The organism is Streptomyces sp. NPDC001549, assembly GCF_042894025.1.
In the GTDB taxonomy this organism is placed as follows: Bacteria; Actinomycetota; Actinomycetes; order Streptomycetales; family Streptomycetaceae; genus Streptomyces; species Streptomyces kutzneri.
Genome location: NZ_JBIAVJ010000012.1, coordinates 56136 through 168896, shown reverse-complemented (window position 1 = coordinate 168896; position 112761 = coordinate 56136). Strand labels below are relative to the sequence as shown.

101 protein-coding genes, 1 tRNA gene, 4 pseudogenes and 1 riboswitch (2 of these 107 running past the window's edge) are annotated in these 112761 nt (G+C 72.6%); of the genes and pseudogenes, 48 read left to right on the top strand and 58 right to left on the bottom strand.

Annotated elements, in window-relative coordinates:
* The 3 genes from ACFY04_RS21280 to ACFY04_RS21270 all read left to right on the top strand — a co-directional run.
* Positions 1 to 178, top strand: the end of a protein-coding gene (locus tag ACFY04_RS21280; RefSeq protein WP_314246326.1) for an SRPBCC family protein. 263 nt of this gene lie to the left of the window's left edge; only the last 178 of its 441 coding nucleotides appear in the window; the start codon falls outside the window, past its left edge; its stop codon occupies positions 176 to 178.
* A gap of 100 nt (positions 179 to 278) precedes the next feature.
* Positions 279 to 1340: a MoxR family ATPase gene (locus tag ACFY04_RS21275; protein ID WP_314246328.1), complete on the top strand. Its 1062-nt coding sequence runs from the start codon at positions 279 to 281 to the stop codon at positions 1338 to 1340.
* Between the two features lie 2 nt (positions 1341 to 1342).
* Entirely contained in the window at positions 1343 to 3154 is a 1812-nt protein-coding gene (locus ACFY04_RS21270) for a hypothetical protein (protein WP_389118810.1), read from the top strand.
* 150 nt (positions 3155 to 3304) lie between these two features.
* Here ACFY04_RS21270 and ACFY04_RS21265 read toward each other — a convergent pair whose 3' ends face one another.
* Positions 3305 to 4897 carry an RNA polymerase sigma factor gene (locus ACFY04_RS21265; RefSeq protein WP_389118724.1) on the bottom strand — a complete coding sequence of 531 codons (1593 nt, stop codon included), beginning with the start codon at positions 4895 to 4897 and terminating at the stop codon, positions 3305 to 3307.
* Between the two features lie 214 nt (positions 4898 to 5111).
* Positions 5112 to 5873: a class I SAM-dependent methyltransferase gene (locus ACFY04_RS21260; protein WP_389118723.1), complete on the bottom strand. Its 762-nt coding sequence runs from the start codon at positions 5871 to 5873 to the stop codon at positions 5112 to 5114.
* Between the two features lie 57 nt (positions 5874 to 5930).
* A riboswitch (ZMP/ZTP riboswitch) is annotated at positions 5931 to 6033 on the top strand.
* 78 nt (positions 6034 to 6111) lie between these two features.
* Here ACFY04_RS21260 and ACFY04_RS21255 point away from each other — a divergent pair.
* Entirely contained in the window at positions 6112 to 6957 is an 846-nt protein-coding gene (locus ACFY04_RS21255) for a bifunctional 5,10-methylenetetrahydrofolate dehydrogenase/5,10-methenyltetrahydrofolate cyclohydrolase (protein ID WP_327388424.1), read from the top strand.
* A 117-nt stretch (positions 6958 to 7074) separates the two neighbouring features.
* Here ACFY04_RS21255 and ACFY04_RS21250 read toward each other — a convergent pair whose 3' ends face one another.
* Genes ACFY04_RS21250 through ACFY04_RS21235 form a run of 4 tightly spaced genes read right to left on the bottom strand, consistent with a single transcriptional unit; the run spans position 7075 to position 11468 of the window.
* Positions 7075 to 8283 carry an MAB_1171c family putative transporter gene (locus tag ACFY04_RS21250; protein WP_389118721.1) on the bottom strand — a complete coding sequence of 403 codons (1209 nt, stop codon included), beginning with the start codon at positions 8281 to 8283 and terminating at the stop codon, positions 7075 to 7077.
* Positions 8280 to 9794, bottom strand: coding sequence for an NAD(P)/FAD-dependent oxidoreductase (locus tag ACFY04_RS21245; RefSeq protein ID WP_389118719.1), 1515 nt, complete (start codon positions 9792 to 9794; stop codon positions 8280 to 8282). Before ACFY04_RS21245 ends, ACFY04_RS21250 begins: the two co-directional genes overlap by 4 nt.
* Before the next feature lie 16 nt (positions 9795 to 9810).
* The gene (locus tag ACFY04_RS21240) at positions 9811 to 10446 is read right to left on the bottom strand and encodes a toxin-antitoxin system, toxin component (RefSeq protein WP_389118718.1); all 636 of its coding nucleotides are present in this window, start codon (positions 10444 to 10446) and stop codon (positions 9811 to 9813) included.
* Entirely contained in the window at positions 10443 to 11468 is a 1026-nt protein-coding gene (locus tag ACFY04_RS21235; RefSeq protein ID WP_389118717.1) for a hypothetical protein, read from the bottom strand. Before ACFY04_RS21235 ends, ACFY04_RS21240 begins: the two co-directional genes overlap by 4 nt.
* Positions 11469 to 11723: 255 nt before the next feature.
* On the opposite strand from ACFY04_RS21235, the gene ACFY04_RS21230 reads away from it, so the two are divergent.
* Together ACFY04_RS21230 and ACFY04_RS21225 are read left to right on the top strand one after the other, a co-directional pair.
* Positions 11724 to 12170: a hypothetical protein gene (locus tag ACFY04_RS21230; RefSeq protein WP_389118715.1), complete on the top strand. Its 447-nt coding sequence runs from the start codon at positions 11724 to 11726 to the stop codon at positions 12168 to 12170.
* Between the two features lie 138 nt (positions 12171 to 12308).
* Complete coding sequence (locus ACFY04_RS21225) at positions 12309 to 12731, top strand: hypothetical protein (protein WP_389118714.1); 423 nt, start codon at positions 12309 to 12311, stop codon at positions 12729 to 12731.
* Here ACFY04_RS21225 and ACFY04_RS21220 read toward each other — a convergent pair.
* Together ACFY04_RS21220 and ACFY04_RS21215 are read right to left on the bottom strand one after the other, a co-directional pair.
* Positions 12717 to 13505, bottom strand: a complete 789-nt coding sequence (locus tag ACFY04_RS21220) for a helix-turn-helix domain-containing protein (RefSeq protein WP_389118712.1) — start codon at positions 13503 to 13505, stop codon at positions 12717 to 12719. The two genes, ACFY04_RS21225 and ACFY04_RS21220, sit on opposite strands and share 15 nt — an antisense overlap.
* 24 nt (positions 13506 to 13529) lie before the next feature.
* Positions 13530 to 15329: an FAD-dependent oxidoreductase gene (locus tag ACFY04_RS21215; protein ID WP_389118711.1), complete on the bottom strand. Its 1800-nt coding sequence runs from the start codon at positions 15327 to 15329 to the stop codon at positions 13530 to 13532.
* 174 nt (positions 15330 to 15503) lie between these two features.
* Between ACFY04_RS21215 and ACFY04_RS21210 the strand changes: the two genes are divergently transcribed.
* On the top strand, positions 15504 to 15809 hold the full coding sequence (locus tag ACFY04_RS21210) for a 4a-hydroxytetrahydrobiopterin dehydratase (protein WP_150260337.1): 306 nt from the start codon (positions 15504 to 15506) through the stop codon (positions 15807 to 15809).
* A complete protein-coding gene (locus ACFY04_RS21205; protein ID WP_389118709.1) occupies positions 15809 to 16573 on the top strand; it encodes a class I SAM-dependent methyltransferase in 765 nt (254 codons plus the stop codon). Before ACFY04_RS21210 ends, ACFY04_RS21205 begins: the two co-directional genes overlap by 1 nt.
* Before the next feature lie 119 nt (positions 16574 to 16692).
* Here ACFY04_RS21205 and ACFY04_RS21200 read toward each other — a convergent pair whose 3' ends face one another.
* The 6 genes from ACFY04_RS21200 to ACFY04_RS21175 all read right to left on the bottom strand — a co-directional run bounded on the left by ACFY04_RS21200 (position 16693) and on the right by ACFY04_RS21175 (position 25410).
* A complete protein-coding gene (locus ACFY04_RS21200) occupies positions 16693 to 17541 on the bottom strand; it encodes an aldo/keto reductase (protein ID WP_389118707.1) in 849 nt (282 codons plus the stop codon).
* Between the two features lie 137 nt (positions 17542 to 17678).
* Entirely contained in the window at positions 17679 to 18455 is a 777-nt protein-coding gene (locus ACFY04_RS21195; protein WP_389118706.1) for an ABC transporter ATP-binding protein, read from the bottom strand.
* Positions 18452 to 21154, bottom strand: coding sequence for an ATP-binding cassette domain-containing protein (locus ACFY04_RS21190; protein WP_389118705.1), 2703 nt, complete (start codon positions 21152 to 21154; stop codon positions 18452 to 18454). Before ACFY04_RS21190 ends, ACFY04_RS21195 begins: the two co-directional genes overlap by 4 nt.
* 9 nt (positions 21155 to 21163) lie before the next feature.
* Entirely contained in the window at positions 21164 to 22432 is a 1269-nt protein-coding gene (locus tag ACFY04_RS21185) for an ABC transporter substrate-binding protein (protein WP_389118703.1), read from the bottom strand.
* Positions 22433 to 22625: 193 nt separating this feature from the next.
* Positions 22626 to 24449, bottom strand: coding sequence for an AMP-dependent synthetase/ligase (locus ACFY04_RS21180; RefSeq protein ID WP_389118702.1), 1824 nt, complete (start codon positions 24447 to 24449; stop codon positions 22626 to 22628).
* Between the two features lie 103 nt (positions 24450 to 24552).
* A complete protein-coding gene (locus ACFY04_RS21175) occupies positions 24553 to 25410 on the bottom strand; it encodes a LysR substrate-binding domain-containing protein (RefSeq protein WP_389118701.1) in 858 nt (285 codons plus the stop codon).
* A 126-nt stretch (positions 25411 to 25536) separates the two neighbouring features.
* Between ACFY04_RS21175 and ACFY04_RS21170 the strand changes: the two genes are divergently transcribed.
* Genes ACFY04_RS21170 through ACFY04_RS21160 form a run of 3 tightly spaced genes read left to right on the top strand, consistent with a single transcriptional unit; the run spans position 25537 to position 27481 of the window.
* Positions 25537 to 26577: a bile acid:sodium symporter family protein gene (locus ACFY04_RS21170; protein WP_389118699.1), complete on the top strand. Its 1041-nt coding sequence runs from the start codon at positions 25537 to 25539 to the stop codon at positions 26575 to 26577.
* A gap of 9 nt (positions 26578 to 26586) precedes the next feature.
* Entirely contained in the window at positions 26587 to 27018 is a 432-nt protein-coding gene (locus ACFY04_RS21165; protein ID WP_389118697.1) for a (2Fe-2S) ferredoxin domain-containing protein, read from the top strand.
* 1 nt (position 27019) lies between these two features.
* The gene (locus ACFY04_RS21160; RefSeq protein ID WP_389118696.1) at positions 27020 to 27481 is read left to right on the top strand and encodes a hypothetical protein; all 462 of its coding nucleotides are present in this window, start codon (positions 27020 to 27022) and stop codon (positions 27479 to 27481) included.
* On the opposite strand, the gene fdhD is transcribed toward ACFY04_RS21160, so the two are convergent.
* The gene (fdhD, locus tag ACFY04_RS21155) at positions 27471 to 28298 is read right to left on the bottom strand and encodes a formate dehydrogenase accessory sulfurtransferase FdhD (protein WP_389118695.1); all 828 of its coding nucleotides are present in this window, start codon (positions 28296 to 28298) and stop codon (positions 27471 to 27473) included. The two genes, ACFY04_RS21160 and fdhD, sit on opposite strands and share 11 nt — an antisense overlap.
* A 218-nt stretch (positions 28299 to 28516) precedes the next feature.
* Between fdhD and ACFY04_RS21150 the strand changes: the two genes are divergently transcribed.
* Positions 28517 to 29458 carry a beta-ketoacyl-ACP synthase III gene (locus ACFY04_RS21150; protein WP_314246367.1) on the top strand — a complete coding sequence of 314 codons (942 nt, stop codon included), beginning with the start codon at positions 28517 to 28519 and terminating at the stop codon, positions 29456 to 29458.
* Here the strand turns inward: ACFY04_RS21150 and ACFY04_RS21145 are convergent.
* On the bottom strand, positions 29442 to 30677 hold the full coding sequence (locus ACFY04_RS21145) for a low temperature requirement protein A (protein ID WP_389118693.1): 1236 nt from the start codon (positions 30675 to 30677) through the stop codon (positions 29442 to 29444). The genes ACFY04_RS21150 and ACFY04_RS21145 overlap by 17 nt on opposite strands.
* Positions 30678 to 30968: 291 nt before the next feature.
* On the opposite strand from ACFY04_RS21145, the gene ACFY04_RS21140 reads away from it, so the two are divergent.
* A tRNA-Leu gene (locus ACFY04_RS21140) sits at positions 30969 to 31053 on the top strand.
* A 420-nt stretch (positions 31054 to 31473) separates the two neighbouring features.
* Here ACFY04_RS21140 and ACFY04_RS21135 read toward each other — a convergent pair.
* Positions 31474 to 32193, bottom strand: a pseudogene (locus tag ACFY04_RS21135) (IclR family transcriptional regulator C-terminal domain-containing protein); the annotation flags it as partial.
* Between the two features lie 812 nt (positions 32194 to 33005).
* The gene (locus ACFY04_RS21130; protein WP_389118692.1) at positions 33006 to 33581 is read right to left on the bottom strand and encodes a sigma factor-like helix-turn-helix DNA-binding protein; all 576 of its coding nucleotides are present in this window, start codon (positions 33579 to 33581) and stop codon (positions 33006 to 33008) included.
* Between the two features lie 499 nt (positions 33582 to 34080).
* On the opposite strand from ACFY04_RS21130, the gene metG reads away from it, so the two are divergent.
* The 3 genes from metG (at position 34081) to ACFY04_RS21115 (ending at position 39892) form a co-directional block, all read left to right on the top strand.
* Positions 34081 to 35796: a methionine--tRNA ligase gene (gene metG / locus ACFY04_RS21125; RefSeq protein WP_389118691.1), complete on the top strand. Its 1716-nt coding sequence runs from the start codon at positions 34081 to 34083 to the stop codon at positions 35794 to 35796.
* A gap of 201 nt (positions 35797 to 35997) precedes the next feature.
* Positions 35998 to 37281 carry a glycosyltransferase 87 family protein gene (locus ACFY04_RS21120; protein WP_389118689.1) on the top strand — a complete coding sequence of 428 codons (1284 nt, stop codon included), beginning with the start codon at positions 35998 to 36000 and terminating at the stop codon, positions 37279 to 37281.
* 40 nt (positions 37282 to 37321) lie between these two features.
* On the top strand, positions 37322 to 39892 hold the full coding sequence (locus ACFY04_RS21115; protein ID WP_389118688.1) for a bifunctional serine/threonine protein kinase/MFS transporter: 2571 nt from the start codon (positions 37322 to 37324) through the stop codon (positions 39890 to 39892).
* On the opposite strand, the gene ACFY04_RS21110 is transcribed toward ACFY04_RS21115, so the two are convergent.
* The 4 genes and pseudogenes from ACFY04_RS21110 to ACFY04_RS21095 form a co-directional block, all read right to left on the bottom strand.
* A complete protein-coding gene (locus tag ACFY04_RS21110; protein WP_389118686.1) occupies positions 39889 to 40545 on the bottom strand; it encodes a response regulator in 657 nt (218 codons plus the stop codon). The two genes, ACFY04_RS21115 and ACFY04_RS21110, sit on opposite strands and share 4 nt — an antisense overlap.
* Positions 40533 to 41843: a sensor histidine kinase gene (locus ACFY04_RS21105; RefSeq protein ID WP_389118685.1), complete on the bottom strand. Its 1311-nt coding sequence runs from the start codon at positions 41841 to 41843 to the stop codon at positions 40533 to 40535. The genes ACFY04_RS21110 and ACFY04_RS21105 overlap by 13 nt, the downstream gene beginning before the upstream one ends.
* A gap of 11 nt (positions 41844 to 41854) precedes the next feature.
* Positions 41855 to 42043 (bottom strand): annotated as a pseudogene (locus ACFY04_RS21100) (hypothetical protein); the annotation flags it as partial.
* 206 nt (positions 42044 to 42249) lie between these two features.
* Positions 42250 to 44025 carry a serine/threonine-protein kinase gene (locus ACFY04_RS21095; protein WP_389118683.1) on the bottom strand — a complete coding sequence of 592 codons (1776 nt, stop codon included), beginning with the start codon at positions 44023 to 44025 and terminating at the stop codon, positions 42250 to 42252.
* A gap of 114 nt (positions 44026 to 44139) precedes the next feature.
* Here ACFY04_RS21095 and ACFY04_RS21090 point away from each other — a divergent pair, with 114 nt between their 5' ends.
* Positions 44140 to 44736: a hypothetical protein gene (locus tag ACFY04_RS21090; RefSeq protein ID WP_389118682.1), complete on the top strand. Its 597-nt coding sequence runs from the start codon at positions 44140 to 44142 to the stop codon at positions 44734 to 44736.
* Between the two features lie 83 nt (positions 44737 to 44819).
* Positions 44820 to 45602 (top strand): hypothetical protein, encoded by a 783-nt coding sequence (locus ACFY04_RS21085; protein ID WP_389118680.1) that lies wholly within the window; start codon positions 44820 to 44822, stop codon positions 45600 to 45602.
* 31 nt (positions 45603 to 45633) lie between these two features.
* Here the strand turns inward: ACFY04_RS21085 and ACFY04_RS21080 are convergent, their stop codons facing one another.
* The 3 genes from ACFY04_RS21080 to ACFY04_RS21070 all read right to left on the bottom strand — a co-directional run bounded on the left by ACFY04_RS21080 (position 45634) and on the right by ACFY04_RS21070 (position 48090).
* Positions 45634 to 46803, bottom strand: coding sequence for an MAB_1171c family putative transporter (locus ACFY04_RS21080; protein ID WP_389118678.1), 1170 nt, complete (start codon positions 46801 to 46803; stop codon positions 45634 to 45636).
* Positions 46800 to 47357 carry a hypothetical protein gene (locus ACFY04_RS21075; RefSeq protein ID WP_030728780.1) on the bottom strand — a complete coding sequence of 186 codons (558 nt, stop codon included), beginning with the start codon at positions 47355 to 47357 and terminating at the stop codon, positions 46800 to 46802. Before ACFY04_RS21075 ends, ACFY04_RS21080 begins: the two co-directional genes overlap by 4 nt.
* A 64-nt stretch (positions 47358 to 47421) precedes the next feature.
* Positions 47422 to 48090 (bottom strand): helix-turn-helix transcriptional regulator, encoded by a 669-nt coding sequence (locus ACFY04_RS21070; RefSeq protein ID WP_314246394.1) that lies wholly within the window; start codon positions 48088 to 48090, stop codon positions 47422 to 47424.
* A 217-nt stretch (positions 48091 to 48307) separates the two neighbouring features.
* Between ACFY04_RS21070 and ACFY04_RS21065 the strand changes: the two genes are divergently transcribed.
* The 4 genes from ACFY04_RS21065 (at position 48308) to ACFY04_RS21050 (ending at position 53732) form a co-directional block, all read left to right on the top strand.
* Positions 48308 to 49297, top strand: coding sequence for a helix-turn-helix domain-containing protein (locus ACFY04_RS21065; protein WP_389118676.1), 990 nt, complete (start codon positions 48308 to 48310; stop codon positions 49295 to 49297).
* A 131-nt stretch (positions 49298 to 49428) separates the two neighbouring features.
* Complete coding sequence (locus ACFY04_RS21060) at positions 49429 to 50790, top strand: 6-phospho-beta-glucosidase (RefSeq protein WP_389118675.1); 1362 nt, start codon at positions 49429 to 49431, stop codon at positions 50788 to 50790.
* A 120-nt stretch (positions 50791 to 50910) separates the two neighbouring features.
* Complete coding sequence (locus ACFY04_RS21055) at positions 50911 to 52971, top strand: MDR family MFS transporter (RefSeq protein ID WP_389118673.1); 2061 nt, start codon at positions 50911 to 50913, stop codon at positions 52969 to 52971.
* A 98-nt stretch (positions 52972 to 53069) separates the two neighbouring features.
* Positions 53070 to 53732, top strand: a complete 663-nt coding sequence (locus ACFY04_RS21050; protein ID WP_389118671.1) for a GPP34 family phosphoprotein — start codon at positions 53070 to 53072, stop codon at positions 53730 to 53732.
* A 70-nt stretch (positions 53733 to 53802) separates the two neighbouring features.
* On the opposite strand, the gene ACFY04_RS21045 is transcribed toward ACFY04_RS21050, so the two are convergent.
* Together ACFY04_RS21045 and ACFY04_RS21040 are read right to left on the bottom strand one after the other, a co-directional pair.
* Positions 53803 to 54294, bottom strand: a complete 492-nt coding sequence (locus tag ACFY04_RS21045) for an NUDIX hydrolase (protein WP_389118669.1) — start codon at positions 54292 to 54294, stop codon at positions 53803 to 53805.
* A complete protein-coding gene (locus ACFY04_RS21040) occupies positions 54291 to 54908 on the bottom strand; it encodes a helix-turn-helix domain-containing protein (RefSeq protein ID WP_389118667.1) in 618 nt (205 codons plus the stop codon). The genes ACFY04_RS21045 and ACFY04_RS21040 overlap by 4 nt, the downstream gene beginning before the upstream one ends.
* A gap of 66 nt (positions 54909 to 54974) precedes the next feature.
* Here ACFY04_RS21040 and ACFY04_RS21035 point away from each other — a divergent pair, with 66 nt between their 5' ends.
* Positions 54975 to 55952: an NAD(P)/FAD-dependent oxidoreductase gene (locus ACFY04_RS21035; protein ID WP_389118665.1), complete on the top strand. Its 978-nt coding sequence runs from the start codon at positions 54975 to 54977 to the stop codon at positions 55950 to 55952.
* Between the two features lie 204 nt (positions 55953 to 56156).
* Positions 56157 to 57557, top strand: a complete 1401-nt coding sequence (locus ACFY04_RS21030; RefSeq protein WP_389118664.1) for an FAD-dependent oxidoreductase — start codon at positions 56157 to 56159, stop codon at positions 57555 to 57557.
* Between the two features lie 48 nt (positions 57558 to 57605).
* Here the strand turns inward: ACFY04_RS21030 and ACFY04_RS21025 are convergent, their stop codons facing one another.
* Positions 57606 to 58703 (bottom strand): ATP-dependent DNA ligase, encoded by a 1098-nt coding sequence (locus tag ACFY04_RS21025; protein WP_389118662.1) that lies wholly within the window; start codon positions 58701 to 58703, stop codon positions 57606 to 57608.
* Between the two features lie 75 nt (positions 58704 to 58778).
* Here ACFY04_RS21025 and ligD point away from each other — a divergent pair, with 75 nt between their 5' ends.
* Positions 58779 to 59798 (top strand): non-homologous end-joining DNA ligase, encoded by a 1020-nt coding sequence (gene ligD, locus ACFY04_RS21020; RefSeq protein ID WP_301364855.1) that lies wholly within the window; start codon positions 58779 to 58781, stop codon positions 59796 to 59798.
* Positions 59799 to 59825: 27 nt separating this feature from the next.
* On the opposite strand, the gene ACFY04_RS21015 is transcribed toward ligD, so the two are convergent.
* The 3 genes from ACFY04_RS21015 to ACFY04_RS21005 all read right to left on the bottom strand — a co-directional run bounded on the left by ACFY04_RS21015 (position 59826) and on the right by ACFY04_RS21005 (position 61031).
* Entirely contained in the window at positions 59826 to 60233 is a 408-nt protein-coding gene (locus ACFY04_RS21015; protein ID WP_389118660.1) for a hypothetical protein, read from the bottom strand.
* The gene (locus ACFY04_RS21010; protein WP_389118659.1) at positions 60230 to 60664 is read right to left on the bottom strand and encodes a MarR family winged helix-turn-helix transcriptional regulator; all 435 of its coding nucleotides are present in this window, start codon (positions 60662 to 60664) and stop codon (positions 60230 to 60232) included. Before ACFY04_RS21010 ends, ACFY04_RS21015 begins: the two co-directional genes overlap by 4 nt.
* A gap of 139 nt (positions 60665 to 60803) precedes the next feature.
* On the bottom strand, positions 60804 to 61031 hold the full coding sequence (locus ACFY04_RS21005; RefSeq protein WP_389118658.1) for a hypothetical protein: 228 nt from the start codon (positions 61029 to 61031) through the stop codon (positions 60804 to 60806).
* A 193-nt stretch (positions 61032 to 61224) separates the two neighbouring features.
* Between ACFY04_RS21005 and ACFY04_RS21000 the strand changes: the two genes are divergently transcribed.
* A complete protein-coding gene (locus ACFY04_RS21000) occupies positions 61225 to 62109 on the top strand; it encodes an alpha/beta fold hydrolase (protein WP_389118656.1) in 885 nt (294 codons plus the stop codon).
* 9 nt (positions 62110 to 62118) lie between these two features.
* On the opposite strand, the gene ACFY04_RS20995 is transcribed toward ACFY04_RS21000, so the two are convergent.
* Positions 62119 to 62781, bottom strand: a complete 663-nt coding sequence (locus ACFY04_RS20995) for a TetR/AcrR family transcriptional regulator (RefSeq protein ID WP_389118655.1) — start codon at positions 62779 to 62781, stop codon at positions 62119 to 62121.
* Positions 62782 to 62923: 142 nt separating this feature from the next.
* Between ACFY04_RS20995 and ACFY04_RS20990 the strand changes: the two genes are divergently transcribed.
* Together ACFY04_RS20990 and ACFY04_RS20985 are read left to right on the top strand one after the other, a co-directional pair.
* Positions 62924 to 63718, top strand: a complete 795-nt coding sequence (locus ACFY04_RS20990) for a VOC family protein (RefSeq protein ID WP_389118654.1) — start codon at positions 62924 to 62926, stop codon at positions 63716 to 63718.
* Positions 63719 to 63775: 57 nt separating this feature from the next.
* Positions 63776 to 64024, top strand: a complete 249-nt coding sequence (locus tag ACFY04_RS20985) for a WhiB family transcriptional regulator (protein WP_314246429.1) — start codon at positions 63776 to 63778, stop codon at positions 64022 to 64024.
* Here ACFY04_RS20985 and ACFY04_RS20980 read toward each other — a convergent pair whose 3' ends face one another.
* The 8 genes and pseudogenes from ACFY04_RS20980 to ACFY04_RS20945 form a co-directional block, all read right to left on the bottom strand.
* On the bottom strand, positions 64025 to 64438 hold the full coding sequence (locus ACFY04_RS20980) for a hypothetical protein (RefSeq protein ID WP_389118652.1): 414 nt from the start codon (positions 64436 to 64438) through the stop codon (positions 64025 to 64027).
* A 164-nt stretch (positions 64439 to 64602) separates the two neighbouring features.
* Positions 64603 to 65223, bottom strand: a complete 621-nt coding sequence (locus tag ACFY04_RS20975; RefSeq protein WP_389118651.1) for a hypothetical protein — start codon at positions 65221 to 65223, stop codon at positions 64603 to 64605.
* Positions 65220 to 66353: a hypothetical protein gene (locus ACFY04_RS20970; protein ID WP_389118649.1), complete on the bottom strand. Its 1134-nt coding sequence runs from the start codon at positions 66351 to 66353 to the stop codon at positions 65220 to 65222. The genes ACFY04_RS20975 and ACFY04_RS20970 overlap by 4 nt, the downstream gene beginning before the upstream one ends.
* Positions 66346 to 66648, bottom strand: coding sequence for a hypothetical protein (locus ACFY04_RS20965; protein WP_189741076.1), 303 nt, complete (start codon positions 66646 to 66648; stop codon positions 66346 to 66348). The genes ACFY04_RS20970 and ACFY04_RS20965 overlap by 8 nt, the downstream gene beginning before the upstream one ends.
* Before the next feature lie 72 nt (positions 66649 to 66720).
* The gene (locus ACFY04_RS20960) at positions 66721 to 67692 is read right to left on the bottom strand and encodes an acyl-ACP desaturase (RefSeq protein WP_389118648.1); all 972 of its coding nucleotides are present in this window, start codon (positions 67690 to 67692) and stop codon (positions 66721 to 66723) included.
* 274 nt (positions 67693 to 67966) lie between these two features.
* Positions 67967 to 69610: an ABC-F family ATP-binding cassette domain-containing protein gene (locus ACFY04_RS20955; protein ID WP_389118646.1), complete on the bottom strand. Its 1644-nt coding sequence runs from the start codon at positions 69608 to 69610 to the stop codon at positions 67967 to 67969.
* A 178-nt stretch (positions 69611 to 69788) separates the two neighbouring features.
* The gene (locus tag ACFY04_RS20950) at positions 69789 to 70205 is read right to left on the bottom strand and encodes an SsgA family sporulation/cell division regulator (RefSeq protein WP_389118644.1); all 417 of its coding nucleotides are present in this window, start codon (positions 70203 to 70205) and stop codon (positions 69789 to 69791) included.
* Positions 70206 to 70433: 228 nt separating this feature from the next.
* A pseudogene (locus ACFY04_RS20945) lies at positions 70434 to 71309 on the bottom strand (purine-cytosine permease family protein); the annotation flags it as partial.
* A gap of 150 nt (positions 71310 to 71459) precedes the next feature.
* Between ACFY04_RS20945 and ACFY04_RS20940 the strand changes: the two are divergent.
* Both ACFY04_RS20940 and ACFY04_RS20935 read left to right on the top strand, forming a co-directional pair.
* Positions 71460 to 73089 (top strand): annotated as a pseudogene (locus ACFY04_RS20940) (amidohydrolase).
* Between the two features lie 127 nt (positions 73090 to 73216).
* The gene (locus tag ACFY04_RS20935) at positions 73217 to 74299 is read left to right on the top strand and encodes a WD40/YVTN/BNR-like repeat-containing protein (protein ID WP_389118808.1); all 1083 of its coding nucleotides are present in this window, start codon (positions 73217 to 73219) and stop codon (positions 74297 to 74299) included.
* Here ACFY04_RS20935 and ACFY04_RS20930 read toward each other — a convergent pair whose 3' ends face one another.
* The gene (locus ACFY04_RS20930) at positions 74300 to 74812 is read right to left on the bottom strand and encodes a GNAT family N-acetyltransferase (RefSeq protein WP_389118642.1); all 513 of its coding nucleotides are present in this window, start codon (positions 74810 to 74812) and stop codon (positions 74300 to 74302) included. It abuts the gene before it with no gap.
* Between the two features lie 326 nt (positions 74813 to 75138).
* Entirely contained in the window at positions 75139 to 75438 is a 300-nt protein-coding gene (locus ACFY04_RS20925; RefSeq protein WP_389118640.1) for a YciI family protein, read from the bottom strand.
* A gap of 26 nt (positions 75439 to 75464) precedes the next feature.
* Here ACFY04_RS20925 and ACFY04_RS20920 point away from each other — a divergent pair, with 26 nt between their 5' ends.
* The gene (locus ACFY04_RS20920) at positions 75465 to 76142 is read left to right on the top strand and encodes an endonuclease V (RefSeq protein WP_389118638.1); all 678 of its coding nucleotides are present in this window, start codon (positions 75465 to 75467) and stop codon (positions 76140 to 76142) included.
* A 24-nt stretch (positions 76143 to 76166) separates the two neighbouring features.
* Here the strand turns inward: ACFY04_RS20920 and ACFY04_RS20915 are convergent, their stop codons facing one another.
* Complete coding sequence (locus tag ACFY04_RS20915; protein WP_389118637.1) at positions 76167 to 77366, bottom strand: saccharopine dehydrogenase family protein; 1200 nt, start codon at positions 77364 to 77366, stop codon at positions 76167 to 76169.
* 346 nt (positions 77367 to 77712) lie between these two features.
* Here ACFY04_RS20915 and ACFY04_RS20910 point away from each other — a divergent pair, with 346 nt between their 5' ends.
* The 5 genes from ACFY04_RS20910 to ACFY04_RS20890 all read left to right on the top strand — a co-directional run bounded on the left by ACFY04_RS20910 (position 77713) and on the right by ACFY04_RS20890 (position 84631).
* Positions 77713 to 78867, top strand: coding sequence for a CaiB/BaiF CoA transferase family protein (locus tag ACFY04_RS20910; protein ID WP_389118635.1), 1155 nt, complete (start codon positions 77713 to 77715; stop codon positions 78865 to 78867).
* The gene (locus ACFY04_RS20905; protein WP_389118634.1) at positions 78867 to 79892 is read left to right on the top strand and encodes an LLM class F420-dependent oxidoreductase; all 1026 of its coding nucleotides are present in this window, start codon (positions 78867 to 78869) and stop codon (positions 79890 to 79892) included. Before ACFY04_RS20910 ends, ACFY04_RS20905 begins: the two co-directional genes overlap by 1 nt.
* A 110-nt stretch (positions 79893 to 80002) precedes the next feature.
* Positions 80003 to 81145, top strand: a complete 1143-nt coding sequence (locus tag ACFY04_RS20900; protein WP_389118632.1) for an acyl-CoA dehydrogenase family protein — start codon at positions 80003 to 80005, stop codon at positions 81143 to 81145.
* Between the two features lie 48 nt (positions 81146 to 81193).
* Complete coding sequence (locus ACFY04_RS20895; RefSeq protein WP_382514504.1) at positions 81194 to 82408, top strand: acetyl-CoA C-acetyltransferase; 1215 nt, start codon at positions 81194 to 81196, stop codon at positions 82406 to 82408.
* Between the two features lie 51 nt (positions 82409 to 82459).
* Positions 82460 to 84631: a 3-hydroxyacyl-CoA dehydrogenase NAD-binding domain-containing protein gene (locus ACFY04_RS20890; RefSeq protein WP_389118630.1), complete on the top strand. Its 2172-nt coding sequence runs from the start codon at positions 82460 to 82462 to the stop codon at positions 84629 to 84631.
* Positions 84632 to 84683: 52 nt separating this feature from the next.
* Here the strand turns inward: ACFY04_RS20890 and ACFY04_RS20885 are convergent, their stop codons facing one another.
* From ACFY04_RS20885 to ACFY04_RS20865, 5 genes are all read right to left on the bottom strand, one after another.
* The gene (locus ACFY04_RS20885; protein WP_389118628.1) at positions 84684 to 85352 is read right to left on the bottom strand and encodes a 1,4-alpha-glucan branching protein; all 669 of its coding nucleotides are present in this window, start codon (positions 85350 to 85352) and stop codon (positions 84684 to 84686) included.
* A gap of 24 nt (positions 85353 to 85376) precedes the next feature.
* On the bottom strand, positions 85377 to 86348 hold the full coding sequence (locus ACFY04_RS20880; RefSeq protein WP_389118627.1) for an antibiotic biosynthesis monooxygenase: 972 nt from the start codon (positions 86346 to 86348) through the stop codon (positions 85377 to 85379).
* Positions 86345 to 89071 carry a molybdopterin-dependent oxidoreductase gene (locus tag ACFY04_RS20875; protein WP_389118626.1) on the bottom strand — a complete coding sequence of 909 codons (2727 nt, stop codon included), beginning with the start codon at positions 89069 to 89071 and terminating at the stop codon, positions 86345 to 86347. The genes ACFY04_RS20880 and ACFY04_RS20875 overlap by 4 nt, the downstream gene beginning before the upstream one ends.
* Entirely contained in the window at positions 89068 to 89895 is an 828-nt protein-coding gene (locus ACFY04_RS20870; RefSeq protein WP_389118625.1) for an FAD binding domain-containing protein, read from the bottom strand. The genes ACFY04_RS20875 and ACFY04_RS20870 overlap by 4 nt, the downstream gene beginning before the upstream one ends.
* Positions 89896 to 90234: 339 nt before the next feature.
* Positions 90235 to 90975 (bottom strand): MerR family transcriptional regulator, encoded by a 741-nt coding sequence (locus ACFY04_RS20865; protein WP_389118623.1) that lies wholly within the window; start codon positions 90973 to 90975, stop codon positions 90235 to 90237.
* An 85-nt stretch (positions 90976 to 91060) separates the two neighbouring features.
* Between ACFY04_RS20865 and ACFY04_RS20860 the strand changes: the two genes are divergently transcribed.
* On the top strand, positions 91061 to 92902 hold the full coding sequence (locus ACFY04_RS20860; RefSeq protein WP_389118622.1) for an AMP-dependent synthetase/ligase: 1842 nt from the start codon (positions 91061 to 91063) through the stop codon (positions 92900 to 92902).
* A gap of 114 nt (positions 92903 to 93016) precedes the next feature.
* Here ACFY04_RS20860 and ACFY04_RS20855 read toward each other — a convergent pair whose 3' ends face one another.
* The 4 genes from ACFY04_RS20855 to ACFY04_RS20840 all read right to left on the bottom strand — a co-directional run bounded on the left by ACFY04_RS20855 (position 93017) and on the right by ACFY04_RS20840 (position 94271).
* Complete coding sequence (locus ACFY04_RS20855; RefSeq protein WP_389118621.1) at positions 93017 to 93223, bottom strand: hypothetical protein; 207 nt, start codon at positions 93221 to 93223, stop codon at positions 93017 to 93019.
* Positions 93224 to 93253: 30 nt separating this feature from the next.
* Complete coding sequence (locus tag ACFY04_RS20850; protein WP_389118619.1) at positions 93254 to 93826, bottom strand: glycine-rich domain-containing protein; 573 nt, start codon at positions 93824 to 93826, stop codon at positions 93254 to 93256.
* Between the two features lie 99 nt (positions 93827 to 93925).
* Positions 93926 to 94114, bottom strand: a complete 189-nt coding sequence (locus ACFY04_RS20845) for a hypothetical protein (RefSeq protein WP_389118618.1) — start codon at positions 94112 to 94114, stop codon at positions 93926 to 93928.
* Positions 94107 to 94271, bottom strand: coding sequence for a hypothetical protein (locus tag ACFY04_RS20840; RefSeq protein ID WP_389118616.1), 165 nt, complete (start codon positions 94269 to 94271; stop codon positions 94107 to 94109). Before ACFY04_RS20840 ends, ACFY04_RS20845 begins: the two co-directional genes overlap by 8 nt.
* Positions 94272 to 94460: 189 nt before the next feature.
* Between ACFY04_RS20840 and ACFY04_RS20835 the strand changes: the two genes are divergently transcribed.
* Positions 94461 to 95687: a transcriptional regulator gene (locus ACFY04_RS20835; RefSeq protein WP_389118615.1), complete on the top strand. Its 1227-nt coding sequence runs from the start codon at positions 94461 to 94463 to the stop codon at positions 95685 to 95687.
* On the opposite strand, the gene ACFY04_RS20830 is transcribed toward ACFY04_RS20835, so the two are convergent.
* Positions 95668 to 96333, bottom strand: coding sequence for an HAD family hydrolase (locus tag ACFY04_RS20830; protein WP_389118613.1), 666 nt, complete (start codon positions 96331 to 96333; stop codon positions 95668 to 95670). The genes ACFY04_RS20835 and ACFY04_RS20830 overlap by 20 nt on opposite strands.
* Positions 96334 to 96419: 86 nt before the next feature.
* Positions 96420 to 97409, bottom strand: a complete 990-nt coding sequence (gene sph, locus ACFY04_RS20825; RefSeq protein WP_389118612.1) for a sphingomyelin phosphodiesterase — start codon at positions 97407 to 97409, stop codon at positions 96420 to 96422.
* Between the two features lie 130 nt (positions 97410 to 97539).
* On the opposite strand from sph, the gene ACFY04_RS20820 reads away from it, so the two are divergent.
* Positions 97540 to 98436 carry an oxygenase MpaB family protein gene (locus ACFY04_RS20820; protein WP_389118610.1) on the top strand — a complete coding sequence of 299 codons (897 nt, stop codon included), beginning with the start codon at positions 97540 to 97542 and terminating at the stop codon, positions 98434 to 98436.
* Between the two features lie 67 nt (positions 98437 to 98503).
* Here ACFY04_RS20820 and ACFY04_RS20815 read toward each other — a convergent pair whose 3' ends face one another.
* A complete protein-coding gene (locus ACFY04_RS20815; RefSeq protein WP_389118608.1) occupies positions 98504 to 100048 on the bottom strand; it encodes a M1 family metallopeptidase in 1545 nt (514 codons plus the stop codon).
* Positions 100049 to 100181: 133 nt separating this feature from the next.
* On the bottom strand, positions 100182 to 100817 hold the full coding sequence (locus ACFY04_RS20810) for a LysE family translocator (protein ID WP_389118607.1): 636 nt from the start codon (positions 100815 to 100817) through the stop codon (positions 100182 to 100184).
* Between the two features lie 53 nt (positions 100818 to 100870).
* Here ACFY04_RS20810 and ACFY04_RS20805 point away from each other — a divergent pair, with 53 nt between their 5' ends.
* The 7 genes from ACFY04_RS20805 (at position 100871) to ACFY04_RS20775 (ending at position 108726) form a co-directional block, all read left to right on the top strand.
* A complete protein-coding gene (locus ACFY04_RS20805) occupies positions 100871 to 102334 on the top strand; it encodes a PLP-dependent aminotransferase family protein (protein WP_389118605.1) in 1464 nt (487 codons plus the stop codon).
* 60 nt (positions 102335 to 102394) lie between these two features.
* Complete coding sequence (locus ACFY04_RS20800) at positions 102395 to 103258, top strand: hypothetical protein (protein WP_389118604.1); 864 nt, start codon at positions 102395 to 102397, stop codon at positions 103256 to 103258.
* Between the two features lie 93 nt (positions 103259 to 103351).
* Positions 103352 to 105811: a Tex family protein gene (locus ACFY04_RS20795; RefSeq protein ID WP_389118602.1), complete on the top strand. Its 2460-nt coding sequence runs from the start codon at positions 103352 to 103354 to the stop codon at positions 105809 to 105811.
* A gap of 282 nt (positions 105812 to 106093) precedes the next feature.
* The gene (locus tag ACFY04_RS20790; RefSeq protein ID WP_314246473.1) at positions 106094 to 106594 is read left to right on the top strand and encodes an ImmA/IrrE family metallo-endopeptidase; all 501 of its coding nucleotides are present in this window, start codon (positions 106094 to 106096) and stop codon (positions 106592 to 106594) included.
* Positions 106584 to 107759: an MAB_1171c family putative transporter gene (locus ACFY04_RS20785; RefSeq protein WP_389118600.1), complete on the top strand. Its 1176-nt coding sequence runs from the start codon at positions 106584 to 106586 to the stop codon at positions 107757 to 107759. Before ACFY04_RS20790 ends, ACFY04_RS20785 begins: the two co-directional genes overlap by 11 nt.
* 7 nt (positions 107760 to 107766) lie before the next feature.
* Entirely contained in the window at positions 107767 to 108546 is a 780-nt protein-coding gene (locus ACFY04_RS20780; RefSeq protein WP_389118598.1) for an SDR family NAD(P)-dependent oxidoreductase, read from the top strand.
* A gap of 54 nt (positions 108547 to 108600) precedes the next feature.
* Positions 108601 to 108726 (top strand): hypothetical protein, encoded by a 126-nt coding sequence (locus ACFY04_RS20775; protein ID WP_389118596.1) that lies wholly within the window; start codon positions 108601 to 108603, stop codon positions 108724 to 108726.
* Here the strand turns inward: ACFY04_RS20775 and ACFY04_RS20770 are convergent.
* Entirely contained in the window at positions 108723 to 110360 is a 1638-nt protein-coding gene (locus tag ACFY04_RS20770; protein ID WP_389118595.1) for an ABC-F family ATP-binding cassette domain-containing protein, read from the bottom strand. The two genes, ACFY04_RS20775 and ACFY04_RS20770, sit on opposite strands and share 4 nt — an antisense overlap.
* A gap of 101 nt (positions 110361 to 110461) precedes the next feature.
* Here ACFY04_RS20770 and ACFY04_RS20765 point away from each other — a divergent pair, with 101 nt between their 5' ends.
* Both ACFY04_RS20765 and ACFY04_RS20760 read left to right on the top strand, forming a co-directional pair.
* Positions 110462 to 111433, top strand: a complete 972-nt coding sequence (locus ACFY04_RS20765; protein ID WP_389118593.1) for a GlxA family transcriptional regulator — start codon at positions 110462 to 110464, stop codon at positions 111431 to 111433.
* 81 nt (positions 111434 to 111514) lie between these two features.
* A complete protein-coding gene (locus tag ACFY04_RS20760) occupies positions 111515 to 112150 on the top strand; it encodes a DJ-1/PfpI family protein (protein ID WP_389118591.1) in 636 nt (211 codons plus the stop codon).
* 10 nt (positions 112151 to 112160) lie between these two features.
* On the opposite strand, the gene ACFY04_RS20755 is transcribed toward ACFY04_RS20760, so the two are convergent.
* Positions 112161 to 112761 carry the 3' portion of an enoyl-CoA hydratase/isomerase family protein gene (locus ACFY04_RS20755; RefSeq protein ID WP_389118589.1) on the bottom strand. Its footprint extends 203 nt past the window's final position, so the window shows 601 of its 804 coding nt (coding positions 204-804); the start codon falls outside the window, past its right edge; its stop codon occupies positions 112161 to 112163.

Genomic DNA, 112761 nt, shown 5'->3' with positions numbered 1-112761 from the left:
CGATGTGCGCGGCACCATCGAACCCCTCGACGGCGGCACCCGCTCCCGCGTCACCCTGGACGTCGACTTCGAGGGCCGCGGCGTGGGCCGGGCCCTCGTACCCCTCGTGGTCAGGCCCATGGTCCGCAAGGAGATGCCCCGGGGCGAGGAGAAGCTCAAGCACCTCCTCGAAACCTGACGGCTCGCGGCGCGGGGGGAAAACCGGATGCCCCGGGGTGCGCGGTGCGGCGACACTGGCCGCACCACACACCCGCCCCACCCCGAGGACATCCACGCCCGTGCAGGCTGCCGTCACCGTCACCCCCGCCCAGATCCCAGAACTGCTGCTCGGCCTCGCCACGGTCCGGCCGGTGTTCCTCTGGGGGGCTCCCGGCATCGGAAAGTCCTCGCTCGTAAGGAAGTTCGCCGACGCGCTGGGGCTGGAGTGCGTCAGCCTGCTCGGCACCCAGCTCGCCCCCGAGGACCTGATCGGCGTCCCGCAGATCCGCGACGGCCGGTCCGTCTTCTGCCCGCCCGAGGCCATCGCCCGCGACGAGCCGTACTGCCTCTTCCTCGACGAGCTCAACGCCGCGAGCCCGGACGTCCAGAAGGCCTTCTACTCGCTGATCCTCGACCGCCGGATCGGCTCCTACGAGCTCCCGGCCGGCTCCATCGTCATCGGCGCGGGCAACCGGGCCACCGACAACGCGCTGGCCCGGCCGATCGCCTCCGCGCTGGTGAACCGCCTCACCCACGTCCACCTCCAGGCGTCCGCACAGGACTGGCTGGTCTGGGCCGGTGAGCACGGCATCCACCCCTGGGTCACCGACTACCTCACCGACCGCCCCGACCACCTCTGGTCGCAGCCGCCCAAGACCGAGGAGCCCTTCTCCACCCCGCGCTCCTGGCACATGCTCTCCGACGCCCTGCACTCCTTCGGCACGGAACTGGACGAGCAGACCCTCAAGGTGATCGCGCACGGCACCCTCACCCCCGCGCACGCCGTCTCCTTCTGCGGCTACGCCAAGATCGTGCGGCACAGCTTCGGCATCGAGGCGATCATGAAGGGGGACGCCTCCTGGCCCACCCGCCCCGCCGACCGCGACCTGCTCTACTACCTCGCCGAGGCCTTCCGCGGCCGCCTGGTCAAGGAGCTGCCCGCACAGCGCGAGCACGTCTCGCCCGCCCTGCGCCAGACCGCCTACCGGGCCAAGGCACTGCTGGTCCAGCTCGCCGAGATCTCCGTGGAGGTGGCGCAGACCGTCATCGCCGACGACGCCGACGGCCTGCCCGTGCTGCCCTCCTGGTTTCTCGTGGAGGCCGCCCGGGACATGCCGCGCCTGGTCGAGGCCCGCCGGTGAGCGTGTCGCGCCCCCGGCCGAAGAAGAAGACCCAGCCCGACCCCGCCGCCCAGGCCTTCGCCGAGGGGCTCGCCCTGGTCAAGCGGAACCCGGCCCTCGCCGCCGTCGGCGGGAGCGTGTGCGAGCAGCCCAAGTGCCCCGGGACCCCCGCCGCGGGCCTGGTCGCCGTGGACTCCAACGGCGTCCTCCACGTCCGCTCCGGCCTCCGCGCCGAGCCCCGGACCTGGGCCTGGGCCCTCGCCCACGCCCTGCTCCACCTCGGCTTCGGCCACGTCCCGGCCGCGGCCGGCCGGGACCGCGTGCAGCCCGACCGCTTCGTCCTCGCCGCCCGCTGTGCCGTCGTCAACCGCTTCCTGCTGACCCAGCCGTCCGTCCGGCCCCCGGACGACCTCCCGGCCGAGTACCCCGGCGGTGACGAGGAACTGCTCGCGGCCCGCTGGCGCCGGGACGGCATCCCCGCCGCCCACGCACTCTGCGGCACCGCCGGCGACCACCCCGACCAGCTCCTGGTCACCTGGAACGCATGGAACTCCACCCCGGTCCCCGACTGGGAGACCGCCTTCGCGCACGCCCTGACCCGCAGCGTCTCCGCCGCCATGGAGGTCGCCGGCGGGCGCCGCGACCGGGTCACGGGGGAACGCGTGGCGCAGCGCCCGTGGGACCGCGCCCTGAACTGGTTCGTCTCGTCCTACCCGCTCCTCGGCGGCCTCGCCAGCGGCCTGAAGATCGTCGCCGACGCCGAGCTGGCCCGCGCCCAGGACATCGACATCGCCGCGGTCAGTGCCACCGCCGGGGAGATCTACGTCAACCCGCTGCGCAGGTTCGAGGAGGGGGAATGGCGGTTCATCCTGGCTCACGAGATGCTGCACGCCGCCCTGCGCCACGGCGAGCGCCGCGGGGCCCGGGACCCGTACCTGCACAACGTGGCCGCCGACTACGTGGTCAACGGCTGGCTGGTGGAGATGGGCGTCGGCGAGATGCCCGCCGGGCTGCTGCACGACCCGGAGCTGAAGGACCTCTCCGTCGAGGAGGTCTACGACCGGATCACCACCGACCTGCGCCGGATGCGCCGCCTCGCCACCCTGCGCGGCAAGGGCCGCGGGGACATCCTGGGCGACCCGCTGCCCCATCCGGGCAGCGCACCGTACGCCGACCTGGACGAGTTCTACCGGCGCGGCCTGGTCCAGGGCTTCGACCTGCACACGTACGGGGAGCGCGGCCTGCTGCCCGCCGGGCTGATCCAGGAGATCCGGGCCCTGGCCCACCCGCCCGTGCCGTGGGACGCCCGGCTCGCCCGCTGGTTCGACGAGTACGTGCCGCGCCCCGAGCCGGTACGGAGCTTCGCGCGCCCGGCGCGCCGCCAGGCTTCCACCCCGGACATCCCGCGCGCGGGCCGCTCCTTCCCGCCCGAGGAGGTCGCCCGCTGCACCTTCGGCGTGGTCCTCGACACCTCGGGGTCGATGAACGCCGCCCTGCTCGGCAAGGCGCTGGGCGCGATCGCCTCGTACGCGGAAGCCCGCGACGTACCGGCGGCCCGCGTCGTCTTCTGCGACGCGGCGCCGTACGACGCGGGCTATCTGCCCCCGACCGAGATCGCGGGCCGGGTACGGGTCCGCGGGCGCGGCGGGACCGAGCTGCAGCCGGGCATCGACCTGCTGCAGCGGGCGGAGGACTTCCCGCCCGGGGCCCCGGTCCTGGTGATCACGGACGGCTGGTGCGACACCCTGCGCATCCGGCGCGAACACGCCTATCTGATCCCCCAGGGTGCCTCCCTGCCGTTCACCCCCAAGGGACCCGTCTTCCGCCTGACCTGACCGGCACCCCCTGGCCGGACCTCCTGACCGGACCCCCTGGCCTGACCTCTGACCGGACCCCTGGCCGGCCCCGACCCGTGACCGGATGCAGACGCAGAACGCCCCCGACCCGCGGATCCGCAGGTCAGGGGCGTGCTGGAGGAGATCGACTCAGTCGAGGTAGTCGCGCAGCACCTGCGAACGCGACGGGTGGCGCAGCTTCGACATGGTCTTGGACTCGATCTGGCGGATGCGCTCACGGGTGACCCCGTACACGCGGCCGATCTCGTCCAGGGTCTTCGGCTGGCCGTCGTTGAGGCCGTAGCGCATGGAGACCACGCCCGCCTCGCGCTCCGAGAGCGTGCCCAGGATGGACTGGAGCTGCTCCTGGAGGAAGGTGAAGGAGACCGCGTCCGCCGGGACGACCGCCTCGGAGTCCTCGATGAGGTCACCGAACTCGCTGTCGCCCTCCTCACCCAGGGGGGTGTGCAGGGAGATCGGCTCACGGCCGTACTTCTGGACCTCGATGACCTTCTCGGGGGTCATGTCGAGTTCCTTGCCCAGCTCCTCCGGGGTGGGCTCACGGCCCAGGTCCTGGAGCATCTGGCGCTGCACGCGGGCGAGCTTGTTGATGATCTCGACCATGTGCACCGGGATGCGGATGGTGCGCGACTGGTCGGCCATGGCACGGGTGATCGCCTGCCGGATCCACCAGGTCGCATACGTGGAGAACTTGAAGCCCTTGGTGTAGTCGAACTTCTCGACCGCGCGGATCAGACCGACGTTGCCCTCCTGGATCAGGTCCAGGAAGAGCATGCCGCGGCCCGTGTAGCGCTTGGCGAGGGAGACCACGAGGCGGAGGTTGGCCTCCAGCAGGTGGTTCTTCGCGCGGCGGCCGTCCTCGACCAGGATCTCCAGCTCGCGCTTGAAGGCGGGCTTGTGGTCCTCCTCCTCTTCGAGCTTGTACTCGGAGAACAGACCCGCCTCGATGCGCTTGGCGAGCTCCACCTCCTGCTCGGCGTTGAGGAGCGGCACCTTGCCGATGAGCTTGAGGTAGTCCTTGACGGGGTCGGCGGTGGCACCGGCCACCATGACCGTCTGCGCCGGGGCGTCGTCCTCGTCGTCGTCGGACAGGACGAAGCCCTGGGTGCCGCCGGCCTTGGGCGCCTCGTCCTCGGCCTCGTCGGCGAGGTCCTCGGCAGCCCAGTCCTCGCCCTCGACGGCGGGGGTCTCGCCCTCGTCGGCGTCCTTGGCGCTGGTCTTCTTCGCCGCGGTCTTCTTCACGGCGGTCTTCTTCACGGCGGTCTTCTTGACCGTGCGCTTCTTCGGCTCGGCGGCGGCCTCGGCCGACGCCTCGTCCCCGATGGCTGCGGCCGACGAAGCGGATATCGCCGTGGCGGTGGTGGCGGCCGTCGCCGCGGTGGTCGCCGCGGTCTTACGGGCACCGATGGGGCGCGGCGCCGCGGTGGCCTTCTTGGCCACGGTGCGGGCCGGGGCGGCGGCAGCCTTGCGGGGCTTCTTGGCGGCAGCCTTGGTGGCGGGGGCCGCGCTGACGTGAAGGGCGACACCCTCCTCGTCCAGGACCTGGTTCAGGCTGCGCAGGACCCGCTTCCACTGGTCCACCGGGATGCGGCCGGCCTCGAAGGCCTGGCGCACGTCGTCACCGTTGATGTGACCCTGCTCGCGGCCGCGCTCGACGAGCGCGACAAGGGCCTCGGATTCGGCGATCTCCGGAGGGAACGTACGGGACGGGCTGAGCGACACAAGGAGCCTCTCGTTGCGAACAGATAAGGGTGGGCGGGACATCATCGCGCGAACTCGGGAAACAGACCCGAGGGGGGTCTGTATTCCGGGCCGCGCGAGGACACCTGTCGGTTCATCGCATGCCCGAGTCGATTCGTTACGCGCTGAATTGAGTGACCTGCGCCACGCTGTGGCCACGCAACCCGATCCGGCGCAGATCCGTCCGCCCTTCAGATCAGCCCGTTTTGCGGGCTTCGATGAGGAAGCGGGCGGTGTGAGCGACGAACGGACCGTCGCGTTCGATCCGTTCGTGGAGCTCACGCAACCGGTCCCGGTACTGCCCGACCGTGAAGCCGGGCACCATCCAGATAACCTTCCGTAGAAAGTAGATCACGGCTCCGATGTCGTGGAACTCCGTGCGCAGACGTTCGGAGCGCAGATCGAGGACTTCGAGGCCGGCCGCGGTGGCGTCGGCGACCGCGTCGTCGGGGTGCCGGGCGCGCCGGATCTCCTCCGGCTGCGGGCCGAGGAAGTACTCGACGAGCTCGAAGACGCTCGCCGGACCGACCTGCTGCGAGAGGTATCCGCCGCCCGGCGTCAGCACCCGCGCGATCTCCTCCCACCAGATGGTCACCGGGTGCCGGCTGGTCACCAGCTCGAAGGCCGCGTCGCCGAAGGGCAGCGGCGGCTCGTCGGCGTCGGCGACCACCACCGCGCCCAGCGGGTGCAGCAGCCGCGTCGCCTTCTCGATGTTGGGCGGCCAGGACTCGGTGGCGACCATCAGCGGTGGCAGCGGAGCGCAGCCGGCCAGAACCTCACCGCCGCCGGTCTGGATGTCCAGCGCGGACCGGACCTGGGCCAGGCGCTCGCTCATCAGTTTCTGGTAGCCCCAGGAGGGGCGCTGCTCGGTGGCCCGGCCGTCGAGCCAGGAGAAGTCCCAGCCGTCCACGGAGACGGACTCGGCCTCGGCGACAAGGTGGTCGAAAGTACGCGTCATGCATTGATCGTCCCAGGTCGGACGCCCGACAACCACCGGATATGTCGACTACAGTGGTCGGCGGGCCGTGACTGGCGTTCGGGTGGATCACCACCGGGGAGCGGCCCGGCGTACCTGTGGACCTCCGGTACGTCGGCTGCCGCGCGCCTGGGCGAACCGCGATCCGCAGCGACGTTCAGGAGACCCCGTGACGACTGCCCAGACTGCCACTGACACTGCCGCCGGCTCCGCCCAGCTTATGGACGGCACGGCCCTCGCCCGCCGCATCTCGGAGCAGACCGCCGCCTACGCGGCGAAGATCACCGAGCGCACCGGCACCGCGCCCTGCCTCGCGACCGTGCTGGTCGGCGAGGACCCGGCCTCCGTGACCTACGTCCGCATGAAGCAGAACCGCTGTGCCAAGGCGGGGATCACCTCCCGCCACGTCGAGCTGCCGGCCGAGACCACCACCGAGGAGCTGGTGGCCACGCTCACCGCGCTGTCCGAGGACCCGGAGATCAGCGGCATCCTGCTCCAGCACCCCGTCCCGCACCACATCGACGAGCGCGCCGCCTTCGAGGCCATCGCCCCGGGCAAGGACGTCGACGGGGTCACCATGCACTCCTTCGCCGCCATGGGCTTCGGGCTGCCGGGCTTCGTCTCCTGCACCCCCGGCGGCATCATGCGGCTGCTCGCCGCCTACGACGTGGACCTGACCGGCAAGCACGCCGTCGTCGTCGGCCGCAGCGCGATCCTGGGCAAGCCGGCCGGGATGCTGCTGCTGGAGCAGAACGCCACCGTCACCTACTGCCACTCGCGCACCCAGGACCTGCCCTCGATCGTGCGCCAGGCGGACGTGCTGGTCGCCGCCGTCGGCAAGGCCGAGTTCATCCGGGGCGAGGACATCAAGCCGGGCGCGGTGGTCCTGGACGCCGGTTACAACGAGGGCAACGTCGGCGACGTGCACTTCGAGTCGGCCGCCGCCCGGGCCTCGTTGATCACTCCGGTGCCGGGTGGTGTCGGCCCGATGACCATCGCCGTACTGCTGGAGCAGACCGTGCAGGCGGCCGCCGCGCAGGCCGGGCTGGACCTCGCGGAGCTCTGATCCCACCGCGCGGATCCCGCGTACGACGCAGGCACGCACACGCGCTCACGCACGCCCCGGCCCTCGGTCCGGGGCGTCGCGTTTTCCCCGGGTGTCCGGGCCCCGGGGCCGTGCGCCTCAGGCGCCGACCGGGTCGGGGTTCAGGTCCGGCGTGCCGGCGGTGGCCGCGTCACGGGCCGCGGCGACGATGCCGGAGGTACGGAACGCGTCGGCCAGGGCGGTCAGGGGCCGCCGGCCCAGCCGGTAGGGCTCCGGGATCGCGGCCGGTCCCGGCAGGGGTCCGCCCGCGGCGGCGGCCTTCAGGCGGCATGCGGCCGCCAGAACGGCCGCGTCCGCGACCGCGGCGGCCTGCGCCTCGCCCATACCCCGGCCCAGGGCCTCCTCGTACGCGGCGCTGCGCACCCGGGGGTCGAACCAGCCGGCCAGCGCCAGGATGCCGTCGTCGATGACCGACTCGCGGTGGATCAGCCGGATCCCCACCGGGGACCACCAGGCCAGCGGGACGGTCCGTCCCTGGGTCGCGGCGAATCCGCGCAGTGCCTTCCACAGCGGGTGCAGCCGCCGGTACTGGCTGAGGGCCAGCCATGTCGCCGACCCGCCGACCAGCGGCACGACGAACCCGGCACCGAGCAGCAGCCCGGCGGCCCCGGCCAGTGGCGGCGCCACGTCCGTGGACAGGAACACCAGGTCGTGGCCGGTCCAGCGGGCCACGACCGAGGCCCACTTGGCGGCCAGGTAGGCCAGGTCCATCAGCCCGGCGACCACGATCAGGGCCAGCCCCGTGCGCAGCGGGCGCAGTGCGCGGTCCGCGCGCGTCAGCCACTTGCCGCACAGCCAGGTCAGCGCCGAGGTGCCCATCGTGTGCGCCACGAGGAAGCAGACGATCATCTCGCGGATCCAGGGCGTGGTCGCGTAGTACGTGTCCAGGTCCTGGAGCCGTTCCACCGGCGCGTCGCCGATCACGAACAGGACGACGATGGCCGCGGTCGCGGTGCCGAACAGGGCCGTGGTCAGCCGGGTGGCCCGGCGCACGGCCGCGGGCGGCCCGCCGCGCCACTGCAGGACCAGGACGACGCACAGCCCGGAGAACACCGTGCACAGGCCGAACACCAGGGGCGCGGAGAAGTTGACCACGCCGGTGCGGCGGTTGACCGAGGCGATGGTCGACGGCGATGCGAGGAAGTTGATGGGTGCCCCGACGGCGAGCAGCGCGCACGCCGTCCGGTTCAGCGGCCGGTCCCGGTCCCGGCGCAGCTTCGGCAGCTTGATCAGCAGCGCCAGGACCATCAGGGACGCGGGCAGGAGCGGCAGGATCCTGCCGCTCATCGGGCCTGTCCGACGGCGTCGGCGGGGCCGACCGGGTCCGCCGACGGGCCGGCGCCCGTGCCGGTGCCGGTGCCCGTGCCCGTGCCGGTGTCGGCACCGGGCTTTGTGACGGGCGCCCGGTCGAGCCCGGCGACGGCCCGCTCGGCGGCGGTGAGCGGCGGCGCCTTCAGCGCGCCCCGGTCCGAGGCGCGCAGGACGTGCCAGACCACCGACGGACGGAGCCAGTGGGTGGGCGCGATGCTCATGGTGAGGACGTTGAGCAGGGCGGCGGTGAGCGCCTCGTCGGTGGTGGCTCCCGTCATCAGCCGGTTGACGTACCCGTTGAGCAGACCACTGCCGGCGCGCGGCGTCATCCCGGTGGCCCCCGGATACAGGATGTCCTGCGAGGTGGCGAGCTCCCAGGCGGTGCTGACCTGCGGCGCGATGGCGCGCTGCGCCTCGCGGCCGATCCCGGGATGCTCCAGTCCCTTCGCCCGCAGCAGGGTGCGTACGGCCAGGATCCCCTGGGCCGCGACGCTCATGCCCTGTCCGTACAGCGGGTTGAAGGTGGCGACGGAGTCGCCGACGGCGAAGAAGCCGTCGGGCAGCTCGGCCTTCTCGAAGTAGATCCGGCGGTTGGCGGTGCCCTGGGTGACGGCGACGTCCGTCAGGGGCTTGCGGCCCTCCAGGAGCTCACCGACGATCGGGTCGCGGACGGCCCTGGCGAACGGGATGAACGCGTCGGGGTCATTGGTCGGCTGGCCGCCGCGGGTCCCGGAGAGGGTGGCCTGCCACTGGCCGTTCTCGATGGGCACGATCGTGGCCGTCTGACCCGGGACGGGCACCCGGGGGTCGGACTGGACGTTGACGATGGGGAAGCCCATCTCGTGGGCTCCGGCCGGGGCTTCGAAGATCCTCGTCGCGTAGACGAGGCCCGAGTCGACCTCGGCCTGCCGGATCCCGGTCACGCCGAGCGCCTGGAGCCAGGTCCGGGCGCGCGAGCCGCGGCCGCTCGCGTCGATCACGAGGTCGGCGGTCAGCAGCCGGCCCGCTTCCTCCGGGGTGTCGACGAGGACGCCGGTGACCCGGGACGCCGTGCCCTCCAGGGCGCGGACCCGGCTCCGCTGGAGCGTGGAGACCCCCTTCAGCCCGGTCACCCGGGCGCGGACCACCGAGTCGAGGAGATCGCGGCTGCAGGAGATGTTGAACTGCTTCTCCCCGCACCGGGGGATCCATCCGTGGGCGGTCTTGGTGACCAGGTCGGTGGGCAGGCTGCGGCGGATGGCCCCCGCCTTCGTCCAGTCGTCGGTGATCCCGGGCAGGATCCGCTCGATGGCACGGGCACCGCCCGACCACAGGAGGTGGGTGTGCCGTGCCTGCGGGAGTCCACGGCGCGGGGCCGGACCCTCGGGCAGCGGGTCGGCGTCGATGACGGTGACCGCGGCGTGCTCGGCGAGGACAGCCGCCGCGAGGAGGCCGGCCAGACTGCCGCCTATGACGACTGCGTGGCGGGGCGGGGTGGACTGGTTCATCGTGGCGTGCTCTCTGTCAGGGCCGTGCTGAGGGCATCGGCGTGAGGGATGCGGCGACCGGCTGGTGCGGGTCACGGCGTGGCACGGGGCTTCCCCAGCCGAGTGAGGACTTGATGCGCTCGATGGCCTCGGGGAGCTGCTGTTCCCGGGGAGAGGGCAGGTAGGAGCGCAGCGCGTTGCCGAGGTGCAGGCCGAAGGTCTCGGCCCGGATCTCCGCCGGATCCCCGTGGTCGGCGCGGGCGGCGGCCTGCCGGACCACCGCGTCCAGCCCGGGGCCGGAGGTCAGCAGATCGGCGAGGCGGCCGGGGTGTCCGGCCAGCCGGGCAGCCACCAGCATGCCCGGACCGACGCTGTCGCAGGTGCCCTCGTCCAGGTGCCACAGCTCGTGGCACGCGATGACGAGCTGGTGTTCGGGCCGGGTGTGCTGCTCGACGACGATCAGGTCGACGTCGTCCAGCTCCAGCCACAGCCCGCTCGCGGTGTCGGGCGGGAAGGAGGTGAAATGGACGTCGACCTTCCGCCCTGAGCCGCGCCGCTCGGCGTAGGCGGCGCACAGCGCCCCGATGATCTCCCCGGCGTCGGCCGGCGGCGTCAGGCGCGCACCCTCCAGCAGTTCGGAGCCCAGCTTGCGCATGGCCCGTGTGGTCCTCATGGTGTGTCTCCCTCGGCGGCGGCGCCCTCGGTCGGCGCCCCGCTCTTCGCGCCCGGAACTCCGAGCTGCCCCTCGCGCGCGAGGAGGTCGTCCAAGTGGTCGGCCAGTGACTTCCAGCCCTGGGGCGACAGCCGCCCGGCCCGCGTGACGATGCTGCGCACGTCGTGCGCCCGCAGCACCGCCAGCATCGGGTTCTCCCGGTCCCGCACCGCGGACTCCAACTCGCCCTCGATCAGGGCAAGGGCGCTCGAGAGCGCCTCGGTGTCGTCGGCCAGCAGGAAGCCGCCCTCGACGCCGTAGAAGCGCTGGATGCCGGCTGCCGCGGCGAGGTTCGGCAGGCCCTCGCCCTGGGCGAGGCGGGTCAGCGACTGCCCCGACGCGTCGAAGGACTTGGCGATGGCCGCCAGCGAGTGGGGCTGGCCGTCCTCCCGTACGCGGGTGCGGCGCAGGTGCTCGAACCGCAGGTGCACCTGCTCCTTGAGCGGCAGCCGGGGCGGCCTGCCGTCGAGGGTGAGCCGGATGGCCTGCGGGGTCATACCGGTGAGGTACGACAGGTGCTCCAGGTCGTCCCGGCCGTCCGAGACGGTGGTGGAGGACAGGGCGAGGGCGCGTTCCACCGCGCTCTTGCTGTCGGCCAGGAGGAAACCGGCGTGGACGCCGAAGAACCGCTGCACACCGGCCGCGTGACCCATCCGGGGCAGCCCGGTACCGGCGTTGAGCGGCCCGAGAGAGGCGCCGGGGGCGTCGAAGTCGTCGGCGATGGCCGCCAGCGGCCACTCCCGGCCGTGCTTGTCGCGCCGGGTCGCGCGCAGCCGCAGGAACCGCTGGTGCACCCGCCGCTCCAGCGGCGCCTCCACGGCGGTGCCCGCCACCACCTGGGGTACGCGCCCGGGTTCGACCCCGGACAGATGACTCAGCCGCTCCACCGCCAGCACCTCGGCCGGATCCTGCCCGTGCTCCTGCGCCAGTGCCCAGGTGCGGCGCCAGACGGCGGCGAGATCGGGTCGGGCGGCGGCTCGCACCGGCGGATTCTCCATATGTCGACAAGACGTTCGAGTGATTCGGGCTCCGTGAAGCCTAGCCTCCCGCCCCTGGCCGAACCAGAGGAACCCCAACGTTTCCTGCCGTACAGCTCAAAAAGGGTTGGCATCCCCCCACCCCCCCCGCAGCCGCACGACAAGCCCCGTCCGGACAGCAGGTGTTGGACGGGAGCGCGGACGACGGATCGGGCGCGGTCCGCAGCCGGTACGATCGGCCCATGACCACACATCAGGCGGATGCCGCGTAGATCTCCGCGTGCGCTGCGGGCCGCCGCGCCCGACAGGCAGAGCGACAGCGAGACGAGCACGCTGCTCATCGGCGCGTGCCCCGGGCCGCCGGTGTGTGCGGCCGTCCACACCTACCTCTTCGTCGACGGCCTCGACGTGGTGGCGCGCAGCGACAGCAGGATGGCCGGTCTCGGCCCGAGGCAGCTGCTCCGCCCGGGCGGGCCGCTCTATCCGACGGACATGCCGCGCAGGGCGGACGTGGCGACCGAGAAACCACCCGGATCAGGGCCGGACCGGCTGACCATCCGGATCCGGCTCCGCGGCGAGACGGTCATCTGGTCCGACCTCATGTACGCGGGCCGCGACGACACCGCCGTCGACGAGGTCCGCTTCCGCCTGGACCAATACCTGGGCGAGATCGAGCGAGCCTACGCGGCGCTGCGGGCCCACTCCTGAGACCGCCCGTTACCCCGGAGGTAATCGACCCTCCCCGCGGGCCCCGGCACAGTGGACGCATCGGGTTCCGGGGCCGCGCACTCGGTCCCGGGATCCGTGTCCCACCTGGCCGTTCGACCTCGATGGAGGCTGATTCCCATGTCCGCGACCCCGCTCGCAGGCTTCGCCCGCAATCGCGTCCCGCAGACCGCGCTGCGCCGGTTCCTCGCCCTCGACTCCGCCGTCACCACCGCCAACGGGCTCGCGTACGTCGCCTTCTCCGCCCCGCTCAGCCGGCTGCTCGGGGTCGGGCAGGGGCTGTTGCCGGCCCTCGGGATCCTCCTCGTCGCGTACGGGGCCGCCGTCGGATGGCTCGGCTCTCGGCGGCAGCCGCCCGTCCTTCCCGTGAAGCTCGTCATCGAGACGAACTACGCCTGGGCCGCCCTCAGTCTGGCGTCGCTGGCGCTCTGGTTCGAGCCCACCACCGCCGGGCTGCTGTGGATCCCGGTGCAGGCCGTCACCGTGGCCGGGTTCGCCGTGCTCCAGCAGCTCGCCCTGCGCTCGGGCTCAGCCGCCCAGTGAGCGCAGGTACTTCACCGTCGCCGGGTCGGCCGGGAGCATCGTCTCGATGGCCAGCTCGGCGACGGTCACGTCCATCGGCGTGTTGAAGGTCGCGATGGACGACACGAAGGACAGCACGTGCCCGTCGTGCTCGATGACCAGCGGCAGCGCGATGTACGCAGTGGGCTCCTCCGGGGCGCTGTCGCCCGGGCGCTCGCCGACCGGATAGGCCGACACCTCCTCGTACAGGGCGCGCAGCGGCTCGGAGCGGGCCAGCGCGATCTGCCGCTCCATCTGCGCCAGCAGGTGCCCGCGCCACTCCTTGAGGTTGTGGATCCGCGGGGCCAGGCCCTCGGGGTGCAGGGTGATCCGCATGGCGTTCAGCGGCGGGGTCAGCAGGTGCTCGGGCAGTCCGTCCAGCAGTATCGCGATGCCCTGGTTGGCGGCGACGACGTTGTACACGGCGTCCACGACCAGGGCGGGATAGGGCTCGTACCCCGTCAGCAGGCGGGCGATGCCCTCGCGCAGCGTCTCCATCGCCGGGTCGTCCAGCGCGGTGTGCGCGTAGTGCGGGGCGTAACCCGCCGCGAGCAGCAGGGAGTTACGCTCCCGCATCGGTACGTCGAGATGGCCGGCGAGCCGCAGCACCATCTCCTCGCTCGGCCGGGACCGGCCCGTTTCGATGAAGCTGATGTGCCGGGACGAGGAGTCGGCGCGGCTCGCCAGCTCCAGCTGGCTGATGCCGAGCCGCTCCCGCCAGGCGCGCAGCAGGGTGCCCACACTCGTCGTCGTCATGCGTACGACGTTAGCCGAGGAGGGTCAGCCCAGGTCGAAGACGTTCCGCAGGCCGAGACGGTGGCGCCACCGGTCGTGCCGTTTGGCGGGCTCCAGCTCCGGCGCCCGGTACATCGGATGGACCGTGCACCGCGGTGCGTCGGAACCATCCCGGTCCAGCAGGGAGTTGACGGCCGCGCGCGCCGACGCGTTGGCCCCTTCCATCGTCGCGAGGTCGATGTCGACGGCGACGTAGTCCCCGCTGAGGAAGAAGTTCGGGATACGGGTGCCCGCGCTCGGCCGGTTGTGCAGGGTGCCGACGGGGTGGATCAGCAGCTCGTCCTGGTTGGTGGGGTGCGGGGTGCCGAGCCCGTCCACGCCCGGGTCCAGGAACCACGAGTGCAGCGTGGAGTCGGTCAGCAGGGTCCGCCCGGTGTCGTTGAGGGAGGCCTTCAGCTGCGCCCACACCTCGCGCGCCACCTCCTCGCGCGTGCACTGCTTGGCCGTCTTCCCGTACAGGATCCCCGGCTTGTCCCACTCGGAGATGTCCACCGACAGGCAGTCGACCGCCGTCCCGTCGCCGTAGTCGGCCGGGAAGTCGCGGGACGGCCAGTGCTCGGCCTGCTGGATCGCCGTCAACGACCAGGGGGAGTCGATGCAGTTGAGGTGGCCGTGCACCAGCTCGGCCCGCTCGGTCAGATAGAACTGGATACCGGTCATCCAGTCCGTCTCCAGCTTGTCGCAGCGACCCAGCATCGGATCGGCGGCCCGCAGCGCCGCGCTCCAGGTGCGGCGGGCGTGCTCGACGGGCAGCGCGCTCACGTAATGGTCGGCGGTGACGGTCTGCGCGGCGCCGTCCGGCCCCTCGACGGCGACCCCGCTCACCCGGCCGCCCGCGTACCGCACCTCCCGTACGGTCCAGCCAATCCTGAACTCCACGCCGAGGGAGCGCAGATGGGCCTCCCAGGGGTCGATCCAGGCCTCGTTGGTCGGCAGGTTGAGGATCCGGTCGGGCGGGCCGTCCGCCCCGCGCCCCAGCAGGTTGAGGACGAAGGCCTCGCCGAGGGTGCCGACCGTACGGGTGGAGGCCTCCTCGGCCTTGGTCGCCACGATGTTGCGGGTGATGCCGACGGCGAGGATGCGCCGGTACTCGTTCGACATCCGCTCCGCGCGCACGAAGTCCCACCAGGGCGTCCGCTCCCAGACCTCCTCGCGCCGCTCGTCGCAGCTGGTGAGGAAGACCAGCACGCGGTCGACGAAGTAGGCGGTCTCGTGCGGCGGGAGCCGGACCAGTGTCTGCAGGATGCCGGCGAGGGCCCGCCGGATCTCCTCGGGCGTCAGCTCGGCGGGGGAGTGCCCGGGCCAGGGGATGGGTCCGCGCAGGTCCTCGCGCCCGGCCGCCCGGGCGAACATCATCTCGCGCGGGGCGACGAGGTTGTCCCACACCCCGGACGCGTTCCCGGGGAAGGGGATGCGCCGCATGGTGTCGGGCAGGTTGTGGTAGATGCCGGGGATGAAGCGGAAGCCGTGCTCGGCGGGCAGCGGACGGCGCCCGCCGCGGGCGCTGCCGGGCACGTCCATGCTGCGCGCCTTGCCGCCGAGGGCCCGGCGCTCGTACACCGTGACGGCGTAGCCGCGCTCGGCGAGTTCGTGTGCCGCCGTCAGGCCCGCCACGCCGCCGCCGAGCACCGCGACACGCCGTCCGCCGGGCGCCGGTCCGGCCCCGGTGGCAGCCCCGGCAGCCGCCGCGGGAGCCGTCCCGGCCCCGGCCAGGACCGCCCCGGCGGTGGCCGCCGCGCCCGCGCCCGCGATGAACGTACGCCTGGAACTTCCTGTGCCCGCCATGGCGAATGCCCCCTCGTTACCGCTGGTAACAGTGTGTTCGGCGCAGGAGCATATGGGGGGCGGGACGGACCTGGAAGGCGTAGAAGCACCCGAGCGCACTATGGCGCGAAAGGATTGGTCCGGTGTGCACTGTGGGAACCTTGACTACACGTCACGGGGAAAAGGAGCCGGTGCATGCCGAGTGAGCCGCTGTCACAGAAGGAGATCGAGGACCGGTTGCGGGAGCTCCCCGGCTGGGCCTTCGAGGACGACCGGATCTTCCGCACCTACCGGCTGGGCACGCACTTCGCCGCGAGCGCCCTCGTCGTCCATATCGCCACCGTCCAGGAGGAGTTGAACCACCACTCCGACCTGACCCTCGGCTACAACACGGTCCGGCTCTCCGTGAACAGCCATGACGCCGGCGGTGTGGTGACGGAGTCCGACTTCGCCCTCGCCGAACGCGTCGAGGCCCTCGCCCCCGCCCACGGCGCGAGCTGATGACCACGCACATACCGTCCGTGAGATCCCTGCTCGACTACGACGCCGAGGCCGAGGCCTACGACACCACCCGCGGCGGCATCCCGCGCGCCGAGGCGGCTGCCGCCGCCGTCCTCGAACTCCTCCCCGCGGACGCGCACACCCTCCTCGACCTCGGCTGCGGCACCGGCATCGTCACCAGCCGGATCAGCCGCCCCGCCCTGCGCGTCCTGGGCGCGGACGCCTCCCACGGCATGGCCGCGATCGCAGCGCGGCGCGGCATCCCGGTGACCCTCGCCGACGCGGCCCGGCTGCCGGTCCGGCCGGCGTCCCTGGACGCGGTCAGCGCGGTGTGGCTGCTGCACCTGCTGCGCGAGCCGGGACTGGTGCCGGCGGTGATCGCCGAGGCCGCCCGGGTGCTGCGGCCCGGCGGGGTCTTCCTCGCCACCGTGGACAAGGACTCGGCGCACGACGTCGGCAGCGACATAGACGCCGTCTTCGCCGCGCACCTGACCCCGACCCCCTCGGACGCCTCCGGGGAGGTCGAGGCCTACGCGGCCCGGGCGGGCCTGCTCCCGGTCGGCGAGGCCCGTTTCACCGGCCACGGCCAGGGCCGCACCCCGCGCGGTTCCGCCGAGTCCCTGCTCGCGGGCCGGTACGCCTCCCGGATCGTCCCGCGCGGCATCACCGCGCAGGAGCTGGCGGCCCGGCTGGAACTGCTGCCGGACCAGGACGTCCCCCGCGCGGAGCCGACGTACCGCATACGGAGCTTCGTACGCGTCTGACCAGCGGGAAGGGCCGCCCGGACCCGGACCCGGGCCGGGGTCCGTATCCGGGCCGGCATCCGTATCCGGACCGGGAAACCGGACCGGGAAACCGGAGCGGGACCCGGATCCGGTTCCCGTCACATGTCGAACTCGGCCGGGTCCGGCCCGATCCGGCGGCCCGCCGCACCCGCGCCCAGGGCGTCCAGCGCCGCCATGTCGGCGGCCGCCAGCTCGAAGCCGAACACGTCCAGGTTCTCCCGGATGCGCGCGGGCGTCACCGACTTCGGGATCACGATGTTCCCGTGCTGCAGGTGCCAGCGCAGCACCACCTGCGCGGGGCTGCGGCCGTACGCGGCGGCGATCGCGGCCACGGCCGGGAGCGTCAGCAGCTCCTTGCCCTGGCCCAGCGGCGACCAGGCCTCGGTCGCGATCCCGCGCTCGGCGTGCACGGCGCGCAGCTCGGCCTGCGGGAAGAGCGGGTGCAGCTCGACCTGGTTCACGGCCGGGACCAGCTCGCTCCCGGCAGCGATCCGCTCCAGGTCGGCCGGGCGGAAGTTCGACACGCCGACCGCCTTGGCGCGGCCGCTCGCCGCGATCTCCTCGAAGGTCTTCCAGATGGCGACGAAATCGTCGCGCATCGGACGCGGCCAGTGGATCAGGTACAGGTCGACATGGTCGAGGCGCAGCTTGGCGAGGGAGTCGTCGAAGGCGCGCAGCACCTGGTCCCGGCCCCACTTCCGCTTCGGGCTGTTCCACAGCTTGGTGGTGACGAACAGCTCCTCGCGTGCCAGCCCGGAAGCGGCGACGGCCTTGCCGGTGCCCGCCTCGTTGCGGTAGATGGCGGCCGTGTCGATGCTGCGGTAGCCGGCCTCCAGGGCGGTCCCGACGGCGCGCTCCGCCTCCGCGTCCGGCACCTGCCAGACGCCGTAGCCGAGCTGGGGCATGAGCGTGCCGTTGTTGAGCTTGATGGCGGGGACCTGGTTCACGTCTGGTCGTTCCCTCACGTCGGTGCGTCGGTGCGTCGGTGCGTCGGTGCGTCGTGCGTCGGTCGTGGAGCGTCGCACGAGGGGCGATAACCGGCCCCTCGTACGACGTATTCCCGCCATCGGTTGTGTGCGCGCCCTCACGCGGTCCCGAGGTACGCCTCCCGCACCAGCGGGTTCGCCCGTACCTCGGCCGCGGTGCCCTCGGCCAGCACCGTCCCGAGGTCCAGTACGACGACCCGCGCGCACAGCTCCATCACGAAGGCCACGTTGTGCTCGACCAGCAGCACCGCGCAGCCCTCCCGCTCCGCCAGCCGACGCACGACCTCCGCGAGCCGGCCGCGCTCGGGCGCGGACATGCCCGACGCGGGCTCGTCCAGCAGCAGCACCCGCGGCGGATCGGCCACCGCACGGGCCAGCTCCACCATCCGGGCCTGCCCGACCGGCAGCCCGCCGGCGTACGAGGCACCGAGCGCGCCGATCCCGCAGTCGGCCAGCACCCGCTCGCCGCGGGCCCGGCGCTCGCGCTCCCGGGCCCGCCGGGCCGGCAGGGCGAGGAGATCGGCGGCCGGCCCGCCCCCGCCGCCCCGCCACTCCTGCGCCACCAGCACGTTGTCGGCCACGCTCAGCTGCCCGAACAACTGCTGCCGCTGGAAGGTCCGGCGGATCCCGTGCCGGGCCCGCCAGACGGGGGAGCGCCGGGTGACGTCCGCCCCGTCCAGCAGCATCCGCCCCTGGTCGGGGCGGCGGATCCCGGACAGTACGTCGAACAGCGTGGTCTTCCCGGCGCCGTTCGGCCCGATGAGCCCGCACACCTCGCCCGCGCGGACCCCGAGATCCACGCCGGTCAGCGCCCGGACGCCGCCGAAGCGCACGCCGACCCCGCGGGCCTCCAGTACGTACCCGCCCTCGCTCATGTCGCCATCCCCAGGTAGGCCTCGGTGAGCCGGTCCGCCTCCACCTCGGCCCGGGGGCCGCACCAGGAGACCCGGCCCTGGGAGAGGCAGGCCACGGTGTCGGCGATCCCGAGGATCTCGGCCGCCCTCTCCTCCACCAGGAGCAGCGCCGTCCCTGCGTCGCGGAGCTCGGTGAGCAGCGCGTACACCTCCTCCACCACGCGCGGGGCGAGCCCGAGCGAGGGTTCGTCGGCGATCAGCACCGCGGGCGGCCGCTGGAGCAGCGGAGCCAGGGCCAGCATCTGCTGCTCCCCGCCCGAGAGCGCTCCGGCGGGGATCCCGCGCCGCTCGGCGAGCCGCGGGAAGCGCGCGTAGACGGCGGCGCGGGCGTCGGCGTCCCGGAGGTACAGGGCCAGGTTCTCCTCGATGGTGAGCGCGGGGAAGATCCCGCGCCCTTCGGGGGCGAGCAGCACCCCGGCCCGCGACCGGCGTACGGCCCCGTCCCGGGTCGCGTCCCGCCCGCCCACGTACACCGCCCCGCCCGTGGCGGGCAGCAGCCCGGCGGCGACCCGGCAGGCGGTGCTCTTCCCGGCCCCGTTGGGCCCCAGCACGGCGAGGATCTCGCCCGCGCGGACGGTGAGATCGACCCCGTGCAGCACGAGCCCCCCGTCGTACCCGGCGGTGACCCCGCGCAGTTCGAGGGAAATGCCAGCCTCGCCAGGGGGCACCTCCCAGCGGTAGCCGGGGGGGTTTGAGGCGTGGGGGTTCGGGGGCGGAGCCCCCGACGGGTCCGGGGCGGAGCCCTGGGAAGCGGCGGCGCGCCGGCGGGCCAGCCGCACCGGCACCGCCGCGCAGTACCCGTCCGGATCGTTGGCCAGGGCCAACCCCGCCAGCCCGAAGAGGATCACCGGCAGATGCGCGGACTCCGTCACGTAGTCGGACAGCAGCCGCGGGGCGACGGCGAACACCAGCCCCGCCACCACCGCGTACTGCGGCCTGCGCACGCCCGCCGCCACGACCACCGCCAGCCACACCAGCCCGGTCATCGCCGTGAAGTCCGTCGCCGTGATCCGGGTGTTGTACGAGGCGTACAGCACGCCCCCGAACCCGGCCAGCCCCGCCGACAGCGTGAACAGCAGCAGTTTGGTGCGCAGTACGGAGACCCCCGAGGCGACCGCCGCCGCCGGGGCCGACCGGACCGCGAGCATCGCCCGCCCCGACGGGGAGTTCCGCAGCGCGGTCAGCCCGGCCGCCACCAGCGCGACCAGGACCACCAGGGCCACCCCCAGCGCCCGGTCGTCGGAGAGGTCCACCGGTCCGAACACCGGCCGCGGGATCGGCCACCCGGCATCGCCGTTGCGCAGCCAGCGCAGCTGGAACAGCACCTGATCGGCCAGGAAGGCCAGCGCCAGCGTGGCCAGGGCCAGCGACCTGCCCCCCAGCCGCAGCGCCGGCAGCGCGACGAGCGCCCCCAGCACGGCCGCCACGCACGTGCCCACCGCCAGCGCGGCGACGAACGGCCAGCCCCGGCTCATGAGCAGCCCCGCCACGAGCGCGGCACCGGTCACGAAGGTGCCCTGCGCCAGCGACACCATCGCCCCGAGCCCGGTCACCACCGTGAAGGACATGAACACGAGCGCGATGGCCAGCCCCTGCGCCAGCAGGCCGCTCCAGAAGGGGGTGGTCACGGTGTAGAGCGCCACGCACAGCGCCGCCGCACCCGCCGCCCACACCCCCCACCGCCGCCCCCACGCGGCCCCGGCCAGATGGTCGACCGGCGGCGCGTCCACGGCCGCGACCCCCGCCGTCCGCGCCGTGCGGGTCAGCACCAGCAGCCCGCCGAACAGGATCAGGAAGGGCACGGCCGTCCGGAAGCCGGTGACGGACTCGGCGAAGGACGCGTACCCGGCCACCAGGTTCTGCAGCACCCCGAGCCCGAGTCCGCCCGCGAAGGCGAGCGGCACGGAAGCGAACCGTCCGATGACCGCCGCCGTGGCCGACACGAACAGGAACAGGGTGAAGTCGTGCGCCGACAGCCCCAGCAGCGGGGTCGCCAGCACACCCGCGAGGCCCGCCAGGCCCGACGCGACCATCCAGGCCACCGACGACAGCCGGTCGGCGCTGATCCCGCGCAGCTCGGTCAGCGAACGGTTGTCGACGGCGGCCCGCAGGTGCAGCCCCAGCCGTGTGTGCCGCATCAGCACCCACAGGGCCACCGCCACCAGCGCCGTCACCACCCAGGTGATCAGCTGGTCGGAGTCGATGCCGACGCCGTCCGCGAGCTGCCAGGACCTCGCCGGGCTGGGCCCCACCCCCGGCAGCCCGAACTGGTTCTCCGCCGGCTTCACCGGCGCGCCCGCCTCCGCCAGCAGTTCCACCGCCCACAGCCCGGCGGCCGGCAGCGCCACCAGCAGCCCGATGGTGGCCACGATCTGCGCGGTCTCGCCGACCCGGGCGAGCCGCCGGAACATCAGCCGGTCCAGCCCCCAGCCGAGACCGGGAGCCAGGACGAAGACCACCAGCAGGGCGGCCGGGACGGCGGGCCAGCCCAGCCCCGAGTGCAGCTCGTAGAAGGTGAGCGCGCACAGGTAGGCGGTGGCCCCGTGCGCGAAGTTGAACAGTCCGGACGCCGAGTACGACAGCACCAGCCCGGTGGCGAGCAGTGCGTACAGGGCGCCGGAGACCAGACCGCTCAGTACGAAGACGAGCAGATCCCCCATGCCGCGGCCCTACTTGAAGGGGATGGGTTCGTAGCACTTGAACGGTACGGAGACCTCGTACGCGCCGTTCTTCAGCTGTACGAGCGCTCCGCAGCCGAAGCTGTCCTTCTGCCCCTTGGGCTCCGCGCGGTCACCGACGAGTGTGCCGGTGTCGGAGAAGCCCTGCGCGGCGGCCTGGAAGGACTCGACGGTCAGGTTCTCTCCGGCCTTCTGCGCGATGGACAGGAAGAGGTCGGCCGACATGTACCCGGTCAACATGTGCATGCTGAGCGGCACGTCCTGGCCGCCCGCGGCCGCCTTGATGTCGGCCTTGAACTGCGCCATCTTCGGATCGGCCGACTCGAAGGGCTGGAACTGCAGCAGCACGTGCACCCCGTCGAGGGCCTGCTTGGTGGCGTCCTTGGCCAGCAGCCCCGGGTCGTAGTCGGTCGGGTCGGAGAGCAGCCCCTGGTAGCCGCTGCGCTTGAGCGCGGTGAACAGCCCGATGTTGTTGGGGGTCTGCATGACGGAGACGACGGCGTCCGGGGCCTTGCCGTCGTTGCCGGTGAGGATCTCCTTCACGTACGCGGACCAGTCGCTCGGGACGGCGGTGGCGGGCACGGAGGCCTTGGCGTAGGAGACCTTGAACCCGGCGCTGGTGAAGCCCTGCTGGAAGGTGCGGATGCCGAACTTGCCGGCGTCGCTGTCGTTGGCGATGATCGCGACCGATTTGCCCTGGGCCCCGCCGAGGATCTGGCCGATGCCCTCGGGCCAGGTCTGGTTGAGGGTGCCGCCGGGGGTGGGGACCAGGCAGCCGTTGAAGCCGTAGATGTGCCGGGGGCCGCAGAAGGCGGGCAGGGTGCCCCAGCCGAAGGTGGGAACCTTCTCCTGCTCCAGGAAGTCCGCGCCGGAGAAGGTCACCGAGCTCATGGGGGAGACGGCGAAGACCTTGTCCTGCTGGACGAGTTTGCGGGCGGCCGCCAGGTTCTTGACGGGGTCCTGGCCGTCGTCCTCCGCGCCGAGGTAGTCGATCTTGCGTCCGTTGATCCCGCCCTCGGCGTTGGCCCGGAGATAGCGGGCCTTGGCACCGAGATCGGTGTCCTTCTTGCTGTAGCCGCTGGCACTGGTCATCGACACGATCCCGCCGACCTTGATCGAATCGGCGCTCACCCCGCGGGAGTTGCCCGGCGCGTCGCCGGGTTTTCCGGGAGAGGTCCCGCTGGTGGAGGCGGAGTTGCAGGCGGAGACGAGCGCGAGGGCCGCCGCCGCGGCGGCCAGGGTGCGGATCGGTCGCAACATGTCGGGGATCCCCTCCGGTTGGAATCCCCGCATTCTGTGCGTGACCTGACGGATCGTCAATATTGTCGACGAATGGAAATGACGATCCGTCAGTTACGTGTGTGCGCGCCCGGTGGACTGCCCGACGGGGCCGCCTGCCGAACCACCGGTGAGCCGCCCGGACCTGCCGCGACGGCCCGCCGCCGGACCCGGCTCAGGAGGAGTACAGGGCCGCGACCTCCTTCGCGTACGCCTTCTCGATCGCCCGGCGCTTGAGCTTCAGCGAGGGGGTCAGCAGACCCCGCTCCTCCGTGAACTGCTCACCCAGCACCCGGAAGGTGCGGATCGCCTCCGCCTGCGACACCAGGGTGTTCGCGGCCACCACCGCCCGGCGCACCTCCGCCGTCAGCTCGGGGTCACCCACCAGCTGCGCGGCCGGCAGCTGCGGCCGGCCGCGCATCGACAGCCAGTGCGCGATCCCGTCCATGTCCAGGGTGAGCAGCGCCGCGATGTACGGCCGGTCGTTGCCCACCAGCACGCACTGCGACACCAGCGGATGCGAACGGACCCGCTCCTCCAGCGCTGCGGGCGCCACGCTCTTGCCGTTGGAGGTCACCAGGATGTCCTTCTTGCGCCCGGTGATGGTCAGGTACCCGTCCGCGTCCAGCCGGCCCAGGTCCCCGGTGGCCAGCCAGCCGCCGCGCAGGACCGCCTCCGTGGCCCGGGGGTCGTTGAGGTACCCGGAGAAGATGTGGCTGCCGTGCAGCCAGACCTCCCCGTCGTCCGCGATGTGCACCGTACTGCCCGGGATCGGCCGCCCCACCGTGCCGTACTTGGTCGCACCGGGCGGGTTCGCGGTGGCCGCCGCGCACGACTCGGTCAGTCCGTACCCCTCGAACACCGTGATCCCGGCCCCGTCGAGGAACAGCCCCAGGCGGCGCGACATCGCCGACCCGCCCGACATGGCGTGCCGCACCCGGCCGCCCATCGCCTCGCGGACCTTCCCGTAGACGAGCCGGTCGAAGAGCTGGTGCTCCATGCGCAGCGCGGCCGAGGGCCCCGGCCCGGCGCCGAAGGCCTTGCGCTCGCGCGCCTCCGCGTACCGCACGGCCGTCTCCACCGCCCGGTCGAAGGGGCCCGTACGCCCCTCCGCCTCCGCCTTGCGGCGGGCGCCCGCGAAGACCTTCTCGAAGACGTACGGGACACCCAGCACGAAGGTCGGCCGGAAGGCGGCGAGGTCCGGCAGCAACTCGGCCGCCGCCAGCACCGGTTGGTGGCCCAGCTTCACCCGCGCCCGGACGGCGGCCACCTCCACCATCCGCCCGAACACGTGCGCCAGCGGCAGGAAGAGCAGGGTGGACGGCACCTCGCCCTGTCGGGCCTGGAAGACCGACTCCCAGCGGCTGACCAGGGTGTCGGTCTCGTACATGAAGTTGGCGTGCGTCAGCACACACCCCTTCGGCCGGCCCGTCGTCCCGGAGGTGTAGATGACGGTGGCGGTCGCGTCGGGCGTCACGGCACCCCGGTGGCGGTGCACGACGTCCTCGGCGACCCCGCGGCCGTCGGTGACGAGCCCGTCCACGGCCCCGGCGTCGAGCTGCCACAGCCGGCGCAGGTGGGGGAGCCGGTCGATGACCGATCCCACCGTCATGGCCTGGTTCTCGTCCTCGACCACGCAGGCCGTGCAGTCGGAGTCGAAGAGGATCCAGTGCACCTGATCGGCGGAGGACGTCGGATACACCGGGACGGGCTGGGCGCCGATCGCCCACAGGGCGAAGTCGAAGAGGGTCCACTCGTACCGGGTGCGGGACATGACGGCGACCCGGTCCCCGAAGCGCACCCCCTGGGCCAGCAGCCCCCGGGCGAGCGCGAGCACCTCGGAGGCCAGCTCCCGGGACGTCACGTCCCGCCAGACCCCGTCCGTCTTCCGGCCGAGAACCACCCGGTCCGGCTCCTCGCGGGCGTGCTGGAAAACGATGTCGGCCAGGCCGCCGACGGGTGCGCCCGTGACGACGGGTGGGACGGTGATCTCGCGCAAGGCCCCGCTCCTCTCCGCGCGCCGCGGTGAACGTACCTCATGGTCAACAGGGGGTGCCCGGCCTTCGGATACCTCCACAAGACCTCCCCAGTGATCACGGTGTTCACGCCGTTGACGTGCGACTGAGCCGGTCCGCGCCGGAGAGCACGGCCGCGGCCAGCGCCTCGGCCGCGGCCGACGGGCGCGGCCCGCGGAGCAGGGCGAACTCCACCGGCCCGAGCTCCGGCAGCCCGCCGACCCGCACCAGCCCCGGCGGGATCAGCCCCCGGGTGTGCGCCATCACGCCCAGCCCGGCCCGGGCCGCCGCGATCAGGCCGCTCAGGCTGCCGCTCGTGCACGCGATCCGCCACGCCCGCCCGTCCCGCTCCAGCACCTCCAGCGCCCGGGCGCGGGTGATGCCCGGCGGCGGGAAGACGATCAGCGGAACAGGGCGCTCCGGATCCACCCGCAGCCCGTCCGCGCCGATCCACACCATCCGGTCCCGCCAGACGAGCCGGCCCCGCTCGTCCCCCGGCCCCCGCCGTTTCGCCAGCACCAGATCGAGGCGCCCCGCGTCCAGCCGCTCGTGCAGCGTTCCCGAGAGCTCCACCGACAGCTCCAGATCCACCTCGGGGTGCTCGTGCCGGAACCCTTCGAGGATCTCCGGAAGGCGCGTCAGCACGAAGTCCTCGGAGGCCCCGAACCGCAGCCGCCCGCGCAGCCGCGTCCCCGCGAAGAACGCCGCCGCCCGCTCGTTCGCCTCCAGGATCGTCCGCGCGAAGCCGAGCAGCGCCTCGCCGTCCTCCGTCAGCCCCACGCTGTGCGTGTCCCGGACGAACAGCGGCCGCCCCGTCGCCTCCTCCAGCCGCCGCACGTGCTGGCTGACCGTGGACTGCCCCACGCCGAGCCGCCCAGCGGCCTGCGTGAAGCTGAGCGTCTGGGCCACCGTGAGGAAGGTCCGCAACTGGACAGGGTCGTACATACCGCCACGTTAGCCGCTCATCACGGATCGCGATGACAGTGAGTGCGGTGTGCGGGTTTCCCGATGAACACCCACCGCCGACCATGAAGGGAGGACCCCGCCCCGACAGCAAGTGAGCACCCCCGCATGTGCCGCCCGCACCTCCCCGCCCGGCTGCCCCTGGACCCGTACATCCTGGCCCTGCTCGCCACCGTGGGCCTCGCCGCCCTGCTCCCCGCCCGCGGCCCGGCCGCCACCGCCGCCGACCTCGCCTCCACCGCGGCCGGTGCCCTGCTCTTCTTCCTCTACGGCGCCCGGCTCTCCACCCGCGAGGCCCTCGACGGCCTGCGCCACTGGCGGCTCCACCTCACCGTGCTCGCCTGCACCTTCGTACTCTTCCCGCTCCTCGGCCTCGCCGCCCGCGGCCTCGTCCCCGGCCTGCTCACCGCCCCCCTCTACAGCGGCCTGCTCTTCCTCTGCCTGGTCCCCTCGACCGTGCAGTCCTCCATCGCCTTCACCTCGATCGCCCGCGGCAACGTCCCCGCCGCGATCTGCGCGGGCTCCTTCTCCAGCCTGGTCGGCATCGTCCTCACCCCCCTCCTCGCCGCCGCCCTGCTCGGCGGCGACGCGGGAGGCTTCTCCCCCGACTCCCTCCTCAAGATCACGCTGCAGCTCCTGCTGCCCTTCCTCCTCGGACAGGCCCTGCGCCCCTGGGTCGGCGGCTTCCTCGTCCGCCGCAAGCAGGTCCTCGGCCACGTCGACCGCGGCTCGATCCTGCTCGTCGTCTACGCCGCCTTCAGCGCGGGCGTGGTCGCGGGCATCTGGCACCAGGTGAGCCTCCCGCGGCTCGCCGCCCTGATGCTGGTGGAGGCCGTACTCCTCACCGTCATGCTCCTCGCCACCTGGTACGGCGCGGCCCGCCTCGGCTTCGGCCGCGCGGACCGCATCGCCGTCCAGTTCGCCGGGTCGAAGAAGAGCCTGGCCGCCGGACTCCCCATGGCCAGCGTGCTGTTCGGGGCCCACGCCGCCCTCGCCGTGCTCCCGCTGATGCTCTTCCACCAGATGCAGCTGATGGTCTGCGCGGTCATCGCCCGGCGCCGCGCCCGGGATCCGATGCCCGAACTCACCGCCGACCGTGTGGCGGACGTCTCGCCCGCGCGCCAACGGCCCGCGCCCCGGGCCCGTTAACGTTCGGTGGTGACCTGGATACGCCCGCTCGCCGCCCACGCCGAACGCCCCTGCACGCTGGTGGTCTGCCGTGGCTGCTGTTGCGGTGACCCCCGCAAGAACCCCGGCTCCGACCACGCCGGTCAGCTGACCCGGCTGCGCGAGGCCGCCGCCGCTTCCGGGGGCCGCCTGGCCGTCCGTACGAGCGAGTGCCTCGGCCCCTGCGCCCAGGCCAACGTCATCGTGGTCCAGCCCACCACCGAGGCCCGCCGCCGCGGCGCCCGCGCGACCTGGTTCGGCTGGGCCCTGGACGACACCGCGACCGACGAGATCATCGCCTGGGCCGAGTCCGGCGGCCCGGGCACCACCCCGGTCCCGCCCACCCTGGACCTCCACCGCATCGACCCGCCGACACCGAAGCCGGCCGCGCAGTCCGGCCGCCGCGGCCGCCGGGGGCGCTGACGTGCAGAACCTCGCCCGCGCGGTGCTCGTACTGTTCGCCCTGCTGGTCCTGGTCACCGTGAAGGTGGCCTTGTCCGTCGAAGGCAGCGAACCCTCCGTTCCGCTGACGGCGGAGGACGTCACCGGCACCTGGCAGGGCGACCACGGAGCCCGGCTCGAAGTGACGGCCGACGGTCGGGCCCGCCTCACGGACTCCTCGGGCTGGACGTGCACCCCGAGCGGGGCGCCGGCCGCGCTCACCGCCGAGGGCGTCTGGACCATCGACCGGATCTCCGACGAGAACCCGGGAATCCTCATCAAGTTCACGCTCGACGGACCGTCGGTACCGTACTGCGGGGACTATTTCACGCTCGACGGCACCGGGAAGAGCGGCGCCTCGGGGGACGGCAGCGATGTGCGGGGCCACTTCTCCCGCCAAGGGGGTGCGGGCCGCGAGACCTACCGCAGGACCCCTACAGCGTGATCCGCTCCTCGCCCGCGTAGATGTTCATGTCCGGCCCCCGCAGGAAGCCGACCAGCGTCATCCCCGACTCCAGCGCCAGGTCCACCGCCAGGGAGGACGGCGCCGAGACGGCCGCCAGCACCGGGATGCCCGCCATCACGGCCTTCTGTACGAGCTCGAAGGAGGCCCGGCCCGACACCAGCAGGACCGCTCCCGCCAGCGGGAGCCGCCCGGACTGGTGCGCCCGGCCCACGATCTTGTCCACCGCGTTGTGCCGGCCCACGTCCTCCCGCAGGTCGAGCAGCTCGCCCTGCGCCGTGAACAGCCCGGCCGCGTGCAGCCCGCCCGTACGGTCGAAGACCTTCTGCGCCTCGCGCAGCCGGTCCGGCATCGCGCTGAGGACCTCCGCGGGGACCCGAACCGGATCGGCGGCGATCCCCGGGAAGCGGGTCGCCGTACGGACCGCGTCCAGGCTGGCCTTCCCGCACAGGCCGCAGGAGGAGGTGGTGTAGACGTTCCGCTCCAGCGTGATGTCCGGCACCGGGACCCCGGCGGCCAGCTGGACGTTCACCACGTTGTAGGTGTTCGAGCCTTCCTCCGTCGCCCCCGCGCAGTAGGTGACGGCCTGCACGTCCGAGGCGGCGCCGAGCACCCCCTCGCTGACCAGGAAGCCCACCGCCAGGGCGAAGTCGTCGCCCGGCGTACGCATCGTGATGGCCAGCGGTTTCCCGTTCAGACGTATCTCCAGCGGCTCCTCGGCCACCAGTGTGTCCGGCCGGACACCCGCCCCGCCGTTCCGGATCCGGACGACGCGACGGCGCTCGGTGACCCGTCCCATGGTGATCAGCCCACCCCTTCTGTTCTCGCCTCTGTTCTCGCCGGTTCCCGACAAGCTCATTGTCCCGGTTCCGCTTCCCGCGACGCCCCCGGCAGGTGGATCCTCGGGAAGCTCCAAAATCCGGGGCCGGAATCCTGTCGGGTCACACGCACACGTACCCACCAGTAGCAGGCGAAGCTGGGTAATCCTGACTTCCGTACAAAGGGGGGACCCCGCCCATGACCGGTTCACGCGTGGTGGCGCTAGGGCACTACCAGCCCGCGAAAGTGCTCACCAACGAGGACCTCGCGGCCATGGTCGACACCACCGACGAGTGGATCCGGTCCCGCGTCGGCATCCGCACGCGCCACATGGCGGGCCCGGACGAACCGGTGGACGAGCTGGCCTACCAGGCGGCGGGCAAGGCGCTGGCCGGAGCCGGCCTGACCCCGGACGACATCGACCTGGTGCTGGTGGCCACGTCGACCGCGATCGACCGTTCGCCCAACATGGCCGCGCGCGTCGCCGCCAAGCTGGGTATGGGCGGCGGCCCTGCCGTGATGGACATCAACGTCGTCTGCTCGGGCTTCACCCATGCCCTGGCCACCGCCGACCACGCCATCCGGGCCGGCTCCGCCACCCGCGCCCTGGTCATCGGTGCCGACAAGATGACCGAGATCACCGACTGGACCGACCGCACCACCTGCGTGCTCACCGGCGACGGAGCGGGCGCGGCCGTCGTCGAGGCCTGCGAGGAGCCGGGCATCGGCCCGGTGCTGTGGGGGTCGGTCCCGGAGATGGGCAACGCGGTCCGGATCGAGGGCTCGCCGCCGGTCTTCGCCCAGGAGGGCCAGTCCGTCTACCGCTGGACCACCAGCCAGCTCCCGCCGCTCGCCCGCAAGGTGTGCGAGAAGGCCGGGATCACCCCGGAGGACCTGGCCGCGGTCGTCCTCCACCAGGCGAACCTGCGGATCATCGAGCCGCTCGCCGCCAAGATCGGCGCCGTCAACGCCGTCGTCGCCCGCGACGTCGTGGACTCCGGCAACACCTCGGCCGCCAGCATCCCGATGGCCCTGTCGAAGCTGGTCCAGCGCGGCGAGATCCCCTCCGGCGCCCCGGTCCTCCTCTTCGGCTTCGGCGGCAACCTCTCCTACGCGGGCCAGGTCATCCACTGCCCGTGACGGTTTCCGCGGCCGCTCCCTCCGCCGGTTCGGCGGAGGGGTGGCGGCCCTCGGCGGCCAGCGCGCCGACCAGGACGCACGCCAGCGCCACCAGCTGGCCGGCCCCCGTCCAGCTGGTTCCCATCGGGACGGTGGCGAGCGCGAGCACCAGGGCCGCCGCGCGGTAACGGGCCGGTCCGATGCCGAGCGCCGCGCGGAAGGCCAGGTCCCCGGCCAGGTAGAGGGCGACCCCACCCGCCAGCGCGACCGCCGGGCCGGTGTGCAGGTGCTCGCCGAGGTGACCGATGGTCTTCTTCACGCCCGCCGCGAAGACGGCGATGCCCAGGAGCATGGGCAGGAAGGCGTAGTAGTACGCGGTCATCGCCAGCTTGAAACGCCGCTCCGGCGGGGTCTGCGCGAACACCTCCTCGGCCCGGCCCTCGTCGCGCACGAAGTACATCCACCACATCGCCGACGCGATCGTCAGGGCCAGGAACGTGCCGCCCGCGATACCGGGGGACAGCGGCAGCGAGCCCACCCCGATGCCGATCGCGATCACGGACTCGCCGAAGACGATGATCAGCAGCAGACCGTGCCGCTCCACCAGGTGCGCCGCGTTCATCCCGCCGAGCTGATCACCGACCGTCTGCCCGGGACCTTCGGCCGTCTCGGCCACCTCGGCCGTCTCGGCCACCTCGGCCGTCTCGGCCACCTCCGGCTCCGCCGCCCCGCTCGCCGCGACCCGCTGCACGACCACCGGCGTCACGAACTGCAGCAGCAGCGCCAGCATCCACAGCCCCCAGGCGGGCAGCCCGTCGAAGAACCCGGCGGTCGTCACCGCCAGCGCGCACAGCACGTTGGGCAGCGCGAACCACAGCACCCCGCGGCCGTGCGCCTGCGTGAACAGCGCGCCGTGGACCAGGACGGTCAGCAGGTACCCGAGGCCGAAGGCGATACCGCCGGCCCCGAAGGCGGTGGGTACGGCCAGGGCGCACACCATGAACGCCCCCATGGCCAGCATCAGCAGCACCCGCCGGACCGTCCGGTCCGGCGGCACCTGGTTGGTCAGGTGCGCGTAGCCCCCGTACATCCAGAACAGGACGGTGAAGATCAGCACCACCTGCCCCGCGCCCCGCAGGCTCAGGTCGTCCGCCAGAAGCACCGTCAACTGCGTGATGGTGAAGACGAAGACGAGGTCGAAGAACAGCTCCAGCGTGCTGACGCGGTGCTCGGATTCCATGCGCGGCTCCCCCCCCCGGATGTGTGCGCAGCCATCCGACCGCCCGGCTCCCCCTGATGTCCAGCCGGTATCAGCATCCGGAAGTGGCCGCGTGGCATTCCGCTCCTCGCGGCCGGGGACCGGCCCGCCCCCGACGGCGGCGAGACGACCCGTCTCGCTACGGCCTTTCGTGCATGCGTGCAGGTCAGCCCGGCGTGGCGGACGATCACCGCCGGGATAAGTGGTCGGAACCCCGTCGATCCTTTGCTATTGTTGTCCATGTCGCCGCGGGAAACCGGGGCCGACCACCTAGTCCGGGTGGCGGAATGGCAGACGCGCTAGCTTGAGGTGCTAGTGCCCTTTATCGGGCGTGGGGGTTCAAGTCCCCCCTCGGACACATGAAGCAGGAGCCCCACACATCGTGTGGGGCTCCTGCTGCTTTCCCGGACCGGACCGGACCCGCCGGATCGGACCGGGGCGGTCACGGACCCAGGACCACCAGGCCCGTCGGGGTGGTCAGGCTGCCCGGGACGACCGATGTGAAGGTGTGGGGCAGTGACAGGCGGGGCTGGTCGGTGTCCGGGGCGGCGTCGAAGAGATAGGCCGCGGCGGCGGTGCTGTCGCTGACCAGGTGCGGGCCGCCGGCCGCGGCCGTGCCCCCGGTCAGCGGAGTACGGAAGAGCCGCCGCAGGTGCCGCAGGGTCTCAGGAGTGACCGGGGTGACCGGCGTGACCGGGGCCCGCATCGGCCGGGTCCGGCCGGCCGGAGCCTGCTCCGCGGCGGCCGCCGCCGGGGCGTCCGGGGGGATCGCCCCCGTCAGGAGCAGGGCCAGGAGCACCGGGACGGCCTTGCGGCGCAGGGTCCCGGTGGCCGCTCCCAGCCGGTGGGCATGGCTCGCGGGCAGCGAGAGCGCGAGGCTCCCGGCGGCGTCCCCGGTGGCGATCGGGACCGCCGCACAGACGACCCCGGGGGAGTACTCGCGCAGGTCGAACACGGGCGCTCCCGGTGCCACCGCGTCCAGGGCGCTGAACAGGACCCGGCTGTCGGTGATCGTCCGCCGGGTGAGCCGCGCGGGCCGGTGCCGGGCCACATGGTCGGCGCGTCCGTCGTGGTCGAGCTGGGTCAGCAGGCATTTGCCGACCGCGCTGGCGTGCGCGGCGGCCCGGAAGTCGACCCACTCCCGCACCGGCGGGGTCGCGGGCCCGTCCGCCATCTGCGTGATCCGGACCTCGCCCTCGGCGTACCGGCCGAGGTACACCGCGGCGCCCGCGCTGTCCCGGGCCAGGGCCAGGGTGCGCTGGAGCTGCCAGGCCAGGCCGTGCCCGCCGGGGGTGGCGAGCCGGTCCAGCGCGGGCCCGCGCCCGTACACCCCGAGGGCCGGGCGCACCGCGTACTCCTCCTCGCACAGCATCGCCAGCAGGGGCCGCAGTTCCCCTTCGGCGAGGCCGGACTCCCGGGCGAGCCGGTCGGCCCGGACCCCCAACGGGTGCCGTTCCAGGACGCGTACGACCGCCAGCGCGCGGCGCGCCTCCGTCAGGGCCTGGCTCGTTCCGGCCCGGTCCGTGGTCCCGCGGTTCGCCGCCGTCAGCGCGGGGTGGCGCAGCGGTCCGGCCGCCGGGCGGAGCGCGGCCACCGGCCGCGGCGCCGGGGCCGACGCGGTGACGGGCTGCGGCAGGAACGCGGCCAGTACCCCGGACAGCCCGGGCCTCGGCAGTGGCACCGGGCCCAGGTCGGGATCTTCGAGCTGGTCCACGTAGCGCAGCACGGCCGCCTGCGTGCACAGCCGGACCTCCCGCAGATCCCGTCGGCCGCCCGGCCGGAAGCCGCGCCGGCCCAGCTCGCGCGCCCAGTGCCGGGCGTCGTGGTGCTCGCCGCGCCGGGAGTGGTCGAGGAAGAGGCAGTACGCGGCCGCGGAGGTCCGCGGGCTCCCCGACCCGGCGGCGAACTGCCACCAGAAGCGGGCTCCTTCGCGCAGCCCGGCCAGGTGCAGCAGACAGCCGAAGACGACCGCCCCGGCCAGGTCGGTGTGTCCGTCGGTGAGAAAGGAGTCGAGGTGCGCCCCGGCCTTGGGCGCGCACGCGGAGGCGAGGCAGACGGCCTTGAGGTCGCGCCGGGCCCGTTCGGCGTCGAGCGGGCAGTCCCGGGCGGGGTCGCTCCAGCCGTGCACCGACCGGCGCCGGGCGCGGTGTCCGGAGGCGGGCGGGTGCGGTGTGGCGCGCAGCAGCCGGGCCTCGGCGGCGCCGAGGTCGTAGTGCCGGTAGCGGTCGCGGACGCCCGCCCGGGCGAGGAACTCGGCCAGGGAGCGGGGGACCGGGTCGCCGTCCTGCAGCTCCTGCCGTTCGTAGCGCCTCATGATTCGGCTGATTCGGCTGATTCGGCTGATCCGGGCGATGCGCCGGTCGCGGCGGAGGTGGCGAGCAGGCGGGCGAGCCGCCGGTGGGCCTGTCCGAGGTAGGAGCGGACCGTGGCCTCGTCGACGCCCATCACGGCTGCGGCCTCACCGGGGGTGCACTGGAGCCCGTACCGCAGCAGTACGGAGTCGCGTTGCCGCTCGGCGAGCCGGGAGACGGCGGAGTAGAAGCGGATGGTGTCGGTCAGCACCTCGTACTGATCGGCGTGGGCCTCCTTGAGGGCGGCCTCGAAGGCGCTGATGTCCATCGGCTCCGGCCGCTGCTGCCACGGATGGCGCCGGCGCTGCCCGTCGACCAGGCAGTGCTTGAGCACGGTCCAGGCGTAGGCGTCGAGGCGGTCCATGTGGAGCATCCGCAGCCACTCACCCATGATCGAGTCGAAAGCGGCGTCCACCGCCTCCTCCGCCGCCGCGTCGGAGCCCAGCTGCAGATACGCGAAGCGCATGTACGCGGGCCGCCGATTGGCGTGGAAGGCCCAGTACGACAGGCGCGCCGTCGGATCCCACTGGCTCATGGGAGTCGGCCGCCGACGCCGGCTCGGTAGTCCCACGACCCCACCGGACTCCTCCGGTCCGCCATCGTTCACCGCTCCACCTCATCCCCTGTGCGCTGAACAGGAAAGCAGCGCGAGCGCACTCGGAGGGCGCAGAGAAGAAACCTGGAAGCAAAACGTCGCGGATGATCGACCCGTGATCGATCTCGATCACGCACGGCTCCAGCCAGCACGTATGCATATGCCCGCGGCCGGTGCCACCGCCCGTGCCGCTGGTGCCGCCGCTGCCGCTGCCGCTGTCGCCCTCGCCGCCCGGACACCGGTCGGGTGCGCCGCGGTCCGGCTGTAACATGGGCCTGATCGCGAGGGCCGTGACGGAGAGGTCACTGCCCTCGCTTTTGCGTTACGTCCACCCATGAACAAATGCGGCGCGTGGCTTCGCGGCGGTTCGATACGATGAACCGCATTCACAATCCGTCACGTCACGTTGTACCGCACATAGGAAATGGAGCATCCGAGGATGGCTCGACACCTGATCACCAGCGCGCTTCCGTACATCAACGGGATCAAGCACCTGGGCAACATGGTCGGGTCGATGCTTCCGGCGGATGTGTACTCCCGGTACCTCCGCCAGCGCGGCCACGACGTCCTGTACATCTGCGCCACCGACGAGCACGGCACCCCCGCCGAACTCGCCGCCAAGGAAGCCGGTATCTCGGTCGCCGAGTTCTGCGCGCAGGCCCACGACGCCCAGAAGGCGGTCTACGACGGCTTCGAGCTGTCCTTCGACTACTTCGGCCGCAGCTCCTCCGCGCAGAACCGCGAGATCACCCAGCACTTCGCGCGGAAGCTGCAGGAGAACGGGTTCATCGAGGAGCGCGCGATCCGGCAGGTGTACTCGCCGGTCGACGGCCGCTTCCTGCCGGACCGCTACGTCGAGGGCACCTGCCCGCACTGCGGCTACGACAAGGCCCGCGGCGACCAGTGCGAGAACTGCACCCGCGTCCTGGACCCCACGGACCTGATCGAGCCCCGCTCGGCCATCTCCGGCTCCACCGAGCTGGAGGTCCGCGAGACCAAGCACCTCTTCCTCCTGCAGTCCAAGCTCCAGCACGAGGTCGAGGCCTGGGTCGCCGAGCACGAGGAGGAGTGGCCGCAGCTCGCCTCCTCCATCGCCCGCAAGTGGCTGACCGAGGGCCTGCACGACCGCGCCATCACCCGTGACCTCGACTGGGGTGTTCCGGTCCCGGCCGACACCTGGCCCGAGCTCGCCGCCGAGGGCAAGGTCTTCTACGTCTGGTTCGACGCCCCGATCGAGTACATCGGCTCCACCAAGGAGTGGTCCGACCTGGACCCGGCGAACCGCGACTACAAGTCGTGGTGGTACGAGGCCGAGGACGTCCGCTACACCCAGTTCATGGCCAAGGACAACGTCCCGTTCCACACGGTGATGTTCCCCGCCACCGAACTGGCCACCCGCGAGCCGTGGAAGAAGGTCGACTACGTCAAGGCCTTCAACTGGCTGACGTACTACGGCGGCAAGTTCTCCACCTCGCAGAAGCGCGGCGTCTTCACCGACCAGGCGCTGGAGATCCTCCCGGCCGACTTCTGGCGCTACTTCCTCATCGCCAACGCGCCCGAGTCCGACGACTCGTCCTTCACGTGGGAGCACTTCACCACCACGGTCAACAAGGACCTCGGCGGCACCCTCGGCAACTTCGTCAACCGCGTACTGACCTTCTCCCGCAAGAAGTTCGGTGACGACGTCCCCGCCGGCAGCCCCGCCGGCGAGGCCGAGGCCAAGCTGGGCGAGCAGATCGCCGTGCTGCTGGCCGAGTACGAGGGCCACATGGACTCCCTCCAGTACCGCAAGGCCGCGGCCGCGCTGCGAGCCCTGTGGTCGGCCGGAAACGCGTACCTGGACGAGAAGGCCCCCTGGCTGGAGGTCAAGACCGACCTGGAGGGCGCGGCGCTCACCCTGCGCACGGCGATGAACCTCATCCACCTCTACTCGGTGGTCTCCGAGCCGTTCATCCCGGCCTCGGCGCGCGCCATGCGCTCCTCGTTCGCGCTCGCCGACGACACGGCCACGTGGGTCACCCCGGAGCAGGCCCGGTCCCTGGACGCCGTGCCGGCCGGCACCCCGTTCACCGTGCCGCCCGTGCTGTTCGCGCGGGTCACCGAGGAGGACCTGGAGTCCTACCGCGAGCGGTTCGGCGGCAACCCGGAGGCCTGAGGCCTGAGGCCTGAGGCTCATGGCCCGAGGCCTTCTCAGGGCCCGGTGACAACCGCGTGAGGGGCACGACCCGATGGGGTCGTGCCCCTTTCGCATGCCCGCGGGGAGGGCGGGGGAGGGGGAAGGGTAGGGGAAACCCCACCGCGGACCGTCCACCTGGCTGTGCAGACCCGGCCGGGGCCGCGCGGCTGGAATGGGCCCATGACCCTTTCCCTTACCGCCCGGTGGGCCACCGGCTGGCTGCTCGCCGCCGCGTGGGCGCTGTCCTTCCCGCTGTTCTCCTCGCTGGCGCCGCACCGGCTGTGGGGCTGGTGCGCCGCCGCCGGATACCTCGGGGCCGCCGCGGCCACCGCACTCGGCTGCCGTCGCGCGGCGCTCGCCGCCGCCCTGCTGGGCGCCGTCGCCGTACCGCTCCTGTGGCTGGTCCTGACGGGGCAGGGGCAGTCGGAGGTGACGGTCATCGAACGGTCCGGCCGGCTCCTGCTGGAGTCCGGCCGGCTCTACGTCGACCGGCCCGCCCACGTCGGGGACTACACCCCGTACCTGCCGGGCATGGCGCTGCTCGGCATACCGCGGGCGCTGCTCGGGGGTGACGGCAGCGGTGACGGCCGGCTGGTGCGGCTGCTGGGGGACGCCCGGATCTGGTGCGCGGCCGTGCTGTTCGGCTGCCTGTGGGCGGCCCGGCGGCTGCCGGGTGGTGGGCCGGGCGGTGCACCGGGCGGTGGGACCGCCGGTAGGGCGGGCGGTGCACCGGGCCGGCTGCTGCCGGTCCTGGTGGCCTCGCCGGTGGTGGCGCTGCCCCTGGCGGTGAGCGGGGTGGACCTGCCGCTGGCCGGGCTCTGCTGCCTGGCGCTGGCGGCCGCCGCCGCCGGGCGGCCCGTCCTGGCCGGGGCGGCCCTCGCCGGGGCGTGCGCGCTGAAGTGGACGGCGCTGCCCGCGGTCGCGGTGGCCGTCGCCCTGCTCGCGGTCTGCCGGGGTGGGCGGCCGGCGGTGCGCTGTGCTCTGGTGGCGGCCGGCGGCACGGCCCTGCTGGTGCTGCCGGCGGCGCTGCTCCAGCCGGCGGAGCTGTGGCGTCAGGTGTTCGCCTTCCCCACCGGGCGGGCGGAGGTGCCGACCCCGGCGAGCAGCCCGCTGCCCGGGCACCTGCTGGCCGGACTGGGCCCCTGGGGCTGGTACCTGACGGTGGGCCTGCTGCTGGCGGGAGGCCTCGCGGTGGCCCTCTCCCTGCTCGCCCGGCCGCCGCGTACGGTGGTGGCCGCCGCCGACCGCCTCGCCCTCGGCCTCACGCTGGCCTTCCTCCTGGCCCCGGCGGGCCGCTTCGGCTACCTGGCGCTGCCGGTCCTGCTGTCGGTCTGGGCCCGCTCGGTGGCCGTACCGGGTGTCTCGCGCGTGGTGACGGGCTCGTTCCGGCTCCGGCTCCGGCTCCGGCCGTCGGAGGGGCGGCCGGGGGCGCGCAGCGAGCGGTCGGGAGGGCATTTCGCCTGATGGCCCCCGCATTTTGGATAGTTGCACTATCCTTCGGTCCGTGGATCAGCTGATCGCCGAAGACCCGAGCCGTATAGGACCGTACCGCCTGATCGCCCGGCTGGGCGCGGGTGGCATGGGCCTGGTCTACCTGGGCCGCTCCGAGGGCGGCCGTACCGTTGCCGTGAAGGTGGTCCAGACGGAGTTCGCCGGGAACCCCGAATTCCGCCGGAGGTTCGCCCGTGAGGTGGCCGCCGCGCGGCGGGTGGGCGGCAGCTGGACGGCGGCGGTGCTCGACGCCGACACCGAGGCCGCCGTGCCCTGGGTGGCGACCCAGTACATCCCGGGGCCCGACCTGCAGACCGTGGTCGCCCGGCAGTTCGGACCGCTGCCCGAGGATTCGGTGCGGACCCTCGCCAACCGGCTCGCCCTCGCCCTGCGGGCCGTGCACGAGGCGGGCCTGATCCACCGCGACCTGAAGCCCTCCAACGTGCTCGTCACCGTCGACGGGCCCCGCGTCATCGACTTCGGCATCGCGCGGGCGATGGACAGCCTGACCGGGGACAGCCTGCACACCCGCACCGGCATGCTGATCGGCTCGCCGGGGTTCATGTCCCCGGAACAGGTCCGCGGTCTCGAACTGACCCCCGCCAGCGATGTCTTCTGCCTCGGAGCGGTCCTGGTGTACGCCGCCACGGGACGCATGCTCTTCGGCGCCACGGACACCGGTCTGAACGCCCACCTCTTCCGGATCGCCGAGGAGGAGGCGGACCTGACCGGGGTGCCGGAGTCACTGGCCGGCCTCGTCGGCGCGTGCCTGCACAAGGACCCGGCGCAGCGGCCCACTCCCGAGGAGGTGGCGGAGCGTACGGCGGCGGACGCCGCCGGGGAATGGCTCCCGGGCAAGGTGCTGGCCCAACTGGGCCGACATGCCGCGCAGTTGCTGGACTTCGCCCCGGCGTCTCCCGCAGGAGCCGGAGCCGGCGGCGGTGCCCCGGCCACGGCGACCCCCGTCGAGAAGACGCCGCTCGAGAAGACGCCCGCCGAGAAGACGCCGGACCCCCGCCTCGTGCCGTCGCAGTCCCGGCAGGACGCCTCCCCTTACGGGACACCGCCCCCGCCGCCCGCGTACGCCCCCACGGCCCCCGGCCACTTCGGTCCCGCGGACGGCTTCGGCCCACCCCCGGGCCCCGTCCCCGGCGACCCGTCCGTCCCCGCGCCCCCGCACCCGAGGCGTTGGTGGGGCCTCGCGGTCCTCGCCCTGACACAGCTGCTGGTGCTGGTCGAAGCGGCGCAGTTCAACCTGCTCGGGCCGCGGATCCATGCCGAGTTCGGCCTCAGCGCCGACGGCCTGGGCCCGCTCTTCAGCGCCTACCTGGTCGCCTTCGGCGGACTGCTGCTGCTCGGCGGGCACCTCGTCGACCTGCTCGGGGCCCGGCGGATGCTGGTGACCGGACTGATCGGATGCGCGGCGGCCGCCCTCCTCGGCGGCGCGGCCGACGGCTCCGGGCTGCTGATCACCTCCCGCGCCCTGCAGGGCGCGTTCGCCGCCCTGCTCGTCCCGGCCGCGCTGTCCCTGGTGGCCACCGGATTCACCGGCCCCCGGGAACGCGGCCGGGCCTTCGGGATCTACGCGGCGGTCGCCGCGGGCGGCGGTGCACTCGGCGTGTTCACGGGCGGGTGGCTCGCCGAGACCCTGGACTGGCGCTGGGCCCTGTGGTCGGTCGTTCCGCTCGCCGTGCTCGCCCTGATCGGCACGCTCACCCTGCTGCCCGACCGCCCGGGCCGCCACGGCGCCCGGTTCGACGGGCTCGGCGTACTCCTCGGCACGGCGGGATCCGCCGCCCTGACCTACGGCCTGGCCGAGGTCGAGACGGTAGGCTGGAGCGTCGTCCTGAGCGTGTTGCTGATCGTGGGCGGCATCGCGCTGCTCGCCGTCTTCCTGTGGTGGCAGACCAGGACGTCCGGCCCGCTGCTCCCGGCGTACGTCCTCGCCGACCGGAGCCGCCTCGCCTCCCTCCTGGTCCTCCTCTGCACCGGCGTCGCCGTGGTCGCCCTCCTCCCGGCCCTGGCCTTCTTCGCCCAGCAGATCCGCGGCGAGGGCCCGGGCGCGTCCGGTGCGACCCACCTGCCCCTGGCCGGCGCGGCCCTCGTGGCCGCCACCCAGGTCTCCGCGCGCCTGCTGCCCCGCCTCGCGCCGCGCGTCCTGATCCTGCCGGGCCTGGTGGTCACGGCCCTCGGGCTGGCCCTGCTGGCCGGTGTGGGCGGCGCCGCCACGTACGCGACCGGGGTGCTGCCCGGCATGCTGCTCACCGGCGTCGGCCTGGGCCTGGCCCTCGTCCCGCTCTACGCCACCGCGACCGCCGGAGTGGCCCCGCAGCACACGGGCGCGGCCTCGGCGGCCCTGGGCGCGGCCCACCACCTGGGGCAGTCGATCGGCGGGGCGGTGCTCGGCACCGTCCTGATGAACCGCATGAACCAGGTCTCGGACGACACCGACGTGTTCGCCCGGCTGCTCGACTCCTACACCACCACCCTCTGGTGCGCGGTCGGCGCCCTCCTGCTCGCGGCCCTCCCGGCCGCCCTGCTGATCAGGACCGGAGCCCCGCGCCGGGACATCCCCCAGACCTAGGTCTCCTGGCCCGACAGGTGGGCCAGGACCGCCAGGACCCGGCGGTTGCCCTCGGTGGCGTCCAGGTCGAGCTTCATGAAGATGCTGGACGCGTGCTTGACGACGGCGGCCTCGGTGATGAACAGCCGCGCCGCCAGGGCCTGGTTGTTGAGGCCCGACGCCATCAGGGTCAGCACCTCCCGCTCGCGCGGGGTCAGCCGGGCCAGCGGCCGCTCCTCGGACTGCCGGCTGAGCAGGACCCGTACCACCTCCGGGTCGATGACCGTACGGCCCGCGGCAACCTGCTGGAGGGCGTCGAGGAACTCGGCCACCTCGCCGACCCGGTCCTTGAGGAGATAGCCCAGCCCGGCCGCCGAGGCGCCCGTGAGCAGCTGGGTGGCGTAGGCCGTGGCCACGTACTGCGAGAGCACGAGCACGGGCAACGAGGCGTCCCGGGCGCGGAGTTCGAGTGCGGCCCGCAGACCCTCGTCGCGGAAGCCGGGCGGCATCCGCACATCGGTCACGACGGCGTCCGGCCGCTGCGCCTCCACCGCCCGCACCAGCTCCTCGGCGCTCCCGACGGCGGCGAGGACCTGGTGCCCGCCGCGGGTGAGGAGTTCCGTCAGCCCCGCGCGCAGCAGTACGGAGTCCTCGGCGAGGATCAGCCGGAGCACGGGACCTCCACCCGGAGTCGGGTCGGTCCGCCCACCGGACTGGACACCACCAGCCTGCCCTTCAACATCGCCACCCTGTCCGCGAGTCCCGCCAGGCCCGCTCCCGCGCCGGGATCGGCACCGCCGCGGCCGTCGTCGGTGACGGTGAGAGTGAGCCGGTCACCCTTGACCCTACCGACGACGGCGACGCGCGAGGCACCGCTGTGCTTGGCCGCGTTGGCGAGTGCCTCGGTGACGGTGAAGTACGCCGTGACCTCCACCGATTCGGCCAGCCGGGGCACGTCGAGGTCCACCGTCACCGGCACGGGATGGCGCAGGGCCACCTCGGCGACGGCCGCCGCGAGCCCGTGGTCGGTCAGGACCTGCGGGTGGATACCCCGTACGAGGTCGCGCAGTTGCTCCAGCGCGACCTTGGCCTCGCCGCGCCCCCGGGCCACCAGGGCGGCGGCGCCGGCCGCCTGCGGGATCCCGCGCAGTTCCAGCTCGGCGAGGCCCAGGGTCATGCTGAGGGCGACCAGCTGCTGCTGCGCACCGTCGTGCAAGTCCCGCTCGATGCGGCGCCGTTCGGCTTCGAAGGCATCGACCAGGCGGACCCGGGAGCGGGTGAGCTCCAGGATCCGGTCGGCCTCCACACGCGGTCCGAGCAGCAGGCGGGCGGTCTTCACCTGGGCCCCGGCGAGCAGGGCGCCCGCGTACGCCGTCACCAGCATCCCGGCCAGTCCGACGGCCGTGCCGCCCAGGGCCTCCAGCGGCCCGGAGACCGGCCTGCCGGGGATCAGCATCACCGTGTCCGGGGCGATGGCCCAGACGATCGCCGGGGTCGCGACAAGGATCACGTCGAAGGCCAGCAGCGTGACCACGGCGAACCCGGCCGCCCCGAAGACCGGCCCGAGCAGGGTGGCGTACGCGAACTCCCGCCAGGTGGCCCGCTCCCGCAGCCGGGTCCGCAGCCAGGCCGCGGGCCCGGCCCCGGCCAGGGAGGCGTGCGGGTCCGGCACGGGCTCGGGCTCCACCCACCGCAGCCGCCACCGCTCCAGCGCCCCCAGCGGTACCCCGGCGGCCACGGCGCCCAGCAGGAGCAGCAGCCCGATCCCGACCACCGCCAGCACCACCCCGAACCCGAGGAGCAGGACGAGGACGACCAGTACGGGATAGCCGATGAGGAACCCGCTGCCCAGGTACGCCCAGCACCGCCAGGGCCACCACGAGCCGAGGAACCGCAGCGGCCGGCGGATCGCGGCCAGGACGGCGACGGGCGGACGGCCGGCCGGTTCGGGGAGGGGCGGGGAGTCGGACATGTCTCCCCAGCCTAAGGGGTGTGGTGACATGCCGTCACATGGCTGCCGCCCGGGGCCAGGAAGCCGCAGATCAGCACGAGGAGGATGGCCGGCAGGGGCCAGACGAAGCGCAGGTACCTGTCGTAGCCGACCTTGGCCAGGGCCACACCGCCGATGGTCACGGCCGAGGTGGGGACCCACAGGTTCATCCAGCCGCTGGCGTTCCGGAACCAACTCCTCGGCTTCTGTCGCCTTCTGCTCCCGGTCGTCCGGGAGGAACCCGCACACGCCCCTGGCCGGGTCCTGCTCGACGCGCTTCGCGTACCGGACGACGTAGAGGATGGTCACGGCCGTCAGGACCACCCACATCACGAAGCGCATTGGTGGGCTGCGCCTGGCGGGTGAACCCGGGCGCGGCAGGCGGGTGTCAGCCCCCGGTGCGTACGAAGGTCCGCACCGCGGTGTCGAAGTAGCCCCGGGCTTCGTCGCCCTGGCGGACCGGTGAGGACACCCACACGTCGTACAGGCGGCCGTCCTCCTCCCAGCACAGGTCGCGGGTGTGCCGGGGGCCCTCGGCGGGCGAGAAACCGTCCCAGGTGAACAGCCACAGGGCGGCCTGCCGGCCGTTCTGCGAGGTGGTCACGACCTCGGCGTCACGGTAACCGGGGTTGGTTCCCGGCCCCTTGGCGTGGGCGCGCTGATGGACGGCGAGCGGGCCGCCCGACTCGGGCTCGGCCACCTTGATGCCGATGCGGAAGGTCTCACCGGGTGACATGTAGAAGATCCGCGGACCTTCCACCTTGCGGGTGAAGCCGAGCGGGACGGCGAGGGAGAAGCCCTCCGGGTCGGTGACGACGCGGTAGCCGGCGGGTGCGGGTGCAGGTGCGGGCTTGTCGTCGGGCGAGGGGGAGACCGTGTCGATCTTCTCGCCGGTCGCGGCGGAGGTGGGCGCGTGCGGCCGGCCGGCCGCCCCGCCCGTGGACGTCTGCCCTCCGTGCTCCCCGTTGTTCATGAGCAGCGCGGCGGACACGCCCGCACCGGCGATCGCGGCCACCAGCAGCCCGGCGATCAGCGCCGCCCCCGGCCGCCGCTTCCCGGGGGTGCGTACGGGCCCGGGTGCGGGCACGGGGGCCGATACGGGCGTCGGCGCGGACTCCGGGGCCGCGCCGGGCTGCGTCGGGCTGTGCGGGACCGGAGCGTGCGGGACCGGAGCGTGCGGGACCGGGGCCTGCGGAGCCGGAGCCGGGGCCGGGGTCTGGGCCTGGGCCTGGGCCGGGTCCGGGGCCTGCGCGGCGGGGCTCTGGGGGGCCGCAGCGGACTGCGTCGGGCTGTGCGGGGCCGGGGTATACCGCGTCGGGGTGTACTGCGCCGCCGCCTCCGCGCAGTCCCGCAGCATCTGCTCGGCCCGCTCCGCGGCGAGCCGCCCGGCCGGATCGCGCTCCAGCAGCCCCCGCACCACCGGCAGCAGCGGGCCGCACGCCTCCGGGGGCCGGATCTCGTCGAAGACCACCGCGTGCAGGATCCCGCCGAGCGAGTCCCGCCGGAACGGCGAGGCGCCGCTGAGGGCCGCGCACAGCAGGGCGCCCAGCGACCACAGGTCGGCCTCGGGCCCCGCCGGCGTCTGCCCCGACATCCGCTCGGGCGCGGTGTATTCGGGGGAACCGACGAAGGACCCGGTGGTGGTCAGCGTCGTGGCGCCCGACACCTGCGCGATGCCGAAGTCGGTGAGCACGGGCCGCCCGCCCGGCGCCTCCAGCAGGACGTTCGCCGGCTTGATGTCCCGGTGCAGCACCCCGGCCGCGTGCGCCGCGCGCAGCGCGCCCACCAGCGCGATCCCGATCCGGGCCGCCTCGGCGACGTCCACCGGGCCGGTCCGGGAGAGCCGGTCGGCGAGGGAACCGCCCTCGACCAGCTCCATGACGATGTACGGAAGTTCGCCGTCCTCGACGATGTCGTGCACCACGATGATGTGGGGGTGCTTGAGCTGCGCGGCCGCCCGTGCCTCGCGGAGGGTGCGCTCACGCTGGTGCCGGGCCTCTTCCTCGGACAGCGCGGGGTCGAGCGCGACCTCCTTGACGGCGACGTTCCGGCCGAGCAACTGGTCGGTGGCGCGCCACACGATGCCCATGCCACCGCGTCCGAGCTTGGCGTCCAGCCGGTAGCGCCCTGCGATCAGACGGGCGTCCGCCCCCTCGGTCCCCATGGCGACATCATGCCGCATCGGGGATCAGCACCCGTCCGCGGCGTGTCGAAGCCGCCCCTTGATCGTTTCTTCAGCGGTAGCCCTTACTTCTGCTGCGGATTTGGGAGGCGCGCGGTGACCGCTTGGCAGTACTTCGCCGGGGCGGGCCTGGTGGCGGCGCTCTGCCCGCTGCACGGCCATGTGGCGGTCGCGGGCGAGAACGACGGTGACGGCTACGGAGCCCGCGTCGATCTGTGCGCGCCGGCCGGGCAGCCGGAGAGGCCGGTCTTCCGGCCGCCGTCCGGGTGGCCCTCGGTACGGGTGACCGTGCCCGGCGCCGACCGGCCGACCGTGCGTCACCCGGGGCGGCCCGCTGAGGCCGCCACCCCCACGGGGCGGCCCGTGCGGCCGGCCGAGCCCGCGCGGCCGCGTCCGCCGGGCGCGGTGGTGGAGCGTTCCGCGGAGGCGAGGGCCGGGGGGTCGGAGCCGCCGCAGCCCGCGGCGGGTCCCGGGGTACCGGACGAACCGGCGTCGGCCGACGCCCCCGCCCCGCCCGCGGCCAGGGCCGCCGCTGCCCGGGTCAGCTCCTTCCACGTGCGTCCGTACCGCTCGGTGGCCCTGGAGCGGCGCGGCCCGGGCGGGATGTCCACCGTGATGCTCATGGTCGTGGTCACCACCCCCGCCGTACTCGCCGCCGCCGCCCTGCGCCCCCGCTCCAAGAGCCGCGGCTGACCGCCGCCCCCTCGTACCCCCCCTCGTACCCCCGTCAGTCCGCCCGATCCACCGATCCACCGATCCACACCGGGAGAATCCACGTGTCCGAATGGCTGGTCCTGGCCATCGCCATGGCGCTCGTCTGCGCCCTCGTCCTCGCCATCACCGCGATCCGGCACCGCCGGGCCGCCGACGACGAGGACACCAGCGAAACCCCCGATGTCATCGAGTACATGACGATGATGGTGGGCGTGGTCTATGCGATCGTGCTGGGCCTGGCCATCGCGGGCGTCTGGGAGGCGCGCGGCGCCGCCGAGGACAGCGTGCGCCGTGAGGCCCAGGCCCTGTACGAGGTCACCCAGCGCGCCGACGTCTATCCGGCGGCCATCCGCGACCGGATCCGGGGCGAGGTGGACGCGTACGTCTCCCACACCGTCGCCGTGGACTGGCCGCGGCTGACCTCCGGCGACAGCGCATCGGCCGAGGGTGCCGCGCTGCTCGGCAAGCTGCGCACCGACGTCACGCACCAGAGCCCGGCCAGCGAGCTCCAGGCGCAGGCCTACCAGCCGCTGCTGGACCACATCGCGGCCGCCGACGACGCGCGGCACTCGCGGACGCAGAGCTCCGAGTCCACGCTGCCGGGCGTGGTGTGGTTCGGGCTCCTGGTCGGCGGGCTGGTCACGGTCGGGCTGATCTTCACCCTGCAGATCCGCCGCTCCGGACGGGAGTTGCTGCTCGCCGGACTGTTCAGCGCGCTGATCGTGTTCCTGCTCTTCATGGTGTGGAGTTTCGACGCGCCGTACGGGCGGGAGGGGATCGACTCGGCCGCACCGTTCCAGGACCTGTTCCCGGCCACGGCGACGGCGTCCGTCGCCAGCCGCTGAGAGTCGGCCTGGGGGGGGGGTCTGGTCGCCGCTACACGGTCACCTCTCGCCGGACCGCCTGCACCACCGGCGAGTGCCGCAGCGCGTCGGAGATCCGCAGCAGGTCGCGCGGACCGTCCACGGTGTCGAGGACGATCTCCTCGTCCTCTCCGATGATCTTTCCGTCGGGGTCGGCGGAGCGGGCCCGTACGGCGGCCGCGACCATGGCGGCCTCGGCGACGGCGCGGGCCGTCTCCTCGTCGGCACCCCCGGCGACGGCGCTCTCGTAGGCGTCGTCGCCGAGGCCCTTGTCGAAGTACGGCCCGAGGTGCAGGAAGCCGTCGTGGATGTCCGACTCGCGCTGGATCACCCGCAGTTCCGCCGCGGACCACCAGGCCATCTGCACGGAAGGCGTGCCGCTGGGCGCGGAGATCTGCACCTCGTGCCAGAGCGGGCCGAGCCGGCGGTACGCCGCCCAGGTCTGCCAGTGGTCCGACAACCGCTGGCAGACGAGCGGGACCACGAAGCCCATCGCGCTGATCAGCGCCCCGAGGGAGGCGAGCGGCGGAGCGGCGTAGGTGCTGAGGCCGTCCAGGTCGTGACCGGACCAGCGGGCGACGACCGCGGTCATCTTGGTGGCGTCGTAGGCGAGGTTGAAGATGTAGCCGACGACGATGATCACCAGGCCGACCCGCAGCCAGCCGCGGACCTGGAGCGACCAGCGCCAGCACAGGACCACCATCACCACCGCGGCCACGAGGTGCGCCAGCAGGTAGAGGGCGATCATGTGGCCGATGTAGGGCGTGTTCGCGTAATAGGTGTCGAAGTCGCGCAGCCGCTCCACCGGGGTCTCCCCGAGGGCGAAGAGCACGATCAGGGCGACGACCACCACGCTGTAGCCCAGGATCCAGCGGCGCGAGACGCGTCGGGTCTGTTCGGGCGGGCCGCCCCGCCAGTTGACCATCAGGATCAGGCAGGAGGCGCTGAAAGCGGTGATCAGGCAGTAGACCAGGGGGGCCGAGACGTTGACGATCCCGCTCCAGCGGTTGACCGCGGCGATCGTGGGCGGGGCGGCGAACGTGAAGACCGCTCCCGCCAGGGTCAGCAGGGCGACGACCGATCGCAGGAGCGGGTCGCGCCAGTTGTGCCGCAGGGCCGGCAGCTTGAAGGCGAGTGAGACCGCCATTGCGGCCGCCGGTATGTAGTAGTCCTTGCCGTTCAACGCTCGTTCCTGTGCCCCCGGTAGCCCAGCGAAGCCTCGATCCGGCCCGCCAATTGATCGCGCTGGACCGGAGCGCGGTGGCTCGCCGATCCGGCGAGCCAGTTCCGACACCGACTACCCAGCAGTAAGCCGAAGGTTTCGGCCTCGGTCTCCTCCTGCACGTCGGCACGCGTGCGCGCCGCGACGCGGCGCACGGTCTCGCCGATGTCGGCCTCGTCGGTCAGCAGCCGCGCGGCGACGGCGGCGCCGTCGACGTGGTGACTGCAGTGGCCGGCCTTCATGTGCCACAACTCGTGCCCCAAGATCACCAGTTGGTGGTCCGGCGCGGTGCGTTCCTCGATGACCACGAGATCGCGGTCCGCCATGTCGAGCCACAGGCCGCTGGCCGTCCGCGGCGGGAACGAGGCCATCCGGAAGTCCACCCGGCGGCCGCGGTGTCTGCTCATGCCCTCGCAGAGGGCAGCGTAGAGGTCCACGGGCTCCACGGGTGCGGTCAGCCGGATGCCGGCCACCAGCTCCCCGCACAACCGCCGCTGCTCTCTGCCTATGCTCACCGTTCTCCCCGTCGGCGCGGATCCGGATCAGGACTCAAGGATCAGACCCAGACTTTCGACTGGGTCAGGATTCGTTCGGTTTGACGCTTTCGAGGAGCATGTCCAGCCATTCGGTCACCTTGTCCCGGTGCTTGTCGCTGGGCAGTTGGGCGGCGCGCCAGGCGATGCCCCGTACACCGTGGTTCTGGAGGAGTCTTGCCAGTGGATCGCCCGCCGATGCGGCCGAGGCCGGTACGGTTTCCCGGGCCCGCCCCGCGAAGTCCTGGAGCAGCTGTTGCTCGGTCCGCTGGAGCGCGTCGGTGAGGGCGTCGGAGTCGTGCGCCGTGAGGAACCCCGCGTGCACTCCGAAGAACCGCTGGATCGCGTCGCAGTGTTCCATGGTGGGGCGCCGGTCGCCGTTGATCAGTGCTCCGGCCTGCTGCCGGGACATGCCGGCGCCGTCCGCGATCTCCTGCTGCGTGTAGCGGCGGCCGTTCGGTTTGACGCGGGTCCGCCGGAGCAGGTCGAGACGCTGGAGGAACCGGGTCTGCAGATCGGGTTCGCCGGCCGGCCTGCCGTCGAGCAGGTTCCTGACCACGTCCGTGGGTACGCCGGAGGCCTCGGAGAGCCGCCGCAGGTCGAAGACCTGGTTCAAGTCGCGGCCCATCTTGCCCGCGAGTTCGGCGACACGCGTGATGGTGGCTGCCATGGGTGCGTTGGCCACCGCGACGGGAGCCGGGAAGCCGTCTGTCACCAGTGGTTCTCCTAGATCGCGCGAAGTCGGTATGGGCACATGGTCGGCTTCTGGAATCTAGCTGCTCTCGCCCGGAAGGGCTAGAACGTGCCACAGCTGTGGCGGGAATGAGCTGTCAAGAGGCTGGAATTGCCACAATAGTTGACACTCGAATGAAGTCGGTAGCAGGATCGCCACACGGAAATGAAGATCCAGACCGGAGGAGGGGGAGCTCTCAGTGCCACATCTCGCAGCGGTGGGCCCGTCCGATGGACTCGCCCGAGCCGGTGAAGAGCGCCTGGCGGGCGAGGAACCCGCCCGCGGCGCCGTGCGGTCGGAGCGACGCAAGGAGATTTTGCGCCAGCGCCGCGAGGAGCTGGGCCTGAGCCAGGAAGACCTCGCCGCCCGGCTGCGCATCAGCGTGCGCGCGTACGGGAACTGGGAAAGAGGTCTGGTCAAGGAGTGGACGGACCGCAAACTCCTCGCCCTGGCCGAGGCCTTGGAGATGAGCGAGCGCCAGTGCTTCTGGCTGTTCCGCGTCATGGTCGACCGCGACCCGCCGCCCACGTGGCGGGCCGCCGAGGAGAACCGGCTGCCCGAGGATCCGGCGCAGCGCGACTACCTGTGCGACTACGCGGCCCTCATGGAGTCCGTGCCGTATCCGAGCTTCCTGGTGGACCACCGCTGGGACGTCGCCCTGACCAACTCGGCCTTCGACCAGCTCTTCCAGTCGGTGAGACCGCACCCGACGGCCCTGCCGGACGACAACTTCCTGCGCTTCGTGCTGTTCCACCCGGACGCGGCCGCCGTGCTGGAGGACCACGAACCGGCCTGGTGCGTACCGCTGCTGGCCCAGTTCGCGACCGCGCTGGCCGGGGCTCCCGAGGATGAGGGGCTGCGCAGCATCCGCCAGGAAGTGGCCCGCGACCCGTTCATGGAGGCGGCCTACCGGTACGGGGTGCCGCACTGGCTGAGCACGCACGGGACCGACGCAGCCGAGCTCGACGGGGCGGTGCGCACCGTGCGCCACCCCGACCCGCGGTGGGGGCTGGTGCGGTGCCGGATGGTGGCCGAGACCAGTCGGATGCTGGGAGAGATGGGCCTGACCCGGATCACCCTGATCCTCTCGACGCCCACGGGCGCACCGCGGGGCCCCGTCCGCAGCGGCGCCGGCTTCACGCAGCAGCAGGGCGCCAGGCTGCGCGCCGTGCCGTCGCCGGTGGAGTGACCGACCGGGGCAGACTGGTGCCGGCGGTCGTGTGCCGTGCTTCCGTGTCACCGATCGTGTCATCGATCGTGGCACCGGCCGGCACGGCGGCGCCGGCAACGGGACCTGTACGGGCGAAAGGCGGTAGGGGCGTGCGGCTGACGATCCTCGGCGGGGGCGGCTTCCGGGTACCGCTCGTCTACGGAGCACTGCTCGGCGACCGCGCCGACGGCAGGGTGTCCCATGTGACGCTGTACGACGAGGACCCGGCGCGGCTCACCGCGATGGCCCGTGTGCTCCGCGACCAGGCCGCGTCGGCGGCCGGTCCATCGGTGGACGCCCCGGCCGTCACGGTCACCGGGGACCTCGACGAGGCCCTGCGCGGGGCCGATTTCGTGTTCTCCGCCATCCGCGTCGGCGGCCTGGACGGGCGCGCCGCGGACGAGCGGATCGCCTTGGCCGAGGGAGTCCTGGGCCAGGAGACGGTGGGCGCGGGCGGGATCGCGTACGGCCTGCGGACCGTACCGGTGGCGCGCGCGATCGCCCGCAGGATCGCCCGTACCGCCCCTGAGGCGTGGGTCATCAACTTCACCAACCCGGCCGGGCTGGTCACCGAGGCCATGGCCGAGGAGCTCGGCGAGCGGGTGATCGGCATCTGCGATTCCCCCGTGGGCCTCGGCCGGCGCATCGCCCGGCTGTTGGGCGCCCGCCCGCAGGAGGCCTGGATCGACTACGTCGGCCTCAACCACCTGGGCTGGGTACGCGGGCTGCACATCGGCGGCCGTGACGAGCTGCCCCGGCTGCTCGCCGACACCGAGGCCCTGGAGTCCTTCGAGGAGGGCCGGCTCTTCGGGGCCGAATGGCTGCGCTCGCTCGGCGCGATCCCCAACGAGTACCTGCACTACTACTACTTCAACCGTGACACGGTACGTGCGTACCAGGAGGCCAAGCAGACGCGCGGGGCCTTCCTGCGCGACCAGCAGCGCGGCTTCTACGCCGAGGCCGGCCGGGCCGGGGCGCCGGCCGGGGCGGCGCTGGCCGCCTGGGACCGTACCCGGGCCGAGCGCGAGGCCACGTACATGGCCGAGAACCGCGAGGCGGCGGGTGCCCCGGAGCGCGAGGAGAGCGACCTCGAATCCGGGGGCTACGAGAAGGTCGCGCTCGCGCTCATGCGGGCCGTCGCCCGGGACGAACGGGCCACGCTGATCCTGAACGTCCGGAACCGCTCGACGCTGTCCGTCCTCGACGCCGAGGCCGTCATCGAGGTGCCCTGCCTGGTCGACGCGAACGGCGCCCACCCGGTGGGCGTCGCACCTCTGCCCCTGCACGCGGTGGGGCTGGTGACGGCGGTCAAGGCGGTCGAGCGGGAGATCCTGGCGGCGGCCGCGAGCGGTTCGCGGGCGGACGCGGTCAAGGCCTTCGCGCTCCATCCGCTGGTCGACTCGGTGGGGGTGGCCCGGAGGCTGCTCGACGGGTACGCGGCGGAGCACCCGGGGCTGGCCTACCTGCGCTGATCCCGGCGCACGCGTCCCGCCCGGCCGGGGCGGCCGGCATCCGCCGTTCGGCCCGGCGCGCGTCCCCCGTTCGGCTCGGCGCCGCATGCGCCGCGGCGGGCGCGCTGTGACAGTGCGAGGGTGACCACTGCCCCCGCCACGGCCCCCGCGCCCCCTGAGATCGACCGGCGGCGGCGCAACGTCATCTTCGGCACGATCATGCTCGGCGTGCTGCTGGCGGCGCTCGACCAGACGATCGTCGGCACCGCGCTGCCCACGATCGTGGGGGATCTGGGCGGCGGCGACCACATGTCGTGGGTGGTGACCTCCTACCTGCTCGCCGAGACCGTGGCGACGGTCCTGGTCGGAAAGTTCGGCGACCTCTTCGGCCGGAAACTGATCTTCCAGATCTCCGCCATCGTCTTCATCAGCGGCTCCTTCCTGTGCGGCCTGTCCGGCAACATGACCTTCCTGATCGTGTGGCGCGGGGTCCAGGGCATCGGGGCCGGCGGCCTGATGGTCACCGCGATGGCGCTGATCGCCGATGTGGTGCCCCTGCGCGAACGCGGCAAGTACCAGGGCATGATCGGCGCCGTCTTCGGGGTCGCCACTGTGATCGGCCCGCTGCTCGGCGGGTTCTTCACCGACCAGCTGACCTGGCGCTGGTGCTTCTATGTCAACGTCCCGATCGCGATCCTGGTCGTCATCGCGGCGGCCAGGACGATCCCGGCGGTCCGGGCCTCGGGCAAGCCGGTGATCGACTACCTGGGCATCGCGCTGGTCGCCGTCGGCGCCAGCGCGCTGATCCTGGCCACCAGCTGGGGCGGGAACGAGTACGCCTGGACCTCGCCGGTCATCATCGGCCTGTTCGCGGGCGGCGCGGTCGCGCTGGCGCTGTTCTGCCTGGCCGAGACCCGCGCCGTGGAACCGATGCTGCCGATGCGGCTCTTCCGCAATCCGGTCTTCTCCGTGTGCTCCGTACTGAGCTTCGTCGTCGGATTCGCGATGCTCGGCGCGATGACCTTCCTGCCGACCTACCTCCAGTACGTCGACGGGGACTCGGCCACGATCTCGGGTGTCCGGACCCTGCCCATGGTCATCGGCCTGCTGATCGCCTCCGTGTTCAGCGGCAACGTCGTGAGCAAGACCGGCCAGTACCGGATCTTCCCGATCGTGGGCAACGCGGTCATGGGGGCCGGCCTGTACCTGCTGTCGCGGATGGGGCCGGGGACCAGCACCCTGCTCGAATCCCTGTACATGTTCGTGCTCGGTGCGGGCATCGGCCTCTCCATGCAGGTGCTGACCATCGCCGTGCAGAACACCGTCGACTACGCCGACCTGGGCACGGCCACCTCCGGCGTCACCTTCTTCCGAACGCTCGGCAGCGCCTTCGGGACGGCGGTCTTCGGGACGATCTACGCGAACCACCTGGGGCCCGGACTGGAGGCGGCGTACGTGGAGGCGGCGCGGCTCTCCGGGCAGGATCCGGAGCAGCTGGCCCGGGCCGCGTCCACCCCGGAAGGGGTGCACCAGCTCGATCCGGCCGTCGCGGCCCCGGTGATCGACGCGTACGCGCAGGCCCTGCAGACCGTGTTCCTGTACACCGTTCCGGTCGCCGTGTTCGGTTTCGTCGTGGCGCTCTTCCTCAAGCAGGTGCGGCTGCGCGACAGCGCCCGGGCCGGGTCCACGGACATGGGCGACGGGTTCGGCTCACCGGCCACGGCCTCGGGGGATTCGGCCAAGCTGCTGGAGCTGGCCGTCGGCAAACTCGTACGGAACATGGGCGCGGACACGGCGCGGGGGATCGTCGCGGGCTCCGACACCCGGCTGGACATCGCGGGTGCCTGGGCGGTGATGCAGGTGGAAGTGATGACCCGGACCGTCGGCCACGCCAGTCTCGGACTGATCGCCGGCCGCCGGTCCCTGCCTCCGGAAGTGCTGATCCCTGTCTACGAGCGGATGGCGGACGAGGGCTTCGTCAGCCGCGAGGACGGCTTCGTCACCCTCACCGCGGCCGGGCAGCGGGAGGCCGACGTCATCTCGAAGGCGTGGGCCCATTGGCTCGGGGACCAGTTGGAGAAGGACCGGGGGCGGCCGCGAAGCGCCGAGCTGCGCGTGGCGGCGGACGCGATCGCCAAGCGGTTGCTCGCGGAGGACCTGGGGGAGGGCAACTTCGCGCCAAAGGTGGTGGTGCGCCGGTAGACCCGGGCCCGGAAGGGAACCTCGCGGGCCGGTCGCCCGTCATCCCCTACGAGGCAGTAGGACAGCCGGACCGGCAGACGGACGACGGGGGGCCGCTCGTGAGGATCACACTGGCCGAGGAGATCATGCTGCTGTCCCTGGACGACGAGTCCGGGGCGGCGCGGCAGCGGCAGTCGGCGGGCTGGGCCGTGGCGGGCGCGCTCCTGCTCGAACTCGTCATGGCGGAGCGGGTGTCGGTGTCGGGCAAGTACCTGGAGCTCAGGAACACCGAGTCCACCGGGGAAGAACTGCTCGACGGCCGGATCCGGCTGATGGAGACCTGGCTGCGGGGCCGCGGCAAGCGCCGGGTGACGGACTGGCTGACGAAGGACCAGCCCAAGGCGGTCGGTGCCGCCCTGGAGCGACTGGGCGAGCGCGGGCTGGTGGTGGCGCAGGTCCACAAGGTGTTCGGGGTGTTCCCGCAGCGCCGCTACCCGGAGGCGGACGGCACGGTCGAGCGCGCCCTGCGCGAGCGGCTCCGCGAAGTCGTCCTCGGCGGCGCCGAGCCGGACGAGCGCACGGCGGGCCTCATCGCCCTGATCCACTCGGCCAAGCTGCACCGGCTCGCCTTCCCCGGCCGGCGGTCCGACGAGGTGACCGCGAGGATGGCGGAGATAGCCGCCGGCCAGTGGGCGGCCGAGAGCGTCCGGGCGGCCATCCGGGACATGCAGGCCGCCATGGTGGCCGTGACCGCGGTGACGGTCCTGACGGCCACCAGCTAGTGCTGTGACCGGAAAGGCCTGCCGGTCACGGCACCAGGCGGGCCAGGCCGGGCGGGCGCGCGGCGGACGTTCAGGCGGCCGGAGCCGGGCCCGAGGTCGGGTAGTCGTACGAGGGGACGTGCGGCAGCGTGGTGAGGTCCGGGCGCCACGCGTGCAGCACGCCCGCCGACGGGGCGTAGAGGGCCGAGGGGATCTCGGCGGGGGCGAACCACTGCCAGCGGGTGATCTTGTGGGGTTCGGTGACGACCGGAACACCCTCCGCCGAGGTCGTCACGGCGGCCGCCGTCAGCCGGGTCAGGCCGGCCTGCGCGTCGATCTGCACGGACAGGACCCGGATCGCCTCCGGGGCCGCCCGCAGGTCCGTCTCCTCGGCGAGTTCCCGGGCGGCGGCCTGCTCGAAGCCCTCCCCGGGGTCGACCTTGCCGCCGGGCAGCTCCCAGCGGCCGTCGTGCGCCTGGCCGAGCAGCACCCGGCCGTCCGCCGCCAGGACGACCAGTCCGACGCCGACCACGGCATGGGGCTGCGGTGCGGCCCGCTCGGGGCGTTCGTGGGTGGTGCTCATGGACGTCCTTCCGATGGAGGGGTGGGCCGGGCCCGGACATGGATCCGCTCGCCCTGGGGACCGAAGAGGCTGAGGAACTCCGCGGGCTGCGGGCCCGCGTTGAAGAAGGCGTGCGGGGTGCGCGTGTCGAACTCGGCGGCTTCGCCGGGGCCGAGAACGAGGTCGTGCCCGCCGAGCAGCAGCCGGATGCGTCCGGAGAGCACGTACAGCCACTCGTAGCCCTCGTGGACCTGCAGCTCGGGCTCGGGCGGCGGACCGTCGAGGGGCGGCAGGATCTGCTTGAAGGCGTGCACCCCGCTGAACTTCCGCGTCAGCGGCACATAGGTGCTGCCGTGGCGGACGAAGGGGCGCGGGCGGATCCGGGGGTCCCCGGTCTCCGGGGCGCCGACCAGCTCGTCGAGCGCCACCCGGTGCGCCCTGGCCAGCGGAAGCAGCAGCTCCAGCGTCGGCCTGCGCTGCCCGGACTCCAGCCGGGAGAGGGTCGAGAGCGAGATGCCGGTGGTCTCGCTGAGCTGGGCCAGCGTGGTGCCACGCTGCCGGCGCAGGGCGCGCAGCCGCGGGCCCACGGCGGTGAGCACGCCGGCGAGTTCCTCGTCCTGCTCCTCGGTGGCCATGGATCCATTTGCCGCTTCGGCAACAACATTTGTCAAGCGGGCCGCTGTGGGCGGACCCTCGCAGGCATGGACAACGCAAGGGACAGCTCCTTCGACGTGGTGGTCGTGGGCGGTGGGGCCGCCGGGCTGGCCGGGGCCCTCACCCTGGTCCGGGCCCGCCGTTCGGTACTCGTGATCGACTCCGGCAGCCCGCGCAACGCCCCGGCCGCGCACATGCACGGGTATCTGGGGCAGGACGGGGAGAGCCCCGCCGCCTTGCTGGCCAAGGGGCGCGCGGAGGTGACCGGCTACGGCGGGGAGATCCGGCCGGGCACGGCCCTCGCCGCGGACCGGCTGCCCGACGGGAGTTTCCTGGTCCGCTGCGGGGACGGCAGGACCGTCCGGGCGCGCCGGCTGCTGGTCGCCACCGGCCTGGTGGACGAGCTTCCCGCCGTGCCGGGTCTCGGGGCGCGCTGGGGGCGGGACGTGCTGCACTGCCCGTACTGCCACGGCTGGGAGGTCCGGGACCAGCCGATCGCGGTGCTGGCCGACGGGCCCCTCGCCGTGCACCAGGCCCAGCTCTGGCGGCAGTGGAGCGAGCGGACCACCCTGCTCGCGCACACCTGGCAGCTCACCGCCGAGGACCGGGAACTGCTGGCCGCCCTCGGTGTCCGGGTCGTCGGGGGCGAGGTGACCGGGCTCGTGCTCCAGGGCGACCGGCTGACCGGCGTGACCCTGGCGGGCGGCGCCGTGGAGGAGTGCCGGGCCCTGGTGGTCGCCCCGCGGTTCACCGCCCGTTCGGGAGTCCTGACCGGCCTCGGCCTGCCGACCACGGTGGTGGAGCGGGACGGCCGGGCGATCGGCACCTGCGTCGAGTCGGATCCGGACACCGGAGCCACCGCCCTGCACGGGGTCTGGGTTGCGGGCAATGTGACCTCCCCGCTGGAGAAGGTCCCGGGCGCGGCCGCCCAGGGGGTGCGGGCGGCGGTGGCCATCAATACCGACCTGATCGAGGCGGAGACCCGGCGGGCCGTTCAGGCCCACCGCGCGGGCGCCGGCGGGTGAGCGGATGCGCCCGGTGAGTGGGGTGAGCCCGGTGAGCGGGGTGAGCGGGGTGAGCGGGAACGGGGGCGTCGGGGGCCGCAGGGGCGTCGGGGACGAGCACTGGAGCGATTCTCGGACATCTGTGCGGGTTTCGGTCGGCTCCCGTTCGCGCAGGCTCTGGGCGGTGTGATCGTCGTACGGTCCAACGGCTCGGGGGGACGCTCCATGGCACATGTGCTGGTCATCGGCGGAGGTGTCGCGGGGGCCGCCACCGCGCTGCTCGCGGCGCGGCGCGGACACACGGCGGAGGTCTTCGAGCGCGATACACGGGCCCCGGGCACGGCGCTCGACCGTGACTTCTTCGGCTGGCGGCGGCCGGCCGTACCGCAGGCGGCCCAGCCGCACGTGCTGCTCGGAGCCGCCCGCAACGTCCTGCGCGGTGATCTGCCCGACGTCCACGAGGAGATGCTCCGGCTCGGCGCCCGCGAACGGCACGAGCTGGACTGGTTCGACGTACGCCCGCCCGCGCGGCCGGGCGACGAGGACCTCGTGATGCTGCAGGCCCGGCGCATCGTGCTGGAGAGCGCGCTGGCCACGGCGCTGCGCGCGGAACCGGGAGTCGTCGTCCGGTACGGGGAGCCGGCCACCGGGCTGATCACTGCCCCGGAGGCGTCCGAGGGCGCCGGGATCCATGTGACGGGAGTGACCACCGAGAGCGGGAGTTACCCGGGGGACCTCGTTGTGGACGCCGGCGGGCGGCGCGGCGGCACCGAGCGCAGGCTGGCCGAGGCGGGCTGTCGGCCGCCCGTCGTGGAACGGCACCGCACCGGGCTCGCGTACTTCTGCCGCTGGTACCGGCTGCCCGCGGGCATGGACGAGGGGCCGCGCCGGCCGTGGGCGGTGACCGGCGGGCCCTTCGCCGGATGCGCCGTCTTCCCGGCCGACAACCGGGTGTTCGCCGTGACGCTGTTCGTGCACACCGCCGACTCCACGCGCTCGGCGCTGCGCGACCCCGCCGTCTTCGAGGCGGCGGCGCGCGCCTTCCCGCCCGGCGCGGCCTGGCTGGGACTGGGCGCCGAACCGCTGTCGGGGGTCCTGGCCACGGCGAGCCTGGACAACCGGTGGAGCGCGCTGGTCGACGAAGGGGGCCCGGTGGTGACCGGGCTGGTGCCGGTCGGGGACTCGATCACGCACACCAACCCGACCCTCGGGCAGGGCACCTCGCTCGCGCTGTGGGCCGCGCGCAGGGTGGCCCGTACGGCGCACCGGGACCCGGGATCGGCGCGGTACGCCGCCGATCACCACGCCTGGGCGGAGCGCACCCTGAAGCCGTGGTTCGACTTCCAGGTCGTCGCGGACGCGGCCATCGGGGAGCGCTTCGCGACCCGGGCGGGGCGGGGCGGGACGGCGCGCGAGGTGTCCGCGCTGTTCGACTGCGCGCTGGAGGACCCGGAGGTGATGCGGGCGCGGGCGAGGGTCCGGCACCTGGCGGAGCCGCCGGAGCGGGCGTACGCGGATCCGGAGATCCGCGCGAGGGTGGCGCGCTGGCTGGCGGCTCGGCCGCACTACGTGTCGAACGCGACGGGGCCGGACCGGGAGGAGTGGGAGAAGCTGACGGCGGGCTGAGGCGGGGCGGTGGCGGCCGGGCGGTGGTGGCCGGGCGGTGGTGGCCGCTCAGCCGGGGGCGCCGTCGGCATCGGGGGCGCCGGCGGTGGGGCCGAGCACCTCGGCGAGGTCGTAGCCGACGACCTCCTCCAACTGGGCATAGGTGCAGCTCTCGGGTGTCCGGTCGGCCCGCCAGCGGTGGAACTGGGCGGTGTGCCGGAAGCGGTCGCCCTCCATGTGGTCGTACTTCACCTCGACGACCCGCTCGGGTCGCAGCGGCACCCAGGACAGGTCCTTCTTGCCGGTCCATCGGCTCTGCGCTCCGGGCAGCCGGGCACTCTCGTGGGCGGACTCCTCGGCCCAGGCGGCCCACGGGTGGCCAGTCGGGTCGGGCATCCGCAGGGGTTCGAGTTCCTCCACCAGCTCGGCGCGGCGCTTCATGGGGAAGGCGGCGCACACGCCGACGTGCTGGAGGGTGCCGTGGCCGTCGTACAGGCCGAGCAGCAGCGATCCGACAATCGGACCGCTCTTGTGGAAACGGAAACCCGCGACGACGACGTCGGCGGTACGTTCGTGTTTGACCTTGAACATGAGGCGGGCATCGGGCCGGTAGAGGAGATCGAGGGGTTTGGCGATCACCCCGTCGAGCCCGGCGCCCTCGAATCGCTCGAACCACTCCTGCGCGAGCGCGGGATCGGTGGTCGCGGGCGCGAGATGCACGGGGGGCCGAGCGGTGGAGAGGGAACGGACGAGGGCGGCACGGCGGTCGGCGAGCGGGGTGTCGAGCAGCGGGTCGTCGCCCAGGGCGAGCAGGTCGAAGGCGACGAAGCTGGCGGGGGTCGTCTCGGCCAGCAGGGCGACGCGGGACTGCGCGGGATGGATCCGCTCGGTCAGCCGGTCGAAATCGAGGCGCCCGCCATGAACGATGACGATCTCACCGTCCATGACGCAACGGGCGGGCAGGTTGCTCTTGAGAGCCGTGACCAGCTCGGGGAAATACCTGGTCAGAGACTTGCCCGTGCGGCTGCCGATTTCGACCTCGTCGCCGTCGCGATGCACGATGGCCCGGAAACCGTCCCACTTGGCCTCGTACTGCATCCCCGGCGGGATCTTTGCGACGGACTTGGCGAGCATCGGCTTCACGGGCGGCATCACTGGCAGATCCATGCCTTCGATTCTGCGGTGGTACGTCCGGACCCGCCCGGTATGCGCGCTTGACCGGGCCCGCCTACCGTGGCGCACATGGGTGCTGCCGGTAATGCGATCGAGCTGGACGCGGGCGGGCGGAAGGTACGGCTGTCCAGCCCGGACAAGGTGTACTTCCCGGAGCGGGGCCTCACCAAGCGGCATGTGGCCGAGTACTACCTGGCGGTCGCGCCCGGCATCACGCGCGCCCTGCGCAACCGGCCGACGACGCTGGAGCGCTTCCCGGACGGGGTGGAGGGCGAGTCCTTCTTCCAGAAGCGGGCGCCGAAGAACCTTCCCGACTGGATCCCCACCGCTCACATCGCCTTCCCGAGCGGCCGCACGGCCGACGAGATCTGCCCGACCGAACCGGCCGCCGTCCTGTGGGCGGCCAATCTGGGGTGTCTCACCTTCCATCCCTGGCCGGTGCGGCGCGAGGACACCGACCGTCCCGACGAGCTCCGGATCGACCTGGACCCGCAGCCGGGCACCGACTACCACCACGCGGTGGCGGCCGCCCATGAACTGCGAGCCCTGCTGGAGGAGTTGGGCCTGCGCGGCTGGCCCAAGACCTCGGGCGGCCGCGGACTGCACGTGTTCGTGCCGATCGAGCCGCGCTGGACCTTCACCGAGGTCCGGCGGTGCGCCATCGCCCTCGGCCGGGAACTGGAACGCCGCATGCCGGGCAAGGTCACGACGGCCTGGTGGAAGGAGGAACGCGGCGAGCGGATCTTCGTCGACTACAACCAGACGGCACGCGACCGCACGATCGCCTCCGCCTACTCCGTCCGCCCCCGCCCGCACGCGCCGGTTTCGGCGCCGCTGCGCTGGGACGAGGTGGACGACGCGGAGCCCCGCGACTTCGACATCGTGACGATGCCGGCCCGCTTCGCCGAACTGGGCGATCTGCACGCGGACATGGACGAGCACGCCTTCGCTCTCGACGCCGTACTGGAACTCGCGGCCCGCGACGAACACGAGCACGGGCTGGGGGACATGCCCTACCCCCCGGACTACCCGAAGATGCCGGGCGAACCCAAGCGCGTCCAGCCCAGCCGGGCGAAGCACGAGGACTGACGGGCTGCGGGCTGCCGGCTGCGGGCGCTACGTGGCGGCGTCCTGCATGGGGAAGGGGGCGAGGTCGGGTTCCACCCAACCGTCCTTCGCCCGCGGGGCGGCCAGCGTGGCCGGACGGTAGTAGTGCGTCAGCAGGCGCTTGTCGAGCAGTGCGGGGTGGCGGTCGGCGAAGGCGGCGTAGTCGTCGTCGCCGGACTCGGCCGCGTAGTACCCGACCAGCTCCACCCAGGCGCGGCTGACGGTCGCGTGGTACTTCTGCGGCGCACCCGCGTAGCGGGCGGTCCGTTGGATGCCGTCGCTGACCAGGCCGATCGCCGCGGGTATGCCGCAGCGGCGCACGGCCAGCCAGGTCAGGTGGACGTGCTCCCGGTGGCCGAACCGCTCGGCGGTCGCCATCACTTCGGCCATCAACGCGTCAAAGGCGGGCTCGGTCATCGGGTCACCTCGGTCAGGGCTTGCAGTGCTGCGCGCAGCCCGGAGACGGCCTCGGCGGACAGGCCGCCGAGCGCGCGGCGCTCCAGATCGGCGATGGCCCGCCGGATCGTCGCGGCGGCCAGCTGCCCGGAGTCGGTGAGCTCGACGAGCACCGCCCGGCGGTCTCCGGGACGGGCGCCCCGGGTGATGTGACCACGCCGCTCCAGGCGGTCCAGCACGCTGGTCAGCGTGCTGGGCCGGGCGCCCACGGCCGTTCCCAGCTCGGACACGGTGCGCCCGTGGCCGTCGGCGAGATTGGCCAGCGCGTTGATCTCGGAGGCGGTCAGATCCAGGTCGGCCAGCTCGGTGGCGAGTACCTGGAGGGTGGCATGGGTGGCCCGCTGGAGCGCGAGCAGGGCCGACCACTCGGGTGACACGGTTTCGGACTTCACGTTTTCGAACTATACGATTTCGTTGCATCTGCTGCAAGGGGCGGGCCGCCCTCCGTAAGCGCGGTCACGCGACAGGCGGCCTGCGGGCTTCGGCCGCCACGACACGGGAATGGGAGCCCCGGGCTGAAAGGCCCGCAGGTCAGGCGACCTGCTGGCGCTCGGGCGCCTTCCGTGTCTTCACTCCGCCGACGATGAGCGCCAGCCCCACGGCGGCGATGCCGAGGTAGGCGGTGGACGGAAGGTCGACGACCTTGTGCATCCAGCCCCACTCCGTGCCGAAGAAGGCCTGCGAAGCGAAGCTGACGAGCCCCTGGGCTCCTACGACGTAGCCGATGCTTTCGACGGTGTATCCGATGGTTGTTCGCACGGATCAACCCTCTCGCGGTGGCGCCGCAAGATCGTCCTCCGCAGGGCCGAAATCGCGGTAAGCCAAAGGATGCAGTCCGGGGTGGAGTTGGCCATGAAACAACACGAACGATCGTGCTAATATCTCGCCATCGGCTCGCCATCGGCATCTGGCTGCCCTGAGGAGAATTCCGGAGAACCCGCACATGCACCCCATGGCTTCACTCCTGAGCACCACCCTCAACATCACCAGCCGGCTCGCCCCGGGACTGGCCGGGCCCCGGGCCTTCGCGCTCTTCGTCCGCCCCCTCGGGCGTGCGCGGCTACGGCCCGAGGAGGTGGAGGTGATGGCGCGGGCGGAGAGCGGGCGGATGGTCGTGCACGGCACGGCCGTGACCACCTACCGCTGGGGGGACGGGGACCGGCCCGTGCTGCTCGTGCACGGCTGGTCCTCGCGCGCGTCGCGGTTCGCCGGCTTCGTCGATGCCCTGCGCGCCCAAGGCCGTACCGTGATCGCCTTCGACGCCCCGGGGCACGGGGAGTCGGACGGCCGGGCCTCCACGATCCGTGACTACCGCGCCATCATCGGCCGACTGCACGCGGAGCACGGCGTCTTCTCGGCCGTCGTGGCCCACTCTTTCGGCGTGCTCGCCACCTTCTCCATGCTGCACGACGGCATGCGGGCCGACCGTGTCGTCTGCATCGGGGGCGTGGCCCACTTCGACTACCTCGTGGAGCGGTTCCGGGCCGGGCTGAACCTCGGCGAGGGGGTCGGGCGCGCCCTGCGCACCCATGTCGAGCGCCGTCTCTTCCCGGGCGACCCCGACATCTGGCAGCGCCTCGACGCCCGCCGTCGCCTCCCCGGCATGCGGGCGCCGATCCTCCTCTTCCACGACACGGAGGACGATGTGATCGATCCCGCCCAGTCCCGCGCGATCGCCGCCGTCTACGGCCCGCAGGCCCGGCTGATCGAGACCACGGGCCTCGGCCACCGCCGCATCCTGGCCGACCCGGACATCGTCGCGACGGCGGTCGATTTCGCGCTGTCCGAGCCTGAGCCCGCGCCGACGCCCGTGCCCGCGACCGTGCGACGGGCGTGAGGAGCGGGGTCAGGAAGGCGAGCTGAACGCGGGCGGCCGTTCCGGGAGTTCGTCCGGAGCGGCCGCCACCGCGCGCAGCCGGCGGAGGATCCCCCGGGCGGCCCGCTCGTACGCCAGCGGGTCGCCGTGCAGGACGGAATGCGCGTTGGCCAGTTCCATCAGGGCCGTCAACTCGAAGGCGACCTGCGGTACCTCGTCCGCGTCGGACGCATCCCGGAACCCGCCCGTCAGCCGGGCCTCGTCCAGCAGTCGCTCGATGTAGCGCGTCCAGTCGGACCGCGCCTTGGCGATCTCGTCCCGTACGGGGCCGGGGCGTGCGTCGAACTCCGCGGAGACGGAGTAGAAGAAGCATCCGCCGGGGAAGACCCGGCGCCCGGAGTAGTCGAGCCAGCGCTCGCACAGCCGCCACACCTTGGCGAGACCGTCGGGGTCCCGGTGCACGGGCCGCACCACCTCGTCCTTGAACACGTCCACGGCGGCACGGACGGTGGCGAGCTGCAGGTCCTCCTTGGAGCCGAAGAGCGCGAACACCCCGCTCTTGCTCAGGCCGAGATCCGCGGCGATCTTCCCCAGGGACAGGCCTTCCAGACCGTCCACGGAAGCGATGTTCATCGTCCGGTCGAGAACGGTCCGCCGCGTCTGGTTGCCTCGTTCCACGCGTCCGTCAGCCATGGAGCCATCTTACCGAACGCACGGTCGTTCACTTGGTGCGGGAAGGGGACCGCTGTCAGTGGCGGGTGCGATGCTCGAAGAGGAAGGACAGCGCTCGAAGAACCGAAGAACCGAAGAACCGGGGCCGGAAGGAGTGCGGGCCATGCTCACCACTGACTACAAGGACGGCTCCCCGAACTGGGTGGACCTCGGCACGCCCGACATCGGAGGCGCAGCCGACTTCTACGGGGCACTGTTCGGCTGGGACTTCCAGGCGGGCAGCGAGGAGGTCGGCGGGTACGGGATGTTCCACCTCGGCGGCAAGACCGTCGCGGGCGGTATGACCGTTCCGGCGGAGCAGGGCCCCTGCGCCTGGCAGGTGTACTTCCAGAGCGCGGACGCGGACGCGACGGCCGCGGCCGTGACGAAGGCCGGCGGCACGGTGACGTTCGCGCCGATGAGCGTCCAGGACTACGGCCGGATGGCAATATGCGCCGACCCGGCGCGCGTGGGATTCGGGGTATGGCAGCCGAGGACGAACACCGGCCTGGGCGCGGTGACGGACGTGGGCACCTTGTGCTGGACGGAGCTGTACACGGGCGACGTGGCAGGGGCCGCCGAGTTCTACCGCGCGGTCTTCGGCTGGGAGATGGGCGAGATGCCCTACGAGGGCGGCACGTACACGATGGCCAGGCCGGCCGGCACGGCGGACGAGGCGGCCTTCGGCGGCCTGGTGCCGATCTCCACGGACCCGGTGGAGGACGCCGAACGGCCCTACTGGACGCCGTACTTCGAGGTGGCCGACTGTGACGCGGCGGCGGCGAAGGCGGAGGAGGCGGGCGGCAAGGTGCGCCTCGCCCCGGAGTCCATGGAGGGAGTGGGCCGGTTCGCCAAGCTGGCGGACCCCTTCGGGGCGCGGTTCGCGGTCATAGCCAGCGCACCCGCACCCGGGTCATGACGAGTTGTTGATCAGTCGTTGATCGGACGTCCATCGGCGGCGGTCAGGATCTCCGGCATGTCGATTAACACCACTGCCGCAACCACTGACACCGCTTGGTACGACCTCGCCCTGTGCGCCCAGACGGGCCCCGGCTTCTTCTTCCCGGAGCCCGGTTCCTCGCTGCGCGACGCCAAGCGGCTCTGCGGGGCCTGCGAGGGGCGAGCGGCGTGCTTGGAGTATGCCCTGGCCAACGACGAGCGCTTCGGAGTCTGGGGCGGCCTCTCGGAGGCCGAGCGCCAGGCCCTGCGCCCCCGCCGCAGCTGATCAGGTGCGCGTCCCCTTCCCACTCCCACGGACCAGCCCCACGCGCCGCGCGAGGTCGAACCCCTCACCACCGCACTCCTCCCTGCGCGGCGTGTGGGGCACGACGCGCACGGGGTAATGCCCCCCGACGGGCGATACGACGCCACCGAATCGGGGGTCCCCGGCGAACCAGATCCGGTCCGGGTGTTCGTCCTCCAATGTTGCGAGCGGGACGGGGAACGGGATGATCCGGAACATGGCCGTGAAGTCCTCCCGGAAGGGGATGGCAACGGTCGCGGGACTTCCGTTCACCCTGCGCTGGTGTCGGCACGGGAACTCGCGCCAAGGGTAGGCCTGAAGCACGGCGGCGACACGGCGCCGCCGGAAGTAGGCGACGATCACCCAGGGCAAGTAGGGGGTGGTGAGAATGATCAAGAGGGCGAGGGTCATTCCCGCGTACGGAACGACACCGATGCAGGCCAGGGCGGCCAGTGGAGGACCACCGAGGCTGAGTACCCAATTGAAGCGTCGGACGGACAACCGTTTGTAGCCGACCACCGTCGGAGGGTGGTCCCAGGCCGCCTTGGTGAGCGCCACGCTCATAGGAGTACCTCTAGGATGCGTGAAGTTCCGGTGGCCTTCGGCGCACCCGGGTCGGGATCGGTGAACTGGAGCGTGTGCGCCACCGCTTCGAGGATGTCCGTATAGGCCTCGGCATGCTCGGTGCACGCGCTGGTCAGATCGAGGACGAGCAAGTGGAGTCCATCCGGATGCACCGTTGCGACCCTGGCCTGAAACAGCTGATGCTCGATATCCGGGACGGAAATGATCCCGGCGACCAGACAACACGGAAGAGCCGACGGCAAGTCGATGAACCTGCGGACCGAGCTGGTCCACAGCGCTGAGCGGGCGATGGCCAGAGCCGTACGTGCCGCGGCGAGCCGGGGGTTGGGCTGCTCGACCCGCCGGATCGTCAGGGAGAACACGGAGGTGGTGACCCCGGCCGGCTCCTCGGGATGGAAGCCGAGCGCGGTGTGTACGACGTCGTGCCCCGCCAGTTCCTCAAGCCCGTCCATGAGCTGGGACAGTTCCCCTTGGGCAGTCGGGCTGTCCAGGGCTTCAGCGAATGCGTCCAAGGATGCTGCGTCGCCAGGGCCGATGTCATGGAAGCCCGGGGGCAGGCGGAACCAGACCGGCGGGATGCTGCTCTGCTGCGTCATGGCCGCAGCACCGACCAGACATGGCCCGACTTCCTGATGGCTGAGGGGGCGTCTTCCAAGACTCCTCGGGTGCCGTCCACAGCCGTCGAACTCTGTTCGACCGCCTCGTTGTCCGGGCCGTAGTCTCCTGCGGCGGTTACCGCACCTGTAACTGCCACCGCCACGCCGACGCGTTCCCTGGCATCCGGAGTCGACGACCGCATGGCCCATCCGGTGAGCGGGCTCTCCAACTGACGCAGGTCATCCGAGGTGCTCCATGCCGCCTGCCTGAACGCGGTGGCCCCAGGAGCCAGCCCCACCACCGCGCTGCCTTCCGGCGCCGCGGCCATCGCCGCTCGGGCGGCTGCCGTGCCCGCCTTGGCGCCGGAGGCAACCGCTGCGACACCCGGTACCGCGCCCGCCGTGTCTCCGAGGAGCGTCACGCTGCTCTTCCAGAAGTCCGCGTCGAACTGGCCCTTCGTGAATCCGTCGGACAGGGACTTGCGGAACTTCGGGTCCGAGGTGTGCATCGCCAGAGCCGCCAAGGACAGGCCGCTCCCGACGAGCATGATCGCGAGTCCCGCCGGCGGGCAGACAAGGGCCACGCCCGCCCCGATCGCACCCAGGATCGCCGACGCGTTCGACATCGCGTCCGCCGGGTCGTCGACGATCTTGTTCCAGATGGAGGCCAGCAGGCCCGGTTCCTTCGGGGCCAGTCGGTCCGTCGCCGCGTTCAGGGTCTGGGCCACCCGGCGGGCGGCCGTGCCGTGCTCAGCGGCGAGCTCGCGGGCCAGGCGGCGGGCATCGGTGAGGGCCTCTTCCGTCTTCGCCGCCGCGGCCTGGGCCTCGTACCGGGTGGCCAGTGCGCGGTGGGAGACCAGGGTGTCGTGCCACCCCGTGAGCCGGCGGGCCGCCTCCGCGAGGGAGGTGTGGGCCGCGCCGAGGTAGCGGGGGAGGTCCTGCGAGAGGGAGGCGCGGAAGGCGGTGGCGGCCTCGCCCTGCCAGGCCGAACTGTGGGAGACCAGGTCCTTCACCACCCGGGAGGCCTCCCCGAGGGAGGTGGCCGAGGCGCTGAGCTTCTTGGCCAGGGCCAGGACCGTCGCGGGATTTCCGGGGGCCGGGTCGAAGCCCAGCGCCGCGTGCTCAGTCACGCGCGGCCGCCGCCCGGAGGAAGGCCGCACGGACGGCCTGATCGAGCTCCGCGTACTCCGCGGCGCTGCGGTCCACGCCCTCCCGTACGTCCTTGACGCGTTTGGTCAGCTCCTGCGTGCCGTAGGCCCAGCGTTCCTGGAAGCCGTCACACGCCGCGTCGAGGTCCGCTGTGCCCAGCTGATCGGGCCGTACGTGGTCCAGCGCGCGCCGGGCCTCCCGCAGGGAGACCAGGGAGGAGTCCAGGGCGCGTGTCAGACGGGTCAGCTGGTCGATGTCCACCTGGAGCGAGGTCATGACGCGAAACCCTGGCAGAGCGCGGCTCTGCCAGGGCAATCGGCATCACTCGCCCGAGCGAGCGGAAATCGGTCAGCCCTTGCGGGCGGCGATACGGGCCGCGCGGGCGGCCAGCTTCTCGTCGAACTTGCGGGCCTCGGAGTCCAGGCCGTTCATGAACAGCCCGAGCTCTTCCTGGGCCTTCTGGCCCTCGGGGCCGAGGCCGTCGATGTCCATGATCTTGAGGAAGCGGATCACGGGGCTCAGCACGTCGTCGTGGTGGATCCGCAGGTTGTAGACCCCGCCGATGGCCATCTGCGCGGCCATCCGCTCGAAGCCGGGCATGCCGTGTCCGGGCATCCGGAAGTTCACGACGACATCCCGTACGGCCTGCATGGTCAGGTCCGGGGCGAGCTCGAAGGCCGCGCCCAGCAGGTTGCGGTAGAAGACCATGTGCAGGTTCTCGTCCTGCGCGATGCGGGCCAGCATCCGGTCGCATACGGGGTCACCGGACTGGTGGCCGGTGTTGCGGTGCGAGATGCGGGTCGCGAGCTCCTGGAAGGCCACGTACGCCACCGAGTGCAGCATCGAGTGGCGGTTGTCGGACTCGAACCCCTCCGACATGTGCTGCATGCGGAACGCTTCCAGCTTGTCCGGGTCCACGGCGCGCGAGGCCAGCAGGTAGTCGCGCATCACGATGCCGTGGCGGCCCTCCTCGGCGGTCCAGCGGTGCACCCACGTGCCCCAGGCGCCGTTGCGGCCGAAGAGCGTCGCGATCTCGTGGTGGTAGCTGGGGAGGTTGTCCTCGGTCAGCAGGTTCACGACCAGCGCGATCTTGCCGATGTCGGTGACCTTGGACTGCTGCGGGTCCCAGGCTTCGCCGTCCTCGAAGAAGCCCGGGAAGTTCCGGCCCTCGCTCCACGGGACGTACTCGTGGGGCATCCAGTCCTTGGTGACCTTCAGATGGCGGTTGAGCTCCTTTTCGACCACCTCTTCCAGCGCGAACAGCAGCTTGGCGTCCGTCCACGCCTCCGAGCTGCCGAGGTGGGGAGAGGTGATCGTCACGGGTACTCCTGGGTGCAAAGCGAATTACCTACGGTTCCGTAGCCTACGGAGTCGTAGGTTAAGCGTGACATCAAGGCCAGCCAACCCCCCAGTAGGGGTATGTCCGGTTACATCCAGTTATCTATGCAGTTTACGGCTGGCCTGAGAGGGGTTCGAGGGGCCAAAATCACGCCAGCAGGTGGTTTGCCGGCCCCCGGTTTGACGAAAGAAATCGGTTCCGCTTCGCCGGGGGCGCGGCGATCCGGCCCTCGCCGCTCACGGCGTGGGCGCGGTCTCACTCACTCGACCACAGCCTTTCCCGGACCTCCTCGGCCGTCGTCGGCCGCAGCTCGCCGTCCAGCAGGAGCCATCGCGTGATGCCGATCGACTCCAGGAACGGCACGTCGTGGCTCGCCACCACGAGTGCGCCCTCGTACGACTCCAGCGCATCGGTCAGCTGCCGCACGCTCGACAGGTCCAGGTTGTTCGTCGGCTCGTCCAGCATGAGCAGCTGCGGAGCCGGCTCCGCCAGCAGCAGGGCCGCCAGTGCCGCCCGGAAGCGTTCGCCGCCCGACAGCGTGCCGGCCGGGCGGTCCGCCCGGGCGCCGCGGAAGAGGAAGTGCGCGAGCCGGGCCCGGATCAGGTTGTTGGTGGCCTGCGGGGCGAACCGCGCCACGTTCTCCACCACCGAACGGCTCTCGTCCAGTACGTCGAGGCGCTGCGGCAGGAACCGCGTCGTCACGTGCGCCACCACCGCCCCGGACACCGGCGGGAGCTGCCCCGCGATCGTGCGCAGCAGCGTGGTCTTGCCCGAGCCGTTGCGGCCCACCAGGGCGATCCGCTCCGGCCCCCGCAGTTCCCACTCGCCCGGTACGGCGGCTCCGTGGGCCAGGCGCAGATCGCTCAGGGTCAGGACCTGCCGCCCCGGCGGGACCTGGGTGGCGGGCAGCTGGATCCGGATCTCGTCGTCGTCGCGCACCGCCTCCACCGCCTGGTCCAGGCGTTCCTTCGCCTGCGCCAGCTTCTCGGTGTGCATGATCCGGTGCTTGCCCGCCGACTCCTGGGCCGCGCGCTTGCGCGCCCCCATCACGATCTTCGGCTCGCGCTTGTTCTCGAACATCTTCTGCCCGTACCGCTTGCGCCGCGCCAATTTGACCTGGGCATCCGCCAGTTCGCGCTTCTGCCGCTGTACGTCGGCCTCCGCGACCCGGACCATCCGCTCGGCGGACTCCTGCTCGGCGGCGAGCATGTCCTCGTACGCCGTGAAGTTGCCTCCGTACCAGCGGACTTCGCCGTCGCGCAGGTCGGCGATCTGGTCGACCCGCTCCAGCAGTTCCCGGTCGTGGCTGACCAGGAGCATCACCCCGGACCAGGACTCGACCGCCGCGTACAGGCGGCTGCGGGCCCGCAGGTCCAGGTTGTTGGTGGGTTCGTCCAGCAGCAGGACGTCGGGGCGGGCGAGCAGCAGGGCGGCCAGCCGCAGCAGTACGGACTCGCCGCCCGAGAGTTCGCCGACGGTACGGTCCAGGCCGATCCGGGCGAGACCGAGCTGGTCGAGCGTGGCCAGGGCCCGCTCCTCCACGTCCCAGTCGTCGCCGACGGCGTTGAAGTTCGCCTCGGTGGCCTCGCCCGCCTCGATGGCGTGCAGCGCGGCGCGGGTGGTGTGGATGCCGAGCGCCTCGTCCACGCGCAGCGCGGTGTCGAGGGTGACGTTCTGCGGGAGGTAACCGACCGAGCCGGCGACGGAGGACTGGCCTTCGGTCGGGGCCAGTTCGCCGGCGATCAGCTTCAGCAGGGTGGATTTCCCGCAGCCGTTGAGCCCGATCAGGCCGGTGCGGCCGGGGCCCACCGTGAGCTGGAACCCGTCGAACACGGGAGTGCCGTCGGGCCAGTCGAAGGACAGGGCGGAGCAGGTGATGAAAGCAGGGGCGTTACTCATGGAGGCCTCCAGGTTGCGTGAGTGGTGCGTGCAACGCGGGGAGACAGCCGACGGTTCAGCCGTGGGGCGTGGTGGTCGGTGTCTCGAACCTCAGACGAGCAATGTCCTGCTCCGTTTCGACGGTGATGGGCCGTCTTCGAAGCTACGGGCGGCCGCAGCAGCCCGCAATCCAATTAACTCAGCAGGTGTCGCGCATCAGCTCGGCCAGGCTGTGGTCCATGTCCAGGTAGAGGTGTTCGAGGCCGGGCGGCACCACGGTCGCCGCCCGCTCCAGGAAGCGGTGCAGCTCGGCCGTCAGCATCAGCACGATCGCGACGCCCTCCGTCGCGTGGAACTCGATGGTGGTCCGGTCGGCGTCGTACGGGCGTACGCGTACGTCGCCACAGCCCGACGGGCGGTCCAGCCCGGACTCCATCAGCTCGCGCGAGAAGGTCCACGAGACCTCGACGCCCTCCAGCGTGGCCGGGGCGGGGAACGCCATCCGCACGGCGAACGGATCCGCTCGGTCGTAGCAGAGGGTGACGGGCACGGTCTCGACCTTCGGCGCGGTGGCGACCAGACGGGCCTGTGCGGCCTGCTCGATGACAGTGATCAAGGCTCACTCCCTTGCGGCGGATCTGCTGCCGGACAGTGGGGTGGGGCCCGGCAACCCGATAGACGCCGGAATCGGCAAATCCGTGCATGGGCCGTTGCGTGAGCTGTGTCACCGATTGGCTTGAACCAATCCGTGTGATCGCACAGAGTGACCGGACGGTGGATGTGCCCGAAGGCGGCCCCGGTCCGCGGCGGGTCCGGGGCGCCTCGGAGAAGGGCTGGTTACCGATCACTCCTCAGGCCTAAGGGGCCGCATCAGGGCCGCGTAGAGGGCGGCGGAGACGACCATGCCGACGGGCAGGGAGAGGTCGATGCCGCCCAGGGCCGAGGCGATCGGCCCGGTGTAGAGCGTGTCGACGCAGAGGGCGGCCGCGCTCACCCCGGCCGTGAGCGCGAGGGCGCCCGCCGGGTTGACGCCGCCGGTGTACCAGAAGGGGCTGCCGGGGGTCTCGTCCGCCAGCGCCCGGCCGTCGTAGCGGAACCGGCGCAGCAGGATGTCGGTCGCGTAGATCGCCATGACGGGGCCGATCAGGACGACGAGCAGCTGGAGGGAGTTGCTGACGGTGTCCAGGAGGTTGGAGACGAGCAGGCCGTAGAGGGTCAGGGCGACGGCGACGGCCCCGTCGAACAGGACGCTGACGGAGCGCCGGATGCGGATGCCGACGGCCTGCAGGGCGAGTCCGGCGCTGTAGGCGGTCAGGGCGTTGACGGAGATCGTGCCGAGGATCAGGGCGAGCAGGAAGAGCGGGTGGAACCGTCCGGGCAGGATCTTCTGCAGTGCGGCCTGGGGGTCGCTCATGTCGACCGCGGTCGCGGCGAACGCGCCCAGGGAGCAGACGATGACGCTGGGCAGGAAGGCGCCGAGGGCGGTCCAGCCGATGATCGCCTTCCGTGAGGACGTGCGGGGCAGGTAGCGGGAGAAGTCGGCGCTGGTGGTGTATGAGAGCGGGCCCGAGGCGATGAGGGTGGTGCCGGCGAGGAGCGCTGCCCACAGGCCGGTGCCGGTCAGGGGCGGGGCGGGCCGGTAGGAGAAGTCCGTGTGGCCGAGCACGGCGAAGCCGACGACGGTGAAGGCGGCGGCCAGCACCAGGGTCATCGGGAGGTAGTGAACTCGGCCTGCCCCGCGGCGCCCTCACCGGCGACGCCTGATCCTTTTCCCGCCCGCCGTTCCCCGCCCGCCGTTCCCGCCCCGCCCGACGTTCGCCCCCCGTCCGGCGTTCCCCCGCCCGACGTTCCCGCCCCCGCTGGAGGCTCCGTGCGCACCCCCCTCGTCCTGCTCAACGCCCGCCTGCTCACCCGGCCACGGGCGGGTTCCTGCCGGACACCGCCCTGGCCGCTTCCGGCGGACGGATCACCGCACTGGGCGACGACAGCCGCATCCGTGCGCTCGCCGACGCCTCGGCCACGGCGGTCGACCTCAAGGGGGCGGTCGTGACCCCCGGCCTGGTCGACGGCCACATCCACCCCGTCTCGGGCGCCGAACTGACCCACGGACTGGACCTGTCGGGCTGCACCGACCTGGAGCAGGTACGCGCGACACTCGCCGCCGGCGTACACGGCCTCGCGCCCGGCGCCTGGCTCAGCGGCTGGGGCCTGGACCCCAACGCCTTCGGCGACCGGCCCGTCGGGACCGCCCCCTTCGACTCCGTGCTCGACGGCGTGCCCGCCACCCTCCTGCTCTTCGACGCCCACTCCATGCTGGCCAGCCGGCGTGCCCTCGAACTCGCGGGCGGCGACGGGCCGCGGACCTTCGAACAGGCCTCCGCCGAGGTGGTCTGCGACGCGGCCGGCCGGCCCACCGGCCTGCTCCTGGAGGACGCCGCCTGCGAACTCGTCGAACGCGTCGCCCCGCAGCCCACCCGCGAGGAGCGCCGCGACCGGCTGGCGGCCGCCCTGCGCAGGATGGCCGCCGCCGGGCTGACCGGCGGCCACGCCATGGACGCGAATGGGGACAGCCTCGACTTCTACGCCGAACTCGACGCGGCGGGCCAACTGCCGCTGCGCCTGCGCGTCGCGCCCTGGTGCCAGCCCGGCACCGACGCCGCCGCCGTACGCGCGCTCATCGCCCAGCAGGGCACCGGCGGCAGGCTCTGGCGCACCGAGGGCGTGAAGATCTTCATGGACGGCACGATCGACAACGGCACCGCCTGGCTGGAACACCCGGACCGCAACGGCGAGTCCACGCACGCCTTCTGGCCCGACCCCGAGGTCTACACGCGGATCGTGGGCGAGTTCCACCGGGCCGGAGTGCCCACCGCCACCCACGCGATCGGCGACGCCGCCGTACGGCACGTGCTCGACGCCGTCGGGAAGGCCCAGGCGTCCGGCGGGCCCGGGCCCCGGGTGCGCCACCGGGTCGAGCACATCGAGACCGTCCCCGACGACACCCTGCGCCGCTTCGCCGAGCTCGGCGTCATCGCCTCCGTACAGCCCCCCACTGCTGCGACTTCACCCGCGCCGACCACACCGACAACTGGTCCCGGCGGCTCGGCGAGGAACGTGCCTCGCGCGCCTGGCGCTGCCGCGACCTGTGGGACTCCGGAGCCACCGTGGTCCTCGGATCGGACTGGCCCATCGCCCCGTACCCGCCGCTCGGTGTCATGGGCGGCGCCCGCCACCGCCGCCCCAGCCGCGACCTCACCCAGGCCCCGCACGGCCCCGAGCAGGCCCTCACCGCCCTGCAGGCCCTCCAGGGCATGACCGTCAACGCCGCCCGGGCGGCGGGCGAGGAGCACCTCGCGGGCCGGATCGCCCTCGGCCACCGCGCCGACCTGACGGTGCTCGCCGACAACCCGCTCACCGTCGCCGCCACCGAACTGCCGGACCTGCCCGTGCTCCTCACCGCCGTCGACGGCGGCGTGACCCACCGCGACGCGAGCCTGTGACCTGAGGACGAGGCCGCCGACAGGTGCGGTGGCAGGCGTGGCGGCAGGGGCCGGAAAGCACTCTGGACGGCGCATCCGGGGTACGTTAGCTTCCGGCGCCATGAGACTTCTGGAACTCGGAATCGGCATGTGCGCGGCAGCCCTGGTCGTCGGGGTACTGGCCGGCCCCGCCCAGGCCGATGCGGCCCCGGCCCCCGACCCGGCCCCGGTGGCGCGGGACTTACGCGGCGCCGGCTGGGCGCTGAAGGACACCGGGAAGGACGTACGCTTCCGCGGGCTCGCCGCGGTCGGCCGGACCACGGCCTGGGTGGCCGGTTCCAAGGGGACCGTGCTGCGCACGGTGGACGGCGGCCGCAGCTGGCGTGACGTTTCGCCACCCGGCGCGGTCGCGGAGGCCCTGGAGTTCCGCGACATCGAAGCCTTCGACGCGCGGCGCGCGGTGGCCCTGGCCATCGGGGAGGGCGAGGCCTCCAGGGTGCTGCGCACCGAGGACGGCGGAGCCACCTGGACCGAGACCTTCCGCAATCCCGATCCGCGCGCCTTCTACGACTGCCTCACCTTCTTCGACGCCCGGCACGGCCTGGCGATGAGCGATCCGGTGGACGGGAAGTTCCGCATCCTGGCCACCGACGACGGCGGACGGAACTGGCGGGTCCTGCCGAACGCGGGCATGCCCGAGGCGCTGCCCGGCGAGGCGGGCTTCGCCGCGAGCGGCCAGTGCCTGGTCAGCTCCGGCCCGCGCGACGTCTGGCTGGCCACCGGCGGCGGGGCGCAGGCCCGGATCCTGCACTCCGCGGACCGCGGTCTGACCTGGCGCGTCGCCGAATCCACCGTCCCGGCGGGCGATCCGGCGCGCGGGGTCTTCGCCCTCGCCTTCCGGGACCGTACGAGGGGACTCGCGGTCGGCGGTGACTACCGCACCGGGCAGGCCTCCCCGCAGGCCGCGGCCGTGTCCGCAGACGGGGGACGCACCTGGCGCCAGGCGGCGACGCCGCCGCCGGCCTACCGGTCGGGCGCGGCCTGGTTCCCGTACAGCGGGGGGACGGCGCTCGCGGTGGGGCCCACGGGGACCGACGTGACCACGGACGGCGGCCGCAGCTGGCGGTCCCTGGACGCGGGCTCCTTCGACACGGTCGACTGCGCGGCCGACACGGGATGCTGGGCGGCGGGGGAGAAGGGACGGGTGGCGCGGCTGGAACGGCGGCGCTGATCAGCCCGCGGGAGCGGGAGCGGCCGGAGCGGCCGGAGGTGCCGGGGCGGTGACGAGGTCCATGCCCGGGTAGCGCCCGGCCGTGAAGCCCGCGGCCCGGTAGACGGGCTCGCCGTCGGGGCTGGCGTGCAGCTGGACGTAGTGGATGCCGAGGCCGTCGAGCCAGGCGACCAGCGCGTCGACGATCCGGCGGCCGTGGCCCCGCCCGCGGGCGGGCGCGTCGGTGACGATCCCGTCGAGGTAGCCGCGCCGGCCGTCGGTCCACCGGGGGCCGGGCAGGTGGTAGGTGACCCAGGCCATGCCGGTGGCGAGCAGCGGTTCGCCGGGAGCTCCGCCGACGACCAGGCAGTGCACGTCGGGGCGGTCGCCGAGGCGTTCGAGGAACCAGGCGCGGGCGACCTGCCGCCAGGCGGCGTCGGCGGACCCGGGGTCGACCCCGAGGGCGTCGAGGGCGACGGCGCGCAGGCGTATGAGCTCGGGGACATCGGCGGGAACGGCGGGGCGGGGCTGCATGAACACTCCGGCGGGCAGGGCGGTCGAGCGGGTCGAGGGGAGCGGGCGGGTCGAGGGGAGCGAGCGGGTCGAGCCCACCGAACGGGTCGAGGGGAGAGGGCGGTCGAGCCCGCCGAACGGGTCGGGCGACAGGTGGAGGAGGGCGGGCCTGTCAGGGCCGGCGCCGTCCCCGCGCGGCCGGTGCTGTGGCCGCAATGGTGTGCCGGCTCGCGGCGTCCGGTGCGGTGCGTCTTCCCCGGCTACCGCCGGGAGGGGCCCCGGGCGGAGTCCGGGGTTGAGGCGCGGTGCCGGGCGGCGCCACCCGGTGGACCGTGCCGGTCACCGCACTACGTGACCGGGTTCTCCCGCACCGTCGACAGGTCCGCCGAGGTCTTCGTGGCGATGAACTCGGTGATGGTGTAGGCGCACACGCCCGCCACGGTGAAGGGGTCGTCGGCCGCGATCCGCTCGATCTCGGCCCGGGACACCCCGCCGGCCAGGATCACGCCCCCGTCGCGCGGGACCTTGCGCCCCGACGCGAGGAAGACACCGGCGGCGTAGTAGCCGTCCAGCCAGGCGATGTGAGCGTCCATCTGCTCTTCGACGGACTCGACGGGGGCGGTGTAGGTGAGCTCCATGACGAACATGATCGCCAGGCTACTCTCGCTCCATCATGACGAGTGTGAAGACCCCCGCCGACGAGGCCGAGGCCCGGGCGATACAGGACGAACTACGCCATCAGGTCGTGCTCACCGAGCCCGGCCCGCCACCCGGCCGCGGCCTAGTCGCGGGCGTGGACGTCGCCTACGACGACGCGCGCGACCTGGTCGCCGCCGCGGCCGTGGTGCTCGACGCCGCCACCCTGGAGGTCGTCGAGGAGGCCACCGCCGTCGGGCACGTCAGCTTCCCCTACGTGCCCGGGCTGCTCGCCTTCCGCGAGCTGCCGACCGTACTGGCCGCCCTCGACTCCCTGAAGACCGAGCCCGGACTGGTCGTCTGCGACGGCTACGGCCTCGCGCACCCCCGCGGCTTCGGCCTCGCCTGCCACCTCGGGGTGGTCACCGGGCTCCCGGCCATCGGCATCGCGAAGAATCCGTTCACCTTCACCTACGAGGAACCGGGCGCCCGGCGGGGCGCCGCCGCAGCGCTGCTCGCGGCCGACGGGGCCGAGGTCGGGCGGGCGCTGCGCACGCAGGACGGGATCAAGCCGGTCTACGTCTCCGTCGGGCACCGGGTCTCCCTGGACAACGCCTGCGCGCACGCCCTGGCGCTGAGCCCCCGCTTCCGGATCCCCGAGACCACCCGCCACGCCGACTCCCTGTGCCGCAGGGCGTTGCGGGAGGCCTCCTGACGCACCCGGCCGCAGGCCCGCCCGTCAGCGCGCGTCCGCCACCCGGAAGGTGATCCCCGCCTTCTGGAGGCGGGCGATCAGGGCGTCGCCCATCGCCACGGCCGTCGTCAGCTGCCCGGCCGCCTGCGGCAGGGCGTCGTGGGCCAGGCAGAGCGCCGACTCGGCCAGCATCTTCGCCGTCTCGCCGTAGCCGGGGTCGCCGCCCGCCACCTCGGTGAGCACGCGCCGGCCGCCGCCCTCGCCCACGAACCGCACGGTGAACCAGCTGCGCGCGCGGCGTTCCGCGTCCGGCCCCTGGCCCGGCTCCCAGCGGTTCATCAGCCACCGCCGGGCCGACGGCACCTGGGCCAGGGCCACCGTCGCGCCCAGTGCCGCCGTACCGCCCACCGCGACGGGCAGGTGCTTGACGGAGGCGTAGTGCCGGTAGCGGAAGTCCGGGCCGTACCGCTCCAGCGCGGCCGCCGACCGGGCCACGATCCGCGGGTCCAGCGAGGGCAGCGGCAGCGCCCAGGTCCCGGTCTCCCGGCTGAACCGCGGTGCCCCCACCGGCCCGCGGGCCCGCCGCCCCAGCAGGCGGGGCTCGTGCAGCCGGCGGGCGTGCGCGGCCGCCAGGGTCTGGGGGCCGCGGCTGAGCGCGGTCAGCGCGGAGGCCAGGGTGCCGCCGGAGAAGAAGGCGTTGGACCGCATGAACCCGTCGACCGCCAGCGGGACCCCCTTCGGCAGCTGCCGGACCGTGAAGTACGCCCCGAGGTCCGCCGGGATCGAGTCGAAGCCGCAGGCGTGCACGATCCGGGCCCCGGTCTCGCGGGCCCGTGCGTCGTGCTCGACGTACATGCGGTCCACGAACTCCGGCTCGCCGGTGAGGTCCACGTAGTCCGTGCCCGCCTCGGCGCACGCGGCCACGAGTTCCGCCCCGTACCAGATGTACGGGCCCACCGTCGTGGCCAGCACCCGGGTGGACGCGGCCAGCTCGCGCACGGCCGCCGGGTCCCGGGCGTCGGCCCGCAGCAGCGGCAGCCGCGCGCACGCCGGATCGATCGAGGCCAGCCGTTCGCGCAGCCGCTCCAGCTTCGCGGTGTCCCGGCCGGCGAGGGCCCACCGGCAGCCGGCGGGCGCGTGCGCGGCGAGGTACTCGGCGGTGAGCGCGCCCACGAACCCGGTCGCGCCGAACAGTACGACGTCGTAGGCGCGTTCCGGCCGGTCGTGCGGGACAGTTGCGTTCATGAACGGCTCCTCCCAGGGGGTTTCGGTGGCCGAGGCTAGCGTGATGCTCGGCCGTCAGTGCGAGCGGGTGCGGCGCGCCGGGCCGGGGAGCACAGTGCCCCGGCTCCGGCCCGGAGGCCCTTCCGGGGGCGCCGCCCGGGCCGCCCGCACCACCTGCGGACGGCCGGGGCGGCACCCCGCCCGCTCACGCGGAGCCGGACACCCCGGGGCCGGGCGATCCGCCGGGTGCCCCGCCCGGGGGCTTGTGTTCGATGGAACACGTTCCTAGCATCACTGGTGTTACATCAGTTGTGTCACATAGCCGCACACCACGCACACCATGCACACCAGAGCCGCTGGGGGCCCGATGGCAGTGACAGGGAACGGGAACCGGGACGCGAGCGGGCCCGGCCCGCTCGCCGGGGTGCGCGTCGTCGAACTGGCGGGCATCGGCCCCGGACCGTTCGCCGCCATGCTCCTCGCCGACCTGGGCGCCGACGTCGTACGGGTCGACCGGCCCGGCGGCGGCGGACTCGCGGTCGATCCGGCCTACGACGTCACCAATCGGGGCAAACGCTCCGTCCTGATCGACCTCAAGTCCGCCGACGGGCCCGCCCGCGTCCTGGACCTGGTCGAGCGGGCCGACGTACTCGTCGAGGGGTTCCGGCCCGGGGTGGCCGAGCGTCTCGGGGTCGGACCGGCCGAGTGCCACGCCCGCAATCCGAAGCTCGTCTACGGCCGGATGACCGGCTGGGGCCAGGACGGCCCGCTCGCCGAGACCGCCGGGCACGACATCGCGTACATCGCCGTCACCGGCGCCCTCGGCATGATCGGGAAGCCGGGTGAGCCGCCGGCCGTCCCCGCCAACCTGGTCGGGGACTACGCCGGCGGCTCGCTCTACCTGGTCATCGGGGTGCTCGCCGCCCTGCACCACGCCCGCGCCACCGGCACCGGCCAGGTCGTCGACGCGGCCATCGTCGACGGCACCGCCCACCTCACCGCCATGATCCACGGAATGATGGCGGCGGGCGGCTGGCAGGACCGCCGCGGGGCCAACCTCCTCGACGGAGGCTGTCCCTTCTACGGCACCTACGAGACCTCCGACGGCGAGTACATGGCGGTCGGCGCGCTGGAACAGCAGTTCTACGACACTTTCGTGGAGCTCCTCGGCATCCGGGACCAGGCCCCGGCCCGCAAGGACCTCGCCCGCTGGGGCGAGCTGCGGGAGGCCGTCGCCGCGCGCTTCAGGACCCGGACCCGCGCGGAGTGGACGGCCGTCTTCGAGGGGAGCGACGCCTGCGTGGCACCCGTGCTCTCGCTGCGCGAGGCCCCGGACCACCCGCACCTCGCCGCCCGCGGGACCTTCACCGACTTCGGCGGGATCGTCCAGCCCGCGCCCGCGCCGCGCTTCTCGGCGACCCCGGGCGCCGTCACCACGGGCCCGGCGCAGCCGGGTGCGCACGCCGAGTCGGTCGCGGCCGACTGGGACGTGCCGGCCCTGCTCGGGAAGGAGGAGAACTGATGGAACTGTCCATGATGCTCGACTACGCCGGGGACCCGCGCCGGGCCGCCGACCAGGCCGCCGCGCTGGAGTCGGCCGGGCTCGACGCCGTATGGGTGGCCGAGGCCTGGGGGTTCGACTCCCCGACGATCATGGGCTATCTCGCCGCCCGCACCGAGCGCCTGAAGATCGGCTCGGCCATCCTCAACGTCTACTCGCGCACCCCCGGCCTCATCGCCCAGACGGCCGCGGGCCTGGACGCGCTCTCGGGCGGCCGGGCGCTGCTCGGCCTCGGCGCCTCCGGCCCGCAGGTCGTCGAGGGCTGGCACGGGATGCCGTACGACAAGCCGCTCGGCCGCACGCGCGAGACGGTCGAACTGTGCCGGCGCATCTGGCGCCGCGAGACGATCGACCACCACGGCATCACCGACATGCCGCTGCCGCCCGGGAAGGGCGGCCGGCACGGCAAGCCGCTGAAGATCCTCACCCGGCCGGTCCGCCCCGCGATCCCCGTCTACATCGCCTCGCTCGGCCCGGCCAACGTCCGGATGACCGCCGAGATCGCGGACGGCTGGCTGCCCACGCTCTTCATCCCGGAGAAGGCCGCCGCGGTGTGGGGCGGCCCGCTCGCCGAGGGGACGGCCAAGCGCGCGCCGGAGCTCGGCCCGCTGCAGACCGTCGCCGGCGGCCTGCTCGCCATCGGCCCGGACGCGGCCGCGGCACGGGACCTCGCGCGCCCGCAGATCGCCCTGTACGTGGGCGGGATGGGCGCGGTCGGCAAGAACTTCTACAACGACCTGGCCGTCGCCTACGGCTACGGGGAAGAGGCCCGCCGGATCCAGGAGCTGTACCTCGACGGGCGCAAGCGCGACGCCGCTGCCGCCGTCCCGGACGAGTTCTGCGAGCTGATGACGCTCTGCGGGCCGGAGGGCTACGTACGCGAGCGCGTCGAGGCCTTCCGCGAGGCGGGCGTCACGATGCTCAACGTCACACCGGTCGGCCCCGACCCGGCCAAGCTGATCGAAACCGTCAAGAGCTGGCTCTGAGCGGGCCGGGGCGTGCCCGGACTCCGTCCCCGGACCCCGTCCCCGGACCCCGTCTTCGGCCCGCTCCCTCACCCACCCGGACCCACCCCGACCCGCTGAGAGGGGACCCGATGCAACGACGCATCTTCGACGCCGACCACGAGGCGTTCCGCGAGACCGTACGCACCTTCCTCGGCAAGGAGGTGCTGCCGCACTACGAGCAGTGGGAGAAGGACGGCATCGTCAGCCGTGCGGCCTGGCGGGCCGCGGGCCGGCAGGGGCTGCTGGGCCTCGCCGTGCCGGAGGAGTACGGCGGCGGCGGGAACACCGACTTCCGCTACGCCGCCGTGATCGCCGAGGAGTTCACCCGCGCGGGCGCCCCCGGGCTGGCCATCGGCCTGCACAACGACATCATCGGGCCCTACCTGACCTCGCTCGCCACCGAGGAGCAGAAGCGCCGCTGGCTGCCCGGCTTCTGCTCCGGGGAGACCATCACCGCCATCGCGATGACCGAGCCGGGCGCGGGCTCCGACCTCCAGGGGATCCGGACCACCGCCGAGGACCACGGCGACCACTGGGTGCTGAACGGCTCCAAGACCTTCATCTCCAACGGCATCCTCGCCGACCTGGTGATCGTGGTCGCCAAGACCACCCCCGAGGGCGGGGCGCACGGCCTGTCGCTGCTGGTCGTCGAGCGCGGCGCGGAGGGCTTCGAGCGCGGCCGCAACCTCGACAAGATCGGCCAGAAGTCCCAGGACACCGCCGAGCTGTTCTTCAACGACGTCCGCGTCCCGAAGGAGAACCTGCTCGGCGAGCTGAACGGCGCCTTCGTCCACCTGATGACCAATCTCGCGCAGGAGCGGATGGGCATCGCGATGGCCGGCATCGCCGCCGCCGAGCACCTCCTGGAGATCACCACGCAGTACGTCAAGGAGCGCGAGGCCTTCGGCCGTCCGCTGGCCAAGCTGCAGCACATCCGGTTCGAGATAGCGGAGATGGCCACCGAGGTCGCCGTCACCCGGACCTTCCTCGACCGCTGCATCACGGACCACGCGAACGGCGAACTGGACCACGTGCACGCCTCCATGGCCAAGTGGTGGGCCACCGAGCTGCAGAAACGCGTCGCCGACCGCTGCCTGCAACTCCACGGCGGCTACGGCTACATGACCGAGTACCGGGTCGCCCGGGCCTTCACCGACGGCCGCATCCAGACCATCTACGGCGGCACGACCGAGATCATGAAAGAGATCATCGGCCGTTCGCTGCTCGGCTGACCTTCCCCTGGACACCTCCCCCTTGGACACCTCCGAAAGGCTTGACCAGTGAGCACCGAAGCTTACGTATACGACGCGATCCGCACCCCGCGCGGCCGCGGCAAGGCCAATGGCGCCCTGCACGGCACCAAGCCGATCGACCTGGTCGTCGGACTCATCGACGCCCTGCGCGAGCGCAACCCCGGCCTGGACCCCGCCACCATCGACGACATCGTGCTCGGCGTCGTCGGCCCGGTCGGCGACCAGGGCTCCGACATCGCCCGTGTCGCGGCCATCGCCGCCGGGCTCCCGGACACCGTGGCCGGCGTCCAGGAGAACCGCTTCTGTGCCTCGGGCCTGGAGGCCGTCAACCTGGCGGCCGCGAAGGTCCGTTCGGGCTGGGAGGACCTGGTCCTGGCGGGCGGCGTGGAGTCCATGTCCCGTGTTCCCATGGCCTCCGACGGCGGCGCCTGGTTCGCGGACCCGATGACCAACTGGGACACCGGCTTCGTCCCGCAGGGCATCGGCGCCGACCTGATCGCCACCATCGAGGGCTTCTCCCGGCGCGACGTAGACGAGTACGCGGCCCTGTCGCAGGAACGCGCCGCCGCCGCCATCAAGGACGGCCGCTTCGCGAAGTCCGTGGTCCCGGTCACCGACCGCAACGGCCTGATCGTCCTGGACCACGACGAGTTCGTCCGGCCCGGCACCACCGCCGACACCCTCGCCAAGCTGAAGCCCTCCTTCGCGGACATCGGCGAGCTCGGCGGCTTCGACGCGGTCGCGCTGCAGAAGTACCACTGGGTCGAGAAGATCGACCACGTCCACCACGCGGGCAACTCCTCCGGCATCGTCGACGGCGCCTCGCTCGTCGCCATCGGCTCCCGCGAGGCGGGGGAGCGCAACGGGCTGACCCCGCGCGCCCGGATCGTCTCGGCGGCCGTCTCCGGCTCCGAGCCCACCATCATGCTCACCGGCCCCGCCCCCGCCACCCGCAAGGCCCTCGCCAAGGCCGGGCTGACCATCGACGACATCGACCTCGTCGAGATCAACGAGGCCTTCGCGGGCGTCGTCCTGCGCTTCGTCAAGGACATGGGCCTGTCCCTCGACAAGGTCAACGTCAACGGCGGTGCCATCGCGCTCGGCCACCCGCTCGGCGCCACCGGCGCGATGATCCTCGGCACGATCGTCGACGAGCTGGAGCGCCAGGACAAGCGCTACGGGCTCGTCACCCTCTGCGTCGGCGGCGGCATGGGCGTCGCCACCATCGTCGAACGCCTCTGATCAGCCCTGTTCCCCCTGCCCACCGGACCTTCCGAAACGAAAGCAGTGACCATGAGCGAGTCCACCACGATCCGCTGGGAACAGGACGAGACCGGCGTCGTCACCCTGATCCTCGACGACCCCAACCAGTCCGCCAACACGATGAACCAGGCCTTCAAGGACTCCATCGCGGCCGTCGCCGACCGCGCCGAGGCCGAGCAGGACTCCATCCGCGGCATCATCTTCACCTCCGCCAAGAAGACCTTCTTCGCGGGCGGCGACCTCAAGGGCATGATCCGGCTGCGCCCCGAGCACGCGCAGATCGCCTTCGACACCGGCACCGAGATCAAGCGCTCGCTGCGCCGGATCGAGACCCTCGGCAAGCCCGTCGTCGCGGCCATCAACGGCGCGGCCCTCGGCGGCGGTTACGAGATCTGCCTGGCCTCCCACCACCGCGTCGCCCTCGATGCGCCCGGCTCCAAGATCGGCCTGCCCGAGGTCACCCTCGGCCTGCTCCCGGCCGGTGGCGGTGTCACCCGTACCGTGCGCCTGATGGGCATCGCCGACGCGCTGCTCAAGGTGCTGCTCCAGGGGACCCAGTACACCCCGCAGCGCGCCCTGGACAACGGACTCGTGCACGAACTGGCCACCACCCCCGAGGAGATGCTGGCCAAGGCCCGCGCCTTCATCGACGCGAACCCCGAGTCGAAGCAGCCCTGGGACGTACCCGGCTACAAGATCCCGGGCGGTACGCCGTCCAACCCGAGGTTCGCCGCCAACCTCCCGGCCTTCCCGGCCAACCTGAAGAAGCAGCTGAACGGGGCCCCGTACCCGGCCCCGCGCAACATCCTGGCCTGCGCCGTCGAGGGCTCCCAGGTGGACTTCGAGACCGCCCTGACCATCGAGGCCCGCTACTTCACCGAGCTGGTCACCGGCCAGACCGCGAAGAACATGATCCAGGCGTTCTTCTTCGACCTCCAGGCCGTCAACGCGGGCCGCAGCCGCCCGCAGGGTGTGGAGCCCCGCAAGGTCCGCAGGGTCGCCGTCCTCGGCGCCGGGATGATGGGCGCGGGCATCGCCTACTCCTGCGCCCGCGCGGGCATCGAGGTGGTGCTGAAGGACGTCACCGCCGAGGCCGCGGCCAAGGGCAAGGCGTACTCCGAGAAGCTGCTTGACAAGGCGCTCTCCCGGGGCCGGACCACCGAGGCCAAGCGCGCCGAGCTGCTCGCCCGGATCACGCCGACCGCCGACGCGGCCGACCTCGCGGGCTGCGACGCCGTCATCGAGGCCGTCTTCGAGGACACCTCCCTCAAGCACAAGGTGTTCCAGGAGATCCAGGACGTCATCGAGCCGGACGCGCTGCTGTGCTCCAACACCTCCACGCTGCCCATCACGGGCCTCGCGGAAGGGGTGTCGCGGCCGGCCGACTTCATCGGGCTGCACTTCTTCTCGCCCGTGGACAAGATGCCGCTGGTGGAGATCATCAAGGGGGAGCGGACCGGCGACGAGGCCATCGCCCGCGCCTTCGACCTGGTCCGCCAGATCAACAAGACCCCGATCGTGGTCAACGACTCGCGCGGCTTCTTCACCTCCCGCGTCATCGGCCAGTTCATCAACGAGGGCGTCGCGATGATCGGCGAGGGTGCCGAGCCCGCCTCGATCGAGCAGGCCGCCGCCCAGGCCGGCTACCCGGCCAAGGTGCTCTCGCTGATGGACGAGCTGACGCTCACCCTGCCGCGCAAGATCCGCAACGAGAGCCGCAAGGCCTTCGAAGCCGAGGGCAAGGCGTGGACCGAGCACCCCGCGGACGCGGTCATCGACCGCATGGTGGACGAGTTCGAGCGTCCCGGCCGCAGCGGCGGGGCCGGCTTCTACGAGTACGACGAGTCCGGCAAGCGCGCCCGCATCTGGCCGGGCCTGCGTGAGCACTTCGCCAAGCCGGGGTACGAGATCCCGTTCGAGGACATGAAGGAGCGGATGCTCTTCTCGGAGGCCCTGGACACCGTCCGGTGCCTCGACGAGGGCGTGCTCACCTCGATCGCCGACGCCAACATCGGCTCCATCATGGGCATCGGCTTCCCGGCCTGGACGGGCGGCGTGATCCAGTACATCAACGGCTACGAGGGCGGCCTGCCCGGATTCGTGGCCCGTGCCCGCGAGCTCGCCGACACGTACGGCGAGCGCTTCATCCCGCCGGCCTCGCTGGTCGCGAAGGCCGAGCGCGGCGAGACCTACGCCGACTGATCCAGTGACAGCCTCGGGCCCGCCCGCGAGCGGGCCCGAGGCGTCCCTCCGGTCAGGCCTCGGACACGGCCAGGTGGGCGAACAGCCCGTGCTGACGGGTCCCGTCCGGGGCGGACCAGCCGGCCAGTACCCGTCGCCCCGCGCCGTCACCGGCGGGAGCGGGGCGCAGTACCCGGCACACGGTCAGGGTCGACACGGGGCCCTCCTCCATCATCGGGCCCACGGTGACGAGGCTCGCGTCGGCGGTGTCCGTCACGGTCCCGGGGCCGGTCAGGCCCGCCGGCACCCCGGCCCCCTCGGTACGGACCTCGACCGTCGGGTCGGGGGTGTCGCTCTCGCTCTGCGCCTGTGCCGTGGTGCGGCCCGCCAGCAGGGCCAGCAACTGCTTGACCAGGACGAAGTCGTGGGCCCCGTCGTAGATCCAGCGACGGCCCAGCACACCGTGCTCGGAGGTGCCGATCAGGCCGCCCTCGGCGCCCTTCAGCGGAGCCCCGCGGTAGGTGAGCGGGACCAGGTAGGCGACGGGCTCGTCCCCGGCGGCGTCGGTGACCACCATGAACTCGATGCCCACCTCTCCCTCGGGGTCGTCGAGCCGGAACCCGCCCGCCCTGGCGAGACCGGCGGTGCCCGCAGCCCCCTGGTACCAGGGCCGCGACGGGAGCCAGTCGGCGAGGAGTTCCAGCTTGGTCGGGGTCAGCGTGGTGTGGTGGATGACTGCCATGGCACGAAGCTACCCGGCCCCCTGTCAGGGCAGCGTCCAGAACACCTCCGTCACGAGGTAGAAGACGACGACCCAGAACACGAGCAGCGCGGCGACGACGGCGCCGCCGACCAGGTTGGTCCTGGCGGGCGGTGCGTCCGGTGAGGGCCACAGCCACCGCCTGAGCAGCCGGTTCACGTAGTGGGGCATCGTGAAGAAGCTCATGATGAAGCTCGACAGCAGGTTGCCCACGAGCAGCCCGAACCAGAGCGGCATGCCCAGCGGATGCAGGACGAGGCTCAGTATCACGACGGTCGGGTAGAGCCCGACCCAGACCGCGACGGCGGTCTTGGTCTCCGAGGGCGGCGGCGCTTCCTTGCCGTTCTCCTCGAAGGCGAACCAGCTGCCGAACGAGTTGTCGATCGTGCGCAGTTTGAAGTCGTTGAACTTCTCCCCCTCGGCGAGCATCTCCCTGCGCTTCGCCGACGTCAGCCACGCGTCCAGGTGTTCGGCGTTGTCATAGCGGTACAGGGTGGTCCACTCGTCCTGGATGCCTTCGATGGGGCGGAAGATCTCAGTGCCGCGAAACCCTTCGAACTGGCTCTCCTCCTGGCTCATGTGGCGCTGCCACGCGAGGAAGTCGTCGACGTGGTCCGGGGGGACGCGGTGGGTCACCACCACGGTCACGAGCGGGTCCGTCGGCTGCGTGCCACCTCTGATCACCTGCTGGGTCGCGGGACCGTCGAAGTACGGCTCGCCGGCGTCGAGGAGCCGTTGCCGGGTCGCGCCGTTCATCCAGGCCTGCAGATGGGCCACCGAGTCGAACCGGTAGACGATCACCCAGTCGGGCTGCACGGAGGTCGGCGGGGACACCTGGACGCCGAGGTGTCCGGCGTACCGGGCGGCGGCGGCGTTGACCTCGTCCTGCCACTTCTCGTATTCCCGGTCCATGCCGGGGCGGACCCTGCGGCCGATGATGACCGTCGCCGCGGCATCCGTCTGCCGTTCGGTCGTCATCGTCGCGTGCCCGTCCGCGATGACCGGCTCTCGACGAGCCGCCCGTAGATCCGTTCCGGAGTGAGGGGCAGCTCGCGGTAGCGGATGCCGGTGGCGTCGCGGAGCGCGTTCGCCAGCGCGGGGGCCACCGGGTTGATGCAGCACTCCGCCATCCCCTTCGACCGCATGGCGCCGACGGAGTCCGACGAGCCCACCAGGAGCACGTCGGTGCGCGGCACGTCGGCGTAGGTGGGGATGCGGTAGTTGCGGAGGTTCGGGTTGGCCATGACGCCGTCCGCGTCGATCTGGAAGTTCTCGGTCAGCGCGAATCCGATGCCCTGGGCGACACCGCCCTCCACCTGTCCCCGGACCTGTTCCGGGTTGATGAGCACACCGGCGTCGGTCGCCTGGACGCTGTACAGGACACGGATCTCACCCGTCACCTGGTGGACGGCGATGCGGAAGCCCTGCGTATTGGAGGTGATGCTGCGGGGCGAGCCGTACGCCTTGCGGGCGGCCGTGAACCGGATGCCGCGTGCCCGGGCCTCGGCGACGAGCGTGGCCAGCGAGACGCGCTCGTCCCCGCAGACGACGCCGTCGTCGTCCATCGAGCACATCACGACGTGGACGCCCGTGTGTGTGGCGGCGAAATCCAGGATGCGGTCGCGCACCGCGTTGGCCGCCCGGAGGACCGCGTTGCCCGCCACGAAGAGTCCGGCACTCGCGAAGGCGCCGGTGTCGAATCCCGTGCGGTCGGTGTCGGACTGCACGAGACGGATCCGCGACGGTGTCGTACCCAGCTGGTTGGCCGCGATCTGGACGTGCGCGGTCGACGTGCCCTCCCCGAATTCGACGGTGCCGACGGCCAGTTCGTACACGAGGTCGTCGCGGAGCGTGAGCCAGGCTTCGGAGACGTGCTCGGTCGGGGGCGCGGTCTCGTGCATGGAACTGGCGACGCCGACCCCGACGAGCCATCCGGGGCCGGGAGAGGACTGGTCGGCCGTACGGGCCAGCTCGCCGGCCACGAGGTCGATGCACTTGCCGAGCCCGTCCTCGTGGAACACCACGTCGTCGGGCCCGTCGTGCAGGGCGACGAGGGGCTCGCCCGGGCGCACGATGTTGCGGCGTCGCAGTTCGAGCGGATCCATGTGCAGGGCGAGGGCCAGTTCGTCCATCGCCGATTCCACGGCGAAGGCAGGCTGGGTCATTCCGTATCCGCGCAGGGCGCCGCTCGGAACGGTGTTCGTGTAGACGGAGAAGGCGTCGTACTTCTTGTTGGGGCAGCGGTAGATCATGACGGCGGAGCCGCCCGCGTACAGGGTCTCGCCGCCGTGGTTGCCGTAGGCGCCCGTGTTCGACAGGTTGCGGACCTGGAAGGCGGTGAGTGTGCCGTCGGCCTTCGCGCCGAGCTTGACCGTCAGCTTCATCGGATGCCGGGGCGAAGCCGTGGTGAACTCCTCCTCGCGCGTGTACTCGAAACAGACGGGCCGGCCGGTGTCGAGGGCGGCGAGCGCGGCCAGGTCCTCCGAGATGACCTCCTGCTTGCCGCCGAAACCGCCGCCGACGCGCTTGCAGAACACGCGGAGCTGGTCCGGGCGCAGCGCGAACAGGTAGGCCAGCTTGACCTTCGCGATCGACGGAGACTGCGAACTGGTGCGGACGTTCAGCCGCCCGTCCTGCATCCAGGCGATCGAACCGTGGGTCTCCAGGTGTGCGTGCTGCACGCGCGGTGAGAAGTAGGTGCCCTCGTGGATCACGTCGGCCGCGGCGAAGCCCGCGTCGACGTCACCGATGTGCGAGTGGATCTCCAGGAGGAGGTTGTGGACGTAGTCGCGGGCGAACGGGTCCTCCGAGCCGTGCAGTTGCGGTGCCCCGTCGGCCATGGCCTCCTCGGGGTCGAAGACCGCCGGCAGCACCTCGTACTCCACGGCCACCTTCCGGCAGCCCTCTTCGGCCGCCCCGACCGTGTCGGCGAGCACCGCGACGACGCGCTGGCCGACGAAGCGGACCGTGCGGTCGAGGATGTAGGTGTCGTCCGGATCGACGAGGTGGTCGGTGTGGATCGCCGTGGTGAAGCGCCTGCGCGGCACGTCCTCCCAGGTGTAGACGCGATGCACGCCGGGGACCGCCAGCGCGGCTGTTTTGTCGATCGAGACGATGCGGGCGTGCGCGTGCGGCGAGTGCAGCACTTTGAGGTGCAGCATCCCTTCCATGTGGGTGTCCATCGTGAACTCGGCGAGACCGGTCACCACGTCGTCGGCCGCCGGCGCACCGACGCTCGTTCCGACGGCCCGTCCCGGCGCGGCGTTCTGCACGCGGGCGACGCCCTTCACCGCGTCCTCGATCGCCCGGTAGCCGGTGCAACGGCAGAGATTTCCCTTCAACGCCCGGGGCAGGTCCGCCTTCTGGTCCTCGGTGAACGTCGCCGAGGTCATGATCATCCCTGCGGTGCAGAACCCGCACTGGAATCCCGGGGCGTCCCGGAACCGGCGCTGTGCGGGATGCAGGTCGCCGGGTGATCCGAGACCCTCGATCGTGGTCACCTCATGGCCTTCCGCGCGGAAGGCGGGGGTGATGCAGCTGTGGACCGGAGTGCCGTCCAGCCACACGGTGCACGCGCCGCAGTCGCCGGCGTCGCAGCCCTTCTTGACGCCGAAGTGGCCGAGCGCGCGCAGGAACGTACGCAGACACTGGCCGGGGTCCGGTTCCTCGGAGAAGTTCCGGCCGTTCACGGAGTACGTCATGCCGGGCTCCCAGCCATGAGTTCGTGGCGGATCTCTTCGGCGAAGTGCAGGGTGAGGTGGTGGCGGTGGTCCGGGGTTCCGTTGGGGTCGGCGAACCAGATGTCGGCCGGGACGGCGTTGATGCTCTGCTGCAGGGTGCGGGCATCGGGCACGGTGTCGAAGGCGATGCGTACCGGGCGTGTGGTGCCGGCGGTGACGGTGAGCAGCAGGTCGCTCGTCCCCGGCGTCTGCGTACCGACGAGGAAGACCGTCGAACGGCCCAGGTGGGTCAGCGTGAAGCGGCGGTGCGCGGTGCGCCCCCGCAGGGCGCGCGCCGGAACGCGGATGCGCCGCAGGATCTCCCCGGGAGCGAGGATGTTCCGGTTGTTCCCGGTCACGAAGTCGAGGGCATCGACGGTGCGCACGGACCCGTCGGGAGCCCACAGCTCGTAGTCGGCCTCAAGTGCGACCGTGAGCGTGATCATGGGGCCGGCCGGCAGGGACATGCAGATGTTTCCGCCGACGGTCGCCGAGTTCCAGACCTTGAACGAGGAGAGGAACGCCTCGCAGCTCTGCGCGAAGAGGGGGCCCGCGGTCCAGTCGGGCGGGGGCGTGAAGGCGTACAGGTCCCGGATGGTGCACGTGGCGCCGATCTCCAGGCCCGCGCCGCTCGGCACGAGGGGATCCCAGCCCAGGGCCGTCAGGTCGACCAGGCGGCGCAGGCCCGGCTGCTCGGCGGAGAACAGCCACGTCCCGCCGGCGAGCCAGGCATCGCCCTCGCGCCAGTCGGCGCCGGGCCGGTCGGACGGCCGCCGGACGACTTCGCTGATGGTGTTGAGGTCCATGGAACACCTGCCCGTTGCGTGCAGGGGTGGCCGCCACCTTGAGCGGCAGAATCCGCTGGGGCCGCTGGGGCCGACCCGCTCAGAGCAGAGGCCGGCGGGCGCAAAGACTCCTCTCCAGCGTACTGAGAACGGGCGTGCCCCGCCAAAGCAGGGCTTGGGCCGTCTCTTTCGGATCTTGTCGGCCGAGCCCGCGGCGTCCGGTGCCGTGCATCGCAAGGCGGAGGGTCGTCCTTGTACCGGAGTACCGGACGTACTGGGGCGGGCCCGACAACGCAGCGAGGTGCGGTGCCGGGCGTCGCGGGCCCGGCAAGATCCGAAAGAGACGGCCTAGGTCCGCGGCTATGGCCCGCCGGGTGCCTCGCCGGACACGAACGCCGCCCGCAGTTCCTCCCGTAGCGACCGCTGGAAGGCCGTCACCAGCGCCTGGACCACCATCGGCTGCATGTGCGCCGACAGCGCCTTCATCGACTCCACCCGCTCCGGATCGCTCTCGCCCTCCGTGAACGGCCCCCACACCTCGTCCCGGAACAGCGCCGTCAGCTCGTGCGCCGCCGACCTGGCGTGCTCCATCAGCACCCTGCGCGCCGCCAGGATCGTCTCGTGGGCGATCGGTACGTCGAGCAGCGCGACCCCCAGCCGCAGCAGCCCCACGTCCACCCGGAACCCGTCCCCCGAGGCGGCGAGCACGTTCATCGCCGTCAGCCGCCGGACATCGGTGTCCGACAGGCTCCGTCCCGCCCGCTTCTCCAGCTCCTCCCGCGACGCCTCCTGGGCCGCGTCCGGAGCCCAACTCGCGACCATCGCACGGTGGATGGCCAGGTCATGGGCGCTCAGATCGTCGGGCAGCGCATCCAGATAGCGCTCGATGGCGGACAGGGTCATGCCCTGGTGCTGCAACTCCTCGATCAGTGCCAGCCGGGACAGGTGTTCCGGCCCGTAGTGCCCCACCCGACGAGGGCCGATCACGGGAGGGGGCAAAAGCCCGCGGGTGCTGTAGAAACGAACGGTGCGCACGGTGACGCCCGCCCGGGCCGCCAGCTCGTCGACGGTGAGCATCGGCTCGGGTGCCTGGTCGGCCATCGTCTGCGCCTCGCTCTCTGCTCCACAGCTTGGGTTCAACAGTATTGCTGTCGCACCAACGATGTGAAACGGCCAGGAGCTGCCCATGACCACGAACCTGCGACTGCCCGGACGACCCGAAGAGATCACGTTGCCGGCCCTGCTGGCCCGCAACGCCGCCGAGTACGGGGAGCTCCCCGCCCTCTCCTGGCGGGCCGGACCCGACGCCGCCGAGTGGACGACCCTCACCTGGAGCGAGGTGCGCCGCAAGGTCGCCGTCCTCGCCTCCGGATACGCGGCCCTCGGCGTCGAGCGCGGCGAACACGTGCTGATGATGATGGGCAACCGCCCCGAGCACTGGCTCAGCGACCTCGCCCTCGTCCACCTCGGCGCCGTGCCCGTCACCGTGTACGGGACCTCCGCGCCCGAGCAGATCGCCCACATCGCCCGCCACAGCCGGGCCCGGATCGCCGTCGTCGAGGGCGCCCGCGAACTCCTGCGGTGGGAGCCGCTGCTGGCCGACCCGGACGTGCCCCTGGAGCGTCTCGTCGTGGCCGAGGCCGCCGACGCCGGCGGGCACTCCACCTACGGCTCCCTGCACGCCGGCGGGGCCCGCCTCCACCGCGCCGACGACTTCGAGAAGGCCTGGCAGGAGACGCGCCCCGAGGACCCGCTGACCGTCGTCTACACCTCGGGCACCACCGGCGACCCGAAGGGCGTCCGGCTGACCCACCGCAACCTCATGCTCCAGGCGATCCGCCTCGACCGGCACGTGGACCTGCCCGAGCACGCCGAGCACATCTGCTACCTGCCCTTCGCGCACATAGCCGAGCGGGTCCTCGGGATCTACCTGCCCCTGCTGCGGGCCTCGCACGTCCGGCTGTGCGCCGACCCCGCCGCCGTCTCGGGGGCGGTCCGCGAGCTGCACCCGGTGCAGTTCTTCGGCGTGCCCCGGGTGTGGGAGAAGCTCGCCGCCTCGGTCCGCGCGGTCCTCGCGCAGCTCCCCGAGGCACAGCGCGCGGCCATCGAGGCCGCGGGCGACCTGGCCCGTGCCCGGGCCGGGCACCGGGAGCGGGGCGAGGAGGTGCCGGCCGCGCTCGAAGCCTCGTACGCCGCGGCCAAGGAGCAGGTGCTGGACCCGCTGCTGCGGCTCGCGGGCATGGACCGGCTGATGTGGACGGCCAGCGCCACCGCGCCGATGCCGATCGATGTGGTCCGTTTCTGGGCCGGCTGGGGCATCACCATCATGGACGCCTGGGGGCTCACCGAGACCTCGGGCGTGTGCACGGTCAACAGCCCGGACGGCTTCCGGCTGGGCTCGGTGGGCCGCCCGATCGAGGGGCTGGAGCTGAGGCTGGCCGAGGACGGGGAGATCCTCACCCGCGGGGCGACCGTCTTCGGCGGCTACCTGCGGCCGGACGGCTCGCTGGAGAGCGCCTGCGACGGTGAGGGCTGGTTCCCGACGGGGGACATCGGCCGGCTCGACGAGGACGGGTTCCTCTGGCTGACCGACCGCAAGAAGGAACTGATCATCACCTCGAACGGCAAGAACGTCTCGCCCGCGCTGGTGGAGAACACGGTCAAGGAGCACCCGCTGATCGGCCAGGCCCTGGTGCACGGCGACGGCCGCTCCTACCTCGTCGCCCTGCTGGTCCTGGACCCGGAGCTGGCCCCGGTCTGGGCCGCCGCCCGGGGCATCGGGGCCGCCTCCCCCTCCGAGCTCGCCGCGCACCCCGCCGTCCGGGAGGAGATCGCCCGCGCGGTGGCGGCGGCCAACGCCCGGCTCAACCGGACCGAGCAGATCAAGCGGTACCGGCTGCTGACCGAGGAATGGGGCCCCGAGACCGGGGAACTCACCCCCTCGCTCAAGCTCCGCCGCCGCGTGGTCCGCGACAAGTACGGCGCCCTGATCGACGGTCTGTACGAGGAGCCGCACGAGCCCGCGTGAGGGATCGCCCCGGTGCGGTGACGGCCTAACGTCCGATCGGCACATCGGGTCAGAGAGCAGCCCCGGCCGGGGACGGCCCGGCCGGGGACGGCCCGGCCGGGGCTGGATCGGGGCTCAGCGCGCGACGACGAAACCCCGCCCCGGCCGAGTCCTGTCCATCGCTGAGACGCGGGCGAGGACATGAGCCGTCACATCTCGGCCGTCCGCGCCGACGACGACCCACGCCCCCTCCGGGTCCTCCGGATCGGCCGGTGTTACGGTCCCGGTGATCCCGTACTGGCGCATCGCGTCGTGAATCTCGAAAGCCTCGTTCGCGGTCATGTCCTCACTCTCCGTCGGCGTGCGCTGAACCTACTCTTCTTCGCCTCCGCCGCCGTGCGTGGCGCAGTCGCCGGGGTTGATCGGACCACAGCCGCCCGGGACCGGGGTGTGAGAGCAGTTCGCCGCCACCGAGACGAGCGACCGATTCGGGCCCGCCCACAGCTCGGCGTCCGGGGTGTAACCGGCCTGCTCGATCAGGGCGACCGTGCGGGTGAGGACGTCCGAGTCGTGGCGGGTCGGGTCGGGCCGTTCGGGAAAGTGGTGGACAAAGCGCCCGAGGCTCCCACACAGAGCGGCGTACAGGTGGGTGTGGAGGATGAGCGCGTGCCACCCCTCGTCGACCTCACGGGTCGGAGCGATCCGGACCGTGGGGAACATGGCGGCGGCCGCGGTGAACTTGAGGGCCTCGACGACGATCCGGGACCCCATGCTGATGTCCATGCCGGGGTTGTTGTCGAGGACTGTGGCGAGGACGCCGTTGAACGCGGCGTCACTCACAAGCGTGCGAGCGTCGGGTTTCACCGCTGGGGGGACGGTGCTGTTGGTGCAGGCCGGGGTGGGGGTCTCTCCCTTGCCGGCGCTGCACGGGGGCGGAGTGGACATGATGCCTCCTCGTTGGTTGGTCAGATCAACAGGTGCTTCCGACGGCGGCGAACACGCCGAACGCGGCCGCGACGTACAGGGCCTGACGCCGGAGCCCGCTCACTGGCCGGCTGCCTGAACGTTGGCGGCGGCGGTGGTGAACTCGCGGCCGTCCGACTTCCTGATGTACGCGATGTCCGTGACGCCCTCGGCGATGACGGCCATGAGCTCGCCCTCGACGCCGGACGCGATGTCCCGAACTCGCTTACGGAGCAGTCCGTGAGGCTGGTACTCGTACACCTCATCCATCGGACGGATCCTCGTCCGTGGCGCTGTTGAAGCGCTCCCAGCCGACCTGTGCGCGGTCGAGAAGTTCGGAGCTGGGCTGGTGAACCGCGGCGAAGCCGACGCCCGGACTGTCCGGGGTATCGAGGCTCCATACACCGCGCGGGGTGGGGCTCGTCACGGGGTGCTCCCTACCGTCGTCATCGGGTGGTGTGCCAAGACTGGACCCGCAGAAGTCTCTTGGCGAGGACTTCTCAGGGACTTCTGACGACACAGAAAGGGACTTCTGTACGCCCGAGTTGATGAATGATGGCAACCGAGGCGACTTCTTGAGACAGTGACACCATCCTCTACACGCAAGGAGGTTGCTATGCCAGGCACCGTCGGCAACACACGTCTACGGGCAGCCCGCGCGGCCGCGGGATACCGCTCGCAACAAGCCCTCGTCGACGCCCTCGCCCGCAACGGCGTGAACGTCAGTCTCAAACAGGTCCAGCGCTGGGAATCCGAAACCCCGCCCTGGCCCTACCCCGACGCCCGCCGCGTTCTCCAACGGCTCCTGAACCAGAACATGGAACAGCTCGGCTTCGAGTCGCCCACCGGGAGCGTCGAACCCGAGCCGCCCGCCACGCGACTCGCACCGCCCGCCCGCACTGCGATCCGCACCCCGAGCCTCATGCAACCCGCTACCGCGGCAACGGACTACCTCGCGGTCACCCGCGCCCACCGACAGCTCTACTGGAGTGTCGCCCCGGCCGTACTGCACCCGGCCGTCACCGCGCACGCAGGCCTCGGTGAGGCGCTGCTCCCGGCCACCGCAGGACAGACCCGCCAGACCCTCGCGGCAGCCCTCGCGGAAAGCCACCTGCTGGGCGGCCGGATCGAGTTCTTCGACCAGCGTGCCCCCGAACGCGCGCGAGACACCTGGGTCCAGGCCCTACAAGCCGCAGGCGAGGCCGACGACCCGCTCCTCGGCAGCGCGATCCTGGCACACATGGCCTTCGTACCCGGATGGGCCGGAGACCAGCCGGCCGCCGCGGAGCGAATGATCGCGGCCCGTACCTATGCCCGGCGCGCCCCGGCGTCCGCCGAGTTCCTGGCCTGGCTGGACGCGGTGGAGGCCGAGTGCGAGACCCGCTGTGGCAACGACCGGACCGCACTGAACCTGATCGCGCACGGCGAGGACGTCCTTGCGGCAGGCAGCACGCACCCCAACCCCGAGTGGATGGACTGGTTCTCGCCGATTCGGCTGGCCGCGTTCAAGGGGAACACCGAGCTGTCGGCCGGGCGCCTGCCGCAGGCCCGGGAAACCCTGCTCCATGTCCTCGCGGAGCTGCCCGCCGACGCGGACAAGCAGCGCACCGTGGTCCTCGGCGATCTCGGCGCGGTCGAGGCTGCGGCGGGCCGGCCGGAGGCCGCCGCAGGGTACGCGCTGCGAGCAGTGGAGCTACTGGAGGCGCACTGGTACGCGACCGGACTGGAGCGGGTCCGCGAGGTGCGGCGCGCGCTCGTGCCGTGGCAGCACGAGCAGTACGTCCGCGACCTCGATGACCGGCTGTACGGGTGGGGAGCGGTGGTCAGCGCTCTCGCGCATTGAAGGCGGCGATCCGGGCGGGCAGCTCCGCGAGCGAATCGACCCGGAACGTCGGCAGCTCGCGGGCCTCGGGGGTGTCCCACTGGATCGTTGCCCAAGGACCCCGGCGGATGAGCGCGGTGTGCATCCCCGCGGCAGCTCCGGGGCGGAGGTCGTTGTCGACGCGGTCACCGACGTAGAGGATCTCGGACGGCCCGGCCGGGACGACCGAGGCGACCCGCTCGAAGAAGGCCGGGTCCGGCTTCGAGGCGCCCCAGTCGTCCGAGGTGCCGATGAGGTCGACGTCTTTGGTGAACAGGTCCCGCAGGATCCCGCCGGCGCGCACGGTCTGGTTCCCGGCGATGCCGAGCCACAGGCCGGCCTCGCGGAGTGCGGCGAGCGCGGGCCGGACGTCTGGGTAGAGGTCGCTCTCGTCGAAGTGCTCGGGCCGGCCCGCCGCTGCGCGGGCCTCGCGCTCGGCGGTCAGGTCGAAGCCCGGCTTGAAGGGCTGGAACACCTCGCGGTAGTCGCGTCCCTGGGCGATGACGGCGCCGAACATCGCGGCGAAGGTGTGGCGGGGGACCCCGAGCCAGTCGGCCCACGTGCCGTACTCGCGGGTCTCGTCCACGAGGCACTCACCGACGTCGAAAACCACAGCGCGAATCGTCATGCGGGCAGCCTAGTCACCGCGCCGGGACGCACGAAAGTGCCCCGTCCCGGCCCCGAAGGGCCGGAAGGGGGCGGTAGGGACAGGGCCTAGCGTCCGATCAGCGGGTAGTGGTCGGAGAGGTTGGTGTAGGTGTAGGAGGTGCCCCAGCTGGAGACCGTCCAGGGTGCCGACTGCTCCTTGACCACGTTGTTCTCCCAGCCCGCCGGGCGGGCGTTGCCCTTGCGGTAGAGGACGTAGTCCAGGTCCTCGCGCGGGTCGGTCGGGTAGCGGTAGTTCGCTATCGAGTTGAGCGCGGTGTCGAAGGAGTACGGGTGCCCCGTGCGGCTGTCGGAGTCGGCCAGGTCGGCGTTGGCGAGCAGGCTGGCGTACTCGGGGGTGCGCGAGTCGACGTTGAGGTCGCCCGCCACGATGACCTGCTCGTTTGCCGGGATGTTCTTCCCGTCCAGGAAGGCGTCCACGGCCCGGAACTGACGGGCCCGCATCTCCGCCGCCTCGCCCGCGCCGCAGCCGGGGTCGGTGGACTGCGCGTGCGTGCCGACCACGTGCACCTTGGTGCCGTTCACGTTCAGGACGACGTAGGCGAAGCCCTTGTTGGACCACCAGTCGGCGCCGCAGGCGTCCTTGTAGACGACCTGCTCCTTGCGGACGATCGGCCACTTGCTGAGGATCGTGACCCCGCCGTCCTCCGGGGTGGTGGCGGAGTACGCGCCGCCCGTGGCGTCCCAGCCGGTCTTGCTGCGGCCGACGACCGGGGTCTGGTACGGGTACTGCGCGGCGGAGTTCGCCTTCAGCGCGTCCGAGGAGCTGTTGTCGAAGGCCTCCTGGAGCACGACCACGTCGTGGCCCTGGTAGAAGGAGGTCTTGGGGATCTCGGCGGCCCGGTGGTCCTGGCCCCAGTTCGGGTACAGGCTCTTGCTCATCAGGAACACGTTGTACGACAGGACGCTGAGCCGCGGGGTGGCGGCGGTCTCCGCGGCCGAGGCGGCAGGCGCGGTGGCGGCGGCCAGCGCGCCCGCGGCGACCGCGGCGACGGCCGTGGCGGCGGCGCGGCGCGAGCGGGGCGAGGAAAGCAGCATGAAGGTCTCCATCATTCCTGCGGGGGAAGATCGACGCCGTCATACAAGCAGCAGCAGTTACCTCTGGGTAACACCCGTGCAGAGACTTTCTGTCCGTGAGACGGCTGTCCGGTGCTCGCATACTTGTCATATGACGAAGACGGACTCAGCACACCCCGCCGGACCTGCGGCCACGCGCCGTACCGACCCCGAGCCGCCCCCGCCCGGCGGGGTGCTGTGGACCATCGCCGGTGACGTCCGCGCCCTGCTGATGCTGCCCGCCGCCTTCACCATGCAGGTCGCCCACCCCGCGATCGCGGCCGGTGTCGACGAGTACTCGGTCTTCCGCACCGACCCCTGGGGCCGCGGCGAGCGCTCCCTGCGCTCGGTCCAGCTGTGGGTGTACGGCGGGGAGGAGGCGGCCGAGGAGGGCCGCCGGGTGCGTCGCCTGCACAAGGACATCCAGGGCACGGACACCCGAGGCCGCCGCTACCACTCCCTCGACCCCGCCTGCTACGCCTGGGTGCACGCCACCGGCTTCCCGGTCTACCTGTACGCCGGGCGCTACCTGCTGCGCCGCTTCACCCCCGCCCAGGAGCGGCAGCTCTACCAGGAGTGGCTCCAGGTGGGGCGGATCCTCGGCCTGCACGACCGGGACATGCCGCGGAGCATCGAGGAGTACTGGACCTACTGGGGCCGGATGCTGGCCGAGGAGATAGAGCCCACCGCCGTCGCCCGCGAGCTGATCTCCACCGAGGTGCGGCTGCCCCGGCCGGAGGCCGGCTCGCCCGCCGTGCGCCTGCTGCTGCGGCTCACCTGGCCGGTGCTGCGGGCCGCGTTCCTGCGCCTGCGGGCCTTCGTCACCGTCGGCTACATGCCGCCCGAGGCCCGCGCCGCGATCGGGCTGGAGTGGAGCCCGGCCCAGGAACGTACGCTCCGGCGGTTCAGCACGGCCGTACGGATCCTCGTACCGCTGCTGCCGGAGCGGCTGCGGTACCTGCCGATCGCTTACCGGGCGCGGGCCGCGTGGCATGCGGGAGGACGCTGACCGCCCCGGGACGCACGGGCCCCCGCCGGATGCGGGAGCCCGTGTGGCGCGCGGGGCCGGCGCGGACTCAGTGCCGGTGGCCGGGGCCGGAGCCGTGCTCGGTGTCGTGGATCGTGTCGGTCTCCGCGATCTTCTTCCAGGACCTGGGCTCCGCGGCGGGCTTCGCCGGGGCGGACTGCAGTGAGCGGGCCGAGGGCTTGGCCGCCGACGGGTTCAGGGCCGAGGCCTCCGGCTTGCCCGGGGTGTAGAGCCAGGTCTCGAAGAGCTGCGCGAGGGGCTTCTTCGAGACCTTCTCGGCGTACCGGACGAAGTCCCCGACCTTGGCGTTGCCGTAGGCCCGCTCGGTCGGCCAGCCCTTGAGGATCTCGAAGAACTTCTCGTCGCCGATCTCGTTGCGCAGGGCCTGCAGGGCGATGGCCCCGCGGTCGTAGACAGCGCCGTGGAACTGGTTCTCCGGACCCGGGTCACCCGGCTTGACCTGCCAGAACGCGTCCTCGGCCGGGCGCAGGGCATAGGCCCAGTCGGCCAGCTCCTGCGCGGTGCCCTCGCCCTCCTTCTCCGACCACAGCCACTGGCTGTAGCGGGCGAAGCCCTCGTTGATCCAGATGTCCTTCCAGCCTTCGACGGACACGCTGTCGCCGTACCACTGGTGTGCCAGCTCGTGCACGACCACCGAGACGTTGGCCCCGTTGCGGAACTGCCCCGGGCCGTAGAACGGCCGCGTCTGGGTCTCCAGGGCGAAACCGGCGGTCACGTTCGGCACGTAGCCGCCCAGCGCGTTGAAGGGGTACGGCCCGAAGACCCCCTCCAGCCACTCGGCGACCTCGCCGGTCCGCTCCACGCTCGCACGGGCCGCGCCCGCGTTGTCGCCGAGGTCCTTGCTGTACGCGTTGAGGACCGGCAGCCCGCTCGCCGTCTTGTCGGTGGTGATGTCGAACTTGCCGACGGCGAGGGTGGCGAGGTAGGTCGCCTGCGGCTTGTTGGAACGCCAGTTGTACCGGGTCCAGCCGAGCCGCGAGGTCTGGGACTGCAGCACACCGTTGCTGATCGCCTGGGTGCCGTCGGGCACGTTGACCGAGACGTCGAAGGTGGCCTTGTCCAGCGGGTGGTCGTTGCTCGGGAACCACCAGACGGCCGAGTCGGGCTCCTGCGCCGCGACCCCGCCGTCGGGCGTGCGGTGCCAGGCCGTCCAGCCGTCCACCTTCAGCTCGGAGGGCTTCCCGGCGTACTTGACGACGACGGACAGCGGGGTGTTGCGCGCCAGCGGCTTCGCCGGGGTGACCTCCAGCTCGTGGGAGCCGGAGGTGGCGAACTTCGCCTTGACCCCGTTGACCCGGATCTCGCTGACCTGGAGTCCGAAGTCGAGGTTGAAGCGGGACAGGTCCTGCTTGGCGGTGGCCAGCAGGGTGGCCGTGCCTTCCAGCAGGTCCGTCTTCGGCTGGTACTGCAGGCGCAGGTCGTAGTGCGACACGTCGTATCCGCCGTTGCCGCTGGCCGGGTAGTAGGGATCGCCGATACCCGGGGCGCCCGAACCCGAACCCGCCGCCGACGCCGGGATCACCAGCAGGAGGGAAGCGGCGAGCACGCTCGGGGCGATGACTTTGCGGTGCACGAATGGCTCCAAGTGGTAGGGGAGACAGATCGGTTCACAGAGTGGTCCAAGGCCTTGTGGCTCGACCGTATTCACCCGTGACCGCTCAGGTCATGTCCATGGCCCCTGCTGTCACACGATCGCCATTCGGCCGTCACGGGCCGACCGGCAGCGCGGCGGCGGCGCCGAGGGCGCCGAGCGTCAGATAGACCCCGCCGACGACCCAGTGCTGCCGGGCCAGGGCCCGTGGCCTGCGGCGCAGCCACCGGCTCAGGGCCCCGCCGGCGCAGGCGTAGCCGATGTCGAGGAGGGCCCCGAGGGCGAGGAACACCATGCCCAGCAGCCACATCAGGGCGTGCGGATCGGCTGAATCGGGCCGGACGAACTGCGGGAGGAAGGCCAGGAAGAAGAGGGTCACCTTGGGGTTGAGGAGGTTGGCCAGCGCGCCGTCGAGGTAGGCGCGGCCCCACCGCGCGGGCTCCGCCTCCCCAATGGCGGGCGGGAACGGCCCGGCGCGCAGGGCCCGTACGCCCAGGAAGAGCAGGTAGGCCGCGCCCGCCTGGGTGAGCACCAGATACGCGGCCGGGGAACGCGACACCAGCTCCGCGCCCCCCGCCACGGCGACGGCGATGTGCACCACGGTGGCGCTCTCCACCCCCGCTGCGGTGGCCAGCCCCGCCCGCCGGCCCTGGGCGGCGGCGCGGGTGACGATCAGGATCATGTTCGGGCCGGGGACGAGGATGAGCGCCGATGCGGCGGCGACGAAGGCGAGGAAGGTGCTGAGGGGCATGTGTCTAGGCTGGTCGGGGCCGGTGGAAGAGCCCCGGGCCAATGGAGGGGGAAGTGGACCGTTCCGCGCCGCGCACCTGGTCGCCGGCCGAGCTGGACGGGGTGGTCGGCGGCTGGATCGCCGGTTCCGGCCCGCTGTACCGGCGCCTCGCCGCGGCCCTGAGCGGCGCGGTCCGTACGGGCGACCTCGCGCCCGGTGACCGGCTGCCCGCCGAGCGGCCCCTCGCCGCGGCCCTGGGTGTCAGCCGGGCCACCGTGGTCGCCGCCTACGACGAACTGCGCGGCGCGGGCGCCGTGGACAGCCGGCGGGGGAGCGGGACCCGGGTCGCCCGGCTGCCGGGCGGCGCGCTGCGCCCGGTCGACGGCCGGGTCCGCGGCGGCACCTCCTCGGCCCTCGTGCAGCGGCTGGTGGACGGCCCGGACGGAGTGATCTCCCTGTCGGTGGCCGCGGAGGGGGCGGCCCCCGAGGTGCGCGCGGCCCTGGCCGCGCTGCTGGCCGACGGCCTGGACCCGCTGCTGGCGGAGACCGGCTACCACCCGAGCGGCCTCCCCGAACTGCGGGCGGCCGTCGCCGCCCGGTACACCGCCGGGGGGCTGCCGACGCGGCCCGGGCAGATCCTGATCACCACAGGGGCGACGCAGGCCCTGGCGCTGGTGGCCCAGCTGTACGTACGGCGCGGCTCGGCGGTGGTGGTGGAGACGCCGAGCTGGCCGGGCTGCCTGGACGCGCTGCTCGCCGCCGGGGCACGGCCGCGCCGGGTTCCGCTGGACGAGGACGGGGTCCAGGCCCGCGGCTTCAGCGCCGCCCTGCCCGCGGCGGCACTGGCCCATGTCACGCCGACCTTCCACAACCCGACCGGGATCCTGATGTCCGCCGGGCGGCGCGAGCGGATCGCGGAACTCGCCGCGCTGGCCGGCGTCCCGCTGGTGGAGGACCTGGCCTACGACACCCGGCTGTGGGACGGGCCGGAGCCGGGCCCGGTGGCCGGGTACGCCCCGGCGGGCGCCGAGGTGCTGAGCGTGGGTTCCCTGGCCAAGTCGGTGTGGGGCGGGCTGCGGATCGGCTGGCTGCGCGGCCCGGGCCCGGTGGTGGAGCGCCTGGCCCGGCTCAAGACCCGGGCCGATCTGGGCAGTCCGCTGCTGGACCAGGCCCTGGCGGTGCGGCTGCTGCCGCGGGTGGACGCCCTGCGGGCCGGGCGGGCGGCCGTGCTGCGGACCCGGCTGGCCGGCCTGGAGGCCGCGCTGGCGCGCGAACTGCCGGGCTGGACCTGGCAACGCCCGGCCGGCGGGGCGGCGTTGTGGATCCGGCTGCCGGCACCCGCCGGGGCCGCGGTCTTCGCCCAGGTCGCGCTCCGGCACGGGGTCGAGCTGATCCCCGGGTCGGCGACCGACCCCTCGGGCGCCCACGACGCGTACGTCCGGCTGCCGTTCACCCTGCCCGAGCGGCGGCTGGCGGAACTGGTGGCCCGGCTCGCCGGGGCCTGGTCGGCCTTCGGGGGCACGCCGTCCTCAGGGTGAGACCCGCACCACTGATCCCGGCCCTACCCGGCATACCAAGCAGTCGGTAACCTGCCGTGCATGACGCTTCCCCTGCTCGCCGCCCGTCGCTGTTGGCATGCTGCGATCAACCCGCTGCACGCGACGATCTACTTCTCGCCGGATCTCGGCAAGGAGCTCGCCACCCTCGGGATCAAGGACCCGGTCGCCGTCAACCTCGCGAGCCGTTCCGCCGCCATGGGCGCCGTCGGCCCCGGCACGGTGACCGCCACGTTCTACAACTACCGCCACGACCTGATCGCCCGGCACCTGCCGGCCGTGTGGGACACCGCCACGCCCGAGCAGGTCCTCGCCGCCCGGCTGCGGGCCGCCGACAGCACCCTGCGCCGGCTCCTCGGGCCGGAGACCATCGACTCGCCCGAGATCGCCGAGGCCGCCGACCTGGCCATGCTCGCCACCGAGGGCTGCACCCGGCACGCCCGCACGCTCTACGCCGCCCACGCCGGCCTCCCCGTACCGGACGCGCCGCACCTGCGCCTGTGGCACGCCACCACCCTGCTGCGCGAGCACCGCGGCGACGGCCACCTCGCCGCCCTGCTCCTCGCGGGCCTGGACCCGGTGGAGGCCCTGATCAGCCACACCGCCACCGGCCGCGGCATGTCCGCGAAGTGGATCAAGGCGATCCGCGGCTGGGAGCAGTCCGACCTGGACGCCGCGACCGAGCGGCTGCGCGAGCGCGGCATCCTCGACGCCGACGGCGAGCTCACCGACGAGGGCAAGGCCGTGCGCGAACGCCTGGAGGCGGACACCGACCGCCTCGACGCGGCCCCGTACGAGCACCTGGGCGAGGAAGGACTGGCCCGTCTCGCCGAACTCGGCGGCGCCTTCGTCACGAAGGCGATAGGCGCCGGGGCCTTCCCGCGCGACCTCTTCGGCCGGGCCTGACCGGCGGGGCGGGCAGGGTTCCCGCCGTCCGCCACCGCCACCTGCCACAATTGGCAGCCTTCCAGTGCAAACGAAGGCAGGCGGGACCCGATCGTGACGACGTCCATCGAAGGCAGGATCGCCGAGGAGCTCGGCGTACGGGAGCGGCAGGTCAAGGCCGCCGTCGAGCTGCTCGACGGCGGCTCCACCGTGCCGTTCATCGCGCGCTACCGCAAGGAAGCGACCGAGATGCTCGACGACGCCCAGCTGCGCACCCTCGAGGAGCGGCTGCGGTATCTGCGGGAGCTGGAGGACCGCCGCGCGGCGGTCCTGGACTCCGTACGGGAGCAGGGCAAGCTCACCGACGAACTGGCGGCGCGGATCGCCGCGGCCGACACCAAGGCCCGGCTGGAGGACATCTACCTGCCCTTCAAGCCCAAGCGGCGCACCAAGGCGCAGATCGCCCGCGAGGCCGGTCTGGAGCCGCTCGCCGAGGGCCTGCTGGCCGACCCGTCGGTGGAACCGGCCGCGGCCGCCGCCGCGTTCGTCGACGCCGACAAGGGCGTCGCCGACCCGGCGGCCGCCCTGGAGGGTGCCCGGGCCATCCTCACCGAGCGGTTCGGCGAGGACGCCGACCTGATCGGCGAGCTGCGCGAGCGCATGTGGGGCCGCGGCCGGCTCGCGGCGAAGGTCCGTGAGGGCAAGGAGGAGGCGGGCGCCAAGTTCGCCGACTACTTCGACTTCGCCGAGCCGTTCACCGCGCTGCCCTCGCACCGCGTCCTCGCCATGCTGCGCGGCGAGAAGGAGGACGTCCTCGACCTCACCCTGGAGCCGGAGGAGCCGGGCGAGACGCCCGGCCCGTCCACGTACGAGGGCATGATCGCCCGCCGCTTCGGGGTGAACGACCGCGGCCGCCCGGGCGACAAGTGGCTGGCCGACACCGTCCGCTGGGCCTGGCGTACGAAGATCCAGGTGCACCTCGGCATCGACCTGCGGATGCGGCTGCGCCAGGCCGCCGAGGACGAGGCGGTACGGGTCTTCGCGTCGAACCTGCGCGACCTGCTGCTCGCGGCGCCCGCCGGCACCCGGGCGACGCTCGGCCTGGACCCGGGTTTCCGTACCGGCGTCAAGGTCGCCGTCGTGGACGCGACCGGCAAGGTCGTGGCCACGGACGTGATCTACCCGCACGTGCCCGCCAACAAGTGGGACGAGTCCCTCGCCAAGCTCGCCCGGCTGGCGAAGGAGCACGCCGTCGAGCTGGTCGCCATCGGCAACGGCACGGCCTCCCGCGAGACCGACAGGCTGGCCGGGGACCTCATCACGCGCCACCCCGAGCTGGAGCTCACCAAGGTGATGGTCTCGGAGGCGGGCGCCTCCGTGTACTCGGCCTCCGCCTTCGCCTCGCAGGAACTGCCGGACATGGACGTGTCGCTGCGCGGCGCGGTCTCCATCGCCCGCCGCCTGCAGGACCCGCTCGCCGAGCTCGTCAAGATCGACCCGAAGTCGATCGGTGTCGGCCAGTACCAGCACGACCTGTCCGAGGTGAAGCTCTCGCGCTCGCTCGACGCGGTCGTCGAGGACTGTGTGAACGGCGTCGGAGTGGACGTCAACACCGCTTCCGCGCCCCTGCTTTCGCGGGTGTCGGGCATCAGCGGCGGCCTCGCCGAGAACATCGTGGCCCACCGCGACGCCAACGGCCCGTTCCGCAGCCGCAAGGGGCTGAAGGACGTGGCCCGGCTCGGCCCGAAGGCGTACGAGCAGTGCGCGGGCTTCCTGCGGATCCGCGGCGGGGACGACCCGCTGGACTTCTCCAGCGTGCACCCCGAGGCCTATCCGGTGGTCCGGGGCATGGCCAAGACCGCGGGCAGCGAGGTGGCGGCCCTGATCGGCAACTCCGGCGTGCTGCGCTCGCTGCGGCCCGAGCAGTTCGTCACCGAGGCCTTCGGTCTGCCCACCGTCACGGACATCCTGCGCGAGCTGGAGAAGCCGGGCCGTGACCCGCGCCCCGCCTTCAAGACGGCCACCTTCAAGGAGGGCGTCGAGAAGATCGGCGACCTGGCCCCCGGGATGATCCTGGAGGGCGTGGTCACCAACGTGGCCGCCTTCGGCGCCTTCATCGACATCGGCGTCCACCAGGACGGGCTGGCCCATGTCTCGGCGCTGTCGAAGAACTTCGTCAAGGACCCCCGGGACGTGGTCAAGCCGGGCGACATCGTCCGTGTGAAGGTCATGGACGTGGACATCCCGCGCAAGCGGATCTCGCTGACCCTGCGGCTGGAGGACGAGGCCGGGGCGGAGCGCGGCGCGGGCGCTCCCCGGCAGCGCGAGGACCGGCGCGGCAGCGGTGGCGGCGGTGGCGGCGGTGGCCGTCCGCCGCAGCAGCGCGGCGGGTCCGGCACCCGCGAGGGCGGCCGCAACCAGGGCCAGGGCGAGCGCGGCCAGGGCGGTCAGGGCGAACGCGGCCAGGGCCGCCGGCAGGGCGGCGGCAGCGCCCCCGCCCCCGCCAACAGCGCGATGGCCGACGCCCTGCGCCGTGCGGGCCTCACCGCCCCCGAGGAGCGCCGCAAGAAGTAGGAGCCGTCAAGGAGCCGTCAAGGGTGTCTTGCAGCCACCCGGCGCGTGTCGGTCTTCGTGCGGAGTGGCCGAATAGCTTCCCCACCTGGGGACTTGCCTTGCCAACTCCCGTACAAGATCTGTAGGCATGGTGGAACGCCCGTTCGTCACTCGGCGGACGGGCTTCCGCGTTTTCCCCTCAGGACCGCATTCCCCGAGGCCGCCTCGAAGGCACAGGACGTCATGCCCATGCCCACACACGCCTACCACCGTTGCCCCGGAAAGGGTCCGAAGAGGGATCACATGCCCCACCGGCAACTCAGCATCCGCAAAAGGTGCGAGCAGATTCTCGGCCATCTGGATCTGACCCACCCCTTCTCCCTCGACGACCTGTGCCGACGGATAGCCGAGCGGCGCGGCCGCCCCATCCGGCTCCATCCGCTCCCCAAAGAAGCGGCGGAGTCCGGAGTCTGCGGACTGTGGGTGGGCACGGCCAGCGTCGACTACGTCTTCTACGAGGCGCAGACCACCCCGCTGCACCGGGAGCACATCGTCCTCCACGAGCTGGGCCACATCCTCTTCGGCCACCACTCCCTCGAAGGGGAGGAGACCGACGGGAACGCCCCCGTGGTGCTCGGGCGCACCAACTACACCACCCGGCAGGAGCAGGAGGCGGAGATGCTCGCCAGCATGATCCGCATCCGCACGGCGAACGCCGGCCCGCGCTCCGCGAACGGCGCGCGCGGCACCCTGGCCCGGCTGGAGTCCGCCATGGGATACGAGCGGGGCAACGATGGCAGCTGACCTGACCGCCTTCGGCAACTGGCTCGCCGTCCCCAGCGTGGTGTGCCTGTGGACCGCCGTCCTGCTCCGCGCCCCCGGAGCCCTGCGCTCCCCCCAGCAGCGCGGCCTGTGGCTCGCCGTCGCCACCGCCGCCGCCGCGATGACCCTCAACCTTCCGGACGTCGTCTCGTACGCGATGAGCCGCGGCCCGGGCTACGCCCACACCATCGGCCTCGTCCGCAACCTCATCGGGGTGCTGTCGGCCGGCGCCGTCCTCTACTTCGTGGCCGCCACCACCCGCGGCCGCCGGCTCCAGCTCACCGCCTGCGTCGCCACCGTGGCCTGGCTCGGCACCCTCCTCGCCTTGGACGCGGCCGCGCCCGGCCACGGCACACACACCATGCCGCCGGCCGGCGACCCGGTGCCCTCCCTCGCGTACTGGCTGGTGCTGATCTCCGCGCACGTGACCGCCAACATCGTCTGCGTGGCCCTGTGCTCGCGCTACAGCCGCCGTACCGAGAGCCGCGGCCTGGCCGCCGGGCTGCGGCTGTTCGGCCTCGGCACCGCGCTCGCCGGACTGTTCTGGCTGGCGTACCTGCTCAAGGCCCTGTTCGGCAGCACCTGGGCCATGCCCGCCCTCCCGCTGCTCATGAACCTGCACGGCCTGCTGCGCGCCGCCGCGATCCTCGTGCCCACCCTGTTCACCCTCCGGCGCACCTGCGCCGACATCGCCACCGCCTGGCGGCTGTGGCCGCTGTGGCGCGACCTGGTGGAAGCGGTGCCGCACGTGGCGCTCAACAAGCCGCGCGCCTGGCGGGTGATGGAGCTGCTGTGGCCGCCGGTCCCGCGCAACCTGCTCGTGTACCGCAAGGTCATCGAGACGCGCGACGCGATCCTGATCCTGGGCGAGTACGTGGCCCCGGGCGCCCTGGAACAGGCCCGCGGCCAGGTCACCGGACACGGGGTCCCCGAACAGCGGGCCACCGCCGCCGCGCTGGCCCGCGTACTGAAGGAGGCCCGGCAGGCCAAGCTCGACGGAGCGCCCGGGCAGCCGGGCGAGGCGGCCGCGCTGGAACTGCCCGCCGCGATCCACACCTCGCAGGAGGGCGGGGACCTGGCGGACGAGGCCCGGTTCCTCGTCGACGTCGCCCAGGCGTACGCCGAGCCCGCCACCACAAGGAAGTGAAAGAGTCTTGACCACCGTACTGATCACCGGCGCCAGTGCCGGACTGGGCGCGGCCTTCGCCCGCGGCTTCGCCGCCAAGGGCTGCGACCTGGTCCTCGTCGCCCGCGACAAGGGCCGGCTCGAAGCCGTCGCCGCCGGACTGGCCCGCGAGTACGGCACCGCGTCCGAGGTGCTGCCCGCCGACCTGCTGGACCCGGCGGACTGCGCGGCCGTCACCGAGCGGCTCGCCGACCCGGTCCGGCCCGTGGACATCCTGGTCAACAACGCGGGCTTCGGACTGCCCGCGCCCTTCCCGTACAGCCCGGTCGAGGACGAGGAACGGATGCTCGACCTGCTGGTCAGGGTCCCGCTCCGGCTCACCCACGCCGTACTGCCGGGCCTGCGCGCACGCCGCCGGGGCGCGGTCCTCAACGTCTCCTCGGTGGCGGGGCTCCTGCCGACCGGGACCTACGGGGCCGCCAAGGCCTGGATCACCGCCTTCAGCGAGTCCCTGCGCGTGGACATGGCGCCGTACGGGGTCCGGGTGCTGGCCGTGGTCCCCGGCTTCACCCGCACCGAGTTCCAGGAGCGCGCCGGGATGGACGTCAGCGTGCTGCGCGACGCGGTCTGGCTGGAGCCGGAAGCCGTAGTCGCGCAGGCCCTGAAGGACCTCGCCCTGCGCCGCCCGGTCAGCATCACCGGCCGCCGCTACCGCGCCTACGCCCTCGCCGCCCGCCACCTGCCGCGCACGTTCGTGGCCGCCCGGATGGCCCGCAAGCGCCGGCCGCCGGCGGACCGGGCGGCCTGAGTGGTCCCCGGCCCGCAGCCCGGGCCCGTCCACGCCGCGGACACGGACGCGGACATGGACGCGGACATGGACAAGGACGCGGACACGGTCGAGGCGAGCCGCCTCGACCGCCCGGGGCAGGTCCGCCGGTCGGACATCGCAGCCCGCCCGGACCGGCAGGAGACGGCCGACAGGGCCTAGAGCTCGGTGACCTTGCCGTCCGAGACCTCCAGGCGGCGGGTCACGTGCACCGCGTCCAGCATCCGGCGGTCGTGCGTGACCAGCAGCAGGGTGCCCTCGTAGGCGTCGAGGGCGGCCTCCAGCTGCTCGATCGCCGGCAGGTCGAGGTGGTTGGTCGGCTCGTCCAGGACCAGCAGGTTCACCCCGCGGCCCTGGAGCAGGGCCAGCGCCGCACGGGTGCGCTCGCCCGGGGAGAGGGTGGCCGCCGGGCGCAGGACATGGGCCGCCTTGAGGCCGAACTTGGCCAGCAGGGTGCGGACCTCGGCCGGCTCGGTCTCGGGGACCGCCGCGCAGAAGGCTTCGAGCAGCGGTTCGTCGCCGAGGAACAGGCCGCGTGCCTGGTCCACCTCGCCGACCAGGACGCCGGAGCCGAGGGTGGCGGAGCCGGAGTCCGGGGTCAGCCGGCCCAGCAGGACGGCGAGCAGGGTGGACTTGCCGGCGCCGTTGGCCCCGGTGATCGCCACCCGGTCCGCCCAGTCGATCTGCAGACTGGCCGGGCCGAAGGAGAAGTCCCCGCGCTTGACCGAGGCCTCGCGCAGGGTGGCCACCACCGCTCCGGAGCGCGGGGCGGCCGCGATCTCCATGCGCAGCTCCCACTCCTTGCGGGGCTCGTCGACGACATCCAGCCGCTCGATCGCCCGCGCCGTCTGGCGGGCCTTGGCGGCCTGCTTCTCGCTCGACTCGCCCCGCAGGTTCTTGCCGATCTTGTCGTTGTCGGAGGCCTTGCGGCGGGCGTTGCGCACGCCCTTGTCCATCCAGTTGCGCTGCATCTGGGCCCGGCCTTCGAGGGCCGACTTCTTGCCCGCGTACTCCTCGAACTCCTCGCGGGCGTGGTTGCGGGCGCGCTCGCGCTCCTCCAGGTAGGAGTCGTAGCCGCCGCCGTAGAGGTTGATCTGCTGCTGGGCGAGATCGAGCTCGAGGACCTTGGTGACCGTCCGGGTGAGGAACTCGCGGTCGTGGCTGATCACGACCGTGCCGGCCCGCAGCCCCTTGACGAACCGCTCCAGCCGCTCCAGACCGTCCAGGTCCAGGTCGTTGGTGGGCTCGTCGAGCAGGAAGACGTCGTAGCGGGAGAGGAGGAGCGAGGCGAGGCCCGCGCGGGCCGCCTGACCGCCGGAGAGCGCCGTCATGGGCAGGTCGAGACCGACGGCGAGGCCGAGCTCGTCGGCGACCTCCTGGGCCCGCTCGTCGAGGTCGGCGCCGCCGAGGTTCAGCCACAGGTCCAGCGCGGTCGCGTACGCGTCGTCCGCGCCCGGCGTTCCGTCCACCAGACCCTGCGTCGCCGCGTCGAGCTCGGCCTGCGCGGCCGCCACGCCCGTACGACGGGCCAGGAACTCCCGGACCGACTCCTCGGGCCTGCGCTCCGGCTCCTGCGGGAGGTGACCGACGGCGGCACCGGGCGGGGAGAGCCGCAGCTCCCCGGTCTCGGGGGTGTCCAGCCCGGCGAGCAGCCGCAGCAGGGTGGACTTCCCGGCGCCGTTCACGCCGACGAGGCCGATGACGTCGCCGGGGGCGACGATGAGGTCGAGATCGGCGAAGAGGGTGCGCTCACCGTGCGCGGCGGTGAGCTTCTTGGCGACGAGGGTTGCAGTCATGATGTGCCGATCCTATCCGCGCACGGATGGGACCCGGCATGGCCGGATAGGTGGGAAGCGCGTCATTGCGGCCATCGCGGGGGGCGGAACACCATGAAGCCATGTCGTCATCGCCGCGCAACGTCCTCGTCCTCCTCTACGACGGGGTCCAGAGCCTGGACGTGACCGGGCCGGTGGAGGTGTTCGCCGCGCTCGCCCGCTTCCCGGGGCGGGACGGGTACGCGATCCGGACGGTTTCTCCCGCAGGAGAGCCCGTCCGCACCGGCAGCGGGCTGACGCTGGTGCCGGACGGGGAGCTGGCGAGCGCCCGGCCGGGGCCCGGGACCACGGTCCTGGTGCCCGGGGGACAGTTCACGGGGGACTTCGAGCCCAGGCTCACCGACTGGCTCCGTACCCACGGCAGTGGCGCGGAGCGGCTGGTCTCCGTGTGCACGGGAGGACTGCTGCTGGCCGAGGCGGGGCTGCTGGACGGGCGGCGGGCGACGACGCACTGGTACGCCTGCGAGCGGATGGCGCGGGACTACCCGGCCGTCGCCGTCGAACCGGACCCGATCTACGTACGGGACGGACCGGTGGCCACCTCGGCCGGGGTCACGGCGGGGATCGACCTCGCCCTGGCGCTGGTGGAGGAGGACCACGGGCAGGACGTCGCCCTGACGATCGCCCGGCACCTGGTGGTGTTCCTGCGCAGGCCCGGCAACCAGGCACAGTTCAGCGCGCAACTGGCCGCCCAGACGGCCCGCCGGGACCCGCTGCGGGACGTGCAGCAATGGATCACCGAGCACCCCGGGGAGAAGCTGGGCGTCGAGGACCTCGCCGCCCGGGCCCGGCTCTCGCCGCGGCACTTCGCACGCGCCTTCCATGCGGAGACCGGGGTCACGCCCGGCCGGTACGTCGAACGGGTCCGGGTGGACCACGCGCGGCGGCTGCTGGAGGAGAGCGGGGAAGGGATCGCACAGATCGCCCGGGTCTGCGGGTACGGGAACCCGGAGGCACTGCGCCGGGCCTTCGTACGCACCCTCGGCCAGCCGCCCGCCGAGTACCGCCGCCGGTTCGGCACCTCCCGCCACTGAGGGCCGGCCCCGGCGCTCCGAGAAGCAAGATCCGCCCCACCGGGGGCGGAGTCCTGTTCCGACCATCGCTCCGGAGGAGCCATGCAGATCGCCGTACTTCTCTACGACCACTTCACCGCCCTCGACGCCATCGGGCCCTTCGACACCCTCGGCCGGCTGCCCGACGCCGAGGTCGTCTTCGTCTCCGAGCGGCCGGGTCCCGTACGGACGGACAACGGGTCGCTCGCGCTCGTCGCCGACAAGGGGCTCGACGAGGTCACCCGGCCCGACATCGTCATCGTGCCCGGCGGGCCCCATCCCGAGCGGGAGATGGCCAATCCCGTGGTCCTGGACTGGCTGCGCACGGTCGACGCCACCACCACCTGGACCACCTCGGTGTGCACCGGATCCCTGCTGCTGGCCGCCGCCGGGCTGCTCGACGGCCGGCGGGCCACCAGTCACTGGCTGTACCTGGAGCAGCTTCCGAAGCACGGGGCCGAACCCACCGGTGAGCGCGTGGTGTTCGACGGGAAGTACGTCACCGCCGCCGGGGTGTCCTCCGGGATCGACATGGGGCTCACCCTGCTCGGCCGGATCGCCGGGGACGACTTCGCCCAGGCCGTGCAGCTGATGACCGAGTACGACCCCCAGCCGCCCTACGACGCCGGCTCGCCCGACAAGGCCCCGGCCGCTCTCGTCGAGATGCTGCGGGGAACGGCGTTCCCGGCGGCCGGCTGACGGCCGGCCGTCACGGGGCCGGTGTCCACGTGAAGCGCGGAGTCCGGCGCTCCAGGAACGCGGCGACCCCCTCCGCGGTGTCCTCGCTCCCGGCGGCCTGCTCCTCCCAGTACGCGTCCCGGTCGGTCCGGCCGTCCGCGAACTCCTTGGCCGCCGCCTGCGTCAGCTGTGAGCGCGAGGCCAGGATCCGGGTGAACTCGGCGACGCGCTTGTCCAGTTGGCCGGCCGGCAGCAGCTCGTTCAGGAATCCCGCGCGCAGCGCCGTCTCCGCGCCGATCAGCTCCGCGGAGAAGAGGAGGTACTTGGCCCAGGCCGGGCCGACCAGGGACGCGAGCCTGCGGGTGGAGGACGCCGGGTAGACGATGCCGAGCTTGGCGGGGGTCACCCCGAAGGAGGCCCCCTCCTCGGCGAAGCGCAGATCGCAGGCGGCCGCGAGCTGGCTGCCGCCACCCACGCAGAAGCCGCGGATCGCCGCCAGCGTGGGCTTGGGGAAGGCGGCCAGGGCCTCCTCGGCGGCCACGGCCAGGGCCCGCGGGTCCGCGGCCCCGGTGGCCCCGGCCGTCCCGGAGTCTCCTGGGTCCCCCGCGTCCCCGGTCAGCGAGGAGATGTCG

Bases quoted from the DNA above. Each gene is read 5' to 3' on its own strand.
- ACFY04_RS21190 (WP_389118705.1), bottom strand. From the start codon at position 21,154: ATGGGGGATCTGCTCGTCTTCGTACTGAGCGGTCTGGTCTCCGGCGCC.
- ACFY04_RS20930 (WP_389118642.1), bottom strand. From the start codon at position 74,812: ATGCAGCCCCGCCCCGCCGTTCCCGCCGATGTCCCCGAGCTCATACGC.
- ACFY04_RS21250 (WP_389118721.1), bottom strand. From the start codon at position 8,283: ATGAGCGGCAGGATCCTGCCGCTCCTGCCCGCGTCCCTGATGGTCCTG.
- ACFY04_RS20830 (WP_389118613.1), bottom strand. From the start codon at position 96,333: ATGACGATTCGCGCTGTGGTTTTCGACGTCGGTGAGTGCCTCGTGGAC.
- ACFY04_RS21150 (WP_314246367.1), top strand. From the start codon at position 28,517: ATGACCGGTTCACGCGTGGTGGCGCTAGGGCACTACCAGCCCGCGAAA.
- ACFY04_RS20965 (WP_189741076.1), bottom strand. From the start codon at position 66,648: ATGACCTCGCTCCAGGTGGACATCGACCAGCTGACCCGTCTGACACGC.
- ACFY04_RS21240 (WP_389118718.1), bottom strand. From the start codon at position 10,446: ATGAGGACCACACGGGCCATGCGCAAGCTGGGCTCCGAACTGCTGGAG.
- ACFY04_RS20845 (WP_389118618.1), bottom strand. From the start codon at position 94,114: ATGGATGAGGTGTACGAGTACCAGCCTCACGGACTGCTCCGTAAGCGA.
- ligD (WP_301364855.1), top strand. From the start codon at position 58,779: ATGGGTGCTGCCGGTAATGCGATCGAGCTGGACGCGGGCGGGCGGAAG.
- ACFY04_RS21195 (WP_389118706.1), bottom strand. From the start codon at position 18,455: ATGAGCGAGGGCGGGTACGTACTGGAGGCCCGCGGGGTCGGCGTGCGC.
- metG (WP_389118691.1), top strand. From the start codon at position 34,081: ATGGCTCGACACCTGATCACCAGCGCGCTTCCGTACATCAACGGGATC.
- ACFY04_RS21040 (WP_389118667.1), bottom strand. From the start codon at position 54,908: ATGGCCACCGAGGAGCAGGACGAGGAACTCGCCGGCGTGCTCACCGCC.
- ACFY04_RS20880 (WP_389118627.1), bottom strand. From the start codon at position 86,348: ATGACGACCGAACGGCAGACGGATGCCGCGGCGACGGTCATCATCGGC.
- ACFY04_RS21000 (WP_389118656.1), top strand. From the start codon at position 61,225: ATGGCTTCACTCCTGAGCACCACCCTCAACATCACCAGCCGGCTCGCC.
- ACFY04_RS21185 (WP_389118703.1), bottom strand. From the start codon at position 22,432: ATGTTGCGACCGATCCGCACCCTGGCCGCCGCGGCGGCGGCCCTCGCG.
- ACFY04_RS20785 (WP_389118600.1), top strand. From the start codon at position 106,584: ATGGCAGCTGACCTGACCGCCTTCGGCAACTGGCTCGCCGTCCCCAGC.
- ACFY04_RS21120 (WP_389118689.1), top strand. From the start codon at position 35,998: ATGACCCTTTCCCTTACCGCCCGGTGGGCCACCGGCTGGCTGCTCGCC.
- ACFY04_RS21175 (WP_389118701.1), bottom strand. From the start codon at position 25,410: ATGTACGACCCTGTCCAGTTGCGGACCTTCCTCACGGTGGCCCAGACG.
- ACFY04_RS21205 (WP_389118709.1), top strand. From the start codon at position 15,809: ATGACCACGCACATACCGTCCGTGAGATCCCTGCTCGACTACGACGCC.
- ACFY04_RS20920 (WP_389118638.1), top strand. From the start codon at position 75,465: ATGACGAGTGTGAAGACCCCCGCCGACGAGGCCGAGGCCCGGGCGATA.
- ACFY04_RS20775 (WP_389118596.1), top strand. From the start codon at position 108,601: ATGGACGCGGACATGGACAAGGACGCGGACACGGTCGAGGCGAGCCGC.
- ACFY04_RS20820 (WP_389118610.1), top strand. From the start codon at position 97,540: ATGACGAAGACGGACTCAGCACACCCCGCCGGACCTGCGGCCACGCGC.
- ACFY04_RS21145 (WP_389118693.1), bottom strand. From the start codon at position 30,677: ATGGAATCCGAGCACCGCGTCAGCACGCTGGAGCTGTTCTTCGACCTC.
- ACFY04_RS20900 (WP_389118632.1), top strand. From the start codon at position 80,003: ATGCAACGACGCATCTTCGACGCCGACCACGAGGCGTTCCGCGAGACC.
- fdhD (WP_389118695.1), bottom strand. From the start codon at position 28,298: ATGGGACGGGTCACCGAGCGCCGTCGCGTCGTCCGGATCCGGAACGGC.
- ACFY04_RS20990 (WP_389118654.1), top strand. From the start codon at position 62,924: ATGCTCACCACTGACTACAAGGACGGCTCCCCGAACTGGGTGGACCTC.
- ACFY04_RS21210 (WP_150260337.1), top strand. From the start codon at position 15,504: ATGCCGAGTGAGCCGCTGTCACAGAAGGAGATCGAGGACCGGTTGCGG.
- ACFY04_RS20870 (WP_389118625.1), bottom strand. From the start codon at position 89,895: ATGGACCTCAACACCATCAGCGAAGTCGTCCGGCGGCCGTCCGACCGG.
- ACFY04_RS20910 (WP_389118635.1), top strand. From the start codon at position 77,713: ATGGCAGTGACAGGGAACGGGAACCGGGACGCGAGCGGGCCCGGCCCG.
- ACFY04_RS20985 (WP_314246429.1), top strand. From the start codon at position 63,776: ATGTCGATTAACACCACTGCCGCAACCACTGACACCGCTTGGTACGAC.
- ACFY04_RS20850 (WP_389118619.1), bottom strand. From the start codon at position 93,826: ATGTCCACTCCGCCCCCGTGCAGCGCCGGCAAGGGAGAGACCCCCACC.
- ACFY04_RS20860 (WP_389118622.1), top strand. From the start codon at position 91,061: ATGACCACGAACCTGCGACTGCCCGGACGACCCGAAGAGATCACGTTG.
- ACFY04_RS21095 (WP_389118683.1), bottom strand. From the start codon at position 44,025: ATGGGGACCGAGGGGGCGGACGCCCGTCTGATCGCAGGGCGCTACCGG.
- ACFY04_RS20905 (WP_389118634.1), top strand. From the start codon at position 78,867: ATGGAACTGTCCATGATGCTCGACTACGCCGGGGACCCGCGCCGGGCC.
- ACFY04_RS20855 (WP_389118621.1), bottom strand. From the start codon at position 93,223: ATGACCGCGAACGAGGCTTTCGAGATTCACGACGCGATGCGCCAGTAC.
- ACFY04_RS20885 (WP_389118628.1), bottom strand. From the start codon at position 85,352: ATGGCAGTCATCCACCACACCACGCTGACCCCGACCAAGCTGGAACTC.
- ACFY04_RS21030 (WP_389118664.1), top strand. From the start codon at position 56,157: ATGGCACATGTGCTGGTCATCGGCGGAGGTGTCGCGGGGGCCGCCACC.
- ACFY04_RS21035 (WP_389118665.1), top strand. From the start codon at position 54,975: ATGGACAACGCAAGGGACAGCTCCTTCGACGTGGTGGTCGTGGGCGGT.
- ACFY04_RS20915 (WP_389118637.1), bottom strand. From the start codon at position 77,366: ATGAACGCAACTGTCCCGCACGACCGGCCGGAACGCGCCTACGACGTC.
- ACFY04_RS20925 (WP_389118640.1), bottom strand. From the start codon at position 75,438: ATGTTCGTCATGGAGCTCACCTACACCGCCCCCGTCGAGTCCGTCGAA.
- ACFY04_RS21230 (WP_389118715.1), top strand. From the start codon at position 11,724: ATGCCGCGTAGATCTCCGCGTGCGCTGCGGGCCGCCGCGCCCGACAGG.
- ACFY04_RS20835 (WP_389118615.1), top strand. From the start codon at position 94,461: ATGCCAGGCACCGTCGGCAACACACGTCTACGGGCAGCCCGCGCGGCC.
- ACFY04_RS20890 (WP_389118630.1), top strand. From the start codon at position 82,460: ATGAGCGAGTCCACCACGATCCGCTGGGAACAGGACGAGACCGGCGTC.
- ACFY04_RS20760 (WP_389118591.1), top strand. From the start codon at position 111,515: ATGCAGATCGCCGTACTTCTCTACGACCACTTCACCGCCCTCGACGCC.
- ACFY04_RS20770 (WP_389118595.1), bottom strand. From the start codon at position 110,360: ATGACTGCAACCCTCGTCGCCAAGAAGCTCACCGCCGCGCACGGTGAG.
- ACFY04_RS20935 (WP_389118808.1), top strand. From the start codon at position 73,217: ATGTGCGCGGCAGCCCTGGTCGTCGGGGTACTGGCCGGCCCCGCCCAG.
- ACFY04_RS20975 (WP_389118651.1), bottom strand. From the start codon at position 65,223: ATGACGCAGCAGAGCAGCATCCCGCCGGTCTGGTTCCGCCTGCCCCCG.
- ACFY04_RS20800 (WP_389118604.1), top strand. From the start codon at position 102,395: ATGACGCTTCCCCTGCTCGCCGCCCGTCGCTGTTGGCATGCTGCGATC.
- ACFY04_RS21105 (WP_389118685.1), bottom strand. From the start codon at position 41,843: ATGTCCGACTCCCCGCCCCTCCCCGAACCGGCCGGCCGTCCGCCCGTC.
- ACFY04_RS21045 (WP_389118669.1), bottom strand. From the start codon at position 54,294: ATGAGCACCACCCACGAACGCCCCGAGCGGGCCGCACCGCAGCCCCAT.
- ACFY04_RS21025 (WP_389118662.1), bottom strand. From the start codon at position 58,703: ATGGATCTGCCAGTGATGCCGCCCGTGAAGCCGATGCTCGCCAAGTCC.
- ACFY04_RS20765 (WP_389118593.1), top strand. From the start codon at position 110,462: ATGTCGTCATCGCCGCGCAACGTCCTCGTCCTCCTCTACGACGGGGTC.
- ACFY04_RS21170 (WP_389118699.1), top strand. From the start codon at position 25,537: ATGTGCCGCCCGCACCTCCCCGCCCGGCTGCCCCTGGACCCGTACATC.
- ACFY04_RS20995 (WP_389118655.1), bottom strand. From the start codon at position 62,781: ATGGCTGACGGACGCGTGGAACGAGGCAACCAGACGCGGCGGACCGTT.
- ACFY04_RS20790 (WP_314246473.1), top strand. From the start codon at position 106,094: ATGCCCCACCGGCAACTCAGCATCCGCAAAAGGTGCGAGCAGATTCTC.
- ACFY04_RS20810 (WP_389118607.1), bottom strand. From the start codon at position 100,817: ATGCCCCTCAGCACCTTCCTCGCCTTCGTCGCCGCCGCATCGGCGCTC.
- ACFY04_RS21245 (WP_389118719.1), bottom strand. From the start codon at position 9,794: ATGAACCAGTCCACCCCGCCCCGCCACGCAGTCGTCATAGGCGGCAGT.
- ACFY04_RS20865 (WP_389118623.1), bottom strand. From the start codon at position 90,975: ATGGCCGACCAGGCACCCGAGCCGATGCTCACCGTCGACGAGCTGGCG.
- sph (WP_389118612.1), bottom strand. From the start codon at position 97,409: ATGCTGCTTTCCTCGCCCCGCTCGCGCCGCGCCGCCGCCACGGCCGTC.
- ACFY04_RS21255 (WP_327388424.1), top strand. From the start codon at position 6,112: ATGGACGGCACGGCCCTCGCCCGCCGCATCTCGGAGCAGACCGCCGCC.
- ACFY04_RS21215 (WP_389118711.1), bottom strand. From the start codon at position 15,329: ATGGCGGGCACAGGAAGTTCCAGGCGTACGTTCATCGCGGGCGCGGGC.
- ACFY04_RS21260 (WP_389118723.1), bottom strand. From the start codon at position 5,873: ATGACGCGTACTTTCGACCACCTTGTCGCCGAGGCCGAGTCCGTCTCC.
- ACFY04_RS20955 (WP_389118646.1), bottom strand. From the start codon at position 69,610: ATGAGTAACGCCCCTGCTTTCATCACCTGCTCCGCCCTGTCCTTCGAC.
- ACFY04_RS21015 (WP_389118660.1), bottom strand. From the start codon at position 60,233: ATGACCGAGCCCGCCTTTGACGCGTTGATGGCCGAAGTGATGGCGACC.
- ACFY04_RS21225 (WP_389118714.1), top strand. From the start codon at position 12,309: ATGTCCGCGACCCCGCTCGCAGGCTTCGCCCGCAATCGCGTCCCGCAG.
- ACFY04_RS21220 (WP_389118712.1), bottom strand. From the start codon at position 13,505: ATGACGACGACGAGTGTGGGCACCCTGCTGCGCGCCTGGCGGGAGCGG.
- ACFY04_RS21130 (WP_389118692.1), bottom strand. From the start codon at position 33,581: ATGAGCCAGTGGGATCCGACGGCGCGCCTGTCGTACTGGGCCTTCCAC.
- ACFY04_RS20875 (WP_389118626.1), bottom strand. From the start codon at position 89,071: ATGACGTACTCCGTGAACGGCCGGAACTTCTCCGAGGAACCGGACCCC.